The organism is Streptomyces sp. NPDC102274, from assembly GCF_044766385.1.
In the GTDB taxonomy this organism is placed as follows: domain Bacteria; phylum Actinomycetota; class Actinomycetes; order Streptomycetales; family Streptomycetaceae; genus Streptomyces.
This window is the reverse complement of the sequence record NZ_JBIWLW010000010.1, coordinates 169,887-285,229: the sequence shown is the minus strand read 5'-3', so window position 1 is coordinate 285,229 and position 115,343 is coordinate 169,887. Positions and strand designations below refer to the sequence as shown.

General features: G+C 70.7%; 79 protein-coding genes and 6 pseudogenes (2 of these 85 cut by a window edge). 47 read left to right on the top strand and 38 right to left on the bottom strand.

Features of this window, described 5'->3' with window-relative positions; translation table 11 throughout:
• The 4 genes from ACIRQP_RS17065 to ACIRQP_RS17050 form a co-directional block, all read right to left on the bottom strand.
• The coding region annotated (locus tag ACIRQP_RS17065) for an SDR family NAD(P)-dependent oxidoreductase (RefSeq protein WP_403890018.1) crosses the window boundary (this coding region is incomplete at its 3' end): on the bottom strand, nucleotides 1-10,709 show 10,709 of its 13,666 nt. 2,957 nt of the annotated region lie to the left of the window's left edge.
• 33 nt (nucleotides 10,710-10,742) lie between these two features.
• Nucleotides 10,743-11,873 carry a cytochrome P450 gene (locus ACIRQP_RS17060; RefSeq protein ID WP_403890015.1) on the bottom strand — a complete coding sequence of 377 codons (1,131 nt, stop codon included), beginning with the start codon at nucleotides 11,871-11,873 and terminating at the stop codon, nucleotides 10,743-10,745.
• Nucleotides 11,874-12,447: 574 nt separating this feature from the next.
• On the bottom strand, nucleotides 12,448-13,461 hold the full coding sequence (locus ACIRQP_RS17055; RefSeq protein ID WP_403890012.1) for a Gfo/Idh/MocA family protein: 1,014 nt from the start codon (nucleotides 13,459-13,461) through the stop codon (nucleotides 12,448-12,450).
• Nucleotides 13,458-14,441 (bottom strand): Gfo/Idh/MocA family protein, encoded by a 984-nt coding sequence (locus ACIRQP_RS17050; RefSeq protein ID WP_403890009.1) that lies wholly within the window; start codon nucleotides 14,439-14,441, stop codon nucleotides 13,458-13,460. Before ACIRQP_RS17050 ends, ACIRQP_RS17055 begins: the two co-directional genes overlap by 4 nt.
• 849 nt (nucleotides 14,442-15,290) lie before the next feature.
• On the opposite strand from ACIRQP_RS17050, the gene ACIRQP_RS17045 reads away from it, so the two are divergent.
• Complete coding sequence (locus tag ACIRQP_RS17045) at nucleotides 15,291-16,454, top strand: acetamidase/formamidase family protein (RefSeq protein ID WP_403890006.1); 1,164 nt, start codon at nucleotides 15,291-15,293, stop codon at nucleotides 16,452-16,454.
• Between the two features lie 798 nt (nucleotides 16,455-17,252).
• Here ACIRQP_RS17045 and ACIRQP_RS17040 read toward each other — a convergent pair.
• The 3 genes from ACIRQP_RS17040 to ACIRQP_RS17030 are packed head-to-tail and all read right to left on the bottom strand — an operon-like array spanning nucleotide 17,253 to nucleotide 19,250.
• The gene (locus ACIRQP_RS17040; RefSeq protein WP_403890003.1) at nucleotides 17,253-18,125 is read right to left on the bottom strand and encodes a haloalkane dehalogenase; all 873 of its coding nucleotides are present in this window, start codon (nucleotides 18,123-18,125) and stop codon (nucleotides 17,253-17,255) included.
• Nucleotides 18,126-18,156: 31 nt separating this feature from the next.
• On the bottom strand, nucleotides 18,157-18,561 hold the full coding sequence (locus ACIRQP_RS17035; RefSeq protein ID WP_403890000.1) for a pyridoxamine 5'-phosphate oxidase family protein: 405 nt from the start codon (nucleotides 18,559-18,561) through the stop codon (nucleotides 18,157-18,159).
• On the bottom strand, nucleotides 18,558-19,250 hold the full coding sequence (locus ACIRQP_RS17030) for an NAD(P)-dependent oxidoreductase (RefSeq protein ID WP_403889997.1): 693 nt from the start codon (nucleotides 19,248-19,250) through the stop codon (nucleotides 18,558-18,560). The genes ACIRQP_RS17035 and ACIRQP_RS17030 overlap by 4 nt, the downstream gene beginning before the upstream one ends.
• A gap of 76 nt (nucleotides 19,251-19,326) precedes the next feature.
• On the opposite strand from ACIRQP_RS17030, the gene ACIRQP_RS17025 reads away from it, so the two are divergent.
• The gene (locus ACIRQP_RS17025; RefSeq protein WP_403889994.1) at nucleotides 19,327-19,983 is read left to right on the top strand and encodes a TetR/AcrR family transcriptional regulator; all 657 of its coding nucleotides are present in this window, start codon (nucleotides 19,327-19,329) and stop codon (nucleotides 19,981-19,983) included.
• Between the two features lie 23 nt (nucleotides 19,984-20,006).
• On the opposite strand, the gene ACIRQP_RS17020 is transcribed toward ACIRQP_RS17025, so the two are convergent.
• Complete coding sequence (locus ACIRQP_RS17020) at nucleotides 20,007-20,333, bottom strand: hypothetical protein (RefSeq protein WP_403889991.1); 327 nt, start codon at nucleotides 20,331-20,333, stop codon at nucleotides 20,007-20,009.
• 91 nt (nucleotides 20,334-20,424) lie between these two features.
• Between ACIRQP_RS17020 and ACIRQP_RS17015 the strand changes: the two genes are divergently transcribed.
• The 7 genes from ACIRQP_RS17015 to ACIRQP_RS16985 all read left to right on the top strand — a co-directional run bounded on the left by ACIRQP_RS17015 (nucleotide 20,425) and on the right by ACIRQP_RS16985 (nucleotide 25,963).
• Nucleotides 20,425-20,979, top strand: a complete 555-nt coding sequence (locus tag ACIRQP_RS17015) for a recombinase family protein (protein WP_403889988.1) — start codon at nucleotides 20,425-20,427, stop codon at nucleotides 20,977-20,979.
• A complete protein-coding gene (locus ACIRQP_RS17010) occupies nucleotides 20,976-21,320 on the top strand; it encodes a hypothetical protein (RefSeq protein ID WP_403889985.1) in 345 nt (114 codons plus the stop codon). Before ACIRQP_RS17015 ends, ACIRQP_RS17010 begins: the two co-directional genes overlap by 4 nt.
• Before the next feature lie 411 nt (nucleotides 21,321-21,731).
• Entirely contained in the window at nucleotides 21,732-22,724 is a 993-nt protein-coding gene (dhaK, locus tag ACIRQP_RS17005; RefSeq protein WP_403889982.1) for a dihydroxyacetone kinase subunit DhaK, read from the top strand.
• A gap of 101 nt (nucleotides 22,725-22,825) precedes the next feature.
• A complete protein-coding gene (gene dhaL / locus ACIRQP_RS17000; protein WP_403890059.1) occupies nucleotides 22,826-23,467 on the top strand; it encodes a dihydroxyacetone kinase subunit DhaL in 642 nt (213 codons plus the stop codon).
• Nucleotides 23,464-23,874, top strand: a complete 411-nt coding sequence (locus tag ACIRQP_RS16995) for a PTS-dependent dihydroxyacetone kinase phosphotransferase subunit DhaM (RefSeq protein WP_403889980.1) — start codon at nucleotides 23,464-23,466, stop codon at nucleotides 23,872-23,874. Before dhaL ends, ACIRQP_RS16995 begins: the two co-directional genes overlap by 4 nt.
• Before the next feature lie 105 nt (nucleotides 23,875-23,979).
• Nucleotides 23,980-24,270 carry a hypothetical protein gene (locus ACIRQP_RS16990; RefSeq protein ID WP_403889977.1) on the top strand — a complete coding sequence of 97 codons (291 nt, stop codon included), beginning with the start codon at nucleotides 23,980-23,982 and terminating at the stop codon, nucleotides 24,268-24,270.
• Between the two features lie 97 nt (nucleotides 24,271-24,367).
• Entirely contained in the window at nucleotides 24,368-25,963 is a 1,596-nt protein-coding gene (locus tag ACIRQP_RS16985) for an SDR family oxidoreductase (RefSeq protein ID WP_403889975.1), read from the top strand.
• Nucleotides 25,964-26,084: 121 nt separating this feature from the next.
• Here ACIRQP_RS16985 and ACIRQP_RS16980 read toward each other — a convergent pair whose 3' ends face one another.
• The 5 genes from ACIRQP_RS16980 to ACIRQP_RS16960 all read right to left on the bottom strand — a co-directional run bounded on the left by ACIRQP_RS16980 (nucleotide 26,085) and on the right by ACIRQP_RS16960 (nucleotide 30,431).
• Nucleotides 26,085-27,068 carry a M56 family metallopeptidase gene (locus ACIRQP_RS16980; protein WP_403889972.1) on the bottom strand — a complete coding sequence of 328 codons (984 nt, stop codon included), beginning with the start codon at nucleotides 27,066-27,068 and terminating at the stop codon, nucleotides 26,085-26,087.
• 4 nt (nucleotides 27,069-27,072) lie between these two features.
• The gene (locus ACIRQP_RS16975) at nucleotides 27,073-27,588 is read right to left on the bottom strand and encodes a BlaI/MecI/CopY family transcriptional regulator (protein WP_403890057.1); all 516 of its coding nucleotides are present in this window, start codon (nucleotides 27,586-27,588) and stop codon (nucleotides 27,073-27,075) included.
• Between the two features lie 319 nt (nucleotides 27,589-27,907).
• Nucleotides 27,908-29,227, bottom strand: coding sequence for a cation:proton antiporter (locus tag ACIRQP_RS16970; protein WP_403889969.1), 1,320 nt, complete (start codon nucleotides 29,225-29,227; stop codon nucleotides 27,908-27,910).
• Between the two features lie 6 nt (nucleotides 29,228-29,233).
• A complete protein-coding gene (locus tag ACIRQP_RS16965; protein ID WP_403889966.1) occupies nucleotides 29,234-29,719 on the bottom strand; it encodes a cation:proton antiporter regulatory subunit in 486 nt (161 codons plus the stop codon).
• A 421-nt stretch (nucleotides 29,720-30,140) separates the two neighbouring features.
• Nucleotides 30,141-30,431 carry a DUF3040 domain-containing protein gene (locus ACIRQP_RS16960; RefSeq protein WP_403889963.1) on the bottom strand — a complete coding sequence of 97 codons (291 nt, stop codon included), beginning with the start codon at nucleotides 30,429-30,431 and terminating at the stop codon, nucleotides 30,141-30,143.
• Between the two features lie 190 nt (nucleotides 30,432-30,621).
• On the opposite strand from ACIRQP_RS16960, the pseudogene ACIRQP_RS16955 reads away from it, so the two are divergent.
• The 3 genes and pseudogenes from ACIRQP_RS16955 to ACIRQP_RS16945 form a co-directional block, all read left to right on the top strand.
• Nucleotides 30,622-30,801: pseudogene (locus ACIRQP_RS16955) on the top strand (response regulator transcription factor); the annotation flags it as partial.
• Nucleotides 30,802-30,959: 158 nt separating this feature from the next.
• A complete protein-coding gene (locus ACIRQP_RS16950; protein WP_403889960.1) occupies nucleotides 30,960-31,847 on the top strand; it encodes an ABC transporter substrate-binding protein in 888 nt (295 codons plus the stop codon).
• A 46-nt stretch (nucleotides 31,848-31,893) separates the two neighbouring features.
• The gene (locus ACIRQP_RS16945; protein ID WP_403889957.1) at nucleotides 31,894-32,901 is read left to right on the top strand and encodes a siderophore-interacting protein; all 1,008 of its coding nucleotides are present in this window, start codon (nucleotides 31,894-31,896) and stop codon (nucleotides 32,899-32,901) included.
• Nucleotides 32,902-33,015: 114 nt separating this feature from the next.
• Here the strand turns inward: ACIRQP_RS16945 and ACIRQP_RS16940 are convergent, their stop codons facing one another.
• Both ACIRQP_RS16940 and ACIRQP_RS16935 read right to left on the bottom strand, forming a co-directional pair.
• Nucleotides 33,016-36,498: an AfsR/SARP family transcriptional regulator gene (locus tag ACIRQP_RS16940; RefSeq protein ID WP_403889954.1), complete on the bottom strand. Its 3,483-nt coding sequence runs from the start codon at nucleotides 36,496-36,498 to the stop codon at nucleotides 33,016-33,018.
• Between the two features lie 108 nt (nucleotides 36,499-36,606).
• On the bottom strand, nucleotides 36,607-38,718 hold the full coding sequence (locus ACIRQP_RS16935; protein ID WP_403889951.1) for a SpoIIE family protein phosphatase: 2,112 nt from the start codon (nucleotides 38,716-38,718) through the stop codon (nucleotides 36,607-36,609).
• A 473-nt stretch (nucleotides 38,719-39,191) separates the two neighbouring features.
• Here ACIRQP_RS16935 and ACIRQP_RS16930 point away from each other — a divergent pair, with 473 nt between their 5' ends.
• The 5 genes from ACIRQP_RS16930 (at nucleotide 39,192) to ACIRQP_RS16910 (ending at nucleotide 46,785) form a co-directional block, all read left to right on the top strand.
• The gene (locus ACIRQP_RS16930) at nucleotides 39,192-41,627 is read left to right on the top strand and encodes an RICIN domain-containing protein (protein ID WP_403889949.1); all 2,436 of its coding nucleotides are present in this window, start codon (nucleotides 39,192-39,194) and stop codon (nucleotides 41,625-41,627) included.
• 78 nt (nucleotides 41,628-41,705) lie between these two features.
• Nucleotides 41,706-42,479 (top strand): TetR/AcrR family transcriptional regulator, encoded by a 774-nt coding sequence (locus tag ACIRQP_RS16925; RefSeq protein WP_403889946.1) that lies wholly within the window; start codon nucleotides 41,706-41,708, stop codon nucleotides 42,477-42,479.
• Nucleotides 42,480-42,662: 183 nt separating this feature from the next.
• The gene (locus ACIRQP_RS16920; protein ID WP_403889943.1) at nucleotides 42,663-44,867 is read left to right on the top strand and encodes a discoidin domain-containing protein; all 2,205 of its coding nucleotides are present in this window, start codon (nucleotides 42,663-42,665) and stop codon (nucleotides 44,865-44,867) included.
• A gap of 375 nt (nucleotides 44,868-45,242) precedes the next feature.
• The gene (locus ACIRQP_RS16915) at nucleotides 45,243-45,737 is read left to right on the top strand and encodes an NUDIX domain-containing protein (RefSeq protein WP_403889941.1); all 495 of its coding nucleotides are present in this window, start codon (nucleotides 45,243-45,245) and stop codon (nucleotides 45,735-45,737) included.
• A gap of 67 nt (nucleotides 45,738-45,804) precedes the next feature.
• Nucleotides 45,805-46,785 (top strand): glycoside hydrolase family 75 protein, encoded by a 981-nt coding sequence (locus ACIRQP_RS16910; RefSeq protein ID WP_403889938.1) that lies wholly within the window; start codon nucleotides 45,805-45,807, stop codon nucleotides 46,783-46,785.
• A 123-nt stretch (nucleotides 46,786-46,908) separates the two neighbouring features.
• Here ACIRQP_RS16910 and ACIRQP_RS16905 read toward each other — a convergent pair whose 3' ends face one another.
• Together ACIRQP_RS16905 and ACIRQP_RS16900 are read right to left on the bottom strand one after the other, a co-directional pair.
• Nucleotides 46,909-48,399, bottom strand: coding sequence for an amino acid permease (locus tag ACIRQP_RS16905; RefSeq protein ID WP_403889935.1), 1,491 nt, complete (start codon nucleotides 48,397-48,399; stop codon nucleotides 46,909-46,911).
• 141 nt (nucleotides 48,400-48,540) lie between these two features.
• Nucleotides 48,541-49,548 (bottom strand): hypothetical protein, encoded by a 1,008-nt coding sequence (locus ACIRQP_RS16900; RefSeq protein ID WP_403889933.1) that lies wholly within the window; start codon nucleotides 49,546-49,548, stop codon nucleotides 48,541-48,543.
• A gap of 614 nt (nucleotides 49,549-50,162) precedes the next feature.
• Between ACIRQP_RS16900 and ACIRQP_RS16895 the strand changes: the two genes are divergently transcribed.
• From ACIRQP_RS16895 to ACIRQP_RS16885, 3 genes are all read left to right on the top strand, one after another.
• Nucleotides 50,163-51,647, top strand: a complete 1,485-nt coding sequence (locus tag ACIRQP_RS16895) for an FGGY family carbohydrate kinase (protein ID WP_403889930.1) — start codon at nucleotides 50,163-50,165, stop codon at nucleotides 51,645-51,647.
• Between the two features lie 122 nt (nucleotides 51,648-51,769).
• A complete protein-coding gene (locus ACIRQP_RS16890) occupies nucleotides 51,770-53,290 on the top strand; it encodes an FAD-dependent oxidoreductase (protein ID WP_403889927.1) in 1,521 nt (506 codons plus the stop codon).
• Nucleotides 53,287-54,615 carry an NAD(P)/FAD-dependent oxidoreductase gene (locus tag ACIRQP_RS16885; protein WP_403889924.1) on the top strand — a complete coding sequence of 443 codons (1,329 nt, stop codon included), beginning with the start codon at nucleotides 53,287-53,289 and terminating at the stop codon, nucleotides 54,613-54,615. Before ACIRQP_RS16890 ends, ACIRQP_RS16885 begins: the two co-directional genes overlap by 4 nt.
• A 38-nt stretch (nucleotides 54,616-54,653) precedes the next feature.
• Here ACIRQP_RS16885 and ACIRQP_RS16880 read toward each other — a convergent pair whose 3' ends face one another.
• Nucleotides 54,654-55,229, bottom strand: a complete 576-nt coding sequence (locus ACIRQP_RS16880) for a hypothetical protein (protein WP_403889921.1) — start codon at nucleotides 55,227-55,229, stop codon at nucleotides 54,654-54,656.
• A 397-nt stretch (nucleotides 55,230-55,626) separates the two neighbouring features.
• Here ACIRQP_RS16880 and ACIRQP_RS16875 point away from each other — a divergent pair, with 397 nt between their 5' ends.
• Together ACIRQP_RS16875 and ACIRQP_RS16870 are read left to right on the top strand one after the other, a co-directional pair.
• Complete coding sequence (locus ACIRQP_RS16875) at nucleotides 55,627-57,372, top strand: TIGR03767 family metallophosphoesterase (protein ID WP_403889918.1); 1,746 nt, start codon at nucleotides 55,627-55,629, stop codon at nucleotides 57,370-57,372.
• 209 nt (nucleotides 57,373-57,581) lie between these two features.
• The gene (locus ACIRQP_RS16870; RefSeq protein ID WP_403890055.1) at nucleotides 57,582-58,838 is read left to right on the top strand and encodes a DUF4032 domain-containing protein; all 1,257 of its coding nucleotides are present in this window, start codon (nucleotides 57,582-57,584) and stop codon (nucleotides 58,836-58,838) included.
• A 62-nt stretch (nucleotides 58,839-58,900) separates the two neighbouring features.
• Here ACIRQP_RS16870 and ACIRQP_RS16865 read toward each other — a convergent pair whose 3' ends face one another.
• The 3 genes from ACIRQP_RS16865 to ACIRQP_RS16855 form a co-directional block, all read right to left on the bottom strand.
• Nucleotides 58,901-59,926, bottom strand: coding sequence for an NAD(P)/FAD-dependent oxidoreductase (locus tag ACIRQP_RS16865; protein WP_403889916.1), 1,026 nt, complete (start codon nucleotides 59,924-59,926; stop codon nucleotides 58,901-58,903).
• Nucleotides 59,923-60,447 carry an isoprenylcysteine carboxyl methyltransferase family protein gene (locus tag ACIRQP_RS16860; RefSeq protein WP_403889913.1) on the bottom strand — a complete coding sequence of 175 codons (525 nt, stop codon included), beginning with the start codon at nucleotides 60,445-60,447 and terminating at the stop codon, nucleotides 59,923-59,925. The genes ACIRQP_RS16865 and ACIRQP_RS16860 overlap by 4 nt, the downstream gene beginning before the upstream one ends.
• A 117-nt stretch (nucleotides 60,448-60,564) precedes the next feature.
• Nucleotides 60,565-61,617 (bottom strand): type III polyketide synthase, encoded by a 1,053-nt coding sequence (locus ACIRQP_RS16855; protein WP_403889911.1) that lies wholly within the window; start codon nucleotides 61,615-61,617, stop codon nucleotides 60,565-60,567.
• A 200-nt stretch (nucleotides 61,618-61,817) separates the two neighbouring features.
• On the opposite strand from ACIRQP_RS16855, the gene ACIRQP_RS16850 reads away from it, so the two are divergent.
• Nucleotides 61,818-62,696, top strand: coding sequence for a UbiA family prenyltransferase (locus ACIRQP_RS16850; RefSeq protein ID WP_403889908.1), 879 nt, complete (start codon nucleotides 61,818-61,820; stop codon nucleotides 62,694-62,696).
• Nucleotides 62,697-62,720: 24 nt separating this feature from the next.
• Here ACIRQP_RS16850 and ACIRQP_RS16845 read toward each other — a convergent pair whose 3' ends face one another.
• Nucleotides 62,721-63,461, bottom strand: a complete 741-nt coding sequence (locus tag ACIRQP_RS16845) for a dienelactone hydrolase family protein (RefSeq protein ID WP_403889905.1) — start codon at nucleotides 63,459-63,461, stop codon at nucleotides 62,721-62,723.
• Between the two features lie 177 nt (nucleotides 63,462-63,638).
• Here ACIRQP_RS16845 and ACIRQP_RS16840 point away from each other — a divergent pair, with 177 nt between their 5' ends.
• On the top strand, nucleotides 63,639-64,094 hold the full coding sequence (locus tag ACIRQP_RS16840) for a tellurite resistance TerB family protein (protein ID WP_403889902.1): 456 nt from the start codon (nucleotides 63,639-63,641) through the stop codon (nucleotides 64,092-64,094).
• Nucleotides 64,095-64,170: 76 nt separating this feature from the next.
• On the opposite strand, the gene ACIRQP_RS16835 is transcribed toward ACIRQP_RS16840, so the two are convergent.
• Nucleotides 64,171-65,268, bottom strand: a complete 1,098-nt coding sequence (locus tag ACIRQP_RS16835; RefSeq protein WP_403889899.1) for an acyltransferase family protein — start codon at nucleotides 65,266-65,268, stop codon at nucleotides 64,171-64,173.
• A 307-nt stretch (nucleotides 65,269-65,575) separates the two neighbouring features.
• Nucleotides 65,576-66,484 (bottom strand): SRPBCC family protein, encoded by a 909-nt coding sequence (locus ACIRQP_RS16830; RefSeq protein WP_403889897.1) that lies wholly within the window; start codon nucleotides 66,482-66,484, stop codon nucleotides 65,576-65,578.
• Between the two features lie 353 nt (nucleotides 66,485-66,837).
• Between ACIRQP_RS16830 and ACIRQP_RS16825 the strand changes: the two are divergent.
• Nucleotides 66,838-67,245 (top strand): annotated as a pseudogene (locus ACIRQP_RS16825) (hypothetical protein); the annotation flags it as partial.
• Nucleotides 67,246-67,446: 201 nt separating this feature from the next.
• Here the strand turns inward: ACIRQP_RS16825 and ACIRQP_RS16820 are convergent.
• Nucleotides 67,447-68,400, bottom strand: coding sequence for a M48 family metalloprotease (locus ACIRQP_RS16820; RefSeq protein ID WP_403889894.1), 954 nt, complete (start codon nucleotides 68,398-68,400; stop codon nucleotides 67,447-67,449).
• Nucleotides 68,397-68,771 (bottom strand): BlaI/MecI/CopY family transcriptional regulator, encoded by a 375-nt coding sequence (locus ACIRQP_RS16815; RefSeq protein WP_030352304.1) that lies wholly within the window; start codon nucleotides 68,769-68,771, stop codon nucleotides 68,397-68,399. The genes ACIRQP_RS16820 and ACIRQP_RS16815 overlap by 4 nt, the downstream gene beginning before the upstream one ends.
• 126 nt (nucleotides 68,772-68,897) lie before the next feature.
• On the opposite strand from ACIRQP_RS16815, the gene ACIRQP_RS16810 reads away from it, so the two are divergent.
• From ACIRQP_RS16810 to ACIRQP_RS16795, 4 genes are all read left to right on the top strand, one after another.
• On the top strand, nucleotides 68,898-69,605 hold the full coding sequence (locus ACIRQP_RS16810; protein ID WP_403889891.1) for a DedA family protein: 708 nt from the start codon (nucleotides 68,898-68,900) through the stop codon (nucleotides 69,603-69,605).
• Nucleotides 69,602-70,237 carry a phosphatase PAP2 family protein gene (locus ACIRQP_RS16805; RefSeq protein WP_403889888.1) on the top strand — a complete coding sequence of 212 codons (636 nt, stop codon included), beginning with the start codon at nucleotides 69,602-69,604 and terminating at the stop codon, nucleotides 70,235-70,237. The genes ACIRQP_RS16810 and ACIRQP_RS16805 overlap by 4 nt, the downstream gene beginning before the upstream one ends.
• Nucleotides 70,234-70,932 (top strand): phosphatase PAP2 family protein, encoded by a 699-nt coding sequence (locus ACIRQP_RS16800; RefSeq protein WP_403889885.1) that lies wholly within the window; start codon nucleotides 70,234-70,236, stop codon nucleotides 70,930-70,932. The genes ACIRQP_RS16805 and ACIRQP_RS16800 overlap by 4 nt, the downstream gene beginning before the upstream one ends.
• A 95-nt stretch (nucleotides 70,933-71,027) precedes the next feature.
• Complete coding sequence (locus ACIRQP_RS16795; RefSeq protein ID WP_403889882.1) at nucleotides 71,028-71,399, top strand: VOC family protein; 372 nt, start codon at nucleotides 71,028-71,030, stop codon at nucleotides 71,397-71,399.
• A gap of 87 nt (nucleotides 71,400-71,486) precedes the next feature.
• On the opposite strand, the gene ACIRQP_RS16790 is transcribed toward ACIRQP_RS16795, so the two are convergent.
• On the bottom strand, nucleotides 71,487-71,975 hold the full coding sequence (locus ACIRQP_RS16790) for a GNAT family N-acetyltransferase (RefSeq protein ID WP_403889879.1): 489 nt from the start codon (nucleotides 71,973-71,975) through the stop codon (nucleotides 71,487-71,489).
• Between the two features lie 49 nt (nucleotides 71,976-72,024).
• Entirely contained in the window at nucleotides 72,025-73,086 is a 1,062-nt protein-coding gene (locus ACIRQP_RS16785; RefSeq protein WP_403889876.1) for a fatty acid desaturase family protein, read from the bottom strand.
• A 206-nt stretch (nucleotides 73,087-73,292) separates the two neighbouring features.
• Between ACIRQP_RS16785 and ACIRQP_RS16780 the strand changes: the two genes are divergently transcribed.
• On the top strand, nucleotides 73,293-73,649 hold the full coding sequence (locus ACIRQP_RS16780) for a PRC-barrel domain-containing protein (protein ID WP_403889873.1): 357 nt from the start codon (nucleotides 73,293-73,295) through the stop codon (nucleotides 73,647-73,649).
• Between the two features lie 56 nt (nucleotides 73,650-73,705).
• Here the strand turns inward: ACIRQP_RS16780 and ACIRQP_RS16775 are convergent, their stop codons facing one another.
• A complete protein-coding gene (locus tag ACIRQP_RS16775) occupies nucleotides 73,706-74,524 on the bottom strand; it encodes a lipase family protein (protein WP_403889870.1) in 819 nt (272 codons plus the stop codon).
• A gap of 194 nt (nucleotides 74,525-74,718) precedes the next feature.
• Nucleotides 74,719-75,222 carry a nuclear transport factor 2 family protein gene (locus ACIRQP_RS16770; RefSeq protein ID WP_403889867.1) on the bottom strand — a complete coding sequence of 168 codons (504 nt, stop codon included), beginning with the start codon at nucleotides 75,220-75,222 and terminating at the stop codon, nucleotides 74,719-74,721.
• Between the two features lie 239 nt (nucleotides 75,223-75,461).
• Between ACIRQP_RS16770 and ACIRQP_RS16765 the strand changes: the two genes are divergently transcribed.
• The 6 genes and pseudogenes from ACIRQP_RS16765 (at nucleotide 75,462) to ACIRQP_RS16740 (ending at nucleotide 80,462) form a co-directional block, all read left to right on the top strand.
• Nucleotides 75,462-76,670 (top strand): hypothetical protein, encoded by a 1,209-nt coding sequence (locus ACIRQP_RS16765; RefSeq protein ID WP_403889864.1) that lies wholly within the window; start codon nucleotides 75,462-75,464, stop codon nucleotides 76,668-76,670.
• 20 nt (nucleotides 76,671-76,690) lie between these two features.
• Entirely contained in the window at nucleotides 76,691-77,470 is a 780-nt protein-coding gene (locus ACIRQP_RS16760; protein ID WP_403889861.1) for a papain-like cysteine peptidase, read from the top strand.
• A complete protein-coding gene (locus ACIRQP_RS16755) occupies nucleotides 77,467-78,222 on the top strand; it encodes a PIG-L deacetylase family protein (RefSeq protein ID WP_403889858.1) in 756 nt (251 codons plus the stop codon). Before ACIRQP_RS16760 ends, ACIRQP_RS16755 begins: the two co-directional genes overlap by 4 nt.
• A gap of 129 nt (nucleotides 78,223-78,351) precedes the next feature.
• Nucleotides 78,352-79,230 (top strand): YhjD/YihY/BrkB family envelope integrity protein, encoded by an 879-nt coding sequence (locus ACIRQP_RS16750; protein ID WP_403889855.1) that lies wholly within the window; start codon nucleotides 78,352-78,354, stop codon nucleotides 79,228-79,230.
• Nucleotides 79,231-79,250: 20 nt separating this feature from the next.
• A pseudogene (locus ACIRQP_RS16745) lies at nucleotides 79,251-79,448 on the top strand (EamA family transporter); the annotation flags it as partial.
• 141 nt (nucleotides 79,449-79,589) lie between these two features.
• The gene (locus ACIRQP_RS16740; protein WP_403889852.1) at nucleotides 79,590-80,462 is read left to right on the top strand and encodes an alpha/beta fold hydrolase; all 873 of its coding nucleotides are present in this window, start codon (nucleotides 79,590-79,592) and stop codon (nucleotides 80,460-80,462) included.
• An 84-nt stretch (nucleotides 80,463-80,546) separates the two neighbouring features.
• Here the strand turns inward: ACIRQP_RS16740 and ACIRQP_RS16735 are convergent, their stop codons facing one another.
• From ACIRQP_RS16735 to ACIRQP_RS16725, 3 genes are all read right to left on the bottom strand, one after another.
• Nucleotides 80,547-81,002, bottom strand: a complete 456-nt coding sequence (locus ACIRQP_RS16735; protein WP_403889850.1) for a tellurite resistance TerB family protein — start codon at nucleotides 81,000-81,002, stop codon at nucleotides 80,547-80,549.
• A 96-nt stretch (nucleotides 81,003-81,098) separates the two neighbouring features.
• Nucleotides 81,099-81,677 (bottom strand): TerD family protein, encoded by a 579-nt coding sequence (locus ACIRQP_RS16730; protein ID WP_403889847.1) that lies wholly within the window; start codon nucleotides 81,675-81,677, stop codon nucleotides 81,099-81,101.
• An 82-nt stretch (nucleotides 81,678-81,759) separates the two neighbouring features.
• Entirely contained in the window at nucleotides 81,760-82,335 is a 576-nt protein-coding gene (locus ACIRQP_RS16725) for a TerD family protein (RefSeq protein ID WP_403889845.1), read from the bottom strand.
• Between the two features lie 319 nt (nucleotides 82,336-82,654).
• Here ACIRQP_RS16725 and ACIRQP_RS16720 point away from each other — a divergent pair, with 319 nt between their 5' ends.
• The 3 genes from ACIRQP_RS16720 to ACIRQP_RS16710 all read left to right on the top strand — a co-directional run bounded on the left by ACIRQP_RS16720 (nucleotide 82,655) and on the right by ACIRQP_RS16710 (nucleotide 86,611).
• A complete protein-coding gene (locus ACIRQP_RS16720) occupies nucleotides 82,655-84,061 on the top strand; it encodes an LCP family protein (RefSeq protein WP_403889842.1) in 1,407 nt (468 codons plus the stop codon).
• Nucleotides 84,062-84,248: 187 nt separating this feature from the next.
• Nucleotides 84,249-85,583: a hemolysin family protein gene (locus tag ACIRQP_RS16715; protein ID WP_403889839.1), complete on the top strand. Its 1,335-nt coding sequence runs from the start codon at nucleotides 84,249-84,251 to the stop codon at nucleotides 85,581-85,583.
• Nucleotides 85,580-86,611 carry a hemolysin family protein gene (locus ACIRQP_RS16710; protein ID WP_403889836.1) on the top strand — a complete coding sequence of 344 codons (1,032 nt, stop codon included), beginning with the start codon at nucleotides 85,580-85,582 and terminating at the stop codon, nucleotides 86,609-86,611. The genes ACIRQP_RS16715 and ACIRQP_RS16710 overlap by 4 nt, the downstream gene beginning before the upstream one ends.
• 102 nt (nucleotides 86,612-86,713) lie before the next feature.
• Here ACIRQP_RS16710 and ACIRQP_RS16705 read toward each other — a convergent pair whose 3' ends face one another.
• Nucleotides 86,714-87,523 (bottom strand): SAM-dependent methyltransferase, encoded by an 810-nt coding sequence (locus ACIRQP_RS16705; protein ID WP_403890052.1) that lies wholly within the window; start codon nucleotides 87,521-87,523, stop codon nucleotides 86,714-86,716.
• Between the two features lie 321 nt (nucleotides 87,524-87,844).
• On the opposite strand from ACIRQP_RS16705, the gene ACIRQP_RS16700 reads away from it, so the two are divergent.
• The 4 genes from ACIRQP_RS16700 to ACIRQP_RS16685 all read left to right on the top strand — a co-directional run bounded on the left by ACIRQP_RS16700 (nucleotide 87,845) and on the right by ACIRQP_RS16685 (nucleotide 91,701).
• Nucleotides 87,845-88,468, top strand: coding sequence for an RNA polymerase sigma factor (locus tag ACIRQP_RS16700; RefSeq protein ID WP_403889833.1), 624 nt, complete (start codon nucleotides 87,845-87,847; stop codon nucleotides 88,466-88,468).
• A 3-nt stretch (nucleotides 88,469-88,471) separates the two neighbouring features.
• Entirely contained in the window at nucleotides 88,472-89,194 is a 723-nt protein-coding gene (locus ACIRQP_RS16695; protein ID WP_403889830.1) for a hypothetical protein, read from the top strand.
• Nucleotides 89,195-89,369: 175 nt separating this feature from the next.
• Entirely contained in the window at nucleotides 89,370-90,326 is a 957-nt protein-coding gene (locus ACIRQP_RS16690; RefSeq protein WP_403889827.1) for a hypothetical protein, read from the top strand.
• Between the two features lie 181 nt (nucleotides 90,327-90,507).
• Nucleotides 90,508-91,701 carry an MFS transporter gene (locus ACIRQP_RS16685; protein WP_403889824.1) on the top strand — a complete coding sequence of 398 codons (1,194 nt, stop codon included), beginning with the start codon at nucleotides 90,508-90,510 and terminating at the stop codon, nucleotides 91,699-91,701.
• Here the strand turns inward: ACIRQP_RS16685 and ACIRQP_RS16680 are convergent.
• The 3 genes and pseudogenes from ACIRQP_RS16680 to ACIRQP_RS16670 form a co-directional block, all read right to left on the bottom strand.
• Nucleotides 91,698-91,913, bottom strand: a pseudogene (locus ACIRQP_RS16680) (glutathione S-transferase family protein); the annotation flags it as partial. The gene ACIRQP_RS16685 and the pseudogene ACIRQP_RS16680 sit on opposite strands and share 4 nt — an antisense overlap.
• 47 nt (nucleotides 91,914-91,960) lie before the next feature.
• Complete coding sequence (locus tag ACIRQP_RS16675; protein WP_403889821.1) at nucleotides 91,961-93,442, bottom strand: MFS transporter; 1,482 nt, start codon at nucleotides 93,440-93,442, stop codon at nucleotides 91,961-91,963.
• 147 nt (nucleotides 93,443-93,589) lie between these two features.
• The gene (locus ACIRQP_RS16670; RefSeq protein ID WP_403890049.1) at nucleotides 93,590-95,146 is read right to left on the bottom strand and encodes a M4 family metallopeptidase; all 1,557 of its coding nucleotides are present in this window, start codon (nucleotides 95,144-95,146) and stop codon (nucleotides 93,590-93,592) included.
• Between the two features lie 816 nt (nucleotides 95,147-95,962).
• Between ACIRQP_RS16670 and ACIRQP_RS16665 the strand changes: the two are divergent.
• The 4 genes and pseudogenes from ACIRQP_RS16665 to ACIRQP_RS16650 all read left to right on the top strand — a co-directional run.
• Nucleotides 95,963-96,214: pseudogene (locus ACIRQP_RS16665) on the top strand (glycoside hydrolase family 5 protein); the annotation flags it as partial.
• Between the two features lie 55 nt (nucleotides 96,215-96,269).
• Nucleotides 96,270-97,035, top strand: a pseudogene (locus tag ACIRQP_RS16660) (cellulose binding domain-containing protein).
• A 145-nt stretch (nucleotides 97,036-97,180) separates the two neighbouring features.
• The gene (gene htpX, locus ACIRQP_RS16655) at nucleotides 97,181-98,086 is read left to right on the top strand and encodes a zinc metalloprotease HtpX (RefSeq protein WP_403889818.1); all 906 of its coding nucleotides are present in this window, start codon (nucleotides 97,181-97,183) and stop codon (nucleotides 98,084-98,086) included.
• 102 nt (nucleotides 98,087-98,188) lie between these two features.
• The gene (locus ACIRQP_RS16650; protein WP_403889815.1) at nucleotides 98,189-98,773 is read left to right on the top strand and encodes a hypothetical protein; all 585 of its coding nucleotides are present in this window, start codon (nucleotides 98,189-98,191) and stop codon (nucleotides 98,771-98,773) included.
• A gap of 144 nt (nucleotides 98,774-98,917) precedes the next feature.
• On the opposite strand, the gene ACIRQP_RS16645 is transcribed toward ACIRQP_RS16650, so the two are convergent.
• Nucleotides 98,918-115,343 carry the 3' portion of an amino acid adenylation domain-containing protein gene (locus tag ACIRQP_RS16645; protein WP_403889812.1) on the bottom strand. It continues 7,157 nt past the right edge of the window, so 16,426 of the gene's 23,583 nt are visible here — the last part of the coding sequence; its start codon lies beyond the right edge, outside the window; its stop codon occupies nucleotides 98,918-98,920.

Here is a 115,343-nt window from a genome sequence, read left to right as displayed (position 1 = left end):
ACCTCCGCACCGTCCTTGCGCAGGGTGGCGATGCAGCTCTGTTCCTGTGCGCCGAGCGAGCCGAGCGCCGACGCGGCGAGGACCCCGCCCGGGCCCAGCTCGAGGAACGTCGTCGCTCCCCGGTCACTCAGCGAGGTGACGGCGTCGCTGAACCGCACGGCGTTCCGCGCCTGGTCGACCCAGTAGTCGGGGGTACCGAGCTGCCCGTCCGTGGCGAGGTCGCCGGTCAGCGTGGAGACGATGGGGAGGGCACCGGGCCCGTACGGCAGCCTCTCCACGACGGATCGGAACTCGTCGAGCATGGGTGCCATGAGCGGAGAGTGGAAGGCGTGGCTGACCGGCAGCCGCCGCGTCCTGCTGCCGCGGCTCGCCAGCTCACCGGCGATGGCGAGCACGGCGTCCTCGACGCCGGAGAGCACCACCGAGTCAGGGCCGTTCACCGCCGCGACGCAGACCGCTCCTCCCGCGCGGGCCAGCAGCGGCTCGACGTCGGCCTCGGTCGCCCGGACGGCGACCATCGCGCCGCCTGCGGGCAGCGCCTGCATCAACCGGCCACGGGCGGCGATCAGTTCGCCCGCCTCGTCCAGTCCCAGCATTCCGGAGACGTGGGCGGCGGTGATCTCGCCGATCGAGTGGCCGACGAGGAGATCCGGTCGCACGCCCCAGGACTCGAAGAGCCGGAACAGCGCGGTCTCCACGGCGAACAGGGCGCCCTGCGTGTACACGGTCCGGTCGAGGAGTTCACTGCCGGGCGCCCCCGGGGCGGCGAACACCACGTCGCGCAGCCGCCGCGCCGTGTGCCCGCGCAGGTGCTCCTCCACCGCACCGCACGCGGCCGTGAAGGCGTCCCGAAAGACCGAGAAGGTCTCGGCGAGTTCGCGGCCCATGCCGGCCCACTGACTGCCCTGGCCGGTGAAGAGGACGGCCAGTTTGCCCGTGACCGGGGTGCCGGTGACGACCGCTGTGCTCGCTGCGCCACGCCCGAAGGCGCCGAGCTCCGCACTGAGTTGCCGCCGGTCGGACGCCAGGAAGACGGCGCGGTGTGCGAGTTGGGCACGCGTGGTGGCCAGTGCGTGGGCGGCATCGGTGAGGCTCACGTCAGGGCGGTCGTCGAAGAAACGGCTGAGCCGGTCGGCTTGGCCGCGCAGTCCGGCAGACGTCCGCGCCGTCACGGGCACCGGCACCGGCACCGGCACCGGGACGCCTGTAGGTTCGGGCTCCGGCGCGGGGGTCACCGGCCGGTCGGGGGCCTCTTCGAGGACGACGTGGGCGTTGGTGCCGCCGATGCCGAACGAGGACACTCCGGCTCGGCGCGGACGGCCGTTCCGCGGCCAGTCGTGGGCCTCGGTCAGCAGCCGCACCGCGCCCGCCGACCAGTCGACGTTGGAGGACGGCCGGTCCACGTGCAGCGTCCTGGGAAGGACGCCGTGCCGCATGGCCATGACCATCTTGATCACGCCTGCGACGCCCGCTGCCGCTTGCGTGTGCCCAATGTTCGACTTCACCGATCCGAGCCACAGGGGCCGGTCGGCCGACCGGTCCTGGCCGTAGGTCGCCAGGAGCGCCTCGGCCTCGATCGGGTCGCCGAGCGTCGTACCCGTGCCGTGCGCCTCCACTGCGTCGATGTCCGAGGTGCGCAGACCGGCATGGGCCAGTGCCTTGCGGATCACCCGCTGCTGCGAAGGGCCGTTCGGCGCGGTCAGGCCGTTCGACGCGCCGTCCTGGTTCACCGCCGATCCGCGGACCACGGCCACTACGTGGTGGCCGCGGCGGCGGGCGTCGGACAGCCGCTCCACCAGCAGCAGTCCCGCGCCCTCGGACCAGCCGGTGCCGTCCGCGCCGTCCGCGAACGCCTTGCAGCGGCCGTCGGGAGCCAGTCCGCGCTGCCGGGAGAACTCGACGAAGGTCTCCACGGTGCCCATCACCATCACGCCGCCGGCCAGCGCCATGGAGCACTCACCCCGGTTCAGCGCCTGCGCCGCCATGTGCAGCGCCACCAGCGAGGAGGAGCAGGCCGTGTCGACCGTGATGGCGGGTCCCTCGAAGCCGAAGTTGTAGGCGATACGACCGGAGGTGACGCTGCCCGAACCGCCGGTGAGGCGGAATCCCTCAACGCCGGACGCGTGGTGCATCCGCACGCTGTAGTCGTGGCTGTTGACACCCACGAAGACGCCGATGTCCTGTCCGGCCAGCGTGGTCGGGTCGATCGAGGCCCGTTCGAACGCCTCCCATGACGTCTCCAGCAGCAGTCGCTGCTGCGGATCCATCGCCAGCGCCTCGTTCGGCGAGATACCGAAGAAGGCGGCGTCGAACCCGGCGGCGTCATCGAGGAAGGCGCCATGGCGTACGTAGGTGGTGCCGGCGTGGTCGGGATCCGCGTCGAAGAGCCGGTCGGTGTCCCAGCCGCGGTCGTCGGGGAACTCGGTGACCGCGTCGACCCCGTCGGCCACCACCCGCCAGAGGTCCTCCGGACTGTGCACGCCCGCGGGGAAGCGGCATGCCATCGCCACGATCGCGATCGGCTCGTCGGTCGTCGCGGTGAGGGCGGCGGGCTCGGCAGGACGGTGCGACGTGCCGCCGAAGAGCCTGCCGCGCAGATGCTCGGCGAGTGCCGCGGGCTTCGGATAGTCGAAGATCATCGCCGGGGAGAGGGTGAGCCCGGTCACGGCGGCCAATCGGTTGCGCAGTTCGACCGCGGTCAGCGAGTCGAAACCGGCGTCCTTGAAGGTCCGGCCGGCGTCGACGGCATCCGGACCGGTGTGCCCGAGCACCTCGGCGGCAGCCCGCCGGACCAGATCGACCATGGCCTCGGTCTGCTCGGTGTCGCCCAGACCGGCGATGCGCTCCGTCAGCGACGCGGGCCCGGGCGCGGCAGCGGCCCGGGCCACCGGTCGCGGTGCCGGGGCCAGGCCGCGCAGCAGCGGCGGGAGCGAACCTTCGGCTGCCGCCGCGCGCAACGCGGACAGATCGAACTTCGCCGCCACCAGCGCGCCGGCCGTACCCATGGCGGCGTCCAGGAGGGCCATTCCCTCGCCGTCGGACAGACCGATCATGCCGATGCGCTTGTTGCGCAGCAGGTCCGCGGCGCCCAGGTGCTCGGTCATGGCGCTGACCGCCGCCCAGTAACCCCAGGCAAGGGACACAGCAGGCAGACCGCGGCGTTGCCGCTGTTGTGCCAACGCGTCCAGACAGGCGTTGGCCGCGGCGTAGTTGGCCTGCCCCGGGTTGCCCAGTACGCCCGCCGCGGAGGAGAACACCACGAAGGCGGCAAGATCCAGGTCACGGGTGAGCTCGTGGAGGTGGAGCGCCGTGTCCACCTTCGGCCGCAGCACGGTGTCGACACGGTCCGGGGTCAGCTCGGTGATCACTCCGTCGTCCAGGACTCCGGCGGTGTGCACCACGGCGGTGAGCGGGTGCTCGGCCGGCACCGCCCGCAGGAGAGCCTCGAGTTGGGCCCGGTCCGCCGTGTCGCAGGCGGCGATGGTGACGGACGCGCCCATGGCTGTCAGCTCGTCGTGGAGTTCCGGGGCACCGCCGCGGCGGCTGGCCAGGACCAGGTGCCGGATGCCGTACGTGCTGATCAGGTGCCGTGCCGTGATCGCACCGAGTGTTCCGGTGCCGCCGGTGATCAGTACGGTGCCCTCGGTGTCGAGCGGGCGCGGGTGCTGCCCGGCTTCGGGAAGTGCCCCGCCCCGCGTGGCGGGCACGCGTGTCAGCCGGGGCACCTCCGCGACGCCGCTTCGCACCCTCACCTGCGGTTCACCGCTCAGCACCACGGCCGGCAGAGCGGACCGAGAGTCGTCATCGAGGTCCGCCAGCAGGATCCGGCCCGGATGCTCCGATTGCGCCGAGCGCACCAGGCCCCACACCGCGGCCGCGTCGAGTTCGCCGCAGTCGCCGGTGATCACTGCCAACCGGCTTTCCGCCAGGGCTGGTTCCGCCAGCCATGCCTGGAGTACGGCCAGCGCCGCGCCGACCGATGCGCGGGGGTCGGCAGCCGCGCGCAGGGCCTCGTACAGCAGGACGTCCGGAGCCGACCCGGCCGAAGCGGCGACATCCTCGCCGGTCGCGACGGGCACGATGTCGAGGGCGCGGTCCACTGCCGGAAGCGGGAGTGCTGTCCAGTCGACGCGGAACAGGGCGTCGTGCGGCAGAGCGCCGGTGATCTCGGCCTGTTGGGGGGAGAACGGTGTTCCGCGGACCGACTCGACGGTCATGACGGGCCGCCCGGTGGAGTCGGTCAGCCGCAGACCGGTTCCCTGTGCCGACGTCGCGCCCGGTCGCACACGCAGTGCGGCGGCGCCGGATGCCAGCAGGGAGACCCCGGTCCACACGGACGGGAGCGTGCCGTCGGGGACGACCGTACGGGCGGCGGCTTCCAGCAGAGCCGGGTGCAGGCCGTAACGGTCCGCGTCGCGCCGAGCCGCCTCGTCCAGGGTGACCTCGGTGGCGGGCCCGGTGTTCGGGGATATCGCCATGGTCGCGGCGGGAGCGAGGGTGCCGTGTGCGTGCCGTGTCCACTGCGCGTCGAGCGGGGCGTCCGCGGCGCGGGAATGGATCTCCACGGACCGCCGTCGGGTCTCGTCGGGCCCGCCGACGATGACATGGATGCTGCGGCCGCCTCGCGGCGCCAGCACTACGGGTGTATCGACGGTCAGTTCTTCGAGGGCAGGAGTGGCGGCCAGGTCACCGAGCCGGATGGACAAGTCGACCAGGGCGGCGTTCGGTACTACGACGAGGTCGGACACCAGGTGGTCCACGAGCCAGGGGTGCGACCGGAGCGACCATCTCGACGTAGCCATCAGGCCGTCCGAGTTCGGCACGCTGACGACCGCGCCGAGCAACGGATGATCGGCCGCCGCCTGTCCCAACGACGCGGCATCCGTCGCCGTCCGTGCCGTCCGGAGCCAGTAATGCTGGTGATCGAAGGCATAGGTCGGCAGGTCCACGCACTCGGACGCCGCCCCGCCGGGCAGGATCCGGGACCAGTCCAGCGCGACACCACGCACGAACAGCTCGGCCATCGAGGCCATCAGGCGCCGCGTACCACCGTCGTCACGCCGCAGTGACCCGGTGACCACCACATCGGCGTGGCTCTCATGGACGGTCTCGCTGATCGGCTGGACCAGCACCGGGTGAGCGCTGACTTCGACGAACACCGTGTGTCCCTGCTTGAGCAGGTCCACCACCGCCGGGCCGAAACGAACCTGTTGACGCAGGTTGCGATACCAATACCCGCCGTCCAGCATCCCGGCGTCCTGGAGCCGGCCGCCGGTCACGGTCGAGTAGAACGGCACCATCGGCGCTTGTGCGCTGATCCCGGCCAGCGCCTCAGCGAGCGTGTCGCGGATCCGCTCCACATGCCGAGTGTGGGAGGCGTAGTCCACCGCCACTCGCCGTACTCGGCTGCCATGACCGGAGAAGGCTTCCAACGCTTCGTCCAGTGCCTGGGCTCCGCCGGCGATCACCACGGAGGAGGGCCCGTTGACCGCGGCCACTTCCACCTGGTCCGCCCACGGCGCCAAACCCGCGACCACCTCGCTCTCGCTCAGAGCGACCGACGCCATCCCACCTCGACCGGACAACTCCGTCGCGATGGCCTGGCTGCGCAGCGCGACCACCCGCGCCGCGTCCTCCAACGACAAGGCACCCGACACACAGGCCGCGGCGATCTCGCCCTGGGAATGGCCCAGCACGGCATCCGGCCGAACGCCCACCGACTCCCACACCGCGGCCAAACCGACCATCATGGCGAAACTGGCCGGCTGCAGCACGTCGACCCGATCCATCAGCTCGGGCTCGGCCTCGCCTCGCAGCACATCGATCAACGACCAGTCCACCCACGGCTCCAACGCGGCAGCGCACTGGCGGGTCCGCTCGGCGAACACGGAAGAGGAGTCCAGCAACTCCCGGCCCATACCGACCCACTGCGTCCCCTGCCCCGGGAACACCCACACCACTTTGCCCGGTACGCCCGATCCGGTCACCACACCGGCCGCGGTCTCACCGCGCGCCAACGCCTGGAGTCCGGTCAGCGCCCCGTCCCTCGAACCCGCCACCACCACCGCGCGCTGGTCCAGCACCGCACGGTCGGACACCAGGGCCCCAGCCACCGCGGTCAGCGACACCCCGTCGGCACGGTCGATGAACGCCGCCAGGCGCCCGGCCTGGCCCGAGAGCGAACCAGCACCGCGCGCCGACACCACCAACGGCACCGCACCCGAGGGCTGCCGCATCCCCTCGACAGCCGACACCGGCGCCTCGGGCGCCTCCTCCAGGATCAGATGGGCATTCGTCCCACTGACGCCGAACGAGGACACGCCGGCCCGACGCACATGGCCGTCGCGCGGCCAATCACGGGCCTCGGTCAACAACTCGACCGCGCCGGCGGACCAATCGACCTCAGGGGTGGGTGTCTCCACATGCAAGGTGGGCGGCATGACCCCGTGCCGCAACGCGAGCACCATCTTGATCACGCCTGCCACGCCCGCGGCCGCCTGCGCGTGACCGATGTTCGACTTCAGGGAACCGAGCCACAAGGGACGTTCCGGATCCCGGCCCTGCCCATAGGTGGCCAGCAGCGCCTGCGCCTCGATCGGATCACCCAGGGTCGTCCCGGTTCCGTGAGCCTCGACCACGTCCACATCGGACGGTGCCAGTCCGGCGGCGGCCAGTGCCCTGCGGATCACCCGCCGCTGCGACAGCCCGTTCGGCGCCGTCAACCCGTTGGAAGCGCCATCCTGGTTCACCGCGCTTCCACGCAGCACAGCCAGGACCCGATGCCCGTGCTCCCGCGCCACCGACAGGCGCTCCAGCACCACCACGCCCACGCCCTCGGACCAACCCGTGCCGTCGGCCGTCGAGGAGAACACCTTGCATCGCCCGTCAGGAGCCAGCGCCCGCTGACGGGAGAACTCCACGAAGGAGCCGGGCGTCCCCATCACCGTCGCACCACCGGCGAGCGCCATCGAGCACTCGCCCTGCCGCAGCGCCTGCGCGGCCAGGTGCATCGCCACCAGGGAGGACGAACACGCCGTGTCCACGGTGACCGCCGGGCCCTCGAAACCCAGGACATAGGACACGCGACCCGACGCCACACTGGACGCCAACCCCGTGCTCGCGTAACCCTCCAACTCCGCCCCGGCCACACCGACCCCGTAGCCTTGGCCGAACAGCCCGGAGAACACGCCGACATCGGCGCCCTTGAGCGAGATCGGGTCAATGCCTGCGCCTTCCAGCGCCTCCCACGAGGTTTCCAGCAGCAACCGCTGCTGCGGATCCATGGCCAACGCCTCACGCGGCGAAATCCCGAAGAACCCGGGGTCGAAAAGCCCTGCCTCGTGAAGGAAACCGCCCTGACGAGCGTACGACGTGCCGGCACGATCCGGATCCGGGTCGAACAGACTCTCCAGATCCCAGCCTCGGTCGTCGGGGAAATCGGAGACGGCGTCGACCCCGTCGGCCACCAGCCTCCACAGGTCTTCAGGCGAAGACACACCACCCGGCAGCCGGCACGCCATGCCCACGATCGCGATCGGCTCATCGGGATCGGCCGCCATGACCGGTTCGGTGACCGGTTGGGAGATGTCGAGGATCTCGGCCCGTAGGCAGGCCGCCAGCGCTGCCGGGGTGGGGTGGTCGAAGACGGCGGTGGTGGGCAACCGCAGCCCGGTGCCCTCCGTCAGCCGGTCGCGCAGTTCGACGATGGCCATCGAGGTCAAGCCCAGGTCACGAAAAGCACGGTCGGCCGGGACCAGTTCGAGGTCCGGCTGGTGCAGCACAACGGCAGCCCGGGTCCGGACCAGGTCTTCGAGCAGTGCCAGTTGCGCACGCTCGTCCACATCGGCCAGTCGGTCACGCAGGGCCGCCGTGACGGCCGCGTCGGGCCGGGTCTGCCGGGGCGGCGTCGTGACCAAGGCACGAAGGATCGCGGGGACGTGGCCCCCGTGGACCGATGTGCCTGACGTCAGTGCCAGCAGCGACGGCCGGTTCGTCGTAACGGCGATGTCGAGCGCTGAGAGCAGTTGGTTGTGCAGTCGACCGGTGTCGTCGTGCGCCGGGCCGGGGTCGCCGGGCAAGCCGCCCCATGCGACGAAGGAACCGGGCAGGTTCCGTAGCCGGCGGTTGCGTACCACCGCATCGGACAGGATCCCGTTGACGACCGTGCCCGGGTTGTCGGGCGAACCCAGCAACCCGGCGGCATCGGACACCACGACGAAGGTCGAGATCGCGTGGTCGTCCGTCATCTCGTCCAGGCACACGGCGAGTTCGGGATCGTCGGCCGCATGGACCACCGCGGTTACCGGTTGCCGCAGGTCAGCCAGCGCGGCCCGGAGCGGCTGCGGATTCCGTCCGTCCGCGTCCACCCGCATGATGCTCGTCCCGGCGACAGGCGCATCGCCGCCGGATGTGCTCGCGCTGCCGGGAGAACCGACGAGGAGCAGACGGTCCGCCTTGTGGACTGCGGCCAGCCGGCGCGCCACCGCGGCGCCGTGCTCCGTGTCTGCTCCTGTGACCACCACCACGTCGGCGGCTCCCGGCCAGGATCGTGCCCGTGGCCGGTCGACAACAGGCAGGCGGATCAGCCTGGGAGCGAGCAGAGCGCCCGACCGCACCGCGATCTGCGGCTCCTGGGAGGCGATCGCGGCCAGCAGGGTGTCGAGGGGCGGGTCTGTGTCTGCGTCGAGATCAACGACGGTGAGCGACGCCGGACGGAGCTCCTGGAAGGACCGGGCGACGGCCCAGATCGGTGCCTCGGTCAGATTCTGGGCGCCGTCGCCCCCGGTGGCCGCGACCGCGCCGCGGGTGAGGACCACCAACCGGGAAGCCGCCAGTTCCGGTCGGGCCAGCCAGGCCTGGACGTGCTCCGCCAGGAGCCTGGCGTTGCCGCGGCCGTCGGTGATCGGATCCCGCGCGGCCTCGGGCCCGGCGGGCCGGAGGAGGACCGTCACGTCGGGAACCGCTCTGCCGTCGGCCACCGCGGTGCCTACCGCCGCCAGGTCCCCGTAGTGCCGTACCTCGGTGCCGGTTGCTTTCAGGGCGGTGACGATTCCGGCCGTCCCAGGACCTGCCACCGCCCAACCCCGGTCCGAAGGACCGGGGTCGGGCGGTGCTGCCACGGGAATCCAGTCGACGCTCATCAACGCGTCGTGGTGTCCGCTCGCCGCGTACCGCAGCCAGCTCGGCTGATCAGCCAGCAGGCGCCGCTTGATCTTGCCTGACGCGGTGCGGGGGATGTCGGCGACCTCGTGGACCTGTTCGGGCACCTTGTAAGCGGAAAGGTGTTCGCGACACCGAGTGATCAGAGCCGTGGCGTCAAACCCGGTGGGTCCGGGGATCACGTACGCGAAGGGCACCTCGCCGAGCGTGTCGTGTGCCGCGCCGGCTACCGCCGCGTCGGCGACGCCCGGGACGGTGCGCAGTACCGCCTCGACTTCCGCGGGGTGGATGTTCTCGCCACCTCGGATGACGAGTTCCTTGATCCGGCCGCAGATGCTGAGGTAACCGGCGTCGTCACGCCGAGCCAGGTCTCCGGTCCGGTACCAGCCGTCCCGCATCGCCGCGGCGGTCGACCGCGGGCTGTTGTGGTAGCCGACCATGACGTTCGGCCCGCTGACCCACACTTCTCCTTCCTGGCCGACGGATACGTCGAGTCCGGTGTCGGGGTCGACGACGCGCACCCCGACGCCCGGCACGGGCAGGCCGCAGGACCCGTCGACCCGAGCGCCGTCCGGCCGGTTCATGGTGATGGCCCCGCTTGTCTCGGTGCTGCCGTAGGCATCGACCAAAGGGACCCCGAAGGTCTCCTCGAAGTCTCGGCGCAGCCCGGATCCGGTGACCGCTCCGCCAACCAGACCGATCCGCAGGCCGGGTGCCGAGAAGCCGTCCTGCTGTGCGGCCACCACCAGATGGTGGTAGGTGGTGGGAACACCCGCCAGGAACGTCGAATTGTCCTCGCCCAGCAGCCTGATCACGTCCTCGGCGGAACTCCCGTCCATGATCCGAGCGGTGGCCCCGACCACGGTGACGGAAAGGACGCATGCGATATGCGAGAGGCTGTGGAACAGCGGGAGCGGCCAGAGCACCCGGTCCTGGTCGGTCAAGTCCGGAATCGGCACGTAGCAGGAGGCGACGGACCAGAGGCAGTTGCGCTGCGTCGACTGGACGCCCTTGGGGCGTCCTGTCGTCCCTGACGTGTAGAAGATCCAGGCCACGTCATCAAGGCCGAGGTCGTCCCTGGCGGGCACGGCCGGCTCGCTGACGGCGAGTTCGTCGTACGAGTGGGCTCGCTTCCGCTCCCGGACGTCGCCTGTCAGCAGCAGCGTGATGTCAGGCGACACGGCCGGCAAGCGCCGGAACCTCTCCGCCTGCGCGGAATCGGTGATGACTACCGAAGCGCCGCTGTCGGCCAGCAGATACTCCAGCTCGGCAGGCGCCGAAGCGGGGTTGACCGGCACGCCGATGCCGCCCGCGCGAACGACCGCCAGGTAACTCTCGACCGTGGACACGGTATTGCCGAGACAGATGGCCACCCGGTCCCCGTGCTGAACGCCAAGGCTCGCCAGATGTCCGGCCAGCCTGCGCGTCCGCGCCTCCAGGTCAGCGTAGGTGACCGCCCGCCGGTCATCCTCAAAAGCCACCTTGTCGGGAAAGCGGATCGCGTTCTCCAGAAGTGCGTCGGGAAGTGGCTTGATGAGGTCGGTGCGCACTGGGCCGCAAATCCTTTCACCAGAGAGGAAAGCTCACCAGGAGACGGGCAGGTTCTCCACCGCGAAGACAGACCCTTTGAGCCGCAGCGGTACCTCATCGATCGTGGCCGCCAACCGGAGGCCGGGAAACGCCTGGAGGAGAGCCGACAGACCGGCACGCAATTCGACACGCGCCAGGTTTTGGCCAAGGCACTGGTGGATACCGAAGCCGAACGCCACGTGACCCGCGGCGTCTCGACCGACGTCCAGCTTCTCCGGGCATTCGAATTTGGCCGGGTCGCGGTTGGCCGCGGGCAGTGACACCGTGACGGTGTCCCCCTTCTTGACCGTTTCACCGTTCAGTTCGATGTCCTCCAACGCAGTACGGTACGTCTGGTACTGGTTGACGGTGATGTAGCGGAGCAGCTCCTCGATCGCGGTGTCGAGTGCCGCCGGGTCCGCGCGGACCGAGGCCAGCTGATCCGCGTGGTGCAGCAGAGCGAAAACGCCCACGGACAGCGCGCTCTCCGTGGTCTCGTAGCCGGCGAACAGCAGAAGAACGACAATGTTGCACAGCTCTTCGGTGGTCAACTGCCCCTCGGCGATCAGGCGGCTGAGCAGGTCGTCCTCGGACTGCTTTCGCTTTCTCCCGATGACCTCGGTGAAGAAGGAGCTCGCCCGTTCGAAAGCGGCTGCGAACTCCTCCGGCTTCGAGTCCGGGTCGTGCTGGAGCGTCGGTGCGTGTTCGAACTCCGCACGTTCGCTGTAGGGCAGGCCGAGCAGCTCGCACAGCGACCTCAGGACCAGCGGTTTGGCGAAGTTCGTCACCAGGTCGGCGGGCGCCCCGCACTCGCGCATGACGTTGATCTGCTCGGCGGCGAATGCCTCGACGCGCGATTTCAGCCGGCTCGTTCGACGGACGGTGAACTCACCCGTCAGCAGTCGCCGGTACCGGGTGTGATCGGGCGGGTCCATGTGAATGAACATCCCCGGGATCTTCGGGTGGTTCGGCACCAGCTGTCCTTGGTGCGTCACGGGGAAGTGACCGATTTCCAGGCTGTGGCTGAACCTCGGATCGCCAAGCACCTTGCGTACCAGCTCGTGGCTGGTGGCGATCCAGCCGAGGTGCCCGTCGGGATAGACCATTCTCGCGAGGGGACGCTCGTCGCGCAGGGAATCGAACACGGAAGGAGGATCGAATTGATGAGTCCGTGCCCATGGCACCTCGAAGGAAATTGCCTCGTCCATGGAACGCCCCCCACTCGAAATGAACTCCAACATTTGTTGCATCACAACCGTGTCGTTCAAGAACGCGGACATGGGACTGGGGACCGAGCAGTCGAATCGCGGAGACATGAAATGCGCACTGCGCGCATGTGGTCTTCAATCTCTTGGAGTCACACTAGACGACCCACGACCACGCGACATCCCTCAACCTGGTAGGCGCATCCGCAACACTGGACCACCGACGCCACACTGTCCGGTCAGGACACACGCTGCGGCCGACCTGCCCATCGGGTGGGGCACCGTGACGGACAGCGCGCCACCACCGCCCATCCGTGACCCGCCTCTACCGGGCAGAGGGATGTCGCGTGGTCATGGCTCGTCCGGCCTGAGGTCACACATCCGGGCCTACGTCGCCGCGGAACGAACCGCACACCACCGCGGAGCGTGCGAACAGGCCTTCGTCCTGACGACAGGTCGGAGAAGTCCGACGGCGCGGGCGCCACTGACGGCCTGCGAGGATCCCCGATTCCGGTCAAGCCCGTCCCGATGTCTGAGGCACGGCCAGATCAACGGGACGGCCGGTGTGCACCGATTCGTAGGCCGCCTGGATGATCCGCAGCGTACGCACCCCTGCTGCACCGTCCGGGCCGGCTCCGTGCCCCTTACCGACTGCGGCGATGAATTCGCTGAGCATGACCGAATTCACGTCAGGTCCGCCTGTTTCCCACCATTCACCGGCCGTGGCGCCGTCGAATCCACTGAGCAGCCGTGGGGTGGCGTTCAACTCCACACTCCCCCGGTCACCGACGAAGGTCATGGTCGGTCCGCCTTCCTCCGGCCGGTTCGCGGACAGACTCCAACTGCAGTCGACGGCCGCGACCGTCCCGCTCGAATAACGCACACTGACGAGTGCCGCGCTCTCGACGCCCGGCTCTCCGCCGAGGATGCTGTTCGCCTGCGCGTATACCTGCTCCGCCGGCTCCCCGCCGAGGACGGCGTCCACCATGTCGAGCAGGAATGCCGCATTGGCGGCCAGCGCTCCGCCGTCCGCGGGTTCCTGAGTCGCCGACCGACCAGGGGTGTGGTAGGTCCCGTGAATGGTCATCAGTTCGCCCACGACATCACCGTCGGCGATCGCTCGGCGCACGGCGGAGAACGCCGGACTGAAGCAGGCCGGGGACGCGAGAGTCAGCCGCACCCCCGCATCCGCGCAGGCATCCACCATGGCCTGCGCGGAGGTTTCCTTGGGAGCGAGGGGGTGCTCACACAGCACCTGTGCCCCGACGTCGGCCGCCCGCTCGACCAGTTCCCGACGGCGGGCGATCTCACTCGTGACCACCACGGCATCGGGGCGTAGCGCGAACACCTCGTCCCAGCCGCCCCCATACGGTGCGCCGAGCCGCTCGGCCATGGATTGTCCCCGAGCCGGATCACCCGGCGGACCGTCCGGATCCGCGGTGACCACGTCAACGCCCGGCATGGCGCGCAACAGCCGGACGTAGGTCGCGGCAGAGGCATGGGCGAACGACAACACGGCGACCTTCATGCGATCCCCTTCACGGGCAGCTCCACTGCGCGCCCCGTCCATGCGGACTCCGCCGCGGCCTGGGTGATACGGACAGCGGCCAGCGCGTCCCGGGGCCCCAGACGCGGCTCGGGACCGCCCATGAACGCCTGGGCGAACTCGCGCATTTCGGCGACGAACGGCGATTCCCCGAAGTACTGGAAGGTCCCGGCCGCCTCACCGGTCACCTGGACCTCTTGGGGCCTCTCGGAGTCGTACTGCACCGTCCCGCCGGTACCCGACACGTGGAATGTCACGCGCACGGGTGGGGACTGCTCCGCCGTCCAGCGACTCACGATCCGGGTGAGCGCACCACTGGCATGGGTGAGAACGGCGGTTCCGACCCCGACGGCCCCCGCTGGGGCCGGTGTGGCGATGTCGCCCTGGTAGTAGGCATGTGCCCGCACGACATCCCCGAAGATCCAGTAGGCGATGTCGGCACCGTGCAGCATCTGATCCGTCAGGATCCCGCCCGCCTCCGCGGACACGTGGCCGGTCCACGGCCGCGGGTGGTAACCGGTCACGGTGAACAGGGCGACCGCGCTCCGACCCAAGCGGCCTGCCGCCACCAGATGGTGGAGCCGGGCGAACGGCGGGGAGAAACGGACGTCGTGGGCCGGATGGAGCCGCACGCCGGCCCGCTCCGCCGCGGCGACGATCTCCTCAGCCTCAGCGATGTCGGCCGACAGCGGCTTCTCGCACACCACCCCCACACCCGCGGCGATGGCGGCGAGGGCTATTTCGTGGTGACTGCCGGTCGGGGTGCAGATGTCCACGACGTCCGCCCCGTCCAGCGCGTCGGCCAGGGAGCCGACAGCCCTGGCACCGAATTCGCGTGCCAGGGCTTCGGCGCGGCCGTCGTCGGAGTAGACGCGAACGGACGCCCCGGCACGGACCCAGGCATCCAGGTGCAGACGAGCTATCAGTCCCGCGCCGATCAGTGCTGCCTCAAGCTGCCGCATGGCGTCCCCAGCCCTTCTTCCCCATGGTCTTCACAGGCAGGCCCTGCTGGGAAAGCCGCATGTTCAGGTGCCACGCGGCAAGGCCGACTCGGGTCGGGTCGCCGGACATACGAAGTCCACGAAATCCTTGAACGCCTCGCCCGACGATCCGGTGGCGCACCAAGCCGTGCCTGGTATCGACCACCTCGCCCGGGAACGCACCAGTCTCCGCACGAGGGACCACCGCGGGCCGTGACGCGTCGGCGTCCTCCGGTACCTCTCCGGCTGGATTCAGACCCGGCCTGTACGCCTCCTGGCATGTCTCCTCGAAGAACGAGCTTCCGACTGTCAAGTGAAGTCCTCCGGTGGACTGCTGCTTTCGGGTATCGAACCGAGACAGTCACTCCCGTGGCTGCCGACGTCTCACACGTCTGGAGCCTGATCAGTTTCACCCACGCCGCTCCTCCGGGCCATCACCAACGTGGGTAGTGCCGTCGGGTGTTGAACCTGGTGCACCGCGCAGGACGGCCACCGTAGTGGCGTTCGCCGCGGCGATACGCACCCGCGCCGTGGCCGAGGCGATCGAGGTCTTCGGCATGCTGATGTCCGGCCTGGCCCACACCTCCGCGAACCTGGCCACCAAGCAGCGCATGCGTACCCTGGGCGACCTGGACGCCGCCGCTTTGATGCTGCGCGAGGCGTGGATCACCCGACTACCAGGCCACCAAGCTACGTCGGCCGCGTGCGGTAACCAACCCGGCACCATAGCGCCGCACGGTTCTCACCGGCCGAGCGGCTCTTGCGCGCCCGGAATCTTTCCTGCTCCAACGGGTAATCCCAGCACCCGCCCCTTTCTTCGGAGGTCCTTGCGTGAACTCCCCCAGATCACTCGGCCGTGCGAAGTCCACGGCACTGGCCCGGTCCATGTTCAGGCGGCGCAACCTGCTGCGCGCGGCAGGTGCGAGCGGCGCCGGTCTCACCCTCGGCGCGGCGCTGTCCGCCGGCACCGCTTTCGCGGCGGAGGCCGCGCGAGCCGGGTTTGGCAAGCAGCGCTACGACGTGCTGCTCAGGACGAGCAAGGAGACGGCGCTGTGGGGATGGTTTCCCACCAGCCGTCCGTCGGTCCTGACCGTGAAGTCCGGGACCGTGGTGAAGATCGACGCTGTCAATCAGTCCGGCGTCTCGGACGCGCGGGGCCCCGTGGCGTACTTCGAGGCGCTCGGCGTCCCCGGCGACCGGGTACTTCCCGAGCTGGAAGAGATCCACACGATTCCCCGTACCCCAGGGTCCAGCGGCCACGTCCTCACCGGCCCGCTCTACATCAAGGAGGCCGAACCGGGGGACGTCCTTGAGATCCGCATCCTGGATGTCTCACCGCGTGTGCCGTACGGAATCAACAGCACCGGCCCCGGAAGCGGTGTCCTGCCGAACCTGCTCAGCGAACGGTCGACCCGGCTGCTCACGCTCGACAAGCACAACAAGTACTATCAGTTCGCGCCCGGTATTCGGGTGCCGTTCAAACCGTTCATGGGAATCACCGGCGTTGCGCCGCCCACCGAGGCGGGCTTTGTCTCGGCCAACCCGCCCAACCGGTGGGGCGGCAACCTCGACGTGCGTGACCTCACCGCCGGCTCGACACTGTTCCTGCCGGTGTTCCAGCCCGGAGCACAGTTCTACACCGGTGACAGCCACGGCGCGCAGGGCCACGGTGAGATCGACCAGACCGCGATCGAACACTCCATGTCGCTGACCGCTCAGTTCATCGTGCGCAAGGGCGCCGGCCTGGAGTACCCACGAGCCGAACTGCCCGACCACATGGTGTCGATGGGCATCGACGCGGACCTCGACATCGCACTGCAGATAGCCGCCACCCAAGCCATCGGCTTCCTCCGCGATGCCACCAAGGGCGCGCTCAGCGCCGCCGACGCGTACGCGCTGTGCAGCGTTGCCGTGGACTTCATCATCGCCGAGGCCGTGGACGGCAACAAGGTCGTCGCCGCGTACATCCCCAAGTCACTGCTGCCCAAGCGATAGGGAGATCCCGCCAGGGCGCGGGCCGGAGCCCTCAGCTTGTCCTACCTTCCGAGCGTGGGCCTGAGGCGGTCATTCGTAAGATCGTCGCGCCCAGGGGTTCCGGGTATGGCTGTGAGCTTGTCGACATTGGATGGCTCAAAGAACTTGGCCGCCCGGAGCCCCGCGACGACTCGACCGCTGTGTAGGTACTGGTCGATCCGGGGATCGGCCTGCACCCGCCGCTCCAGCAGGATCCAGGTCGGGCTGCGAGAACCCGGACATCTGCGCGTGGCCGGACTCCGACTCCAGCGGATACTCCGACCCGCCCAGTGTCCGACCAGACCCGTCCGCGAAGCTGAACCGCTGCCCGTCCAGGCCCCAGGGGTCGAGCATCCCGTCGAGTTCGGCTCCCATGCCGAGCTGCCGCAGGACCCGTTGGACGTCATGGCTCATGGCCACGGCGCGCGGCAGAGGGTAAGGCTGCGCCCACCGTTCCGGTGCCGTTGCGCAGGTACACGATGCGCTTGCCGCGATATCGAGTATCTCGGTGACGACGAGGAATGGACCTTCGCGATCGGGGTGTCGGGTAGTCGGCGCCGGTCCAGTGCTCCAGCTCGGCCACCACTCCCGCCGGGAACAGCACACTCATGGTGTCGTTGCCGTCCTGGGTGCAGGGCTTCCAGGAGCTGGCCGGGAGGCGGCATCCGAGGGTTTCCGTTCGCTGAGGCGTTCGACGGTAACGGCGATCGCGGCGCGTACACCCGTCGGCGGCAGCTCAGCCGGCCCCGGAACGACCGGCACCGCCGTGATTGAGGACACCTACTGGCGCGCCAGCCCATGGCGGTCGGCCCAGGCGTTGATCGCCGTGGCCAGTTCCTCGGGGCGGTCCTCCGGGGAGTGGTGGCCGGCGAGGCCGTGGCGGGAGACTTCCAGGCCCGCGATGTTCTCCTCGCACCAGGCCACGGCCCCTTGGTCGGTCATCGCGCCCGGGCCCGGCTCGAACGCGACGAGCAGCTTGGGGACGTCGGGGCTGGCGGCCAGCCAGGCGTCGTAGCGCTCGACGCGGGCCACGACGTCGGCGGGCTCGGCGTCCAGCGGCATCATGCGCGTCCACGCCAGTACCGGGCGGCGGCTGTGCGGGGTCGGGAAGGGCCGACGGTAGACCTCCAGATCGGCAGGGTCGAGCGGGGTGGCGAGCGTGTCCGGGAGACCCTCGATGAACAGCGACTTCTCCAGGATCATCTCCTCGCCTACCCCGGCGGTGCGCAGGAGGGTGAACAACTCCCGCCCGGCCGCCGGAAATTCGTCGCCGACCAGCGGCTTGACGATCGTCTCGGTGAAGGAGAGGCCGCGGACGGTGCCCGGCAGGCGGGCGGCGCGGTCGAAGGCGAGCGCGCCGCCCCAGTCGTGGCCGACGAGGACGGCCTCGGCAAGGCCGAGGGCGTCGAACCAGGCGTCGAGGTAGCGGGCGTGGTCGTCGAAGGAGTAGGCGAGGTCGGGCTTGCCGGAGTCGCCCATGCCGATGAGGTCGGGGGCCAGAAGGCGGCGGCCGGGCGCGGCCACACCCGGAAGGACGTTCCGCCACAGGTGGGAGGAGGTGGGATTGCCGTGGAGGAAGACGAAGGGCAGCCCGTCGGGGTCGCCTGACTCGCGGTAGTGGAGGGTGGACTCGAGGACGGGGAGGGCGGGCATCGCGGTGTCACTTCGCTTTCATTAGGGGGATTCAGAGGTTGAGGCTCAGGACGCGGTCGACGGCGATCTCGACGACGACCAGGTCCAGCGGGGCGGGCGGAGCCGTGCGGTAGCGGACGGTGTAGCGGCGGACCGCCTCGGCCAGGCGCGCGGGGTCGCCGGTGACGGCGGCCCCGCCTTCGAGGGTGACCCAGCGGAAGCCGTCCGCCTGGCAGAGCGCGACACGGGCCGCCGAGCCGCCCGCCGCCACGTTCCGGGCCTTGTGGGCTCCCGCCCGAGTGGCCACCCAGACCAGGCCGGTGGCCACGTCGAAGGTGAAGCGGACGGGGGTGACGTGCGGGGTGCCGTCGGAGCGGAGGGTGGTGAGGGTGGCGGTGTGGGGGCGAGTGAGGAACGCCTTTGTGGCGGCAGGGAGTTCGACGGTCGCCCGGCTCACTTCTTCTTCACCCCTTCGTTCCAGATCAGCTTGGCGATGTTCGGCTGCACGGCCGTGGTGATGACGCCCATGGCCGTACGGACGTACCGCCGCTCCTCCAGCTCGCGCAGCATGCTCGCGGCGAGGTCGGCACGGGCGGTGAAGACGCCGTCGGCGCTGGTTTCGGCGGTGTGGTAGTCCGTGACGACGGGGTGCTCGAAGAGGCCCGAGGGCCGGACGAGGGTCCACTCGAGGTCCGTCTGACGGATCACGGCCTCCATGCGGCGCATGTCCTCGTGGAGGGTGCGGCCGAGACGTCGGTTCACGAGCGGGTCGAGCACCTGGTTGAAGAAGTGCGCGCCGGTGGGACGCCAGTTCGGGTCGGCGATGCTGGAGCTGACGGCGAGCAGCCGCTTGACGCCGTGGCGGGTCATGGCCCCGGTGATGGCCGTGGCGCTCGCCGAGTACGTGGTGATGGTCTCCTTGCTGAAGCGCGCACCCAATGCGGAGAGGACGGCGTCCGTCCCGCCGATCGCGGCGTCGACAGCCGCCGGATCGGTGGCGTCGGCGACGGCCACGACGAGGCGGGGCCGCGCAGGGAGGGAGCCGGGGCGGCGGGTCACGGCGACGACCTCGTGGCCGGCGGCGAGGGCCTGGTCGGTGAGATGGCGGCCGGTCGGTCCGTTGGCGCCGAAGACTGCGATACGCATGATGTCGGGTCATCCCTTCGTGTGGTTCCCGGAACGCCCTTGACTGTGCCGATCACGAAACGCAGGCTCAACGCTGATGAATAACGCCGCCCCTGCCTCCGCCCGCACCCGAGGCCGCCCCCGCGGCAACCCGCCGACCCGCGAGTCGATCGTCTCGGCGGCCCGTGCGCTGTTCCTGGAGCGCGGCTACCGGCGTACCACCCTGCGCGCGGTGGCCGGGGCCGCCGGAGTCGACCCGGCGCTGATCGCGTACCACTTCGGCTCGAAGAAGGGCCTGTTCGCGGACGTCATGCAGTTCCAGTGCGCCAATGCGCTGGCGGTGGACGATGTCCTCGGCGGCGACCCGGACACCCTCCCCGACCGCCTGATCGACGCGGTGACGGACCTGTGGGAGGACGCCGACTTCCTCCAGCTCACCGCCCAAGGCGACGAGGCCGCCGAGGTGATCCGCGAATACCTGGAACGCGAGCTGCTGGCCCGACTTGTTGAATTTCTCGGCGGCCGGGACGCGACCGCCCGCGCCACGGCCGTGGTGACGATCCTCGGCGGCCTCATCTACACCCGCTACCTCAACCCTCTCCCCACCCCCGCCGCCCTCACCCCGTCCGAGACCCGCCACATCCTCACCCCGGCGCTCCGCGCGGCGCTGGCCCCGAGGCCCCGCACCGCGGCAACCACCAGAGCAGGCTTTCGGGACTCACCGACCTCCGGCGGAGGCGCCGTCCGGCCTTGACCACCTCAGCGCCTCCGGTGCGCCTACCCCTGTAGGTAGCGGTGCAGTGAGGTTTTCGGGATGCCGGTCTTGGTGCTGATCTCCCCGTAGCCGGCGCCCTGGGCCTTGAGCAGGCGCGCGTACTCGATCTTGTCGGCGGGGTGGGCGACGGGGCGGCCGATGCGACGACCTGCGGCTTCGGCGACGGCGCGGGCGCCGGCAGCGCGTTCGGCGGTGAAGGTGCGTTCCGTTTCGGCGAACAGGACCAGCAGCAGGAAGGCAATGTGGCCCATGCCCTCGGCGGCGGTGTTGATCGGCAGTGCGGCCCCCGCGCGCTCCCCGTGCCGGACCGGCAAGGGCAAGGTAGCCAACCAGTACCACACCGCCCGCTTCCGCCTCGTGCCTCAGTTGGCCAAGGGTGCTGAACGTGCCGACCCCGGCCGTCCGTAAGCCGGGGTCCATGTGGACCGAGCTGCCCCGGCCTGTGCGCGCCGGCGCCGAGCCGGTCGGGCACGTCATACTCGGGTACGCCCGTGCCTCGACCGCGCGGCAGTCCTGGACGCCCAGCTCCACTCTCTCGCCGAGGCCGGGGTCACCCGGGTCTTCTCGGAGAAGATCTCCACCCGTGCCACTAAGCGCCCCGAGCTGGAGGCCGCCGTCCAGCTCGCCGGGGAGATCCGCTCTTCCGGTGTCGCCGTCACCCTCGTCGTGCACGAGCACAAGCGGCTGGGCCGCGGCATCGAACTCGCCATGCTCGCCGAGGAGCTGAAGGCGAGTGACGTCGGCCTGGAGTTGCTCACCGGGGAGCTGAAGGGCTCGCACGACCCGTCCGGCATCGTGTTCACCGTGCTGGCTGCCATGTCGGGCATGGAGCGCGAGTACATCCGAGACCGCACCCTGGAGGGCCACGAGAGCGCGCGAAAACGCGGCAAGACCATCGGCGGCGCCAGCGTCGCAGACGCGCACTCCGCCACACGATCCTGGACGACCTGCTCCCGCCCCGACGGGAGCGGGTGAGCACTCGCAAGGTCAAATCACCGATCTCCCGCTACAGCGAGCGACAAGGCGATGGACGGCCCGACGCCAGCCGCACCGTCACCGGTCTCGTCATCACCGTCCTCGAACCCCCCGATCCGCAGCCCGTGCTGCCCACCCGTTCCAGGGACGACCGCCACACCACTCCCACCCAGCGACGCAGGCATCGGATCCTGGCCCTGCTCCAGGAAGACCCCACCCGTCTCCGGCGCCCCCGCGACATTGCCGCACACTTCGGGGACGTCACCCTGGACACCATGTACAGACAGCTCTCCCGATGGGCCGAGACCGGACTCATCCACAAAATCAGCCTCGGCCTCTAGGCCGCCACCACATGGACGTCAACTCCCCTTGCGTGACCTGCGAAAACACTAACTACCCGGCCTTGGGGCAAGGCCTATCCGCCCTGAATCCGATGGTGTGGATCAACAGCGACCCGCCTCACCCGAATAAATGTACGTCGCCGTCGGTAACAAGCCCTTGTGCCCCAGGCCGTGCCGGGTGGTGAGGTTGGATCGATACTGGATCCGAACGTCGGACCGCCGCGGAGCGTTCCCACTCGCGACCCAAGGAGCTGACCATGCGTCAGGACCGTCGGTACGGGGTCGGCGTCAGTACCGCCGGAAGCCGCTTCGGACCGCCGGGGACCGCCAAGATCAGAGCGTGGCCACAGACGGCATGACCTGCGGAAACCATCGCCAGAGACACAGCTGCTGCCTACCGGGGAGACAACCATGAAGATGCTCATCAATGTGCCCGAGACGGTCGTCGCGGATGCCCTGCGGGGTATGGCCTCCGCTCATCCCAGGCTCTCCGTCGATGTGGACAACCGTGTGGTGGTACGGAGCGACGCGCCCGTGGCGGGGAAGGTGGGGCTCGTGTCCGGGGGTGGGTCCGGGCATGAGCCGTTGCATGCCGGGTTCGTCGGGCCCGGGATGCTCTCCGCCGCCTGTCCCGGTGAGGTGTTCACGTCTCCCGTGCCCGATCAGATGGTGCGGGCCGCCGCCGCTGTCGACAGTGGGGCCGGGGTGCTGTTCATCGTCAAGAACTACACCGGGGACGTCCTGAACTTCGACATGGCCGCCGAGCTGGCCGAGGACGAGGGCGTACAGATCGCGAAGGTGCTGGTCAACGATGATGTGGCGGTGACCGACAGTCTGTTTACGGCGGGGCGGCGCGGTACGGGTGCGACGTTGTTCGTCGAGAAGCTGGCGGGGGCCGCGGCCGAGGAGGGGCAGCCGCTGGAGCGGGTCGAGGCGATCGGCCGGCGGGTGAACGAGAGCGCGCGGAGCTTCGGTGTCGCGCTGACCGCCGTCAGCACGCCCGCCAAGGGCAGCCCGACCTTCGACCTGCCCGAGGGCGAGCTGGAGCTGGGTATCGGGATCCATGGCGAGCCCGGCCGTGAGCGGCGCGCGATGATGACATCGCACGAGATCGCGGACTTCGCCGTGAACGCGGTGCTGGAGGATCTGCGGCCGTCGGGCCCCGTGATCGCTCTGGTCAACGGCATGGGCGGCACACCGCTGCTGGAACTGTACGGATTCAACGCCGAGGTGCAGCGGGTGCTGGGCGAGCGGGGCGTCGCGGTGGCCCGTACGCTCGTCGGCAACTATGTGACTTCGCTCGACATGGCAGGCTGCTCGGTGACTCTCTGCCAGGTGGACGAGGAACTGCTGCGGCTGTGGGACGCGCCGGTCGAGACCGCCGCGCTCCGCTGGGGCCGCTGAGTACCGACGGGAACCCGGCACGGCAGGGACGGACAGCAGGGTCGGCAGGGCACCGACCCACGGGGCGAGGAGATCACGTGACCGATCAGAATCCCGGCCGGATGCTCGACACCGGCTTCTTCCGCGGCTGGCTGACCGCGACGGCGGCCGCGGTGGAGCGTGAGGCGGACCGGCTCACCGAGCTGGACTCGGCCATCGGCGACGCGGACCACGGAAGCAATATGCAGCGCGGTCTCCGGGCGGTCGTGACCGCGCTGGAGAAGGAGCAGCCGGCCGGCCCCGGCGCCGTACTGATGCTGGCGGGACGCCAGCTCATCTCCACAGTGGGCGGCGCGGCCGGTCCGCTGTACGGGACGCTGTTGCGGCGCACGGGCAAGGCACTCGGCGACGCCACCGAGGTGACGTCCGCGCAGCTGACCGAGGCCCTGCGTACGGGGGTGGCGGCGGTGGCCCAGCTGGGCGGGGCGAAGGCGGGCGACAAGACGATGCTGGACGCGCTGGAGCCCGCGGTCGAGGCGCTCGGCACCTCGTTCGCGGCGGCGGCGGAAGCGGCGGACCGGGGAGCGCTGTCGACCGTCCCGCTCCAGGCGCGCAAGGGCAGGGCGAGCTATCTGGGCGAGCGGAGCATCGGGCACCAGGATCCGGGGGCCACTTCCTCCGCCCTGCTGATCGGCGCGCTCGCGGAAACGGCGGAGGCGGCGGGAGCGCCAGGGGCGGCAGGGGCGGCAGGGGCGCTGGAATGAGCATCAAGGCGCCGGTGGGCATCGTCCTGGTGTCGCACAGCGGGCCGGTCGCCGTAGCCGTCGCCGCGCTGGCGCGGGGGCTGGCGGCCGGCGGTGCGACCGCCCCGGTGGCGGCGGCGGGCGGCACCCCCGACGGCGGGCTCGGCACCAGCTCCGAGCTGATCGTGGCCGCGGCCACGGAGGTGGACCGGGGGGCGGGGATCGCGATCCTGGTGGATCTCGGCAGCGCCGTGCTGACGGTGAAGTCGCTGCTCGCCGAGGGGGACGAACTGCCGGAGGGTGCCCGGCTGGTGGACGCGCCCTTCGTGGAGGGCGCGGTGGCCGCGATGGTCACCGCCTCGGCCGGCGGCGACTTGGACGCGGTGGCCGCCGCGGCGGCGGAGGCGTACCAGTACCGCAAGGAATGACCAGTGGACGAGCCGGTGGACGAGCCGGTGGACGAGCCGGTGAATGAGCCGGTGGGCGCCCCGGCGCGTGAGCGGACACACCGGGACGACCCGCCGAGGTGACGCATGGGCACATGGGCACATGGACGCACGGACGCACGGACGCACGGGGAGTTGCCCGGGGCGACCGGCAACGCGGCGCGGACGCGGGTGGTGGACCGTCCCGGCGCCTGGTATGTCAGACGGGTGGTGGACCGCGCTCCCGGCGATCCGGTGGTCGGAGCCGCGTTCCGCGCCGCCTGCGCGCTGACCGCGCCGGTCAGCGGGCTCTTCGCGCCACGGATGGCGCGCGCGGTGCTGTTCGGGCCTCCCCTGCCGGCGCCGGCGGATCCGGCCCGTCGGCCGGAGAGCGCGTAAGCGCGTGATCCGCGGTCGCCTTGCAGCCCCTCCGTTCCGGGCACAGGCTCATTCCTGAGGAACCTCGAACGGAAACCCTGGAAGTGGGGTGCGGCGCATGACATCGGACGAGTCGGATCTCCCGGCCGCCTCGGAGCGAGCGGTCTCCGGCGCGAGGGCCGCCACGGAACCCGGCGAGGGCGCGCGCTGTCTGGTCACCGGTGCCACGGGATACCTCGGCGGCCGGCTGGTGCCCGAGCTGCTGGACGCGGGCCATACGGTCCGCTGTCTGGCCCGGTCGCCCGGCAAACTGCGTGATCACCCCTGGGTCGGCCGTACCGAGGTGGTGCGCGGCGATGTGACCGACCCCGAGTCCGTCGGGGCGGCCATGGACGGTATCGACGTGGCGTACTACCTGGTGCACGCGCTGGGTACGGGACGGGACTTCGCGGCCACGGACCGGCGGGCCGCCCGGATCTTCGCGGAGCGGGCCAAGGCGGGGGGCGTACGGCGCATCGTCTATCTCGGCGGTCTCACCCCGGCCGGGGTCCCCGAGCGTGAACTCTCCCCGCATCTGCGCTCGCGCGCCGAGGTCGGCCGTATCCTCCTCGGCTCCGGCGTGCCGACCGCGGTGCTGCGCGCCGCGGTCGTCATCGGCTCGGGGTCCGCCTCGTTCGAGATGCTGCGCTATCTGACGGAGCGGCTGCCGGTGATGGTGACGCCCAGCTGGGTGCGTACGTCCATCCAGCCGATCGCGGTCCGTGATGTGCTGCGCCTTCTCGTGGGCTGCGCCCGGCTGCCCGCCGAGGTCTGCCGGGCCTTCGACATCGGCGGCCCCGACGTGCTGACGTACCGGGACATGATGCGGCGGTACGCGGCGGTGACCGGGCTTCCCCGGCGGCTCATCCTTCCGGTGCCCGTCCTGACACCGGGGCTGTCCAGCCACTGGATCGGTCTGGTGACGCCGGTCCCCCCTTCGATCGCCCGGCCGCTGGCGGAGTCCCTGCGCCATGAGGTCATCTGCCATGAGCGGGACATCACCCGGTACCTCCCCGATCCGCCGGGCGGTCCCATTCCCTTCGACCGCGCGGTCGAACTCGCCCTGCGGCGTATCCAGGACGCCCAGGTGACAACCCGCTGGTCGTCCGCGTCCGTACCGGGCGCACCGAGCGATCCGCTGCCCACCGACCCCGACTGGGCGGGCGGCAGCCTCTACACCGACCGCCGCGAACTGACCGTGGACGCGTCGGTCGCTTCGCTGTGGTGCGTCATCGAGGGCATCGGCGGTGACAACGGCTGGTACTCGTTCCCGCTCGCCTGGGCGGTACGGGGATGGCTCGACCGGTTCGTCGGCGGGGTCGGACTGCGCCGGGGCAGACGCGATGCCGCGCGGCTGCGGGTCGGTGACTCGCTGGACTTCTGGCGGGTGGAGGAGATCGAGCCGGGCCGGCTGCTGCGGCTGCGCGCGGAGATGCGGCTGCCGGGGCTCGCCTGGCTGGAGCTGCGCGTGGACCGGGACGACCGGGACCGCACGGTCTTCCGGCAGCGGGCGGTGTTCCATCCACGGGGGCTGCTCGGCCACGCCTACTGGTGGAGCGTCTCGCCGTTCCACGCGGTGGTGTTCGGCGGGATGGCCCGCAATATCGCGCGGGCGGCCGAGGCCCATGAAGCGGCCACGGCCGAAGTCGGGGCCGGGGAGCCCGCGCGGACCTGACCGCGACAGCGGGCAGGACCTCACGGCGGGCAGGACCTGACGGCGGGCGCGGGCGTCGGCGCGGGCGTCGGTACAGGCGCGCGGTCCTGGCCGCCGGTCGCAGGGGCGCGGCGGCCTTCCGTCAGAGGGGCGTGGCGGCCTTCAGCAGGAGGAAGAGCGTGACGGTCGCGTTCGCCGAGGACAGGGCGGAGCCGAGCGTTCCGGCAGCCGCCGCCCAGACCGCCAGCCCCACCGCCGTGAACATCGGTGGCCAGCGGACGGCCGAGGGTTCGGGCCCCAGCAGCGCGGCCACCCTGCGCGGCACCGGTCCCGGCCCCGGTCCCGACGCGGCGAAACCGGCCAGGGTCGGCGTGGGGGTGGCCCGGGAGACCAGCGCGGCCTTGCCGATCGCGCGGGCCACGACCGTGCGCTCGCCGGTGACCTTGGCCGCCTCCTCGTCCGCCCAGCGTTCGGTGGTGTACGCCACCGCCGACCTGAGTGGCCGCAGCAGCGGATTGGCCCGCGCGGCGAGCCGTACCGCCAGCAGGAACCGGTGGTGCCTGCCGCTGAGATGCGCGTGCTCATGCGCGATCAGGGCGGTACGTTCCCGGTCGTCCAGGCACGCGAGCATGGCCGTGGAGACCACGATCCGCCCCCGAGCGGCGATGCCGGAGCCGACGGCGGGCCCGGTGGCGGCCCGGGGGCCGGGGAGTGCGTAGGCGTACGGCGCGTCGTCGGTCAGTACGGCGAGTTCGCCGTCGGGCAGCCCGGCCAGCGCGCGCTGTGCGCGGCGGCATACCCGGCGGTGGCGCCCGGCGGCGGCCGCGCAGCCGACGGTGACCCCGGCCAGGGCGATGATGGCCACCTTGCCCGCTATCTCGTCGTACGGGACCGCCTCCCTGACTTCCGGGTCCGACCAGCCGTCCGGCAGGGGATTGCCCGGCAACTGCGCCGTACCGACCACCACCAGCAGCCCCAGACAGAGGGTGCTGCACAGCGCCAGGACGCCGGCCAGCGCCGACAGCAGCCGGGTGGCGACACGGGGATGGAGATGGACCTCGGCCAGGCGCGCGATGGGCAGTGCGGTCAGCGGCAGGACGAGCGGCAGAAAGACGAACAGCCCCATTCCGTCAGGCCCCCGCCCCGTCCTCGGGCGCGTCCCTGGAGCCGCCCTCGGAATCGGCTTCGGGCTGGAATCCTGGGCCGGGCTGGAATTCGAGGCCGGGGCCGGGGCTGTCCTCGGGGAGGACGAGCAGGTCGCGCAGCAGCCGCTCGTCGTCCGGGGAGAGCGCGGTGACGAATCGCGCCAGCACGGCCTCGCGGTCCGTTTCCCCGTCCAGCACCTTGCGCATCCGGAGGGCGGCGAGCCCCGCCTCGTCCGAGGCCGCGCGCCACTCGAAGGAGCGGCCGGCGCGCTCCCGTGTCACCGCGCGCTTGGCCTGGAGCCGGGTCAGGATCGTCATCACCGTGGTGTACGCGAGTGTCCCGCCGATCCGGTCCTGCACCCAGGCGGCCGTGACGGGCCCCGGCGCCTGCCGCAGCGCGGTGAGTACCTGGGCCTCCAGCTCGCCCTGACCGCGCCGGCGGGGACGCTCGTCCGGACTGCCGTGCACCCTCACGATGTCTCCCTCCTGCCGCGCCGCCATATCCGGGGGCAGGTCGTACATGCTACCGAGCCCGCGTCCCCCGGTCTCACGAGGCGTACTCCCGGACTCTTCTACAGTCCTGTAGATTTTGATTCGGATCACCGGTCCGGCTCGGCTCAGGGGGGGCTGCCTGGGAGTTTTCCTGTCCGGGCCTGCCGGTATCGCGGCAGATTTCGGCGTCGGGTGCCGGCACCAGGCCGGACACCCGGCACCGGCACCGCAGGGGCACAGGGCGCAGGGGCGCGCTTCCTGTGCCCCGTTTCCGTTGTTCCGGAGCCGCACCGGTGTTCCGGAGCGGTGCCCCGGAGCGGCTCCGGGCTCAGGGGTGGCTGGGCGCCGCGTCGTTCGCTTCCGTGGCGGGCGGTTCCGCTACGGGCGGTTCCCCCCCGGGCGGGGCGGACGCCACCGGCGACGCGGAGGCGGCAGAGGCGGGCGCGGCAGAGGCAGCAGCGGCCGGTGTGGGCGCGGGGGCGGGCGCGGCAGGAGCGCGCTTACGGGTGAGGCGCCGGGCCAGCGGTTCCGTCCAACGGGCCGCCAGCGGGCCGAGGATCACCAGGAGGAGTACGTACGCGGTGGCCAGCGGCCCGATCCGCGGCTCCACCCCGACCGCCAGTCCCGCGATGACGATGGAGAACTCACCGCGCGCCACGAGCGTGCCGCCGGTGCGCCAGCGGCCGGCGGTCCGCACTCCGGCCCGCCTGGCCGCGTACCAGCCGGTGCCGATCTTCGTCAGGGTGGTGACGGTCGCCAGGATCAGGGCCGGCACGAGGACCGGCGGAATGGCGGCCGGGTCGGTGTTCAGACCGAAGAAGACGAAGAAGACGGCGGCGAACAGATCGCGCAGCGGGGCCAGCAGGTTGTGCGCGCCCTCGGCGACCTCGCCGGAGAGCGCGATACCGACGAGGAACGCGCCGACGGCGGCGGAGACCTGGAGTTCCTGGGCGACTCCGGCGACCAGGAGCGTGAGACCGAGGACCACCAGGAGCAGCATCTCCGGGTTGTCGGAGGAGACGGCACGGCTGATCAGCCGCCCGTGACGCAGGGCCAGGTAGAGGACGGCGCCGACCGTGCCGAGCGAGATCAGCAGCGTGAGACTCCCGCCGGCGAGGCTGAGTCCGGCGAGCAGCGCCGTGAGAAGCGGCAGATAGACGGCCATGGCGAGGTCTTCGATGACCAGGACACCGAGGATCACGGGTGTTTCGCGGTTGCCGAGCCGGCCGAGGTCGCCGAGGACCTTCGCGATCACGCCGGACGAGGAGATCCAGGTGACACCGGCCAGGGCCACCGCGGCGACCGGGCCCCAGCCCAGGATCAGCGCGGCGGCGGCGCCCGGTACGGCGTTCAGTACGAAGTCGACGATGCCGGAGGGGTATTGGGTCTTGAGGTTGGAGACGAGTTCCGAGGCGCTGTACTCCAGCCCCAGCAGGAGCAGCAGCAGAATGACGCCGATCTCCGCGCCGGTGGCGACGAACTCCTCGCTCGCGTTGAGCGGCAGCAGCCCGCCGTGGCCGAAGGCGAGCCCGGCGAGCAGATAGAGCGGAATGGCGGAGAAGCCCACCCGGCCCGCGAGCCGGCCGAGTATCCCGAGGCCCAGGATGATGGCCCCGAGTTCGATGAGCAGTGCGGTGGTGTTGTGCACGGGCGCTTATCCTCCGGTGATCAGTTCGGCGACGGCGTCCACGCCTTCCCGGGTGCCGACGACGACGAGCGTGTCCCCCAGGGCGAAGCGGAAGTCCGGGGTGGGTGAGGGAAAGGCGTCGGTGCGGCGCAGGACGGCGACGATCGAGGCGCCCGTGCGGGTCCGCATCCGGGTGGCGCCGAGTGTCCGGCCCACGTACGGGGACCGCTTGGTGATCTGGATGTGCTCGGTGAGCAGATCGATTTCGAGATGCTGGTGCAGATGGGCGACGGGATCGGGCGTCAGGAGCTTGGAGAGCGCGGTCGCCTCGTGCGGGGCGAGCGTCGCGGCGTCCCGGCAGTTGTCGTCGTCCTCGGGATCGTGGAAGGCGAGGATGCGCCGGCCGTCCTGGTGCACGACGACCGACAGATGCTTGCCCGCGTCGGTGCTGAGGTCGTAGCGGGTACCGACCCCGGGCAGGGCGGTTTTGCTGACGTGAGCTGTGGGCTCCATGGGAACGCTCCATGCGGGCGTGGGGTGTCGGTGTGCGGGCACGGCGGCCCCGCGGACGGGCCCACCTGGCGGCCGGGCGTGACGGTGCGTCGCCCACCACCAGACAGTGATTCCGGGTCACGCGTCATGCGCCGTGCGAAAGCACCGTCGCGGAAGGCAACGGTGCGGGCAACTCCGGTAAGGGCACCCGCGACGGGACCGACGCGGCGTCGGTCGATCCGGCGCGGCGGACAGGCAGGGGAGCGCGCATATGGAAACCGCCCCCTCAGGCCCCGCGTGACCGACCGTTCGCCCGGAATCAATGCCATGGGCACACCAACACTCAAGGGAGCGTTGGTCACCCGCTCGCCATTTTAACGTAAAATAAAATGTGAGGATTGGGCCTTACGAGAGGAAAAGAGCGATCTGTCCGTGGACAGGGCTATTCCGAAGTGCGGGCGATGCCCCGCCGGACGCGGCTCCGGTCGGGGTCGAAGAGATGGGCGGCCGCGCCGGCCAGCACCAGTCCGCCGGCGATGAGAAGTCCATGGCCGACGACGACGCCCAGAACGAATCCGCCGAGTGCGACGGCCAGCAGCAGCCAGGCGACACCGTACCGGTACTCACGCGGAGGGCAGGGGGAGCCGGACTCCAGGGCACGCGCGAACCGGGGATCGTCCTGGCGCAGCCGCGTGGCGAGATCGCCGAGTCGCCGGTCTTCGAAGGCTGCCACGGGTTCCCTTCCCTTCGGGTCCTTCACACGATCACCCGCCGGGACGCCGGGGCGCCATCGGAGCCGACACCCATATCCGGGGGTCGCCGACATGTAGACACACGGGTGTACGCCCCCCAGGAGGGCGGGAGCCCGGGGCGGCTTTCGGACCGCTCTCTCGGGGCGGGCGATAGTTGGGGGCGTCTACTGCGAGGAGGAGATCCTCAAGCTGGTGGCCGAGGGACACACCTCCAAGGAGATCGCCGGAATCCTGGTCATCAGCGCCAAGACCGTCGAACGCCATCGCGCCAACCTCCTCCAGAAACTCGGGCTGCGGGACCGGCTGGAGCTCACGCGCTACGCGATCCGGGCCGGTCTGATCGAGCCATAGACGAGTACGTCCGAAGTCCCGTCCGCCCGGGAACGTCTGGTACCCGGCGGGAGTCCGCGCGCCCCGTGCTGGGCAGAGAGTGGATGGCGCCCCTACGAACCCACGTACGGATTCGGTGCCCAGGACACCGCACCAACACGAGCGGAACGAGGCGAGGCATGAACCCGGGCAACAGCTGGGAGTTCACTGACGACCGCGGCCATGTCACCGTGGCACGACGTCACCCGACGAGGGTGGTGGCCTACATACAGGCGGGCGCGACCCTCTGGGACCACGGTCTGCGTCCCCTGGGGATCTTCGGATCCCACCATGACGGGGACACCCCCGATCCGGCGAAGGCGGGCGAACTGCCCCTCGACGAACTGCGCTCCTTCGGCGCGGGCGGCGCCCTCGATCTGGATGCCCTGTTCGCGGCCGAGCCGGATCTCGTCGTCGCCGTCAGCTATGGCGGCGGGCAGGTGTACGGCATCGACCCGGAGGCGGCCAAGCATCTGGAGGAGCAGGTGCCCGTCGTCGTCCTCGATGTGGGGAAGGACCGCTCACTCGACGGGATCAGGGACCGGTTCACCGCGCTGGCCCGCTCGCTGCGTACACCGCTCCGGCCCGCCGAGGCGGACCTGGAGCGCGCGGAGGCCCGGCTGCGCGCCTCGGCGGACCGCCCCGGCGCGCCCCGGGTGCTGGCCCTCTCGGCGGCGGGACCGGGAACGGCGTATCTGGCCCGGCCGCTGACCTGGCCCGATCTACGGGCCGTCAGCGAACTGGGGGTGGCGCTGATCGAGCCCGCGGAGGGTGGCGGGGCCAACTGGCGTACGGTCGAGTGGGCCGAGGCGGCCGCGCTGGAACCGGACATCGTGCTCGCGGACGTACGCGCGAACGCGGCGCCGCGCGACGAACTCCGGGGCAACGCGCACTGGCGTGCCATCGAGGCGCGGGCGCGGATCGTGCCGTGGAACCCGGAGGCGCCGGGCAGCCACCGCGCGCACGCCCGGTTCCTCCACACGGTCGCCGACGCCGTGGACGCGGCCGGCGCCTCGGACGGCGTGTAGGCGCGCTGTCGGTGCCGTGTCGGAGCCGGCTGCCAGCGTGGCCCGTATGACAGACAACGCACCTCAGCCGGACGGCGGCGCCGCACCACGAGCGCTGCCGGTACGGACCGTCGAAGTGACCGCGGTCCGGCGGATCTCGCCGCATATGGCACGCGTCACCTTCGGCGGCCCGTCCCTCGCCGACTTCACCCTGGACGGGCCCGATCAGCAGGTGAAGCTGTACTTCCCGAGGCCGGGGCAGCACGTCCCACGGCTGCCGGAGGCCGGTACGGACGGCGATGTGATGCGGTGGTACGGCGCGTTCCAGGCGATCCCCGAGGAGGAGCGGCCCTGGACGCGCAGCTATACCGTCCGGTCGCACGATCCGCTGCGTGCCACGATCGACATCGATTTCGTCCTGCACGGCGACGTCGGCGGGGACAGCGGGGACGGGGAGGACGGCGGGGACGGGGAGGCGGGCGCCGGTCCCGCGACCTCGTGGGCACGGAAGGCCGCGCCCGGTGCCGTACTCGGCATGTTCGGGCCGTCCGCCTATTTCGCCACCCCCGTACCGCTGGGCACGACCGACTGGCTGCTGCTGGTGGGCGACGAGACGGCCCTGCCCGCGATCGGCACCCTCGTCGAGGCGCTGCCGGAAGGCGCCCGCGCGGTGGCGTATGTCGAGGTCGCGGACGCGGCGGAGGAGCAGCGGTTCGAGACGGCGGGCGAGGTGACGGTGCACTGGCTGCACCGCGGCGGGGCGCCCGCCGGGCGCGGCGGACCGCTGGTGGCGGCGGTGCGTGCCGCGGAGTTCCCGGCGGGTTCGGTCCTCGCCTGGCTGGGCGGCGAGGCGGGCGCGGTCCGTGCGCTGCGGCGCCATCTCGTCGAAGAGCGGGGGCTCGACAAGCGGTCGGTCCACTTCTCCGGCTACTGGCGGCTCGACCTCACCCAGGACGACGCACCGACGGAAGAGGATCTGGCGGAGGCGCGCGAACGTCTTTCGGACGCAACTGACCTGACCAGTGCCGCGACCGGCAAGGTTTGCCCGTCGAGGAGCGGCGGCCGGTGCGTGTGATCGCAAGGCGGCCGGACGTCCTGGTAGCGGAGCTACCCGGGCTTTTGGCCAACGCCGCGAGCGCGCGTGCCGGCCGCCTCGACGGGGCGAACGTTGCCGGTCGCGGCACTGGCGTCAGATGAGGGCGGCGGCCTCCTTCACCGAGAGGCCCTCGCCCTCGGCGCGGGTCCGGGCGCGGGTCCGTTCGTCGAGCGCCGCGCGCACCGCCGCTTCGGCCCTGGCGAGGATCTCCGCGTCCGGGACGGACGGCAGGGTCCCGATACGGAAACCCTCCGGCAGAGCCCGGTGACGGGCGTACGCGCCGAGCAGTCGCGCCGCGTCCTCGGCGGCCCCCAGCCGGGCCTTGGCCCAGGCCGCGCAGGGAAACTGATGGACGATCAGGTGAGGGGTGACCAGATAGGCCAGGCCGTCCAGCCGCCGTACGGCCTGAGCGGTCCGCTCCCGCGCCCGCTCGAAGTCCCCGTCCAGACAGTCCAGCCAGCCGTGCATGCCCGCGACCACACCACCGAGGAAGGGCTGTTCGGCGAAGGCGGCGTCCTCCGTCGCCGCGCCCTCCTCCACCGCGTCCGCCTTCACCGCGTCCGCCTTCACCGCGTCCGCCTCCAGGGCGCCTTCCTCCAGGGCGCGTAGCTGCGTACGCGCCTGATCCGTGCGTCCGGTGCGTCCATAGCGCCGGGCGAGCAACAGCCGGGCGGTGCCCTCGGCGTGCCCCGCCGCCTCGGCGGCCTCCGCGACGGCCTCGATCAGCAGCCGCTCGGCGTCCTGTTCGGCGGCCGGGTCGCCCGCCGACTCAAGGCGTACGGACGCCAGCCGGGCCTTGAACAGGGGCACTTGGGCGAACGCGCCGATCGGCGCACAGCTCTCCATGGCACGTTCGAAGTCGGCGGCGGCCTCCTCGTACCGCCCCTGATACTCGTACAACTCGCCGCGCGCCCAGAGGGCTTGGGCGATCGCGTGGAGATCCCCGGCCCGCTCGAACCGGGCCAGCGCCTCGTCCGCGTCACGCGCCGCTCCGGCCGGCCCGTCGGGACCGCCGTCCAGGCCCTGTCCGGCCAGCTGTGCCCTGAGCATCAGCGCCACCCCGAGATCCCAGCCGCTCCCCCGCTCCCGGCAGGCCCGCACCTGTGCGTCCAGAGCCGCGCCGATCCCGGGGAAGTCCCCCACCATCAGCTTGGCGACGAACCACATGGTTCCCGGCTGGCGGCAGATCTGCGGCAGTCCGGGGCGGTACGCCGCGACGAGCGCGCGCAGCCGCGACGGCGTACCGGGCCAGGTCGGCTCGGAGACATCCGCCTCGCCGCTGCTCGCCAGCACCAGCAGCCGCGCTCCGCGCCGCGCCTCCCACACCTGCTCCTCCGGCCAGGGCGGCGCGAGCGCCGTGCACGGCTCCGTCAGGGGTACGGCGGGCCGTACGGGCGCCCGGAAGGGATCGGGACCGAGCCCGGCGGCGGCGGTGAACCAGGCCCTGGCCTCGGGCCGGTGGTCGCGCAGTTGCCAGAACCAGCTCATCGAGAGCACCAGACAGAGCGCTTCCTGCTCCTCCTTGTGGTCGACTGCGGTACGCAGCGCGGCACGCAGATTGTCGTGCTCCCGCTCGAACCGGCGCAGCAGTAGCGCCTGGCGCGGACCGCGCAGTTCCTGGTCGCCGGTACGGGCCAGTTCCCGGTAGACGGCCAGATGACGGCGCTCGACGGCCGCCCGCTCCCCCGACGCGTCCAGCCGCTCCGCGGCGTACTCGCCGACGGTCTCCAGCAGCCGGTAGCGCATACCCTCCGCGCCCCCGGGGTCCGCGACGACCAGCGACTTGTCGATGAGGGAGGCGAGCAGCCCCGCCGTGTTCCCGTCCTCGGCGCTCTCCTCGCACACGGCCTCCGCCTCCGCGGGGGCGCAGCCGCCGGAGAAGACCGACATACGGCGCAGTACGGCCCGTTCGCCCTCGGTGAGCAGCTCCCAGGACCAGTCGACGACGGCCCGCAGCGTCCGCTGTCTCGGCAGTACGGTCCGGGCCCCGCTGCCCGCGCCGAGCAGCCGGAAGCGGTCGTCCAGCCGGTCCGCGAGCTGACGCGGCTCGAACGCGCGCAGCCGCGCGGCGGCCAGCTCGATGGCTAGCGGCAGCCCGTCGAGCCGGTCACAGATCTCGGCGCACGCGACCGGGTCGTCGGCGGTACGGAATCCGGGCCTGGCGGCGGCGCCGCGTTCGGCGAGCAGCCGGAGGGCCATGTCCTGCGGCAGCGGCCCGACGGTACGTACGGACTCGCCCGGCACGCCGAGCGGTTCGCGGCTGGTGGCCAGCACGCTCACTCCCGGGCAGCCGGTGAGCAGGGTCTCGGCGAGCACGGCGGCGGTGTCGATCACATGCTCGCAGTTGTCGAGCACGATCAACAGCCGCCGCTGTCCACAGTGATCGACGAGCCGTGTCAGCGCGTCGCGAGGCGTGCCTTCCCCGGCCGCCGGGCCCCTTACCACGGTCTCGCGGGCGCCGAGCGCGGTGAGCACCGTCTCGGCCACGGCGGCCGGGTCGCGTACGGGGGCCAGCTCGGCAGGCCACACGCCGTCCGGCCATGCCCCGGCCGCCGCGCGGGCGGCTTCGATGGCGAGCCGGGTCTTTCCGGCGCCGCCGGGACCGGTCAGCGTGATCAGCCGCGCGGCCGGGAGTTCGGCGGCGAGCGCGGCCAGCTCCGGCTCGCGGCCGACGAAGGAGGTGAGAGGGGCGCGGAGGTTACCGGGGATGGCCTGGTCCGCGGGGGCGAGGGACACCGAGTCCACCGGGACCGTCGAGGCAGCCGGGGCGGTCAAGGTCACCGGGGCGGCCCAGGCAGCGGGGGCGGTCGAAGCAGCCGGGGCGGTGGGCGCGGGCTCGTCATCGGCCAGCAGTGCGGCGTGCAGCGCCCGCAGCTCACGGCCGGGTCCGGTACCCAGACGCTCGGCGAGCCGGATGCGCACCTCCTCATACGCCTGGAGAGCCTCGGCCGGCCTGCCGGCCGCGCGCAGAGCCCGGATACGCAGCGCGTGGAGCGGCTCGTCGAGGGGCTGCCCGGCGACGAGGGCCGCGAGACCGGCCAGGGCCCGCTCCGGCCTCCCCCGCGCGACATCGGTGGCCAGCCGGGCGCGGCGGGCCTCGGTGTGCCGCTGTTCGGCGCGTACGGCACGCGGGTCGGTGTCCCGTCCCGGAAGGTCCGCGAGCGCGGGCCCGTCCCAGAGCGCCAGGGCCTCGTCCAGCACCGTGGCCGCCTGCCGCGGATCGCCGGCGCCGAGGGCCGCGGTGCCCTCGGCCGCGAGCCGTTCGAAGCGGTAGAGGTCAATGTCGTCGCGGTCCGCGTTCAGCCGGTAGCCGCCGGGCGCCGAGGCCACGGCAGCGCTTCCGAGGGCTCGCCGTACCCGCCCCACCAGGGCCTGGAGCGCCGCGATCTCATCGGTGGGCGTGTGCGCGTCCTCGCCCCGGATCTGGTCCGCCAGCTGTCCGGTGCCCACGACCCGGCCCCCGGCGGCGGCGAGCGCGCAGAGCAGCGCCCGCAGCCGCGCCCCGCTGAGCGGCACCTCGGTCCCGTCCTGGCGAACGGCCCGGGTGGTACCGAGCACGCGATAGCGGTAGGTCACAGGACCATTGTCCCCGCCGCCCAGGCCCCGGGACGCAGCGGGGACTCCGCCCCCGGCCCGTCCGCCGACATCCGCTGTGTAAGAGCAGCGCTCCATGCCTGGTCGCGCTCAGCCCCGTCCGCCGCCCGGCCGGAACTCGCACCAGACCGCCTTGCCGTCCCCGCGCGGCTCGACCCCCCAGCGCTCGGCCACCGCGTCCACCAGCAGCAGCCCTCTTCCGGAGGTGGCCGCCTCGCCGGGCTCCCGGCGGCGGGGCCAGACGCTGGAGCGGTCCTTGACCCACAGACGCACCCGGCGCACCGGCTCCGGCAGGACCTCCAGGGTGAGTACGGCGCCGCCCTCGGTGTGGAGCAGCACATTCACCAGCAGCTCGCCGGCGGCCAGCTCCACATCATCAGTGAGCCCGGCCAGTCCCCAGTCCGCCAGCGCCTGGCGCAGCACGGCACGGCTCTCGACCAGGCCCTCCGGGTCCGCCTGGTGGACGTACAGATGCATACGGGGCGCCTGGTCGGTGCCGGGATCGGGGCGGCGGCGCAGCACGAGCAGTGCGATGTCGTCGCCCGTCCCCCAGCGCTCCCACAGCCGCTCCGAGAGATGGTCGGCCAGCGCGCCCGCCCGTCCGGGACCGGTCCGTACCATCTCGGCGAGGGCGTCCATCCCGACCGAGATGTCGGTGCCGGGCTCCTCGACCAGCCCATCGGTGCACAGCACCAGGGTCTCGCCCGGTACGAGGTCGAGCCGGGTCTCCGGGAACTCCTCCTGTCCGAAGGCCGTGGCGAACCCCAGCGGCAGTCCGCCGCGCAGATTGGGCCAGCCGATTCTGCCGTCGTTGTGCCGGACGAGCGGACCGAGATGGCCGGCCCGTACGGCGCGTATCCCGCCGGTGGCCAGGTCCACCTGGGCGTATACGCAGGTCGCGAAGCGTTCCGTGTCGAGTTCGGTGAGAAAGCGCGAGGCGCGTGCCAGGACGGTCGCGGGCGCGTGGCCCTCGCCCGCGAAGGCGCGCAGGGCGATACGCAGCTGGCCCATGATGGCGGCGGCGTGTGTGTCGTGCCCCTGGACATCACCGATCACGATGCCGACCCGGCCCTGGGGCAGTGCTATGACGTCGTACCAGTCGCCGCCCACCTCCCTGCCGCTCCAGGCCGCGTGGTAGCGGACCGCGATCTCCGCGCCGGGGAACTCCGGGATGTCGCGGGGCAGCATGGACGCCTGGAGGCCGGTCGCGAACTCGCGCTCCTGGTCGAAGAGGACGGCGCGCTGAAGGGACTGGGCCACGATGCCCGCCAGGCCCATCAACATGGCGCGGTCCTCGGCCGAGAAGTGCGTGCGGTGCCGGTAGAAGAGCGCCAGACAGCCGATGGAGCGGGTCTGGGCGACCAGCGGCAGGAAGGCCGCCGCGTCGGCCCCGAGTCCCCGGACGTACGGCCGGAGCCGGGGGAAGCGGTCGATCACCAGATCACGCAGTGAGCTGACGAACCTCGGCCGCTGGTTCAGGACCGCCTCGGCGAGCGGCAGGGAGCCGTCGAGGCGGTGGAGCCGCAGGTCGTCGAGTACCTCGATGGACTCACCGGCCAGCGCGATGAGCTTCAGGGCGCCGCCCTCCACCAGGCCGAGTGCGAGTCCGTCGGCGCCGAAGTGCTCAAGACCGCCCGCGCCCGTCAGCGCGGCGGCGACATCGTCCACGGTGATCGCCCGGGAGAGGGCGTCCGTGGTGCTGTGGACCATGGTCGTCATGCCCGCACTGCCTGTACCACCTGTACCGCCCGTGCCGCCCGTACCTCCCGTACCGCCCGCTTCCGCCGGGTTGACCACGGTGAATTCGGAGAGGTCCGCCGTGGCGTTCCGTACGATGCCGACGATGCGGTACGGGCGGCCCTTTTGGTCGCGCAGGATGTGGCCCCTCGTATGGGTCCACTGGCGTATTCCGGTGCGGCGCGTCAGCTGGAAGTACGAACCGTACGAGGACCGGCCGCTCCGGATCGCCGTGTCCACCACGGCCTGGAGGCGCAGCCCCTCCTCGCGGGGCACCCGTGCGCCCAGGGTCTCGGCCACGCCGTCGTACTCGTCGGGGCGCATGTCGAACACGTCGAGGCCCGCCGCATCGAGCTCGAAGGCCCCGCTTTCGAGGTCCCAGTCGAAGCTGCCCATGCGGTTCAGTGCGAGTCTCTCGTCCGCACCGATCACCGGCCGGTCCCGGTCCCGATCGCGTCCTGCCATCGCCCGCTCCGGAGGTGGGCTGAGAGCCCGGTCAGCCTGCCGGACTCCTCACCGAGTTTTCGTGGCGTTCGAACGCATGTAGCGTAACTTTCCCGGGAAAACGTTGCACTACGGGCGAATCGTGACCGCCGCCCGGCTCCCCCTCGACCAGGCCCAGCGGCGAGCCACGAGGCGGAGAGCGGGGACCGGGCCGCGCCCGTGCCCGAAGGCCGCCCGTGTGACGGACAGCAGATGGTCCCGGGTGACACCTCCCCGTATGGCATCCATCCCGTGCCTCCCCGCGCATCGTCCGGGCCGAAAGGATCAACCTAAGGGCTGTCCCGTGATCCACCAGGGATTACCGGACAGCCCTTAGCCTTCCGATCCGCTCCGCCCCACGCCTGGACAGAGCGACAGCCGCGTGCTGTGATGCCAACTCCCCTCATTTTCAACGTTGTACAGCTCGGCACCGACATGGATGGGAGTCCCTGATCATGCTCGACCGACGACGTTTTCTGCACACCGGCACCCTCGCGATCGGCAGCGGGGTCCTCCTCGGCCCCTTCGCCCCCTCCGCCTCCGCCGTGGCTCCGGCACCCGGCGGCTGGTACGCGCCAAACGCCGCGCCGCTCGCCCCCACCGCCTTCCAGAAGCTCCCTCTCGGCAGCGTCACGGCCCGAGGCTGGCTCTCGGGGCAGCTGCGCCTCCTCCTCGACGGCCTCTTCGGCCGCTACGCCGAGATCTCCCACTTCCTGCGGTTCGACGAGTCCGGCTGGGTCCACCCGGAGAAGGACGGCTGGGAGGAAGTCACCTACTGGCTGCGCGGATACGTCAGCCTCGCCGCGCTCACCGGCGACCGGGACGCCCTCGCCACGAGCCGCCGCTGGATCGACGCGATCCTCGCCACTCAGCGGCCGGACGGTTTCTTCGGCCCCACCCGGCTGCGTACCGCCCTCAACGGCGGCCCCGACTTCTGGCCCTATCTGCCGCTGCTCCAGGCGCTGCGCTCGCACGAGGAGTTCACCGGAGACCAGCGGATCTTGCCGTTCATGGTGCCTTTCCTCCGCTATATGAACGCGCAGGGCCCCGGGGCGTTCAACTCCAGCTGGGTTTCGAAGCGCTGGGGCGACGGTCTCGACATCGCCATGTGGGTCTACAACCGCACCCGCGAGCCCTTTCTTCTCGACCTGGCCGACACCATGCACACACATGGCGCGAACTGGGTCGATCGCTTCCCCGATCTGCACAATGTCAATATCGCCCAGGGTTTCCGCGAGCCCGCGCAGTACGCCCTGCGCTCGGGGTCCGCCGAACTCACCCGGTCCACCTACCGCAACTACGCCGCCGTCATGGGCTCCTACGGCCAGTTCCCCGGGGGCGGATTCGCGGGGGACGAGAACGCGCGGCCCGGCTTCGGTGACCCCCGGCAGGGCTTCGAGACCTGCGGCATCGTCGAGTTCATGGCCAGCCATGAACTGCTCACCCGTATCACCGGCGACCCGGTGTGGGCCGACCGCTGCGAGGAGCTGGCCTTCAACATGCTCCCGGCCGCCACGGACCCATGGGGCCGGGGCGTGCACTACATCACCTCCGCCAACAGCGTCGGTCTCGACAACTCCCGCAAGAGCCAGGGGCAGTTCCAGAACGGCTTCGCGATGCAGTCGTTCCAGCCCGGCGTCGACCAGTACCGCTGCTGCCCGCACAACTACGGCATGGGCTGGCCCTACTTCACCGAGGAACTGTGGCTCGCGACCCCCGACCGGGGACTGGCCGCCGCGATGTACGCGGCGAGCCGTGTCCGGGCGAAGGTCGCCGACGGCACGGAGATCACCGTCACCGAGGACACCGACTATCCCTTCAAGGAGATGGTCACCCTCACCGTCTCCACCCCGCGCCGCCTCCGCTTCCCTCTGTATCTGCGGATTCCCGGCTGGTGCGAACACCCCGAGCTCTCCGTCGACGGACGGCGGACAGCCGCCACGGCGGGGCCCGCCTTCGTCAAGGTCGACCGCACATGGAGCGACGGTGACCGGGTGGCTCTGCGGCTGCCGCAGCGCACCACCGTGCGCCGCTGGGACGACAACCACGGCGCCGTCAGCGTCGACCACGGCCCGCTGACCTATTCCCTGCGGATCGGCGAGCGGTACGAGCGCTACGCGGGGACGGACGACTTCCCCGAGCTCGCCGTGCACGCGAGCGGACCGTGGAACTACGGCCTCGCCACCGACCGGCCCGCGGATCCGCCGGCGGATCTGCGGTTCTCCGCCGACGACGGCCCGCTGTCGGGCGACCCCTTCACCCAGGAGGGCACCCCGGTCCGGATCACCGCCCCCGCCCGCCGGATCACCGAGTGGGTCGCGGACAACGAGCGGGTCATCGCTCCCCTCCAGGACAGCCCGGCCCGCGGCACGTCGGCCGTGGAGCGGGTCACGCTGATCCCGATGGGCGCGGCCAGGCTCCGTATCACCACCTTCCCGACCGCGAACCCCGAAGGGCGGCCCTGGACGCCCGAACCCGCCTTCCGCCGCGTCCAGAACAAGCACAGCGGGAAGGTGCTGGCCGTGGACGGAATGTCGCTGGCCGACAGCGCCCGGGTGGTGCAGTTCGACAATTCCGGTACGGCGGACCATGCCTGGCAGCTGACCGACGCCGGCGGCGGCTGGTCCCTGATCCGGAACGGGAACAGCGGCAAGGTGCTCGGCGTCGACGGAATGTCCACCGCCGACAGCGCGCCGGTGGTGCAGTTCGCGGACAACGGGACCGACGACCACCTCTGGCAGCTGCTGGACAACGGCGACGGCTGGTATCGCATCCGCAACAAGCACAGCGGGAAGGTGCTGGGCGTCGACGGGATGTCGACCGCCAACAGCGCCCAGGTGGTCCAGTTCGACGACAACGGCACGGACGACCATCTGTGGAAGCTGCTCTGACAGGACTCCGACCGGGGCGTAGCGATTCACACGTCGGCGTGATAGCAACGCTACGCTCTGGTTGGTAGCATCCCTTCCATGAGCACGCGAACACGCATCCTGGAAGCGGCCGCCGATCTTGTGGCGAAGTCGCCGGACGGCGATATCTCCACGCGCGCGGTCTGCGAAGCCGCCCAGGTCGGCGCACCGGTGCTCTACCGGCAGTTCGGCGACAAGGAGGGGCTCCTCTCCGCCGTCGTCGACCACGGCTTCGACAACTACCTGGCGACCAAGCGCCTTCGTCAGCCGGGAACCGATCCGATCCAGGATCTGCGCGACGGCTGGGACACCCACGTGGCGTTCGCGCTGGCGAATCCCAACCTGTACCGGCTGATGAACTCCCCACTGATGCACAAGCCGCCGACCTCAGCACTGGAAACGCATCAGATCCTCACCCGCGATCTCGAACGAGCCGCGGCCCAGGGCAAACTGCGGCTCTCCCCCGAACTCGCGGCCCAGATGGTCATGTCGGCCAATGTCGGCGTGGCACTGATGCTGGTCGCCCGCCCCACCACCTTCACGGACCCTGATATGTCACGGCGGGTGCGCGACGCGGTGCACGCCGCCGTGTTCACTCCGGAGGCGATGTACGGGGAGACCTCGGCCGATGACACGGCCACGCAACCCGTCGGCACCCCGGCCGCCGCGACACGCCTGGGGGCACTGATCCGGCAGTCGCCACCCAAGGTCCTGACCACCGCCGAGGCCGTACTGCTGAACGAGTGGCTGGAGCGCGTGGCGAACGCGCCGGACACCCCAGGCGCACCCCCGTCGTCAGATCTCGAAACGACGCCCACCCGAGACGCGACATAAATAACCACAACGGCCGCGCCCCGACCGTGATTTCTTGTCCGCCGCGGAATGAGACGGGCGGGTTCGCGCACAACTCTTGACGTGTACGAAACACGGGAGAAGCATCTCCGGTACTCAGAGAGCGCTCTCCAAGCTCTCTTCCGCTGCGCCTCCCGCATTGCCGATGACTCAGGAGACCTGCCCATGCACGCTCCTCCGCTCGCTTCACCGGTGTTCCGCAGACCCTCGCCCGCACGGCGGCGAACCGCACACCGGCGAGGGCTGGCCGCCTCCCTCGCGGCGACCCTGATCGCCTCCCTGTTACTCCTCCTCCCCGGCACCTCCGCCCAGGCCGCGCCCGCCCTGCTCTCCCAGGGCAAGCCCGTGACCACCTCCAGCCAGGAGAACGCCGGCACCCCCGCCACCGGGGCCGTCGACGGCGACAACGGGACCCGCTGGTCGAGCGCGGCGTCCGATCCGCAGTGGATCCAGGTCGACCTCGGGGCCACCGCCGCCGTCGGTCAGATCGTCCTGCGCTGGGAGACCGCGTACGCCACGGCGTACCGGATCGAGTTCTCCACCAACGGCACGGCCTGGACCACCGCGTACTCCACCACCACCGGGCCCGGCGGCACGGAAACGCTCAACGTCTCGGGCGACGCCCGTTATGTACGGATATACGGCACCGCGCGCGCCACCCAGTGGGGCTACTCGCTCTGGGAGTTCCAGGTCTTCGGCGGCACCCCGGGCGGCGGGGACCCGCTCCCGGGCGGTGGTGATCTCGGGCCGAACGTGGTGGTCTTCGATCCGTCGACGCCCAATATCCAGGGCAGGCTGGACGAGATCTTCCGCCAGCAGGAGACGGCGCAGTTCGGGTCGGGCCGCTACCAGCTGTTGTTCAAGCCCGGCACCTACAACAACATCAACGCCCAGCTCGGCTTCTACACCTCGATCTCCGGCCTCGGACTCTCACCCGACGACACCACCTTCAACGGTGACGTGACCGTGGACGCCGGCTGGTTCAACGGCAACGCCACCCAGAACTTCTGGCGCTCCGCCGAGAACCTCGCCCTCAACCCCGTCAACGGCACCAACCGCTGGGCCGTCGCCCAGGCCGCACCCTTCCGCCGCATGCACGTCAAAGGCGGCCTCAACCTCGCCCCCAACGGCTACGGCTGGGCCAGCGGCGGCTACATCGCCGACAGCCGCGTCGACGGCACCGTCGGCCCCTACTCCCAGCAGCAGTGGTACACCCGCGACAGCAGCGTCGGAGGCTGGACCAACGCCGTCTGGAACATGACCTTCTCCGGCGTCGAAGGCGCCCCCGCCCAGAGCTTCCCCAACCCGCCCTACACCACCCTCAACAACACCCCCGTCTCACGCGAGAAGCCCTTCCTCTATCTCGACGGGAACGCCTACAAGGTGTTCGTACCCGCCAAGCGCACCAACGCGCGCGGCACCACCTGGGGCAATGGCGCGCCACAGGGCCAGTCGCTGCCGCTCGACCAGTTCTATGTCGTCAAGCCGGGCGCGACCGCGGCGACGATCAACCAGGCGCTCGCGCAGGGGCTCAACCTGCTGTTCACACCCGGCATTTACCACGTCGATCAGCCGATCAACGTGAACCGCGCCAACACCGTCGTGCTGGGGCTCGGGCTCGCCACGATCGTCCCGGACAACGGGGTGACCGCCATGAAGGTCGCCGATGTGGACGGGGTGAAGCTGGCGGGCTTCCTGATCGACGCCGGGCCGGTGAACTCGCCGACGCTGCTGGAGGTCGGCCCCCAGGGCTCGGCCGCGGACCACTCCGCCAACCCCACCACCGTGCAGGACGTCTTCATCAGGATCGGCGGCGCCGGCCCCGGCAAGGCCACCACCAGCATGGTGATCAACAGTGACGACACGATCATCGACCACACCTGGGTCTGGCGCGCCGACCACGGCGCCGGCGTCGGTTGGGAGACCAACCGCGCGGATTACGGTGTCCGGGTCAACGGCGACGATGTGCTGGCCACGGGGCTCTTCGTCGAGCACTTCAACAAGTACGACGTGGAGTGGTACGGCGAGAACGGCAGGACGATCTTCTTCCAGAACGAGAAGGCGTACGACGCCCCCAACCAGGCCGCCATCCAGAACGGCGCCATCAAGGGCTACGCCGCCTACAAGGTCGCCGACACCGTCAACAACCACGAGGGCTGGGGTCTGGGCAGCTACTGCAACTACACCTCGGACTCGACCATCCGCCAGGATCACGGCTTCCAGGCGCCGGTCAAACCCGGAGTGAGGTTCCACGATCTCCTGGTCGTCTCCCTGGGCGGTATGGGCCAGTACAACCATGTGATCAACAGCATCGGGTCGCCCACCTCGGGAACCTCGACGATTCCGTCGACGGTGACCTCCTTCCCGTAGGGGTCCCCAAGAGGTCCTCGGGAGGTCAGGTCCCGTAGAGGTCCCATACGAAGTCCCGCTCGAAGTCCCGCTCGAAGTCCCGCTCGAAGGGGCCCGGCCTCGCATCGAGGCCGGGCCCCGGCCCGTTACCCGACCGACGGGCCGGCGCCGTGTACTGACCGGATGCGGCGCCCACGTACGGCGGAACCATTCATACGATCGGCCGGGCGGCACACCGTAAAGCTGCGGCTTCCCGTGACGCGCCCGATGATGCGTCGAAGGCCCCGCCGCCCACGGGCCCGGCACAGAACATCGACATCGAGGACGTGAGCGGAACCCGCACAGACAGCCGACGCCCGGAATGCACCGTTACGTACCTGTGCCCAGACTGACGGCATGTCGGGCAAACAGAGCGCGGGGCTCCTGGTGTACCGGGTGACGGACACCGGTGCCGAGGTGCTCCTCGGGCACATGGGCGGGCCGTTCTGGTCCGGCCGCGATGCCGCCGCCTGGTCGATCCCCAAGGGGGAGCACGGACCGGACGAGCGGCCGGAGGACGCCGCGCGCCGGGAGTTCCAGGAGGAACTGGGTCTGCCACCGCCCGACGGACCATGGATCCCGCTCGGCGAGGTTCGGCAGCGGGCCGGCAAGACGGTGACGGTCTGGGCCGTAGAGGGGGATCTCGATCCCGTCCTCGCCGTGCCCGGCACTTTCACCATGGAGTGGCCGAGAGGATCGGGTGTCCTGCGCGAATTTCCCGAGCTGGACCGTGTCGCCTGGTTCTCCCTGGAGGACGCCGTGGAGCCACTGGTGACGGGGCAGCGGGTCTTCCTCGACCGGCTGAGCGAGTGCATAGGCGACGGCCGCAGGCCGTCCCCGCCCAGCCGCTGACCCTGTCATCCGGGTGCCGCCCAGGCGCGCCGTCCAGTCCGGTTCATTCAGGAAAGGGATCTTCTTCGTGCCCCGTCGTCCCCATGTCTTCGTCGCCGCCAGTACGGCGCTGCTCGCCGCCGCGGTCCTCCCCGCGACCGTGCTCCCCGCCCTGGCCGTGCCCGCCGAGGCGCCGCACGCCCCCTCATCACCCGCCCGCGCATCGCCCGACGCCGCGTCCGTCGACCCCGCGTTCCGCGCCTACGCCGCCGGCTCCGCATCCACACTCCCCTCCGTACCCCCCTCCGTGCCCCCCTCCGCACCCGCACCCGCATCCGCACCCCCCTCCGCGCCCGCATCCGCACCCCCCTCCCCATCGCCCGAACGGCACGGCCCATCGCCCGAACGGCACGGCGCGCCGGAGCCCGCGGCAGGGCCGCCCGCCGCTAAAGAATCGTTCAGGCAGGACGGGCTCCCCGAGGACGGACCCGTCACCGCGGCCGCTCTGCTGGCCAGGGCCGGCGGCTGCGAACAGATCTCCAACGGGCAGTACCGCACCCGCGAGAGCACTCCGGCCACGATCCCTGTCTGCGACGCCAAGGGCGCCGTCTTCTGGAAGGCCGACATGGACATCGACTGCGACGGCCAGGCCACGGCCCACTGCAACTCCGCGGCCGACCCCTACTACCAGAACACCACCGCGTACACCCAGGCCGACGGCAAGGCGCTCAACCCGGAGGAGCTGCCGTATATCGTCGTGCCCCTCTCCAGCTCCATCTGGGACTACCGCTCGTCGGGCATCCGGGGCGGATCCGTCGCGGCGGTCGTCCACCGCGACAAGGTGGAGTACGCCGTCGTCGGCGACAAGGGCCCACCGGGGATCATCGGGGAGGCGTCGTACGCGACGGCACGCGCGCTGGGGATCGCGGCCGACCCCACGGGCGGCGGGGTCCCGTCGGGAGTGACGTACATCGTCTTCAAGGACTCCGAGCTCTCCCGGCTGGACGACCAGGAGACCATCACGCGGCGCGGCGACGAGCTGGCGAAACAATTCCTCAGGGACAACTGAGCGGAGCCGGCCGGAAGAACACCGGAGAACGGGGGAGGAAAGCACCACGCATACGTGCGGCGGGGGCCCCGCCCTCGGGCCGGACCCCCGCCGCACACCGCGTCCCTCCGGACGCAAGAAGGCTCAGACGATGCCTTCCGAGATCTCCGACTGCTCGCGCGCGTTGCCGTACGCCTGCGGGGTGCTGTACGAGCCACGGGCTATGTACCACCAAGCGGTCGCCAGGATCAGCACCACGGCCAGGGCGATCACGGCGTAGTTCATCGAGTCGACCGTCACCGGGTTCGACTGGGGCAGGCAGAAGAGCACGGTGACCAGGGCCACCCACACCACGGCTGTCCAGCCGATCGGCTTGCTCCAGCGCCCGAGCGTCCACGGTCCGGGCTCGAAGCGGTCCTTGGCGCGCAGCTTCAGGAAGATGGGGATGGCGTAGGCCGGGGTGATACCGATGACGTTGATGGCCGTCACCGCGCCGTACGCCGTCGTGGAGTACAGGGACGGTAGGGCGAGCACACCCGCGACGATGACCGCCAGCCAGACCGCGGGGACCGGGGTCTGGGTACGGCTGCTGACGCGCCGCCACAGCGCCGAACCCGGCAGGGCGTTGTCACGGCTGAAGGCGAAGACCATCCGGCTGGCCGCCGCGACCTCCGCGTTGCCGCAGAACAGCTGCGCCACGATCACGAGCAGCAGCAGCGCCGTGGCACCGCTCGTACCGAGGGCGTCGATCAGGATCTGCGCGGGCGGCACGCCCGTGGCACTGTTCTGGGCGCCCGCGTAGTCCTGGATGGCGAAGGTGAGACCGGCCAGCAGGACGAAACCGGCGATCCAGGAGACCCAGATGGCCCGGACTATCCCGCGCGCGGCGGTGACGGACGCGTTCGAGGTCTCCTCCGAGAGATGCGCCGAGGCGTCGTAGCCGCAGAAGGTGTACTGCGCGAGCAGCAGCCCGATGGCGGCCACATAGAGCGGGTTCTGCCAGCCGGTGTCATTGACGAACTCGGTGAAGACGAACGACGGCGACTGGTGGTGGTCGGGGACGATCGCCAGGGCACCGACGATGATGGCGACACCGGCCAGATGCCACCACACACTGATCGAGTTGAGCACGCTGACCAGCTTCACCCCGAACAGGTTCAGCACGGCGTGCAGCAGCAGGATGCACAGGAAGATGACAAAGGTCCAGCCCGGGGTGGGGCTGAAGCCGAACTGGAGATTGAGGAAGGCTCCAGTGAACAGCGCGGCTCCGTAGTCGATTCCCGCGATCGCGCCGAGCAGTCCGAGCAGGTTGAGCCAGCCGGTGTACCAGCCCCACTTACGGCCGCCGAGCCGGTCCGCCATGTAGTAGAGGGCGCCCGAGGTCGGATACGCGCTCGTGACCTCGGCCAGCGCCATGCCGACGCAGAGCACGAACAGACCGACGCCCGCCCAGCCCCAGAGCATCACCGAAGGACCGCCGGCGCCCATGCCGAAGCCGTACAGGGTCATGCAGCCGGACAGGATGGAGATGACCGAGAAGCTGATGGCGAAGTTGCCGAAACCGCCCATGCGACGGGCGAGGACGGGCTGGTAGCCGAGCTCGCGCAGCCGCTCTTCTTCGTCCTTCTGTGGCATGGGACCGACCTTCGACCAGGCCGGTGGCGAAGTGGACATGGAATGTACCTCCGGTAAGAAACAACACATTGGTAGACGGGGACGGGTACGGGACGTGCTGCCGAGAGCGGAGGGACACAGCGGCACCGCGGCGGGTGCCGCTCAGCCGGCCGGCCCGTCCCGCTGGTCGCGGGCCGCCGCGAGACACCGGCTGCGGGCGCGCAGGAACACGTCCTCGGCCTGCGCGGCGTCGCCGGGGCTGCGCGTACGATACGCCCACGGCACGGAGGCGTAGTAAGGCCCCAGGGCCTCGAACACCCGGGCTCCTTGCCGGAATTGGAGCGATCCCCACAGGGCGTGCCCCAGCTGGTTGAGGTCGAGCAGCGAGGCCTCGGCCAGCACCGCGTGGTCGAACCACAGCTGAAGGGCCCGCAGCGCGTCACGGGTGGCGTCCTCCGTGACCCAGTGGAGGTCGAGCGCCTTCTCGTGGCCGTTCTCCCGGCGGTAGCGCTCCACCCGTACGAACAGCGGCATGACATGCAGCGCCGAACCCTCGGGCGCCGAAGAGGCCGCCCACTGGACGAAGTTGACCGCCTCCGAGAGTGATCCGTCGGCCCGACGCGCGTAGACGAACTGGAGCATCCGGTGGTATGCCTCGCGGTTGTACGGATCGCGCTTGTCGGCCTCCGCGAGCAGGGCCCAGGGACCGGGAAAGAGCATCGGCCCCGGCGGCGCCAGCCGGTGTTCCTCCAGCCGCTGTCTGCCGTCGAGTTGGGACAGGGCCAGCAGACATACCCAGGGCACCGGGTCGGCGGGGGCGTGGCGCGCGGCCGTGCCGCACGCCTCCCATGCCTGCTGCCACAGCTCCTGCGTGCGGGAGTGTCCCTCGCGATGGGCCCGTACAGCGCGCTCCACCAGGACGCGGGTGTGCATCACGAGTGCGGCGACGCTGCCGGGCTCTTCGGACAGCCAGGCCCGTACGGCGTCGGAACCGGCGGCGACGGTGGCGAGTACCTGGGTGCGCTGGGTCCACAGGGACCACTCGGGCGTCTCGGCGAGGAGGTTGCGCATCGAGACCCAGCGTCCTGTACGCAGATCCTGGACCGCGGCGCGCAGTTCGTTGTCGTGACCCGCCGGGTGGTAGACGGGGCGCATATTGTCGCTCGCCATCAGCTCGGCCCCGTCCGCGCGCGCGAGGACGGCGGCACGGGGGACAGCTGCGCGGGCGACAGCGGCACGGGGGACGCTAGCACCGGCCCTCCGTTCCCGGACCCGGTGGCCCGGGGACCCGTGGGTGACAGGCACTCCCCCGTTCCGGGATCCCGGAACTCCCGTGCCGCGGCGGCCTGGAGGCGCGGGCCACCGCGGGCTGCCTACAGGACGTACTGAGCCGGGCACGACCGAAGAGGCGCCTGGCTGAAAATATGTTCGTCATAGATCCTCTAGGACGGTGGGGGGTGGAGCGATCCGGCGTCGTCGCAGAAGGCACGGACCTGCCGTGCCGCAGGTGAGGATGAACCGAAGAGCACTCCCTGCCACTGCGGCGATCAGTGTAGGGGGCGGAAAGACATGGCTCGAACACTTTGCTGATCTTTCGCAACTCTCTGTTGATCAAAGAAGGTTGGACTTCTTCCGGCGGCGGCGCCCGGACGTTTTCCCGGACCGCCGGGCCGGGCCGCCGCAGCACCCACGCAGGGACGGTCCGGAGAACCCTTGACGCCCGCTCTGACCTGCACCACGCTTTCGCTCAGCGATCACGACCCGCCGCGACCGAAGAACGGGATATGCCGCCAGTCCAGCACTCGCCCCGCACCCGCGCCGGCTCAATCACCCGGCCGGTGCTCGCCGTCGACCAGGGAACCTCATCCACCAAGGCGCTGGTCATCTGCCCCGAACGAGGCGTGATCGGTACGGGTTCCGCTCCGGCGCCGCCCCGCTACGGCTCCGGCGGACTGGTGGAGGTCGATCCCGCCGTCCTCCTCCGCTCCGTGCTCGACGCCGGGCACCAGGCGCTCGCGGACGCGGCGGAGCCGGTCGCGGCCGTCGGTCTGGCCAACCAGGGCGAGACGGTGCTCGCCTGGGATCCGGCTACGGGTACGCCGCTCACCGACGCGATCGTCTGGCAGGACCGCCGCGCCGAGCCGCTCTGCGCGGAACTCGCCCCGTACGGCGACCGCTTGAGGCAGCTGACGGGGCTTCCGCTGGACCCGTACTTCGCCGCGCCGAAGATGGCCTGGATCCGGCGCGAGCTGACCCGCGAGGGCGCCGTCACCACCAGCGACTCCTGGCTGATCCACCAGCTGACCGGCGCGTTCGTGACGGACGCCGCAACTGCCGGGCGCACGCAGCTGCTCGACCTCGACCGGGTCGACTGGTCGCCGGAGGCGCTGGACATCTTCGGGCTCTCCCACGAGCCGCTGCCCCGTATCGTCGACGCGGCGGGACCGGTCGGCACCACCAGTGCCTTCGGCGCCGAGATCCCGCTGACCGGGCTGCTCGTCGACCAGCAGGCCGCGCTGCTCGCCCAGGATGTGACCGAACCAGGATCCGCCAAGTGCACCTACGGCACCGGCGCGTTCCTGCTCGCGCAGACCGGCGGCCTGCCGCGCCGGGGGACATCGGGGCTGGTCAGCTGTATCGCCTGGCGGCTGGACGGACACACCAGCTACTGCCTCGACGGACAGGTCTACACGGCCGCGTCCGCCGTGCGCTGGCTGACCGGTCTCGGGGTGATCTCGGGTGCCGCCGATCTCGATACGGTCGGCTCCGCCGTACCGGACAGCGGTGGCGTGACCTTCGTACCCGCGCTCGCGGGGCTCGCGGCGCCGTGGTGGCGCGGCGATCTGCGCGGCTCGATGACCGGCCTCGGCCTGGACACCGGCCCGGGGCAGTTGGTACGCGCGCTGTGCGAGGGCATCGCCGCCCAGGTCGTGGAGCTGGCGGACGCGGTGGCCACCGATCTCGGCACCCCCCTGACGAGCCTGCGGGTGGACGGCGGGCTGACCCGGTCGGCACTGCTGATGCAGACCCAGGCCGATCTGCTGCAACGGCCCGTCGAGGTCTCGGCGTTGCTCGATGTCACGGCGCTGGGGGTGGGCGCTCTCGCGCGTCTCGGTCTCGACCCGGCGCAGTCGTTGCGGCAGGTGATCCCGGAGTGGAAACCCGCGGCTGTCTACGAGCCGAGGATCGGCGCGGACGAGGCGGCGGAGCGTCTGGGCGTCTTCCGCGCGGAGGTGGCCGCACTGCTCGACCGTACTCCTCCGCCCTGAAGTGCGGCGGTCCGAAACGCGACAGCTCGGACCGTACCGAAGAGAACCACAGCGAACTGACGCGAATCGAAGAGAACCGAACCCCGGCCCGGACCTCCGTCCCGGCTCGGACCTGGAGCACCATGACTGTCACGACCTCGGGCACGCTGCCGGACGAAATGTACGACGTCGCTGTCATCGGCGCCGGAGTGGTCGGCACGGCCATCGCCCGTGAACTGTCCCGTTACCCGCTGCGGATCGCGCTGGTGGAGGCGTCCGACGATGTCGGCGACGGCACGTCGAAGGCCAACACGGCCATTCTGCACACCGGTTTCGACGCCGTGCCCGGTTCGCTGGAGTCCCGGCTCGTACGCGAGGGACAGCGGCGGCTCGCGGAGTACGCCGCCCGGACGGGGATCCCCGTCGAACCGCTCGGCGCCCTGCTCGTCGCATGGGACGAGGAACAACTCTCCGCGCTGCCCCGGCTGGCGGAGAAGGCCGAGCGCAATGAGTACCACGAGACACGGATCATGGGCGCGGAGGAGCTGTACTCCCGTGAGCCGCATCTCGGCCCCGGCGCGCTCGGGGCGCTCGAAGTCCCCGGCGAGAGCGTCATCTGTCCCTGGACGACGACGCTCGCGTACGCCACCCAGGCCGTCCGGGCCGGGGCGGATCTGCATCTCAACTGCCGGGTGGAGGGCGTCGCCGGCGTGCTCGGCGACGAGCCACCGCACGAACTGACCACCGGCCGCGGCGTGTTGCGGACGCGCACACTGATCAACGCCGCCGGACTGTACGCCGACGAGATCGACCGGCTGCTCGGCCACACCGACTTCACCGTGACCCCACGGCGCGGTCAGCTCCTGGTCTTCGACAAGTTCGCCCGCGATCTGGTCCGGCACATCCTGCTGCCGGTGCCCACCGCGGTCGGCAAGGGGGTGCTGGTGGCGCCCACGGTGTACGGCAATGTGATGCTCGGCCCGACCGCCGAGGATCTGGCGGACAAGACGGCGACCGGATCGACGGCCGAGGGGCTGGACTTCCTCCGGGAGAAGGGCGGACGGATCATGCCGGAGCTGCTCGACGAGGAGGTGACGGCCGTCTACGCGGGACTGCGCCCCGCCACCGAGGACGACGACTACCGCATCCGCTCCCATCCCGGGCAGCGCTACATCACGGTGGGCGGTATCCGCTCCACCGGGCTGACCGCGTCCATGGCGATCGCCGCCCATGTCGTGGAGCTGCTGGCGGACTCCGGCCAAGACCTGGGCGCGGCACGGGAGCTCGAACCGGTACGGATGCCGAATATCGGCGAGGCGTCGCCACGGCCGTACGAACGCGCCGATCTGATCGCGGCGGACCCGGAGTACGGCAGGATCGTCTGCCACTGCGAACGGGTCTCGCGCGGGGAGATCCGCGACGCCCTCGCCAGTACCGTCCCGCCCCGCTCGCCCGAGGGGCTGCGGCGGCGCACCCGCGCCCGGGGCGGCCGGTGCCAGGGCTTCTACTGCGGCGCCGCCGTGCGTGCCCTGCTCGCCGCCGAAGCCCCCGAAGCCCCGGAAGCCCCCCTCGCTTCCCAAGCCCCGGGCGCGTTCGGCACGCCCGGTACGCCCGGCCCGTCCGGTGGCGGCGAACCATCCCAGCGGCCGGAGGTCGGACCATGAGCGCGACAGCGGACCGGGACGCAATGTCCTCCGTCCCGAGCCCCGGCCGACGGCAGCGCTCGGTCGATGTACTGGTGGTCGGCGCGGGTCCGGCGGGTCTGGCCGCCGCCGCGCGACTGGCCGCCTCGGGCGCCGGTACGGTCGAGGTCGTCGACCGCGAGGACGAGGCCGGCGGCGTCCCCCGCCACTGCTTCCACACCGGATTCGGTGTGCGCGATCTGCACCGTCCGATGAGCGGCCCCGCGTACGCCCGCCACTGGCGCGATCTGGCGACCGGCGCGGGAGCGACGCTGCGCACCGGTGTCTCCGTCACCGGCTGGGCGGGACATCCCGGGCGCGAGGTCTCCCCCGGCGGCCCGGGGCCGCTCACCGTGGAGACCACCGCACCCGAGGGCCTGGAAAGCCTCTCCGCCGGGGCGGTCGTCCTCGCCACCGGCGCGCGCGAACGCCCGCGCGGCGCACGGCTGGTGCCGGGGACACGGCCGGCCGGCGTGTTCACCACCGGTGAGCTGCAACAGGCCGTCCATCTGCACCACCAGCGGATCGGGCTGCGGGCCGTCGTCATCGGGGCCGAACCCGTCAGCTACTCCGCGGCGCGCACCCTGCGCGGCGCGGGCGTGGAGATCGCGGCGATGGTCACCGAACAGCCGCACCAGCAGTCCTCCTGGGCCTCGGGCCTCGGGGTCCGGCTGCGCCACCGCGTGCCACTGCTCACCGGCACGACCGTCACCGAACTGCTCGGCCGGGGCCGGCTCACCGGGGTCGCGCTGCGGCACGACGACGGCAGGACGACCACCGTCGGCTGCGACACCGTCGTCTTCACCGGGGACTGGATCCCCGACCATGAGCTGGCCCGCCGGGGCGGGATCGCCCTCGACCGGGGCACCCGGGGTCCGGCGGTCGACACCGCGTTCCGTACGGCCACGCCCGGCGTCTTCGCCGTCGGCAATCTGCTGCACGCCGTCGAGCCCGCGGGCACCGCCGCCCGGGAGGGCCGGCTCGTCGCGGGGCCCGTGCTGCGGTATCTGGCGGACCGCGCGTGGCCGGGCGGACAGGTGTCGGTGGAGGTGGACGCGCCCCTGCGGTGGGTCGCGCCGAACCGTATCGACCCGCGCGGTCCGCGCCCGCCGCTGGGCCGCTTCACGCTCCGTACGGCGCGCTCGGCGGACCGGCTGTCGTTCCTCCTCGTCAGCCAGGACGGACGGGTGCTGCACCGGGAACGGCTGCGGCGTGGCGCGGTGCCGAACCGCCCGCTGTACGCCTCCGCCGACTGGATCGACCGCGCCGATCCCGGCGGCGGCCCGGTCGTGATCAGCACAGGCTGAGCCCGGCCCCGGTGCCGCCGTGGCGCGTGCGTACGGGCTCAGAGACCGTCGGACCCCAGGACCGCCGCGTAGAAACCGGCACGCGCGGCGAGCGGGGTCAGCTCGCCCGCCCGCACGGCCGGGAAGCGGACCAGCGGATAGCAGTCCGACTCTATGTCGAGCACGGCGAGCGCCACGCCCAGATCCAGATGGAGCCGGCCGGCGTCATTGAGGAAGGCGGCGGTGTCCAGCGGCGCCCCGTCCGTTCCATCCGTGTCCTCCGGATCGGCGAGGGACCACGGGTCGACGGCGGGACGGGATTCCAGGGCCCGGAGCTGACGCCTGATCTCGTCGCCGTCCTCCTTCCAGTCCACCTCGGCCAGCAGCCCCTGGGCGGTGAGGGCGTCGACGAGCGCGATCCACGCGAGGTTCTCGATGGGCGCGTCGATGCCGCGGCGGTCGAGCCGCGTGGCATGCGTACGTACGTAGGCGTCCGGATCGTCGTACGCGTACAGGACCTCTTCGGCTACGGCCGCGCGGCCGGGCGCGAGGAGCTCGGCCAGCGCGACGAGCGCCCGCGCGACGGGGGCGGACGCGGACGGGGAGGCAGAGGCGGGGGCGGGACGATCCGTCATGATGACAGCTCCTCAGAGGTCGGCTCAGGGATCAGCGCGGAGCGGGAACCAGCGCGGGGTTCAGGGAATCCAGGCGTCCCGAGGTGGAACACCGGCCCGGGAATCACCCTCCCACGGGGGTCTGACAACCGGCCCGTTCGCACGGGGCCGTGGGAAACGAGGCCGTGGGAAACGAGGCCGCCCTTCCCCGCAGAGTGAACGGTGAGTGACCGGCTCCGGTCCTGTGGCCATGGGCGCGGCGACGGTTCGTCGACACGGTGATCCCTGTGTGGTGATCGGTGTTGGCCGTTGGAACGTCGTTCACGCGCAGGCCACGCCCAGTGTCAACCATCGAGGAGTAGCCAGGGGGCCGTCCCCGGCGCGCTTGTTGATGCGCTCGCACTCGGGAGGCCGCAGAATGACACGCATACGCTCCGCAGTCGGCGCCGTCGACCGCCGCTCCTTTCTCACCGCCACCGGAGCGGTCGGCGTCTCCGCCGGGATCGGACTGGCGCTCGGCGCGGGCGGCGGTTCCGGGGAGGCGGCCGCCGCGCCCGGAGCGACCGCCGCACCCGCCGTCCCCAGCCCCCGCGGCCCCGTGGCGCCCGCCACGCCCATCCGTACCGTCCCCGCCCGTACGACGCTGGATACGGTGGCCGCGCCCCGCGACAGCGCCGCGGCCTTCCGGCGGCTCGGCGACGGTCCCGGCTGGCGCCGGGTCGTGCGCGAGACGCTCGCGGCCCCGCGGCCCGGCCGCGCCCAGCGGCGTACCGTACTCAGCTCCTTCGTCCAGCTCACCGATCTGCATCTGGTGGATGTCCAGCACCCGGTGCGCACCGAGTATCTGCGCTCGCAGCAGCTCTCGGGATGGCGGCCGCAGGAGGCGCTCACCGTGCCGGGGGCGGTGGCCCTGATCGAGCAGATCAACGCGCTGAAGGCCGGGCCCGCGACCGGGGCGCCGCTGTCCTTCGCCGTGACGACGGGCGACAACACCGACAACAACTCCCTGGCGGAACTCGACTGGTTCCTCACGGTGATGAGCGGTGGCCGTATCTCCCCCAACACCGGTGACCTACAGCGCTACGAAGGGGTGCAGAACTCCGACGAGCGGTTGTTCTGGCACCCGGAGGACTCCGGCCGCGACACCGACAAGCGGCTCGGCTACCCCCGTATCGACGGGTTCCTCGCCGCCGCGATCCGTTCCGTGAACAGCCCGGGGCTGCGGATCCCGTGGTACTCGACGGTCGGTAATCACGATGGTCTGGCCAGTGGGGCGATGGCCGACCGGTCCGGCTTCCTCGCGGAGTTCGCCGTCGGTGCGAAGAAGCTGTACGGCATCCCCGACGCCGAGGCCAAGCAGCTGCTGAAGCTCCTCTCGAAGGGCGGGGACCCCGACGGGGCGAAGCTGATCGACCTGCTGCGCCGCTCGAAGCGCGCGATGCGATCCGTCACCGCCGATCCGCGCCGGGCGCCGTTCGGTGCGCGTGAGTATCTGACCGCACACCTCGATCCGGCGCGGGCGGGCGCCGGTCCGGCCGGCCATGGCTACACCGCGGCCAATCTCGACAGCGACACGCTCCACTACACGTTCCCGATGGGCGAGAACGTCACCGGCATCAGCCTCGACACCACCGACCGCGGCGGGCACTACACCGGTTCGCTCAACACCGCCCAGCTCAACTGGCTGAAGGACAAGCTCACGGAGCACCGGGACGGCTACGTCGTCATCTTCAGCCATCACAACAGCTGGACGATGACCAACACCCACCCCGATCCCGCCCACCCCGGCGAGTCCCGGCACAACGGCGACGAGGTCCTGGCGCTGCTCAAGCGGAACCGCAATGTGCTGGCATGGGTCAACGGCCACAGCCACCGCAACGCGATCCTTCCGCACGGCAGCTTCTGGGAGATCTCCACTGCCTCGCACATCGACTTCCCGCAGCTCGCCCGGGTCATCGAGATCACCGACAACGGGGACGGCACGCTCTCGCTGTTCACCACGCTGATCGAGTCGGCGGCGCCGCACGGGACCGACTTCGAGGACCTCTCGCAGACCGGTCTGGCCGCCCTCTACCGGGAGCTGTCGCACAACGCGCCGGGTTCGACCACGGCCCCGGCGGGCAAGTCCACGGACCGCAACACCGAGCTGCTGCTGAGCCGCTGACACCCCCGGCCGTGGACACCCGCGGCCGTCGACACCCCTGGCCGTCGACACCCCCGTCCTCCGACACCTCGCAGGAGATGACACCACTCAGGAAGGGACGCACAGCCATCCTCCCCGGTCCTGCCTCCGACCACGCGCACCGGACCCTGCACACTGTCCAGGGCGGTTCCGGATCCGGTGCCCGCCCGACGACCGCCGTGGGAGGCACGATGCCGCTGCAGATCAGCGCGACCAACCCGGAGCAGCCGGCCGTGCTGCTGGATCTGCCGTGGAACACCCCGCTCGACCGGTGGCCCGACGAGTGCCTGGTCGCGCTCCCGCGCGGTATCTCGCGCCATGTGGTGCGCTTCGCCTCGGCAGGGTCCGAGATCGTGGCGGTCAAGGAGATATCGGAGCGCGGGGCGGTCCGCGAGTTCGGTCTGCTCCGCGATCTGCACCGCCTCGGAATCCCGGCCGTGGACCCGGTCGCGGTGGTGACCGGACGCGTGGACGCGGACGGGGCACCCCTGGAGCCGGCGCTGATCACACGGCATCTCAAGGGATCGCTGCCGTATCGCTCGATGTTCGAGTCGACGATGCGGCCGACCACCGTCAAGCGGCTGATGGACGCGCTGGCCGTGCTGCTCGTACGACTGCATCTCGCCGGGTTCGCCTGGGGCGACTGCTCGCTGTCCAACGCGCTCTTCCGGCGTGACGCGGGCGCGTACGCCGCGTATCTGGTGGACGCCGAGACAGGGCAGATCCAGCAGAACCTGAGCCGGGGACAGCGCGATTACGACATCGAGCTGGCGCGCGTGAACATCGCCGGGGAACTGATGGACCTGGAGGCGTCGGGCGCGCTGCACCCCTCCGTCGACCCGGTGCCGTTCGGCGCGGCGATCGTCCAGCGGTACGAGGATCTCTGGCACGAGGTGACGCGCGAGTCGGTGTACCCGGTGGACAAGCGGCACTACATCGACCGACGGATCCGCCGGCTCAACGATCTGGGCTTCGATGTCGCGGAGATGCAGATCGAGCGCTCCCCGGTGGGCGACACGGTCACCTTCCTGCCGAAGGTGGTGGACGCGGGCCATCATCAGCGGCAACTGCTGCGTCTGACCGGCCTGGACGCCGAGGAGAACCAGGCGCGCCGGCTGCTCAACGACCTGGAGAGCTGGATGGCGGGCGAGGAGGACTACGCGCCCGGCGATCCGCTGGGGGCGCGGCCCGAGGTCCTCGCCCACCGCTGGGTCCGCGATGTCTTCCGGCCGACCGTACGGGCCGTACCACTGGAGATGCGCGGCGAGATGGACGCGGCGCAGATCTACCACGAGGTGCTTGAGCACCGCTGGTATCTGTCCGAGGCGGCGGGGCGCGATGTCGGCCTGGAGGCGACGATCGCGGACTACATCGTGAACGTACTGCCGCACACGGTCAAAGCGATGACGCCCCCGGGGACGGACACGACGGGCGATCTCTCGCCCTGACCCCGGGAGCCGACGCTCCGGCCCGGGGCACTGCCCTCTCACTGGAGGGCGCGCACCGCCGCTCACTGGAGGGCGCGTACCGCCGCCGCGAAGACCGAGGGCATCCGGGCCGCCGCCGGGACGATCAGCCGGGCTCCCGCCGCGTGACCGCTGACCTTCAGCAGTCCCTCCGTCAGCATCCGGTGGCGCCGGGACAGCGCGCGCCACCGCCGCTCGTACTCCTGCGGCCGACCGGCCCGCAGACACCGTACGGCCGCCTCCGCCGAGGCCAGCGCGAGCGCGATCCCCTCGCCGGTGAGGGCGTCGACATAGCCGGCCGCGTCGCCGACGAGCAGCACCCGGCCCGCGCTGCGGCGGCGTACCCGCTGGCGCAGGGGGCCCGCGCCGCGCACGGCGCCGACCGGCTCGCCGTCCAGCAGCGGGAGCAGCCGCGGGAATCCGGCCAGATGGTCGTCGTAACCGCCCTTCACCGTGGTCAGTACGGCCACCCCGACCAGATCGTCCGCCACAGGTGTCACATACGCCTCCCCCGCCCGCCCCGACGACGACCAGTGGACCTCGACGAAGTCCGTCCAGGGCTTCATGCGGTAGTGCCGCCGCTGCCCGTACCGCCGGGGCCGCCGGTCCGGGAGGTCCAGACCGAGGCGGTGGCGTACGGGTGAGCGCAGCCCGTCCGCGGCGACCAGCCAGCGCGCCCGCAGCCCGCCCGCGGTCACGGAGTCCGCGTTCTGCTCCACCTCGCCGACCCGGCCGGTCACGGTCCTGGCGCCGGCTTCGGCAGCCCGTCGTGCCAGCGCGGCGTGGAGTTCCGTACGCCGCACCCCGAGCCCGGGTCCGTCGTCGAACGGCGCCTCGGCCCGGTGGTCGCCATGGACATAACGGATGCCGCGCAGCGGATGGCCCGGGAGCGGGTCGAGGCCGAGGGCGGACAGCGCGCGTACGCCTTTCGGCATCACGCCTTCGCCGCACGCCTTGTCGACGGGGGTGGTACGGGGTTCGATCACCACCGTCTCCAGACCGGCCAGCGCGGCATGGACCGCGGTGGCGAGACCGGCGGGTCCGCCGCCCACCACCAGGAGATCGATCACGGCAGGGCGCCGGCGGTGGCGGACTCCAGCGCGCGGTTCTCGCACCGTATCCGGATCGTCAGCAGCACCGCGTTGAACGCGGTGAACAGCAGCGCGGTGATCCAGGCGCCGTGCACGAGCGGCAGCGCGATCCCCTCCGCCGCCACCGCCACATAGTTGGGGTGCCGCAGCAGCCGGTACGGGCCGCCCGTCACCAGCGGAAGTCCCGGCACGACCAGCACCCGGGTGTTCCAACGCGGGCCGAGCGTATGGATGCACCACCAGCGCAGCGCCTGCGCGGCCAGCACGACTGCGGCCATGGGCCAGCCGAGCGCCGGGTCGAACGGCCGGTCGGCCAGCCACGCTTCCGCGAGACAGCCGAGCAGCAGCAGGGTGTGCAGCGCGACCATCGGCGGGTAGTGCCGCCGCCCCCGCTCGACGGCGCCGCGCGCCAGACTCCAGCGCGCGTTGCGCCGGGCGACGACGAGTTCGGCGACGCGCTCCGCGCCCACGGCCAGTACCAGCGCGGTGTACCAGATCATGTCTCCCCGTCCCTCCGTCTCATCTCCCCGCCCCGCTGTTCTTCGCCCCGCCCCTCCGCCTCTTCCCCCCGTCCCTCCGCCTCTTCTCCGCGTCCCTCTCCGCCGGTGCCGCCTGCTCTACCAGCGGAGCAGCACGAGCTCGGAGCAGAATCCGGGCCCCATCGCCAGCAGCACCCCATGGGTACCGGGCGGTGGCGGGCGCTCGGCCAGCGTGTCACGCAGCACATGCAGCACGGAGGAGGACGACAGATTCCCCACCGCCGCCAGCGAACGCCAGGTCATGTCGAGGGCGTCCGCGGGCAGCTCCAGGACCTCTTGGACGGCTTCCAGCACCTTCGGCCCGCCGGGGTGGCACACCCACGCGGTGATGTCCTCGCGCGTCAGTCCGTTGTCGGCGAGGAATCCGTCGACATCCGCGGCGAGGTTCTTGCGGACCAGATCCGGAACGCTCGCGTCCAGGACGATACGGAACCCGGTGCCCGTGATGTCCCAGCCCATCGCCTGCTCGGTGTCCGGATACAGATGGCTGCGCGTGTCGACGACGAGGGGGCCGCCGGCCCGGCGCCGGGGGCCGCAGGCGACGACGGCCGCGGCGCCGTCCCCGAAGAGCGCGGTCGCGACGAGGTTGGCGGACGAGACGTCGTCACGCTGGAAGGTGAGCGAGCACAGCTCGACCGAGAGGAGGACGGCCACATCGTCGGGCCGTCCGAGCAGATAGTCGTGCAGCCGGGCGATACCGGCGGCTCCCGCCACACAGCCGAGCCCGAAGACCGGCACTCTCTTCACGTCGGAGCGCAGTCCGAGCCGCCCGACGAGGCGCGCGTCCACGGACGGCGCGGCGATACCCGTCACCGAGGTGAACATCAGCAGATCGACATCGCGCGGGGAGAGCCTGGCCGCGTCCAGCGCCCGGCCGACCGCCTCGACTCCCAGCGGCACGGCCCCGGCGATGAAGGCGTCGTTCACCGACCCGAAGTCCTCGAGACCGTCGTACTGGTCGAGGGGCAGGGCCGTATGGCGCGTGTCCACGCGCGCGCCGCGGTGCAGCCGGTCGAGTACCTGCCGGTCGGCACCTGCGGGCAGACAGGTCTTGGCGACCATGTCCGTGATCTCGTGCTGGGGGTACCGATGCGGAGCCAGGGCTCCGTGGACGGCTGCGATGCGAGTCATCTGCGCTCCGGGGTCCGGGGGCGACTGACGTGCAATCCCTGCCCCCGCTCGGTCGTGCCACACACGAAGTAGCCTGTACGGCCCCCGCACGGCCCCTCAGGGACGGTTGTACGACCGCGCCGTGACGGGCGGTCACGCCCGCGCGACGTACGGACGTCACGGACCTGCCCGCTGTCGGTGGTGCTGCCTACGATGGACGCGTGGACGTTATCGACGGGCTCGGGAACACCGTCCGTACCCCGCTCGGCGCGGCTCCGGGAGGGTGGCCGCGCCGGGTGGCCGCGCTGCTGGGTGCGTGCCATCCGGGGCCCACGGTCGCCGTGACGCTGCTGGTCGCGGGGCTCGCGGTGGCCGCCGGGCAGGACGCATCCGGCTGTCTGCTGGTGACCGCCGCCGTTCTGACAGGGCAGTTGTCGGTCGGCTGGAGCAATGACGCCGTCGACGCGGCGCGGGACGCCGCGGCCGGGCGCCGTGCCAAGCCCGTGGTGGGCGGGGCGGTCGGCGCGCGTACCGTACGGGCGGCGGCCGTGACGGCGCTGGTTCTGTGCCTTCCGCTGTCGTTGGCGTACGGCGCGCTCGCGGGCGTGGTGCATCTCGTGGGAGTGGCCGCGGCCTGGCTGTACAACGTCCGGCTGAAGTCGACGGTGCTGTCGTGGCTGCCGTACGCGATCGGGTTCGCTTCCCTGCCCGCCTTTGTGACGCTCGGTCTGCCGGGGCAGCCCCGGCCGGCCTGGTGGATCGTCACCGCCGCGGCGCTGGTGGGGGTCGGGGCGCATCTCGGCAATGTGCTGCCGGACATCGAGACGGATCTCGCCCTGGGGATACGGGGCTGGCCGCAGCGGCTGGGGCCGGCCGCCGTGCGGCTGCTGCTGCCGGCCCCGCTGGTGACGGCGACGGTCCTTCTCGCGCTCGGCGGAGGGGGCGCGCTCGGTGCCGTCGCCGTCGCCGTGGCGCTGATGACGGCGGTCGGCGGCTCACTGCTGGGCCGCCACCGCCCCAAGGTGCCGTTCCTCGCGGCGATCGCGGTCGCGGGTGTCGATGTCGCGCTGCTGCTGTGGCAGGGGGCCGCGCGCGGCTGACCTGGTGCCCGCCGCGGTACGGCGTCAGCCGGAGGCGCCGAGCCGCTCGCGGAGGAAGGCGATCGTGCGCTCCCAGGCGAGTGCGGCGGCTTCGGCGTGGTACGCCTCGGGGCGGCCGTCGTTGAAGAAGGCGTGGCCCGCCCCCGGATAGAGATGGATGACCGGAACGATGCCGGACTGGGACTCGATCGCGGTACGCAGTTCCTTGAGGGTCGACGGCGGAACGGTGTCGTCCTCCGCACCGTAGTGGCCCAGGATCTCGGCCTTGAGGTTCGAGAAGTCGGGGACACCGTCCCGGTTGACGCCGTAGAACGGCACGGCCGCGGAGACCCGCTGGTCCTTGGCGGCGAGGCTGAGCACGAAACCGCCGCCCATGCAGAAGCCGACGGTGCCGATCGTGTCGCCGTCCGTCTCGGGCCGCGCGAGCAGATAGTCGACGGCGCCGGAGAGCAGATCGACACCCCGCTCGGTGGGCAGTTCGCTCATCATGCGCAGCGCCTCGCCGGAGTCGTGGGCGACCCGGCCGCCGTAGAGATCCGGGGCGAGCGCGACAAAGCCCGCCCGTGCGAAGCGGTCGGCGATGTCCTTGATGTGGGCGGTCAGGCCCCACCACTCCTGGATGACGATGACGCCGGGGCCGTGTCCGGCGGGCGGTACGGCGAGATATCCGTACGCGGTCGTTCCCGCGCTCGGGAACGAGACGTTCTGCAGGGTGGATTCGGTGGGCGCGGTGGAGTCGTTGGAGTCGGTCGGCTCGGTGGCCATGGCGGATGCTCCCAGCTCTGGTGCGGTGACGGGGCGACATCATGATCGTATGAAACCCGGGCGCACGGAGGGCGTACGCCCCTCCGGGGCACATCCGGGTACCCGCGACGGGCACGCGGCGGCGTTCTCGCGCGTTGTCGGAGTGGCCCTGTGTGACACCTGAGGAGAGATGACGGAATGGCCCTGTGGGACCGGTTCAAGGAATCCGCCGCGACGATGCAGACGCAGCTCATGGAGAAGAAGAACGACCTCAAGAGCGGCTCGTTCCGTGACGCGAGCATGGCGATGTGCGCCCTGGTCGCCGCGGCCGACGGCTCCGTCGACCCCGCCGAGCGCCAGCGGGTCGCCTCGCTGATCGCCACCAATGAAGTGCTGCGGAACTTCCCCGCGGAAGACCTCCAGCGCCGCTTCGACGACTATCTCGGCAAGCTGACCGCCGACTTCACGTTCGGCAAGGTGGGTGTCCTCCAGGAGGTGGGCAAGGCCAGGAAGAAGCCGGTCGAGGCGCGGGCCGTCATCCAGATCGGCATCGTCATCGGCGGCGCCGACGGCGACTTCGACAAGACGGAACAGGCCGTGGTCCGCGAAGCCTGCTACGCCCTCGACCTGCCGCCGCACGAGTTCGACCTCTGAACGGGTCGTCCGGCCGAATACGTGGGGCGGTGGCTGTCGGCCACCGCCCCACGTCGTACTCCCGAGCCTCGGCTCTTCAGCTCTTTCCGCGCCGCTCGGCGGGGTCGGGCCTGAACGCCCACGCCATGTCCGGTTCCAGCGCGAAGCGGAAGAGCCGCTGGATCGGGGGCGTACAGAGCAGCGTGACGACCGCGCCCGCGAGGACCGTGACAACGACGGCGCCCATGGGCCGGTGCGGCCAGTCGGCGTCGTACCAGTCCCAGGTGCTCGCGCTCTGGGCGACGAATCCGTGCAGCAGATAGCCACAGAGCGTGCCGGCTCCCAGCACCGTGAACCACATGCGGCGGCCGGGGACCCAGGAGAAGAAGCAGGCGGTCAGCACGAGGGAGCACCCGAAGAGGGCGAGTGTCATCGGGATCCCGCTCCACCAGGGCGCGCCCAGTTCCCGCGCGCTGTCGCGGTGGAAGAACCACGCCATGTTCATCCGGGTGACGGCCCAGTACGCGAAGACGACCGTGGCGGCGAAGACCGGAACGGACAGGACGCGTACTTCCTTGCGGCGGACCAGCTGGAAGTGCTCGGGCTTGAGCCGCAGGCCGAGCACGAAGAACGGCAGGAACTGCAGGACCCGCTGGAGATCGAGGTCGTCGCCGATGTCCGGTGAGAGGGTGGCGAGCATGGCGATCGCCAGCGCGACCGGGACGGGCCACCGCACCAGACGCCAGATCGGCGCCGTCATCCGCCAGACGAAGAGGGCGAGCAGGAACCAGGTCAGATACCAGGGGTCGAGAAGGGTGATCTTCATGGACGGATCGTCCGCGACCCAGCGGTGGAAGAGGCTGTAGGCGACCTCGAACACGATGTACGGCACGGCGATGCCGGTGATCAGCCGGCGCACCCGGTCGGGCCGGAAGTCGAAACTTCGGGAGAAATAGCCGGAGATGATGATGAACGCTGGCATATGGAAGGTGTAGACGACGATGTAGAGCGCCGAGACGGCCCGGCTGCCGTCCCGCAGCGGCTCCCACGCGTGCCCCGTCGCGACCAGCACGATCGCCAGGAACTTGGCGTTGTCGAAGAACGCGTCCCGCTTCTTGGCCGGTGGCGGGGCCTGCGCGGCTGCCGTCGGTTTCGCGGTCGCCGTGGCCCGTACCGACTGATCAGTGAGCTGCATCACAGGTCCTCCCAGAGGGAACCCGGATCGGTGAACACGCCTCTTACAGAAAATGTGGGGGAAAATCGAGGGGCAAACATCCAAGGCACCCTAACCAGGGCTGCCGCCGCCCCTCCACCTGGGTGGCGCGGATCCGGATGCCCCTACCGAGCCGACACAGACTCGCCACACCGCCTCCTTCCGGCCACATCCCCTCAGGCCGTGAGAATGCTCACCGTCGGACCCGCCGAACCCCCTGGCCTCGCCGGACCCGCCGGACCTCCTGGACCCGCCGGACCTCCTGGACCCGCTGGATCCGCTGGACTCGCTAGGCCTTGAGGAGGTCCGCCGCGAGCTGGTCGATCCGCGTCCGCCAGGCGGCCAGGGCCGCGTCCGCGTCGGCGCCCTCGGGACCGGTCTGGGTCAGCACCAGCCGGGCTCCGTGGCCCGTCCCCTGTCCCAGTTCCCAGGTGACCGACCCCCCGGGCTCCCAGGTATAGGTGAGCGACTTCGGCGCCCTGACCTCCGCGACATGGCCCGCCGGGACGTTCTCGGCGGTGAACCCGACGGGGACGGGCAGGCCCGCCACCGGTTCGATGCCGGCCGAGAGGACGTCCCAGACGGTCGCGGCCGGCCGCACCAGCTGACGTTCCAGCCGGATCCGCGGACCGGCGTCGTCACCCCCGGCCGGCTCGGCGGTGCCACGGCCGAGACCGAACCGCCGTACGTACGTCTCGTGCAGCTCGCCCGCGTCACGGCCGACGGCGACCGGGCCACCGGCGAGCAGCTGGGCCAGGGCGGTGATGCAGAGGTGCCAGCCGGAGGCGAAGCTCGCCGCGCCCGCGAGATCGTCGAAGGTGTGCACGAGCGTGAGCAGCGAGCCCTCGCCGTCGGGCGCGATGGACCAGCTCAGATGGTCGGTACCCCAGGTGAACGCGAAGAGGCGGGGCTCGTCGACGTCCGTGACGGTGCCGGTCATGCCCGGTCCGCTGACGCCGGGGAAGTGGAAGCGCATCGCGCCACCGGGGGTGAGGTCGACGGTCACCTCGGAGGGGAACCACTGACCGAGAGCGGCGGGTTCGGTGATCGCGGCCCAGACCCTCTCGGGAGGGTGCGGGAGCCTGCGCTCCATCCGCAGGGCGGTCCGGCCGTCGGCGGCCGTCGTCAGCGTGTCGTCCTGCGAGATGTCGTGCCAGGTGTGGTCGTAGGGGGTGCCGTCGTGCGGGTTCGTGTTCATGAGGGGTCGTCCTCCATCGCGTCGAGACCTGCCGGCCCCCGACGAGGCCGGCGTCGCGCAGTACCCGCAGATGCTGGCATACGACCCCATGGCAATGGGCGCTCCATCGCGGCGCGGTGTCATGAAATTTCCGCCATACGGGACGGTGATTACGCTCCGAATCTGGCCGGATCCGTGTCGTGACAGGACGTCAGCAAAGGCTCCATAGTTGGAAGTTCGGGCATTCCAGAGTCTTTTTCCACTCCCCCGGGAAATCGCTCCCCACTGCGCCCGACGGTACCCGCGCAACGTCACTGCAAAAGCACTGCGGCCCAGGCCATCAGGGACCACAGAACGGCGCAAGGAGAGCGGCCGTGCATGACGAATTCCTGTGCCATGTCACCGCGTACGGAATCTGCGGTGGACAGCGTATCGGCGTTCCGCTGGGAACATATCGCGCCCCCACTCTGGCACTTGCACTGTGGTGGTTGCGGGATCGTGCGACCTGGATCGCGGAACGGCTCGATCCCAACCCCGAAAGCGAATGTTTTCCGGCCGCCGCGCTCACTCCGGTGGGGCGGAGCGTGCCGGACGTACCGACGACACTCCGGACCTGGCGGGACGATACGGCTCATCAGGACATGGTCGCCGAGCACTTGGCGGCCGGGCGTCTCATCCGTGTCGCCACGCGCGACGACACCACGGAATACGAGTTGCTGGCGGAATCGGTGGACGCGCTGCGCATGGACCGCGCGCTGCCGACTCTGATCACACCGGAAGCGCTGCCGGAGCCGCTTCACCGGGAACGTCCACTGGTCGCCTCCGCGCCGGCCTCCGCTCAGGAGCACCGAAGACACGGCCGCGATCCGGTCCGGAGGATCGGGGGTGATGATTCCTTCGGGGACACCTTGGAGTTCGGCCGGGTATACCGGTGACGGGCGAATGACGGCGGGAATCCGGGGTTATCGGCACGGCATCGCCGGTCAGCGCCCGGGATTCTCTCCCTGCGCGATCTCGATATGGGTGTGCAGATCGCTCGCCGCCTCCACGGCCGAGACGCCGGACAGCGTCAGGGACACCAGCAGCGCCCCCGCGACGAGGCGGCGGGCCCGGGGCGTGAGCGCGGGCACGCCGCTCGGGCCGGTGCCCAGCAGCGCGGCGACCCGCCGGGGCACCGGGCCCGCGGTCGCCGCGAGCACGGTCCGGGGCCTGACCGCCCCGGACAGGCCCGGCACACCGCGGGCGGCCAGCGCGGCCCGCCCGATCGCGCGGGCGGCGAGACGCCGGTCACCGACGGCCGCGGCGGCGGCCTCGTCCGCGGCGCGCTCCAGTGCGTAGCCGAGCGGCTCACGCAGCGCGCGCAGGGCCGGGTGGCAGAGCGCGGCCAGTTCCGCCGCCGCGAGCAGGACATGGTGACGGCCGCGCAGATGCGCGCGTTCATGGGCGAACAGCGCCTCGCGCTCGGGCGGTTCCAGGGCGCGCAGCATGCCCGTGGTGACGACGATCCGGCCGGGGCGCCCCGGCAGCGCGTACGCGTCGGGCCGGTCGTCCCGTACCACCGCGAGTTCGCCGTCCGTACCGCCCGTGGCGGTCCTGGCCCGGCGCAGCTCCGTCCGGTCGCGCCGTACGGCGGCGGTGAGCGCCGCCGTACGCCAGACCAGCAGAGCCCCGGCGGCGAGCGCGAGCGCGATGGTCACGGGGGGCGGTCCGGCCGTCAGCGGCTCGGCGAGTTCACCGAGGACGGCGACGACGGGGAGATACGACGCGCCCGGTACGACCAGCAGCACCAGGGCCGCCGAACTGCTGGCGGCCAGGACCAGCGCGACGGCGGTGAGCAGCCAGGCCGCGCGACGCGGCGGAAGGACCGCGGCGACCCGGCGGGCGGCGGGCGCCGCGAGGAAGGGCATCAGCAGCGGGACCAGTACGACGTAGGTCATCCGGCCTCTCCGCCGTCCAGCAGAGAGCGCAGCATCCGCTCGTCCTCGTCGTTGAGCTGGGAGACGAAGCGGGCGAGCACCGCGCTGCGGTCCTCGTCCTTCGCCAGCTCGGAGTGCATACGGCGGGCGGTCAGCCCGGGGGCGTCCTCGGTCGGGGAGTACGCGTAGCCGCGCCCCGATCGGATGCGCGTGACACTGCCCTTCTCGTACAGCCGCGACAGAATCGTGGTGACGGTGGTGCGGGCGAGCGATCCACCGAGCGCTTCCTGGACGCGTCCGGGCGTGAGCGGCTCCTCGGCCGCCCACAGCGCCGCGAGCACACCGGCTTCCAACTCCCCCGCCGGCCGCCGTTCCGCGCCGTCGTCGCCCATGGGAACGCTCCTCCCGTTCTCTTCGTCTACAGTGAAGTAGACCGTCTACATAACTGTAGTCAATCAGGTCGTCATGCGGGACACCCCTGTCCACCCCCCGTCCACCATTATGGGAGCAGCCCTTCAATGGACGTATCCGCCCTCGCGACGATGCCGCAGGCCGTGAACCTTCTCGACGCGGGATCACTGCTCTCCGCGTTCGGCGCCCTCGGCATCGCCGTCGTTCTCTTCGCCGAGACCGGCCTCCTCGTCGGCTTCTTCCTCCCCGGTGACTCGCTGCTCTTCACCGCGGGGCTGCTCTGCGTCTCCGGCGCGAACGGAACCGCGCATCTCTCGCTCCCGCAGGTCCTGATCGCCTCGGTCCTCGGAGCGCTGCTGGGCGCGCAGACCGGCTACTGGATCGGCCGGCGCGGCGGCCGGACGCTGCTGGCGCGCAGCCGCGCCCGCAAGCTGCACGAGGGAGCGGCCCGCGCGGAGGAGCTGCTCGAACGGTACGGCCACGCGAAGGCCATCGTGCTCGCCCGCTTCGTCCCGGTCGTACGCACGGTGCTGAACCCGCTGGCCGGCGCCCTGAACGTGCCCGCGCGCCTCTTCACCCTCTGGCAGGTCCTCGGCGGCGTGGTCTGGACCGTCGGACTCGTACTCGCCGGATACGCGCTCGGCTCGTCCGTGCCCAACGTCGACCGTTACCTGCTGCCCATCGTCGCGGTGATCGTGGTCATCTCGCTCATTCCGCTGGCCCTGGAGGTACTGCGCTCGCGCCGGGCGGCCACGGCCCCGGCCGGGGCCGGCGCCGCCGGGTCCGGGGCCGAGTCCCCCGAGGAGGCCCGTTGACGGCGATCGCGCGGACGGCGTCCGCGTCCGAGGACCGATGGTTCGACGAGGGCCTGTACAGGTCCGTGACCGGCCTGGCGGACCACTCGCCCGGCTGGCTGGACACCGCCGCCTCCCTCTGGTCCACGTACGGTCTGGTCCTGTTCGGCGTGCTCCTGCTGGCCGCGTGGTGGCGCGCCCGGCCGGTGGCCGGGGCTCCGCGGTCCTCGGCGCGGGCCGTCATGGCGCTCGCCGCGCCGCTCGCGCTGGTCCTGGCGTATGTCGTCGGTCTGGCCCTCAAGTCGGTGATGCGGGAGCAACGGCCCTGCCAGACGCTGCACACGATCACCATCGAGGCATGCCCCCCGCTGGGCGACTGGTCGCTGCCCAGCAACCATGCCGCGATCGCCGCGGCCGCGGCCGCCGCGCTGCTGTGCATCGACCGCGCGCTCGCGGTGGTCGCGCTCCCGGCCGCGCTGCTGATGGCCGGATCACGGGTCTGGGTCGGGGCGCACTACCCGCACGACGTCGTCCTCGGGCTGCTGGTCGGTGCGGTGGTGGCCTGGGCGCTGATGCGCCTCGTACGACGCACCGCTCCGCTGGCCGAACGGCTCCATGACACCCCGCTGCGCCCGCTGGTGGTCCGGCGGTGAGCCTGACGGCACCGCCGGTCCGCAGAGCCGTCCGCACAGCGCCGCTGGCCGTCACCGCGCTCTGCGCCGCGGCCTTCACGCTGCTGGCCGTGCTGGTGACGGGCCGCGGTGGAGCCCCGTTCCCGCTGGACACGGACGCGCTCGACTGGTCGGTCGGGCACCGCTCGTCCCCCGCGGGCGTCACAGCGGCGCGGGCCGTGACGGCGAGCGGCACCGGGCCGTACCCCTATCTGTGCGCCGTCGTGGCCGGGCTGCTCGTCGGCCGCGATCCGCGACACCGGCTGCTGGCGGCGGCCGGCGCGCTGGTGTTCCTCCTCGCGGGGCAGGCCGCCCGTTACGGCCTCCTGGCGGCCGTGGCCCGTCCCCGGCCGCCGGTGGCGGACTGGCTGACCCACGCCTCCGGCTTCGCGTTCCCCTCCGGACACACCTCCACGTCGGCGCTCGCGGCGGGTCTGCTGATCTGGGGCCTCGTCCGATTCGGCCGCGGATCCCGGGCGATCCCCGGATGGGCGATCCCCGGATGGCTGAGAGCGGTGCTCGTCGCGTTCCTCGTCTGCTGGGCCGTCGCCGTGGGGCTGAGCCGGATCTATCTCGGAGTGCACTGGGCGACGGATGTCGTGGGCGGATGGCTCTACGCCGCCACCTGGCTCGGCCTGGGCGCGTCCTTCGTCCCGGCCGGACGGTCGCGCCCGTAAGCGCTCGCCGTATCCGCCGCCGGAACGACCGATGAGTCCCGGGCCCCGCTGGTGTCTACCTTTTCGACAGCCCCGATCGAGGAAGGACGGCCGTCATGTTCGGCAACAGCACAGCGTTCAGCGGTTTCGCCGTGGACGACATCGAGAAGGCCAGGAACTTCTACGGCGGGACACTGGGCCTGAAGGTGGAGGAGGAGCACGGCCTGCTGCGGTTGCGTCTCGCGGGCGGTGCCGCCGTGCTCATCTACCCGAAGCCCGATCACACACCCGCGTCGTCCACGATTCTCAACTTCCCGGTGGACGACATCGACGCGGCGGTCGACGAACTGGGCCGCCGCGGCGTGACCTTCGAGCGCTACCCCGGTATGGAAGCGGACGAGAAGGGCATCTTCCGGGGCGGCGGTCCGTACATCGCGTGGTTCACGGACCCGGCAGAAAACATCCTGTCCGTGCTCCAGGAGCGCTAGGGCCGGTCTTCAAAGTCCCGCCTGCTCCTCGGGCCGACGGCGCTACTTTGAAGACAGGCCCTGGACCCATTCGTTTGGATAACGCGCTCAGAGCGCGCGGTGCATGATGTGCACTCCGACATAGCCGTGCGCCGGGTGCAGGAAGCCCTCCGGGAGCGTGCCCAGTACCTCGAAGCCGAGCGACCGGTACAGCTTCACCGCGTGCACATTGGTCTCGATGACCGCGTTGAACTGCATGGCACGGTATCCCTCCGCACGGGCCCAGTCGATCGTGTACGTACAGAGCGCCCTGCCCACCCCGCGCCCCGCGTGCGCCGGGTCGACCATGTAGCTCGCGCTCGCGATGTGCGAGCCGTTGCCCATGTGGTTCCGGTTCATCTTCGCCGTGCCCAGGACCGTACCCGCGTCGTCGACGGCGACAACGGTGCGGTTCGGGGGCGCGAGCAGCCACATGTCACGCCCGTCGGTCTCGCCGAGCCCGAGGGGGTAGGTGAAGGTCTCGCCCGCGGCGACGATCCGATGGAAGAACGGCCAGATGGCGGGCCAGTCCGCGGTGGTGGCTTCCCTGATCAGCATGGAGCCAGAATGCCCGTAGGCCGCTCGCGTACACCAGCGCTTTTCCCGCTCACGCCCCGGTGACGGCCACCGCCGACCGGAGCGGGGCGCCCGCGTCGTGCAGGCTTCCGAGCGCCTGTCGGTAGGAGGTGAGGAGACTGGTCTCCAGATAGTCGATCCCGAGCTCCTGGCAGTAACTCCGGACGACGGGCTGGGCCCGGCGCAGATGCGGGGTGGGCATGCTCGGGAAGAGGTGGTGCTCGATCTGGTAGTTGAGCCCGCCCAGCGCGAGATCCGTGAACCAGCCGCCGCGCACATTCCGCGAGGTGAGGACCTGGCGCCGGAGGAAGTCGGGGCGGTCGTCACCGGTCAGGGTGGGCATGCCCTTGTGATTGGGGGCGAAGATCGAGCCCAGGTAGAGGCCGAACAGGCACTGGTGGACGGCGAGGAAGGCCACCGCCTTGCCGGGCGGCAGGACCACGAACAGCGCGCCGAGATAGAGCGCGAAGTGGGTGAAGAGCAGCAGGCCCTCCTGGCGCCGCTGTTTCAGCGAACGGTCGGCCAGCGCCCGTACCCCGGCCACATGGAGGTTGATGCCCTCCAGCGCGAGGAGCGGGAAGAACAGATACGCCTGCGAGCCGCCGATCAGCCGGGGCAGCCCCTTGGCCGCGCGCGCCTGACCGCGGGTCCACACCAGTACGTCGGGTTCGACGTCCGGATCCAGCTCCACGTGGTTCGGATTGGCGTGGTGCCGGGAGTGCTTGTCCTGCCACCAGCCGTATCCCATGCCGATACCGAGATTCCCGGCGAGCCGGCCGGCCGCGGCGCTGGCCCGGCGCAGCCGGAACACCTGGCGATGCCCGACGTCATGTGCGACGAGGGCGACCTGCCCGAATACGATCGCGAGGAACGCGGCGACGGCGAGCGTCCACCAGCTGTCGCCGAGGAGGGCGAAGGCCGCCCAGCCGACCGCGTAGAACACGGCGATGAGCGACATCCGTACCGCGTAATACCCGGGCCGCCGCCGCATCAGCCCGGCCGCGGTGATTTTCCTGGCCAGGCAGGCGAAATCGCTGCCGGCTTCCCGCCGCTTTTCCAGCAGCGCGGGTTCACCTGAAGGATGGATCGGCATTCAGCCACGCCTTTCGGGTCGATCACGACCGTCTTGAGCCGGCTGTGTTGATTGCGTACACCGACCGGGAATGTTTTCGAGTGTAACCGTCCGCCACCCCGAACGGCGGATACGGGCGCGGTCCGCATCGGTCCGGTGCCTCGGCCGGGTACTGTCCTGCGAAATACGGATAAGTAGAGGATAAGCAGAAGAGAGGCGAGTCGCTCATGTTTGAAGCTGAGGACATCCGGGAGTGGCGCGGCCACAATGTGGTCGATGCCGAAAAGCGGAAGATCGGCTCGCTGGAAGCCATCTATGTCGACACCGCGACGGACGCCCCGTCGTTCGCCACGGTCGCGGTCGGTCTGCCCACGAAGCGGCGGCTGGTCTTTGTGCCGCTGAACGATGCCACCGTCGGACCGAATTATCTGAAGGTCCCGTGGGACCGGAAACTCGCCAAGGACGCCCCGTCGATCGATACCGACGGCGAGCTGCTCTCCGAGGACGAACCGCGGATCTTCTCGCACTACGGCCTGCCGTACGCGACCGGCACGCAGGGCGAGCGCCGGCTCGGCCGCCGCTGAAAAAGCGCCGCGGCGCGGTGTGCGAGCCGCGCCGCGCGCCATGGCCGCGTGGGAGATCAGACGAGATTCTTCTCGATATTCGCCAGATACGCAGGCATGAAATGGTCGCGAATTCCATCGGAGACGGGCGCGAACAGATCGGCGGTACGCCCCTTGATACGGTCCTTGAGCCCGTCGATCAACGGCATCCGGTCGTGGAGAACGCCGTCGGCGTCGAAATACTTGACGTGATCCACATGGGTGAACACCGGCGCCGGCGGGACCTGCGGAACGATGTCGTTGTTGTTGACGAAGCGGTAGGTACGGCCCTTCAGCGCGGTGTTGTGCGCGGCGGCGAGCAGTCGGTCGCAGGTACGGGGCTGTCCGTAGGTGTAGATGCCGTCGGCGAGGATCCGCGGCTCCTCGAAGTACAGCCGGCCGCCGGCGAGCATGGCGAGGGCGCCGCCCAGGCTGTGCCCGGTGAACCACACCGTCTGCCCGCCGGTGCGGAACGCCTCGACGGCGGACCGTACGTCCGGATACACCGAGGCGAGTGCCCGGTGGAAACCGAAGTGGACGAAGCCCTTGTTGCCCGGTCCGGGCACCGGCGGGGTGTTGGCGTCGGTCAGCCAGTCACGGATCTCCAGCGGCTGGGTACCGCGGAACGCGACGACGATCATCCGGTCGCTGGCGGCGACATACGCCTGGGTGTCCTCCAGAGGGAACGGCAGTTCATGACGGGCCTCGAAGTGCCGGAACCGGTCGAACCCCCAGTCGGCGAGGGCGGTCCGCGCCTCGTCCTCGTCGTGGTAGGCCAGCTCCGCGGCCTTCGCCAGCCAGTAGGCATGGCTCAGTTGATAGCCGGTCGTCTGATGGTCGAGCGGGGCGACGGGCACGGCGAACCTCCGGGACGTACACGGACACGGGCGTGAAGCGACGCGTCCGATGATTGATGATTCTCCGGACCCGCCACATCACCGCGTTCACTCGTACGGGCGGCGTGCGGGAGCGCTCGGGTCGTACGGGCTTCCCGCCCCGGCGTGCGTGCCGTACCCCGGCCGCCGCCGTCGGCCTCGTGGTTTCGGTGTCTTCACAACACCGAACTCTGAGGAGGGGTCAGGCGCTCCGTCGGACCCCCGAAGGACAGGAACAGCGACCGGGCGGCGAGGAACCACCCCTCCCCGACCTTGCGGAAGGTGTCCTCGTAGTGCCCGACGTTCGCCGGGGCCCGCGCCGGAACGACGCCCTCGGTGTAGCCGTCGACCCGATAGGTCGCGAAGTACGAGGTGGCCGTGGCCGTGGTCGCGGAGTCCACGGTGACGAGGATGTTGGTACCCATCCGGCGCGAGAGCCGGTCCGCCGGCCGGGAGCCGAAGTAGGCGCGGAGCGCGTCGCGCCCTTCCACCCTGCGGCTGTCATGAGCCCACTCCCAGACCCCGTCGGGCGTGAAGAGGTCGGCGACCGTGCCCGGTTCCCCGAGGTCGAGTCGGCGGACGAACTCGGTGATCAGACGTTCACAGGCGCGCTCCGCGAGCAGACGTTCCAGAGGGCCGAGGGGGCCCAGGGGCCCGAGGGGTTCCGTGGTCAGGTCCATTTCCAACTCCTAGCAGCCGACGCCCGGGTGGCGCCCGGCGTTTTCGGGGGCACGACACCACTTCGGAGTTACTCGTCCAGGTGGCCGAAACTCGACGACCATCTTTCCGATTGGTCTGGACCACATGCGCGGTGACCGCTAGGGTCCCTGCCAGCCGACACCCCCGCACCGAGCATCCTCCGACCGGCACCACTCTGCCCCGCTCCCCCTGTCGGCTCCGTACCAAGGACCGAAGTACCGTGATTGATATCGTTGTCGTACTCCGGGCCGAGGACGCCGTCCTCGACTTCCTGTCCGTACTCACCGACGACGTGGGCGGTGGCGGTGGCGAGACCCGGGTGATCCTCGCCGATCGCGCCGAGACACTGATCCTCGGTGCGGGTGTGGAGGCACCGGAACGCCTCGCCCTGATCGCCTCCCATGTCGGGCCCGTCACGGAAGGCATCGCCTCGCCGGGGCCCGAGGTACTGGCCACGCTCCTGCGTCAGGCAGCCGCCGGACGGCCCTTCCGGATCTGGACGCACTCCCCCGCGGACACCCGGCGCAATCGCGGGCGCGTCGGCCGTGACACCGCCCTCGCCCATGCCGCCGACGCCGGCCTCACGGGGGCCGAACTGCGGCACGCCGTCGGGTTCTCGCCGTACCTCCAGGTCGTCAGCGATCTCGACCGCTCACTGGGGCGGCAACACATCGCCGCCAAGCTGGACTTCGTCAATGGCTCGTGCGGACATCTGCTGACCGAGCCCGACCCCGAGTTCGTCGTCCAGACACCGCATGTCCCCGCCATCGAGCGCTTCTTCGACGCGGACCCCGATGAGCGTGAGCGGCTCTTCGCGCTGCTCGCCAGCCTGGACGACGAGGCGGCGTCCGTGGTGGATCCCTGGGAGTTCGGCAGTTCGCCGTACGAGGCACGACGGCTGGACGCCACCGCGGCCTGGGTACGGGAGCGGTGCGCCGTCAACGGCTCCGGCTCCGGCTCCGGCTCCGGCTCCACGCTGGTGGAGGTGGGGGCCTGTGAGGGAGCGCTGACCCATCGGCTCGCCGCCGCCGGCTTCACCGTACGGGCCACCGAGCCCAACGCGGTCTTCCGGCCCCGGCTCACCGCCGCGCTCGCCGGTACCGACGGGGTCACCGTGGACAGCGCCGACCTCGCGGAACTGGCCAAGGAAGACGCTCCTCGCGCCGCCGCGCACCTGCTGATCGAGATGCTCTACTACGGCCAGAACCTGGCGCTCCTCGACGATCTGGCCACGGATCTCGTCTTCGTCGCCCTCGAACCCGAGGCGCTCGCCTCGCGCGTACGCCCCTGGCTGGAGCGGTCCGCCACCTGGCGGGCGGACGAGGAGATCGTGCTCGTGCCCCCGCAATTGGAGACCGTCTGCGCGGGACGCGCCTATCTGAGCAAGCGCGGCAGCGTGGGACTGCTCCTGCGGCGTACGAACGGCTGACCGCCCGGGGAGAACCGGAGATGCGCGACATGTACCACGTGTACGACCGTTGTGTCGGGCTGGGCTACCACTGTGAGTCCACCCATCAAATCCGCCGGATCACCGGCAACGACCGCGCGCACTTCTTCGACTGGCTCGATCTCGACTTCGAGTCCGTCGTGGAGACGATCGCCGGTGACTTCGCCGATGTACTGCGGCCCGGGATGGTCGAACCGTTCAGCGACGGTCTCTGCGCGCTGGACCGGGGCGCCGACATCCGCTTCTTCCACGACTTCCACCCGTCGTCGGGCACCACGCTCAGCCGGTCCGACATCGACCGGCAACTCGCCGGCGTACGCGCCAAGTTCCGGGCGCTGGCCGACCGCTGGCGTACGCTCGCGCGGTCGTCCGCGAATGTGCTGTACGTCCACCACGACGCCTTCGACGAACTCACCGCCGCCGATCTGCGCCGACTGCGGCTGGTCATCGCGACGGCATACCCGCGCCATCGGTTCGATCTGCTCTGGCTGCGCCGTACCCCGCCACCGGACGACGGCGCTCTCGGCCCCGGAATCCTCTGGGGCACGGTCGCGGCCGCCCCCGGGCGCTGGGAGGGCGACGACGCCGAGTGGGACGCAGCCTTCCGCGAGGTGCGGTTCGCCGCATCGCCATCACCGTCCCCTTCGCCATCACCGTCCCCTTCGCCATCGCCGTCACCATCCCCATTGCCATCCCCATCGTCATCGCCGGAACCGTCTGTACTGCCTGGAGTATCCGCAACGCCCGCACCATCCGTCACCGACAGGAGCACGTCCGTATGACACCGCCCCCGCCCGCCACCGTGATCCTCTCCCCGCACTTCGACGACGCCGTGCTGTCGCTCGCGGGTCTGATCCCCGCGCTCGACGCGCCCGTCACCGTCGTGACCGCGTACGGCGGCGCGCCGCGTCCTGAACAGGAGGTCTCCTGGTGGGACACCACCTGCGGCTTCTCATCCGGCGGCGAGGCGCATCGCGCCCGGGTCACGGAAGACACCCGGGCCTGTGAGCTGCTCGGTGTCGAGCGAGTCGTCCTCGGGCATCCCGACGGCCCGTACGGGGACGGCGGCCCGCTCCATGAGATCGACACGTATCTCGCCGGTCTCACCCCCGACACGCGGCTGCTGATTCCTCTGGGCACCAACCAGGCCGATCACACGAAGGTCCGTGACCGTGCGCTGCGGGTCCTCGGCGAACTCGGCAGGCCGCTCCCCCTCGTCTACGCCGACCTTCCCTATACGGGGCATCTCAAGGAGTGGGGCAGCGCGGAGACCGACACCGCCCTCGCCGGGAGCGAGGACTTCGGGGTCGCCTATCGGGACATCGCGCGCCGCTACCGGACGCGGACCGTTCACGATCTCACGCTGTCCGACGAGCAGTGGGCGGCCAAGCGCGCGGCGGTGCTCTGTTACGCGTCGCAGCTGGCGCCCCTCGCCATCGACCACGGGAGCGTGATGGCCCGGGGCGGTCCGCTGCGCGCCGAACGCGTCTGGGCGCTGGAGGAGGCCGATTCCCCGGAAGAGTCCGGGTCATAAGCGCTTTACCCGGCCCCGTCCGGCCCGCCCCGTCCGGCCCGTCCGCTCGGGCGGGGCCGGGCTGGGCGCGCGGCACCCATCCGGGGGCCGTGCCCAGGTGCGGCGCCCTCGGCGGGTAGTAGACGACCTATGACCCGCAAGCGTTTCGGAGCGACGGAGCACAGACACCGGTTCCAGAGCCTGCATCGCTCGATCGCCGCGTCGACCGCCGTGCTCGCCTGGAACCGCGGCCGTGAGATGGAGCTGATGCATCGGGCGATGAGCTTCGCCGCGCTCGGATTTCTCACTCTCGTGCCCCTGCTGATCCTCGTCGCCGCGGCCGACCCGGCGAGCGGACAGGGGTTCGCCCGCTGGCTGGGGCAGGGGCTGGGGGTGTCGTCCTCCGCGCAGGCGGAGATCCAGCAGCTGTTCGGCAGACCGGGCCAGGCGTTGCAGCGTACGACGGCCTTCGGGCTCGCCGCACTCGCCGTGTTCGGGCTGACGTTCGGGTCCGCCGTACAGACCGGGTACGAGCGGGTCTGGGAGCTGCCGACGGCGCGCTGGCACACCATGTGGCGCCATGTCCTGTGGCTGGCGGTGCTCGTCTTCTTCCTCGTGGTCTTCGTCAATACGCCCGTCACCTCCGAGTCCGTCGTCGCGATCGTGTTCGCCACGTTCGGCGATCTGATCGGGACGTGCCTCTTCTTCTGGTGGTCGCAGCGGGTGCTGCTGGCCGGCCGCGTCCGCTGGCAGGCGCTCCTGCCCGGCGCCGTCGCGACGGCACTGGGGCTGCTCGGACTGCGAGTGTTCTCGCGCGTCGTCTTCTCCCCCCTGATCGCCGCGAACGCCGTCACCTACGGCCCGTTCGGAACGGTTCTGGTCATCCAGTCCTGGCTGGTCGGCGTCGGCTTCGTCGTCTACGGCGGCGCGCTGGTGGGCCGCCTCTTCCACGAGCACCGCACGTACCGGCAGATCCAGCGCTGTATCGACGCGTACGACGAGACGGATCACGCCGACGGAGCGGACTGAGGAGCGTCCTCCCTCCTCGCTTCGCCCTCTTCGTTCACTTGTGGGCCGTACGCCGCACCTCACCGTCCCGGGTCAGCCCGCTGCTCGGTACGGAGCCGCTGTGGGCGGCGGCCCCCGGCATCGCGATCGGCGGCGAGCACCTGGGAGCTGCCGGGGTGCTCGGGGCCGTGTTCGTCCTGACGGGTACGACCTGGGGACGCCGCACGGTCGATCACTGAGACGGCGGCAAACCGCACGCTGCGCCGGTCCTCCGGGGCGCCGCCGCCGTGCCGAGTCGGCCATTCTCTGGCAGCGTCGTCTTCCAGGAGCGGATCGACCGCTGGAGCACCCCGACCGAGCAGTGATGGAGAAGTCAGATCATGAACGTCGTGCATCACCGCACCCTGAGTGTGGGCGGCCGTACAGTCTTCTACCGCGAGGCCGGAGACCCGGCCGCACCCTCCGTGGTGCTCCTCCACGGGACACCCGCGAGTTCCTTCATGTTCCGCGAGCTCATCCCGCTCCTGGCGGACCGCTATCACGTGGTCGCGCCTGATCTGCTGGGGTTCGGCTACTCCGACGCGCCGCCAGTGGCGGAGTTCGACTACACCTTCGACTCGCTGACCGATGCCGTGGAGGGGTTCCTCCACGCGGCGGGAATCCAGCGGTTCGCCCTGTACGTCCAGGACTACGGCGCGCCCGTCGGATGGCGGCTGGCGCTTCGTCACGCGTCGCGGGTCCGCGCGATCGTCACGCAGAACGGCAACGCCTACACGGAGGGATTCGTCGACTCGTTCTGGAAGCCGCTCTGGGAGTACGCGGCCGATCCGACCGAGGAGAGAGCGGCGCCGCTGCGGGGAGCGCTGAGCCTGGAGAGCATCAAGTGGCAGTACACACACGGCGTACCGGACCCGAGTGTGGTCAGCCCCGACACATGGATCCACGACCACATGCTCGTCAGCCGTCCGGGAAATCTGGACGTCCAGCTGAAGCTGTTCCAGGAGTACCCGACGAATGTCGCCCAGTATCCCGCGGTGCAGGAGTACTTCCGTACGTCACAGGTTCCGCTGCTCGCCGTCTGGGGCCGCAATGACGAGATCTTCGGTCCCGACGGGGCGCGGGCGTTCACGCGTGATCTCCCCGACGCGGAGGTGCGTCTCCTCGACGGAGGCCACTTCCTCCTGGAGAGCGAGCTCACGGCGGTCGCCGAGCTGATGACGGACTTCCTGGACCGCACGCTCTCCCGCACCTGACCACGAGAGCGCGTGACCGCGAGAGCGCCTGAGGGGCGTGCCGTACTTGAAACAGCACGCCCCGGCTCATGACTGTCAGAACCGTCAGAGGTCGAACTCGCTCGGCGCGATGCCGACCGCGAAGCAGGCCTCGCGGACGACCGCGCGCTCGCTCTCGTCGAAGTCGCCGTCCGCGCCGCCGATGACGATGCCGATCTGGATGACCGCGCGGGCCTCGGTGGGCTTCTTGGCGACCTTGCCGATGGTCTGCAGGACACCGACCTTGCCGAAGTCGAAGTCGAGGGTCAGTTTCTGGCAGTAGTCGTTGAAGCGCGTCTGGAGATCGTTCGCGGGGAAGTTCTGCAGTACGTCGTTGGTCATGATCAGCGAGGCGACGCGCTGGCGCTCGGACGGGTCGATGGAGCCGTCGGCCGCCGCGACCAGGGCGCACATCGCCATGCTGGCGTCACGGAAGGCGCCGCTCTTGAGGTCGTTCTTCTTCGCGTTCAGCTGCGTCTGCATCGACGCGGCGGAATCCTTGATGCGATCCCACAGGGCCACGTGGAGTCTCCTGGAAAATGGGTGGAGTGGGTGGATGGATGCCGGACGGGACGTCCGAGCCGCAGCGGCCGGACAGGACCTAGAGCCGGACAGGACCTAGAGGTGAGGGACGACGGCCGGCATGAGGTCCTGGAACGTCCGTCCCTCGGCGGGGGTGCCGATGGCGGACATCTGCCAGCCACCGTCGGAGCGGTACACCTTGGCCATGATCTGCGCGGTGTGTTTGCCGCCGCCGGTGAGTGTATAACGCGCCAGTTCCTGACCGTTTGTCTCGTCGACCAGCCGGCAGAAGGCGTTCTCGACCTCTTCGAAGGTCTGGCCGGTGAAGGAGTTGACGGTGAAGACGATCTGGTCGACATGGACGGGGACGCGCTGGAGGTCCACGACGATCGACTCGTCGTCACCGCCCTGCCCCGCGCCGCCGACCCGGTTGTCGCCGGTGTGCCGCACCGAACCGTCGTCGCTGATCAGATGCTGGAAGAAGACGACATCAACGGCGTCCTTCCCGGCGAAGAGCAGCGCCGAGGCGTCCAGGTCGATCTCGCGGGCGGTCATACGGGCGAAGAAGCCCTTGCGGGCCGCCTGCCAGCCCAGGCCCATACGGACGACCGTGAGTTCACCTCCGCCGGACTTGGTCAGGCTGATCTGCTGGCCCTTGGCAAGGTTGACGCTCATCGTTCGCTCCTGGGGGCGTGGGGGGGTCGGACGCGCGGGTCGGGTACCGGGATACCCGCTGCGCGGATATAGAGGACGGAGGTCAGACGTTGACGCCGTAGTCGGAGGCGATGCCGGCGAGACCGGAGGCGTACCCCTGGCCGATGGCGCGGAACTTCCACTCGGCGCCGTTGCGGTACAGCTCACCGAAGATCATCGCGGTCTCGGTCGAGGCGTCCTCGCTCAGGTCGTAGCGCGCCAGCTCGGCGCCGCCCGCCTGGTTGACCACCCGGATATACGCGTTGCGTACCTGCCCGAACGACTGGCCGCGGGACTCCGCGTCATGGATCGACACCGGGAAAACGATCTTGGTGAAGTCGGCGGGCACGGCGGCCAGATCGACCTTGACCGTCTCGTCGTCGCCCTCGCCCTCACCGGTGAGGTTGTCCCCGGTGTGTTCGACCGAACCGTCCGGGCTGGTCAGGTTGTTGTAGAAGACGAAGTGCCGATCGGAGGCGACCTTGCCGGAGCCGTCGACCAGCAGGGCGCTGGCATCCAGATCGTGATCGGCGCCGGTGGTGGTCCGTACATCCCAGCCGAGGCCGACCAGAACGGCGGTCAGACCGGGAGCCTCCTTGCTCAGCGAAACATTGCCGCCCTTGGCGAGGCTCACACCCATATTGCTTCCCTTCTTCCGTCCCGGAACCGGGCACGTCGGACGTTCCGGCGTGACGCGGTACCGTGTGGCATACCGTAAATCTACAACACTGTAGAAGTTGGCTGTGGGCAGGGAGGAGGCCATTTCGTGATCGGACACGAGGACGACAGCGACCAGACGCCCCGTAGGCCCAGGTGCGGGCCGCGCCGGCTCGGCGGCCTGCGTCCGAACACCCACTCCTCTCTACAGCGTTGTAGAGAAAGTAGAGTGCAACCGTCGCACGGGGCGATGACCGGCCTGTCCGGAGAACGACGGCCGGTAACGGGCACGGAGGATCAGCGTGGGCAGGGAATCCAGCGGGCGGCGGGGCCGCTCGGCGGGCGGGGGTCACCGCGGCGGCCGGAGGGCGGGCCGGACCCGACTGACCCGGCGGGGCCGAATAGCCGTGTGGTCGGGCGGGACACTGGCCCTGGTACTCATCGGGGTGTCCGGTGCGGCGGCGTGGGTCTATCAGGACCTCAACGGCAATATCCACTCCGCCGACGTGGACAACAAGATCGGCGGCGACCGGCCGGTCAATCTGAGCCCGGGGTCCAAGAACATCCTCGTGGTGGGGTCCGACTCACGGGGCGGTGACAACGCGAAGTACGGCGAGGGCCTGACCACCATGCAGTCGGACACACTGATGGTCCTGCATGTGTCCGCCGACCGTAAGTGGGCCACGGTCGTCTCGCTCCCCCGTGACTCGTGGGTGAACATACCGTCCTGCGACAAGGGGGACGGCAGCAAGTCCGCGCCGCACAAATTCAAGATCAATGAGGCGTTCGCCATCGGCGGCACGACCGGCGAGGTGTCCGGCGCCGCCGCCTGCACCATCCGGACAGTGGAAGAGAACACCGGCTTGCGCATGGATCACTTCATGTCCGTCGACTTCCAGGGCTTCAAGGGCATGGTGAACGCGCTGGACGGCATCGAGGTCTGCCCCGAGACCGCGATCCACGACACGAAGGCCCATCTCGACCTGGACGCCGGATGCCAGACGGTCAGGGACGAGGAGGCCCTCGGGTATGTCCGTACGCGCTACAGCGTCGGGGACGGCTCCGATCTGGGGCGCATCGGCCGGCAGCAGGAGTTCATGGAGGCCCTGGCGGCGAAGGCCCAGGAGAAACTGACCAGCCCGAACGCGCTGTACGGGTTCCTGGACTCGGCGACCAAGTCGCTGACCACCGACAAGGCGCTGGCGGGCATCAAGCCCCTCTCCGGTCTCGCGTCCGAGGTCAAGGGAATCCCCACCGACCGGCTGACGTTCCTGACGGTGCCGAACTACGCGCGGGAGGCCGATACGCCGACCGACAAGGCGAATGTCGTCTGGCAGTACCCGCAGGCGGCGGAGTTGTTCGCCTCCCTGGCGAAGGACAGCGAGGTCGACAAGGAGAAGCTGGAAGCCGATGCGAAGAACCCGGTCTACGCCCATACGGTGCGGGTCCAGGTCCTCAACGGCTCGGGTACGACGGGGCGGGCCGCGGAGGTCGCGGAGACGCTGCGGTCGGCGGGATTCACGATCGCCGGTGTCGACAACGCGCCCGAGGACACGAAGCAGACCACGGTCGGCTATCCGCAGGACCAGGCGGAACCGGCCGAGGTGCTGGCCTCACGGCTGCCGGGCAGCGTCGCCCGGCAGGACGCGGGAGCCGCCCCGGGAGTGGTGACACTCACCGTCGGCAAGGACTTCGACGCCGTCCGATGATCCGAGCTATGTCGTGTGCCGGACGCGACATTGCGCCGCTTTGCGAATCCTTTACTATTGCTGGACGGGGTGCCCACCCCGTCCATTACCACCTGACCAGAAGGAGCTGCGGTCCCGCAATGGGTGAGCCTCCCAGTACGAGCCGTGCCGTCCCCGTCCCGTCGAGCGATGGACCGGAGGTGGCACGGTGACCGAAGTACTTCTGTTGCTCCTCGCCCTCGTGCTCACATTCGCCTGTGCGGTGTTCGTCGCGGCCGAGTTCTCCCTGACCACCATCGAGCGCGGCGAGCTGGAACGTGCCGCCGCCGCTGGTGAGCGTGGCGCCGCGAGCGCGCTGGCGGCGGCCAAGCGGCTGACCTTCCAGCTCTCCGGCGCGCAGCTCGGCATCACGGTGACCTCGCTGGTCATCGGCATGCTCGCGGAGCCGTCCCTGGCCGTGCTCCTGCGCGGCCCGCTGGAGGCGACCGGTCTGCCGGCGGGCGCGGTGTCCACCGTCGCCACCGTGCTGGGTGTAGCCATGTCCACCGTCGTACTGATGGTCATCGGCGAGCTGGTCCCCAAGAACTGGGCCATCTCCAGCCCGCTCGCGGTCGCCAAGGTCGTGGCGGGGCCGCAGCGCGGCTTCACCGCCGCCTTCACTCCGCTGATCAGGCATCTCAACAACACGGCGAACCGTCTGGTACGCCGCTTCGGGCTGGAGCCGGCCGAAGAGCTGGCCTCCGCCCGTACCCCCGAGGAGCTGGTCGCCCTGGCGCGGCACTCGGCTCGGGAGGGCGCCATAGAGGCGGACTCCGCCGAGCTGTTCGTACGGACCCTGCATCTGGCCGACCTGACCGCGGAGAACGTGATGACGCCGCGCGTGGACGTACGGGCCCTGGAGGCCCATGCCACGGCCACGGACGCGGCGAATCTGACACTGGCGACCGGCCTGTCCCGGTTCCCGGTCTACCGTGACAGCCTCGACGAGGTGATCGGCACCATCCATATCCGCGATGTCCTCGCCCTGGACGAGAGCAGGCGCGACCACACCTTCGTGACCGCGCTGGCCACCGGCCCGCTGCTCGTCCCGGACTCCCTTCCGGTGGACCGGCTGCTGCGGCGCCTGCGCGAGTCGCGGACCATGGCCGTGGTCATAGACGAGTACGGCGGCACCGCGGGCGTCGCCACCGTCGAGGACATCGTCGAGGAGGTCGTCGGCGAGGTGCGTGACGAGCACGACCCGGACGAGACCCCCGACCTGGCGCCGGGCCGGCCGGCCGCCGACGGCCGCCGCGTATGGGAGGCGGACGGCAGTGTCCGTCTCGACCAGCTCGCGGAGATCGGCTTCGGCGCGCCGGAGGGGCCGTACGAGACGCTCGCCGGGCTGCTCGCGACCCGGCTGGAGCGGCTGCCCGTCCTGACCGACACGCTGGAGGTCGAGGGCTGGCGGTTCGCGGTCCTGCGGATCGCGCACCACCGGGCGGACCGGGTCAGTATCACCGCGCCCGCACCGGCCACCCAGTTCGCGGAGGAGAACCGATGACCGGCCTCCAGCTCGCCATCGGCGTGTTCACCCTGTTCACCAACGCGTTCTTCGTCGGCGCCGAGTTCGCCCTGATCTCCGTACGGCGCAGCCAGATCGAGCCCCAGGCGATCAAGGGCAGCCGTCGGGCCAAGACCACCCTGTGGGGCCTGGAGCATCTGTCCGCGGCCATGGCCACGGCTCAACTGGGTATCACCATCTCCTCGCTGGTGCTGGGCGCCGTCGCCGAACCGGCGATCGCCCATCTGCTGGAGCCGCCGTTCGAGGCGATCGGTGTGCCGGGGGCGCTGATCCATCCGATCGCGTTCGTGATCGCGCTGGCCCTGGCGACGTATCTGCACATGCTGATCGGCGAGATGGTGCCCAAGAACATCGCGCTGGCCGCGCCGGCTCCGACCGCGCTCGCGCTGGGGCCCGTCCTGATCGGGCTGACCCGGGCGCTGCGCCCGGTGATCTTCGGGATCAACGCGTTCGCCAATGGCATCCTGCGGCTGCTGAAGGTCGAGCCCAAGGACGAGGTCGCGTCGGTCTTCACCGACGACGAACTCGCCCGTCTGGTCAAGGACTCCAGCGAGGCGGGACTGCTGGACCCCGCGGACGGCGAGCGGCTGCGCGACGCCCTGGAGCTTGGCACCCGTCCGGTGGGTGAGGTGATGGTCCCGCTCAACCGGACGATCACCGTCGACCATCAGGTCACCCCGCGGCAGCTGGAGCGCGCCGCGGCGTCCTCCGGGTTCTCGCGGCTGCCGGTCACCGGACCCGACAACACGATCCTCGGCTATCTGCACATCAAGGACGCCCTCGGTGCGGGCGAGCGGACCCGGCCCTTCCCGCGCAGTGCGCTGCACACGGTGATCAGGGTCGAGATCGACACCCCGCTCGACGACACCATGACGGCCATGCGCGCCGCCGGTACGCACCTCGCCGCGGTCAGCGGCGACAAGGGGACCGTCATCGGCTTCGTCACCATGGAAGACGTCCTGGAGGAACTGGTCGGCCCGGCGGCCGGCTCACCGACCGCCGCGTAGCCGCGCGGTGGAAGAGCGGCCGGTGCCCCGCCCCGGGTACCGGCCGCTTGTTCTGTCCGTCTCCATGTCCGTATCAGCTTCGGCTTCGGCGCCGGGTGGCGGTCAGGGTTTGCGCGCCACCCCGACGAAGCAGGCGGCTTCCTTGTTGCTGACGTTCCCACTCTGCTCGCCGGGGTCGGGGCGCCACTCGTGCGAGGGCGTTATCCCCGGATCGAGGAGCTGCCAGCCGGCGAAGAAACGGGCGATCTCCTCGCGGGTGCGCGCCTGTCCCGGCGTGCCCGCGGCGCGGTAGGCGGCGGTGAGCCGCGCGATGCCCTCGGGGTCGAACTCGGTGGTGACATGTGCGATGGCGAGCGTGGAGCCGGACGGCAGCGCCGACTTGAGGCGTTCGACGATGTCATGGGCGTCGTGCTCGTCGGTGACGAAGTGCAGCAGCGCGTTGAGGCTGAGCGCGATGGGACGGGTGAAGTCGAGCGTCGAGCGTATCTCCTCGGCGGCCAACAGGGCTTCGGGGGCGGTGACATCGGCCTCCGCGTACGCGGTGCGCCCCGCGGGGTGGCTGTGCAGCAGCGCGCGGGCGTGGGCCAGCACGATCGGATCGTTGTCCGTGTAGACGACGTGTGCCTCCGGGACCTCCCGCTGGGCGACCTCGTGGACGTTCGGGGAGGTGGGGATTCCGGTGCCGATGTCGAGGAACTGCCGCATGCCCCGCCGCGCGAGGAAGCGGACGGAGCGGTGCATGAAGCGCCGGTTGATCCGGGCGGTGGAGAGAATGGAGGGGAAGGCGGAAATGGCCCTCGCGGCGGCCTCGCGATCCGCGGGGAAGTTGGTCGTCCCGCCCAGATAGTAGTCATACATACGGGCGGAATGCGCCCGGTCCAGTTCAAGATCCACCGCACCGTTGTCGCCCATCAGCGCGACCCCCGTCCTCATCGCCGGATAACAGTCGGTGACTTCCCACCGACGCATGCGGACAACCGTACGAGATGGCCCAACTCTCCTCGCAGGCAGGCCACATGGGGAGAGACAGCACACAGGGAGGCCGAGCAATTCCGGAAACACCGCCCTCCCTACGGCCTAATAATCATATGATGCCTGTCCGCGAGAAAACCCCGGGTGTGTCCCGCACATAGAGGGCACTCATCCGGTTGGCTGACAGGTGAAGAGAGGCACACCTCTCACACCGACGCCCTCCGCCGTGGAGCGGCGCGGTGTCCAGCGAACGGGGCATGCGTGCACGTCGATTCGGAACGTCCGGTGGTCCGCGTCTCCCCCGGCGCCCAGGACATGGGAGACCGCGGCCTTCCGGTCTCCCCGGACGGGACGGTCCACCGGCTGGCGCTGACCTTCGACGCGTTCGACGCGCGCCACCACACGCTGTGGCTGCGCTACGCCCATACACAGGTGGGCAGTCGGGCCGCCGCCGAGACGGTGGTCGACGCCACCTGCGCCCGGCTCCTGGAGCACTGGCCTCATGTGCTGGCGCAGGAATCCGTGGCGCGATACGCGTGGGCGCTCCTCAAGGAGGAGGTGGCATGGTGGCTGGACGACCACGCCACGGAACCGGCGTTGGTCGACACCGGCGCCTTCCACGCCGCGGTCCGCAAGCTCCTCAACCACGAGAAGCACGATCAATTCGACGTACTGCAACGGGAGATAACGCTCTACAGGGCCATCTCCCGGCTTCCCGAGCGGCAGTACGACGTGGTCGTGCTGCGCTACGCCCTCCAGGTCCCGGACGAGGAGGTCGCCGAGTACATGGGCATCGAAGTCGCCACCGTACGGTCCCATGTACGGCACGCCCGCCGACGACTGGCCAAGGACCTCGACGTACGAGCGACCGAGACGGAGGAGTAGACCGTGCGCCATGCCGGCGAACCGGACCCCGGACCGATCGACGCGCTGCTGGAGGACGCGGAAGTCCTCGCCGACACCTATGACGACTACGACACCGGCGCGGCGCGGGGCCGGGCCGGGGCGCGGCGGACGGTGCGGCGGGCGGCGTGCCGTACGAACCCGGCCGCGGCGCCGCGTCGTTACCCCTCGGCCCATGAGCAGGCCGCCCATGACCTCAGCCTCGCCGTCGCCCTCGTCCTGAACGCGCCCGAGGCCGCGGCCAGTCTGGCCCGGCTGGTGGACCATGACCGTATCGATCCCGAGGGCGCCGTCGTCTTCGCCGCGCTCCTGTATCTGACCGGGCACCGTGACGCGGCCCAATTCTGGTGGCAGTTCGCCGCCGGCGGTGGCAATCGCACCGCGGCCTTCTGTCTCTTCCTCGCCCATCAGCAGCGGGCCGAGTTCAAGGACGCGGCGTACTGGCGCGGCCAGTCCCGCCATCTGCCCGGCTCGGGACGGCCCGGGGCGCCGCCGGCGCTCTCCTCGCTGCTCCCCGAGACGGTCCGGCACGATCTGCTCAGCCAGTGCCACCACGGCCGTCACCCCACCCTGCCCGCCGCGCTGGAGGCCGTGATCAACCGGCTCCGCGTCGACAGCGCCGACGAGGACTTCGGTGAGGTCCCCCAGCCCGGCCCCTCCCTGACCGCCGACCTCACCAAGGACACCGGCGGCCGTCCTACCGGTTAGGCCCTGTCCGGCGCGGAGCCCCCGGCGATTCGGCGCGTCACCTCTTATGCCGGTCCTGGATGGCACAAAAGTCCGACACGGGCATTTGATGTATCCAAGCGTGCGCCCCTCTGGCGCACGGTGGCCCTTCACGGTGAGAGTGCCGCCCGTGGAGTTCGGTAAAGGGAGCAGCGCCATGTCTCTTGACCCCACGCCCTCCGACGTCGCGCCGATACGGACCCTGCTCTGGACGGCGGCGACCGCGCGGCCCCTGGACGAGGTCGCCGCGCTGGTGAGCCTGCTGAAGCGGACCGGAGAGGTCCCCAACCCCGGGGACGAAGCACTGCGCGCCGCGGCCGTCACCCGTCCCCTCGACGAGGTACGGCAACTGGTCGCCCTGCTGAACGAGCCCCCGCACGACGTCGACGAGGCCGACACGACGCTGCGCGCCGCGGCCATCGGCAGGTCGATCGAGGATGTGGCACAGCTCGTGTCCATTCTCGGCACCGAGGAACGCGCCGTTCCCGCCCCGGTCGGCTTCGGAGAGGCGCGCGGCGAAGCGGAACAGCTCGACATGTTCGGCCCGGACGCCGAACGCGCCCCCGAACAAGCCGCCCTGGTAGCCCCCACCGCCCCGGTCGCTCCCGTCGCCCCGGTCGCTCCCGCGATCCCGGCGAGGCCGAGGACCGAGGGACCCGGGCTCGCCGCGGGTCTCGCGGCCCTGGCCGGTACCAGGCCGGGGACCCGCGCCGCCTCCCCCGCCCTGCGTTCGTCGCTGCGCTTGCCCGCGGCGGCCGTGCTGTTCGCGTGCGGCATGATCCACCTGCCGACGGACTTCGTCCAGCTGCGTTCCGGCGGCTTCGCGGATGTGCTCTCCCTCGCCATCACGGTCCTCTGTCTGGTGCTCGGCCTCTGGCTGGCCGTACAGGACACGACCAGGATCTGGGCGGCGAGCGCGGCGACGGCGGTCGGGATCATCGCCGCCCACTCGATGTCGGGCGCGGGCGGTGTCGATCTGCTGGAGAGCAGCCTGGGCGAGTCGTTCGTCTGGGCGAAGGTGACGGCGATGGCCTGCGCCGTGCTCGCCGCGCTTGTCGGCGGTGCGGTCCTGATGCGCCGCCAGAGAACGGCCGGTACGGCCAACGACAGCTGATCCCCCCTGACGCCGCGACGCCGCGACGCCTTGACGCCGTGACGCCACGCCCGCGGCCGGCCGCGCCTCGTCGCGGCGGTTCCGGGCGCGGCGTCCGTGCCGCACGTAGGGACCCGGAGGACCGGGCCGACAGCGCTCGCGGGGCGGGGCTCGCAGGACGGGTTCGAAGGACGGGGCTGGTATGACGGATCGCGCTCACGGAAGGCGACGCCTCGGCTATCCGGTGGCCACCGGGGTGTTCGCCATCGGCATGGCCGGTACGACGCTGCCCACCCCGCTGTACGGGCTCTACCGCGAACAGCTCGGCTTCTCCGAGCTGATGGTGACGATCGTGTTCGCGGTCTACGCCCTCGGGGTGATCGCCGTACTGGTGCTGGCGGGCGACCTCTCCGACCAGGTGGGCCGACGGCCGGTGCTGCTGGTGGCGCTGGCGCTGGCCGCCGCGAGCGCGCTCTGCTTCCTGTTCGAGGGGGGACTTCCGCTGCTGTTCACCGGCCGGCTGCTGTCGGGCTTCTCCGCCGGACTGCTCAGCGGCGCCGCCACCGTCACCGTGCTGGAGCTCGCCCCGCCCGGTAAGGAGGCGCAGGCGGGGCTGGCCGCCACCGCCGCGAACATGGGCGGCCTGGGCTGCGGCCCGCTGCTGGCCGGGCTGCTCGCGCAGTACGCGCCGTGGCCGCTGCGTCTGCCCTTCCTCGTCCATCTCGGGCTGGTGGCCGTGGCTTGCGTACTGACCTGGTTTCTGCGGGAGACCGTCGCGCATCCGAAGCGGCGGCCCCGGCTGCGGCCGCAGGGGCTGGTGGTGCCGCCCGAGGTGCGTGGGGTGTTCGCGCCGTCGGCGCTCGCCGCGTTCGCGGGCTTCGCCCTGCTGGGTCTGTTCACCGCGGTGGCGCCGTCCTTTGTGTCCCAGACCCTGCACGTCGATAACTTGGCCGTCTCGGGAGCGGTCGTCTTCTCCGTCTTTCTCGCCTCCACCATCGGCCAGTCGCTGATGGGGCGTCTGGGGGTACGCCGGGCACTGCCGGGCGGCTGTCTGGTGCTGGTGGCCGGTCTGGTGCTGGTCGGCACGTCGCTGGCGGTGGAGTCGCCGGCGCTGCTCGTCATGGGCGCCGTCCTGGGTGGTCTGGGCCAGGGGATGGCCTTCCGCGCGGCGATGACCGCCGTCAGCGGCGCGGCGCCGCCCGAGCACCGGGGCGGTACGGTCTCCGCCCTGTTCGTCGCCGCCTACACGGGGATCTCGCTGCCCGTCGTCGGCGTCGGCGCGCTGACGCTCGAACTGGGGCTGAAGGGCGCCGGGCTGACGTTCACGGCGTGTGTGGTGGTGCTGGTGGCGTGCGTCGCACTGTATCTGCTGCGCCGGCCCCCGGCGGAGGGCTGACGGGAGATCAGGGCCCGGCTCGCCCCGGGGCGGGCGGGGCTGACCACGAGCCGGTAGCGGCCGGCCTCGACGGGCCGGCCGTCCCCGCCGTCGGCGGTGATCCGCTCGGCGATCCGCTCGGTGAAATGGCTCCTCGAACGGGTGAAGGGCTTCTTTCCGTACTCCGTGTTGCTCCGTGACTCCGTGGTGCTCCGCGTCGGAGTGCCGCTCATCGCCGTTCTCCTTTCGGCGGTGGGGACGGTCGGGACGGTGAGGACGCTCAGCGGGTGAAGGGCCGCTCCGGTCCCGTACCCCGCTTTCTGTCCCGGTGCGTCGTGGCCACATCGGCGATGGCGACCAGCAACGCCGCGACCACGAACGCCACCGAGACGATCAGCCCGTGGTCGAACGCGGTCGCCCAGCCGTTCCGTTCCACCTGGGCGAAGAAGACCGATCCCACGGCGGCGATACCGACCGCGGATCCCACCCGCTGACCGGTCTGGAGCGTGCCGCCGGCGCTGCCCGCCATGGGCACCGGCACCTCGGAGAGGGTCAGGGTCTGGTTCGGCGTGATGACGAGCCCGCTGCCGAGGCCGGCCACCAGGAGCGGCGCCGCCATCGCCCAGCCCGCGCCGCGTCCCGGCACCAGGTGTACGGCGAACGCGGTGGCCGCCAGGCCGACCGTCACCATGATCAGCCCGCCCACGACCAGCGGCCTCCCGAACCGGTTGACCAGCCGTCCGCCGATGCCCGCCGCCACGCCGGAGCCCACCGCGAAGGGGGTGATGGCCAGTCCGGCCTCCAGGGCGGAGTAGTGCAGTCCGCTCTGGAGATAGAGGGTGGTGATGAAGAAGATCGTGGTGAACCCGGCGAAGTACAGCAGGATCAGCAGACACCCCAGCCGGTAGGAGTGGACACGGAAGAGCCGCAGGTCCAGCACCGGCTGAGTGCCGCCCGGCCGGCACCGGGACTCCCATTTCAGGAACCCGGCCAGCAGCGCGGCGGCGGCGATCAGCAGCAGCCACTTCTCCCCGCCGTGCCACTCCTGCGACTGGACGAACGGGAGCAGCAGTGCCAGGAGGCCGACGCCGAGCAGCAGTACCCCGACGGGGTCGAGATCGCGCGGCCGTACCGGAGCGGCCGACGGCGTGTCCGGCAGCAGTCGCCGGGCCAGCAGCAGACAGATGACACCCAGCGGCAGATTGACGTAGAAGACCCAGCGCCAGCCGTCCTGCTCGCCCGCCGCCTGGATAATCAGACCGCCCAGCAGCGGTCCCACGGCCGTCGAGAGGCCGACCACCACTCCGAACATGCCGAAGGCGCGGCCCCGCTCACGGCCGGCGAACATCTGCTGGATCAGCGCGGAGATCTGTGGGGTGACGGCGCCTCCGGCGAAGCCCTGCAGCAGCCGGGCGATCACCAGCCAGAGACTGGTCTGGGCGGCTCCGCAGGCCGCGGAGGCCAGGGTGAAGAGGGCGAGCCCGACCATGAAGACCACGCGCCGGCCGCGGGCGTCGCCGAGCCGCCCGGCGGGGATCAGGAAGAGGCCGAAGGCGAGCGCGTAGCCGGACAGCACCCACTGGAGGTCGGAGACCGGGGTGCGCAGCCCCTCGCGGATCGACGGCAGGGCCACATTGACGATGGAGACGTCCAGGAGCGTCATGAAGCCCGCGACCAGGCATACGGCCAGGGCCTTCCAGCGCCGAGGGTCCGGCGCCACGGCGACGTCCTGCCTACTCCCCCGCCCTGTATGTCCGGCCATGATTCGCACCCTAGTTCGCGGGCCCCGATCCCTCACCCGGAGCGCGCCGACCGGTGGACGGGGGGCGGGCGGACGGGGTACGGGCCCGCGCGTGGCGCGCGCGGGCCCGTACCCCCTCAGATCAAGCGCTGTGCCGGACCGCGGGGGTCACTTGACATTGATGGCGGTCCAAGCGGCACCGACCGCCTTGTACTCGGCGCTGGTCGTGCCGTACAGGGCGCCCGCCGCGCTCAGCGTCGCGGTACGCGCCTTCGCGTAGTTGGTGGAGGACGTCATGTACGTCGTCAGCGCCTTGTACCAGATCTGCGTGGCCTTGTCGCGGCCGATGCCGGTGACCTTGGAGCCGTCGTACGTGGGGCTGTTGTAGCTCACGCCATTGACCGTCTTCGCGCCGCTGCCCTCGGACAGCAGGTAGAAGAAGTGGTTGGCCGGGCCGGAGGAGTAGTGGACGTCGATGTTGCCCAGGGTGGACGACCAGTAGTCCTTCGACGCGCCGTCCTTGCTCGGCTTGTCCTGGTAGCGCAGCGGCGTGCCGTCACCGTTGATGTCGATCTCTTCGCCGATGAGGTAGTCGCCCGGGTCGCTCGCGGTGTTGGAGTAGAACTCGACCGCGGTGGCGAAGATGTCGGAGGTCGCCTCGTTGAGACCGCCGGACTCACCGCTGTAGGTGAGGTTGGCGGTGGCGGCGGTGACACCGTGGCTCATCTCGTGCGCGGCCACGTCGAGCGAGGTGAGCGGGTTGGCGTTGCCGGAGCCGTCGCCGTAGGTCATGCAGAAGCAGCTGTCGCTCCAGAACGCGTTCACATAGTTGTTGCCGTAGTGGACGCGGGAGTAGGAGGCGACCCCGTTGTTCTTGATGCCGTTGCGGCCCAGCACGTTCTTGAAGAAGTCCCAGGTCTCGGCCGCGCCGTAGTGGGCGTCGACGGCGGCGGTCTGCCGGCCGCCGCCCCAGACGTCGTCGGCGTCGGTGAGGAGTGTGCCGGTGCCCGAGCTGCCCTGGTTCAGGTCGTACGTCTTGTGGCCGCCGCGAGCGCCGTCGGTGAGGTTGTACGTGCTGCCGCTCTTGGTGGTGCCGAGCGTCACCGAGCCGTTGTACTCGCCGGTGCCGGTGCCGGCCTCGATGGCCTCGTCGGTGAAGAGCTGCTTGCCGGTGGCCGCGTCGGTGACGACGTGCAGTTCGCTCGGGGTGCCGTCGGGCTGGACACCCTTGACGACGGTCTCCCAGGCCAGCACGGGCTTGCCGGTCGCGGCCCAGATCACCTTGCGGGGCGCGGTGTCCGCCGCCGCCTTGGCGGTCTTCTCCGCCGAAGCGGCCTTCAGCGCGCCCGACTTCGCGGTGGCCGCGGGGAGCTCGGCGTCGGTGGTGGGCACGGCTATTCGGGCCGTGGTCGCCTTGGTCACGCTGCGCGCGCCGGCCGGGGCCTGGTGCACGACGAGGTCGCCGCCGAGGACGGGCAGACCCGCGTAGGTCCGCTCGTAACGGGTGTGGACGCTGCCGTCGGCATCCTTGATGACGTCCCGGACGACCAGCTTCTCCTGGGCGCCGAGGCCGAGTGCACCGGCCTCGCTCACGGCGTCCGCCTGGGCGGACTTGATGGCGTCGACGCGCTGGGCCGGGCTGAGCTCCAGAGCTGTGGCGCCGCTCTCCCGAGTGGGGTCGGGCTGGGCGGCGGCCGGTCCCGACTGGACGCCGACGACCACCATGGCGGCGGAGGCGACCAGGGCCGCGACACGGACGACGTTCTTGCGGGGGGTGTGGGTGCGGGGGGTGGAAGCTACGAGTCTCACTCAGTCTCCAAGAATGCCGGGCCGTCGGGAACGGCCCTGTGTGGGGAAGCGGCGGCCATGGATGGACCGCCGCCCATGGTGCTGAGCTGTGCGAGTGCCACGAACAGGCCCACCGCGTGATCTCCACGCGCTGAGCCGTCCAGAGAGTGACATCGATTGGACTCGTAAGAACAGATCCGATACCAGGATTTGACCTTGTGTTGTCAATTCAGTGCGGCATACAGACATCAATCGGTCGCATTGGTAAGGCAGTTGAGAGCAACCGAACCTTCCGCAGGTGACGCCCTCGCAGCGGCGGAGCCCTCCGTGAGCGATCGGTCATACACCCCGAAAAGCCGCCGCCGCGCGAAGAGATCGGCGTACGAACCGAGGGCCGACGCGATATCGGTGGCGGCGCCGGGCGTGATGGCGTTCCAGGTGCGAACCAGTGGGAGCGCTCCCAAGCACTGAGCGGAACCGAGGACCTGTCAAGAGTTTGAACAGGACGCAGGTCCGGGCGAGTTGGCGGATAAAAGAATTCAACTGGGCTGTTGACTCACGCGACTGCGGCGCTACCGTCGGAAGCCAACCAGTGGGAGCGCTTCCATCAGTCATACGCCGTGTCAGGCGGCGTATCGGCCATCGAGGAGTGGCTCCATGCGAGCACCACCGCGCCTCACCGCACCTCTTTCCGCCGCGGCCCCTGCCGTCGCGGGCACCACTCTCGGCCCCGCAGGGCCCGGCCCACGCCGGTGCCGGAACGAACAGCTCGCGCCGGTGGCCGCCCACGTGCCCTTCGTGGCGGGCGAGATCGGCGAGAACACCTGCTCGCACCGCTCTGTCGACCGGGTCATGGCCCGGCTCGACAGCCATGGCGCCTCGTATCCCGGCTGGACCCGGAACACCTGGGACCGCCCCTCGGGATCCGCTCCGATCAGCGACCACAACGGCACGCCCACCAGTTTCGGCGCAGGACGCCGTGACCATCCGAAGGGACTCTCATGAGCCGCACCCCGCCCCTCCGCGACGTGCACGAGGCGCGGCGCTCGCCGCGTTCGCGCTGGTCGCCGCCCCGGCCGGTACCGCGACCGCGCTGGACACCCGCCGGCGCCGCCGCGGCCGGCTGCACCGTCGACTACCGGATCCAGACCGCCTGGAACGGCGGCTTCACGGCCGATGTCAGCATGACCAACACCGGCGACGCGATCAGCTCCGGAGCTGGAGTGGAGCTTCGCCGGTAACCAGAAGGTGACGCAGGGCTGGAACTCCACGATCGCCCGGAGCGGTACGGCCGTCTCCGCCGCCAATGTGGCGTGGAACGGCGCGCTGGCGAGCGGCGCCTCGGCGTCCTTCGGCTTCAACGCCTCGGCCACCGGGTCCAACGCGGTTCCGGCCGCCTTCAAGCTCAACGGTGTCACCTGCAACTCACCGGGTGACGGCGGTCCGACGGATCCGCCGACCGACCCGCCCACCGACCCGCTCACCGGCTCCAAGGTCGACAACCCGTACGCGAACGCCGGGGTGTACGTGAACCCGGAGTGGTCCGCGAAGGCCGCCGCCGAGCCCGGCGGCGGCCGAAGGCGGCGCCCGCCGCCGGGATCGACGCGTACGTGTGGATGAAGCCCCCGGGCGAGTCGGACGGCGCGAGCAGGGAGATCCCGAACGACCAGGGCAAGGGCTTCGACCGGATGTGCGACCCGACGTACGGGGGCAACCCCCGGAACAACAACAACATGTCCGGCGCGCTGCCGAACGCGCCGCTGTCCGGTGACTGGTTCTCCGCGCAGTCCCAGGAGCCGCTGAAGAACGCGAACCCGGCGCTGTAGCCGCCGCGGCCAACGGCGGGAGCCAGGCGTGGGACCGGCGGGAACCCTACGGGGAGCCGGTCCCATGTCTTCCATATCTTCCACTTATTCCGTTTCGCCAGGAAAGGAGGAAAATGACATAAGAAAGCACTAGTGGAGGCAAGCGATGACACAGACCCGCTACACCCAGGACCGCGGTCTGACCACCCGCATGGTGACCACCATGTTCCTGATCGGCCTGCTGTACGTGGTCCTGGTCGGTGTGCTGCTGGCCGTGCTGGGAAAGTTCTGGCCGGTCATCCTGATCGTCGTCGGAGTGCTGTTCATCGCGCAGTTCTGGTTCAGCGACAAGATCGCGGCCTTCGGCATGGGCGCGCGTGAGGTCACCCCCGAGCAGGCACCCGAGCTGCACGGCGCCGTCGACCGGATCTGCGCGCTGGCCGACATGCCGAAACCCAAGGTGGCGATCGCGAGGAGTGACATACCGAACGCCTTCGCCACCGGCCGGAGCGAACGAAGCGCACTGGTCTGTGCCACCACCGGCCTGCTCCGCAGGCTGGAGCCGGAGGAACTGGAGGGCGTCCTCGCCCACGAGATGTCGCATGTCGCGCACCGCGATGTCGCCGTGATGACCATCGCCTCGTTCCTGGGCGTGCTCGCGGGTCTGATCACCCGGATCGCGCTCTACAGCGGGCTGTCCAGGAGCGCCAGGAACGCCGGCCCAGCCGGGCTCGCGATCCTGCTGATTCCGCTGGTCAGCGCGGTGGTGTATGTCATCGGCTTCCTGCTGACCCGGCTGCTCTCCCGCTACCGTGAGCTCTCCGCCGACCGAACGGCCGCGCTGCTCACCGGCCGGCCCTCGGCGCTCGCCTCGGCGCTGACCAAGGTGAGCGGCCAGATGGCGCGGATCCCGACGGAGGACCTGCGCAAGGCGGAGCCGTACAACGCCTTCTACTTCGTGCCCGCGTTCGCCTCGAAGGAGAGCCTGGGGCGGCTGCTCGCCTCGCACCCGACGCTGGAACAGCGGCTGGACCAGCTCGCCCGTATCTCCGCCGAGCTCGCCCGCCCGTAGTCGGGCCCCGCCGTAAGCACGTGGTCCCGTAAGTACGTGGTCCCGTGATCGCGTGATCACGCCCGATCGTCCCCGTCACCGTCACTGTGAGGAGCTGGTCCCGTGGGCCTTCTCGACGCCATCCTCGGCCGGAGCAAACCGGTCAGCCCCGATCTCGACCAGCTCTTCGCCCTCCCGTCCGCCGCGCTCACTCTCCAGGCCGGGGCCGGATATGCCCCCACCGGCCTCGGCTCGGTCTGTTTCGCGGGTGTCGAGGGCGGCGGCTTCGCCCGGATCCGACAGGACGTGCGGGAGCTGCTCGACGCGGACACCGGCCAGGACGGCCGCCCGGTGGAGTTCAGCCAGGACTCGTACGGCTACACCTGGCTGCTCGCGCGACGGGCGCCGGAGGACACGGCCACCCTGGTGAACGATCTGCACGCGGTGAACACCCTGCTCCAGGAGGGCGGCTTCGGTCCGCAGCTGCTCTGCTCACTGCTCAGTTTCCGGGACACCGAACAGCGGCCCCTCGCTCTCGTCTATCTCTACAAGCGGGGCAGTTTCTACCCCTTCGCGCCCCTGCCGGGCACCGCCGAGAAGCGCGACAATCAGCGGGAACTCCAGGTCAGAGCGGTGCTCGGGGACGATCTGCGGATCGAGCCCGATCTCGCGCGCTGGTTCCCCGTCTGGGGTGCGCCGGGACTCTGACCGGGCCCGTTGTCAGTGGTGGACGGCAGGATGACGGCATGGCGGGTGCTGCGCGAATTCCCGAGCGGCTTCCCGGAGTCCCTCATACTCCAGCCGCCCCCATCGTGGCGTCCGTCGTCGGGCGACGACGGACGCCACGTGCGGTCATGCGTTGAGCGTGAGCTCGGCAGCGAAGGCCGAGGCCAGCTGCCGAGCCATGGCCTCCGGGTTCTCGATCGGCGCCGAATGCGCGCCCTCGATGCTCCGGATCACGAACGTGCCCCTGGTCAGCGCGGACCAGCCCTCCATCGTGCCCTCGGGCAGCACCGGGTCGGCCGTGGCCGACACCGCCGTGATCGGGATGTCCAGCGGACCCCTGTTGTCAAACTCCAGCATGAGCTGATGCCGGTTCCACATCGCGAAATCGTTCCGCAGGTTCTCCAGGTAGCCGGCGAAGACCTCGTCGTTGGCGAGGATCTCGTCGGGCAGCACACCCCGGAACACCTCGACCAGGGTCCCCGGCGCCGCCGTATCCCACAGCGTCGACACCTCTTGGAACCGCTTGAGCGCCTCCGGCGCCTCGCTGAACGGCGGCAGCGCACAGGCGACGACGAGGGACAGTTCCGGTCCCCCCAACCTGCTGCCCAGCCGGTGAGCGATCTCCCATACTCCGCATGCGCCCTGGCTGTGCCCGTACAGGACGGTCGGCACGTCGAGACGGTCGGACATCTCCGCCACGACCCGGTCCACGAGGATGTTCACATCGCTTACCGGGGCCTCCCCGCTGCCTCCGTCACGGCCGGGAACCCGGATACCGAGCAGTTCCACGTCCTCGGGAAGGTGCGGGATGAGCGGGACGTGGGCGGTGGTCGTGCCCCCCATTCCCGCCATGCACAGGATCCGTGCCCTGGGGTGTCGCGCCGGCTTGAGCACCCGCACCAACGGGTCGTGCACGGCCTCGGTGACGGGCTGCCGCCCGGTGAGTTCGTCGACCAGGTGTTCCGCGATGCCCGCACAACTGCCGTGCCGGAACAGCACGTCCGTGCCGAGCGGCAGGCCGCTTCGCCTGGTGAGTCTGGCGCGCAGGCCGACCGCCATCAGCGAGTCCATCCCGAGCTGCTGGAGAGGCTGTTCGGCGGGGATCTCCGCTACCCCGAGAGCAGCCGAGGCCTCGACGTGGACCAGTTCGAGCACCGTACTGAGCTGTGCGTCCCGCCCCATGCCCGCCAGCCGCTCTTCGAGTCCGCTCTCCTGGCGCTTGCCGGTCATCTCGGCGCGCGCCTCCGGGATGCCCAGCAGCAGCGGACGCCGCCTGGCGACGCAGAACGTGGGGGTGAAGCGGGACCAGTCGATATCGGCCACCCCCAGCGCCACCCGATCCGTTCCGAGCACCAGGTCCAGTGCGCTCAGCGCGTGGTCCGGGGGCATCATCCGCAGACCCCGTACCCGGAGCTGCTCCTCGGCCTCCTGCGTCACCATGCCTCCGTCGGCCCAGCCACCCCAGTGCACCACGGTGGCCGTGCGGCGGTTGGCCACCCGATGCCGGGCGAGGGCGTCCAGCGCGGCGTTGCCGGCCGCGTAGGTCGTCCCGCCGCCCGCACCCCACAGACTGGCACCACTGCCGTAGAGCAGGAACGCGTCCAGTGGCCGGTCGCCGAGCAGTTCGTGCAGGTGCCAGGCGCCGGACACCTTCGCGGAGAGTTCCTCGGCGACCTGGGCGGTGTCGAGTTCTGCCAGGAGTGTCATGCCGGAGACCCCCGCGAGATGCGCGACGACCGTCAGCGGCGGGCCGTCGGCGTCGATCCGGTCGATCAGTTCGGCGACCTGCCTCCTGTCACCGACGTCGCAGGCTGCCGTCACGACCTCCGCCCCGGTCGCCTCAAGTTCCTCGCGGCACTGTGCGGAGACCTCACCGGAGCGGGAGGCGAGCACGACGCGTCGCGTCCCGCGTTCCACCAGCCAGCCGGCGAGTCGTCGGCCGAGGGCTCCCGTGCCACCGGTGATCAGGGCGGTGCCGCTGGTCGTCCACGGCGACCGCGGCGCGGGCGTGGTGCGACGCAGCCTTCGCACGTACCGGCCGTCCGCGCGGAGCGCGATCTGGTCCTCGTCGTCACCGGCGAGAACGGCGCGGACGAGCTGCCCGGCCCAGTCCGGGTGCGGCTGTTCGGGCAGGTCCGCGGTACCGCCCCAGCCTTCGGGGCGTTCCAGTGCCGCGACCCGGCCCAGTCCGTTGATCAGAGCCTGCTCGGGACGCGTGACCGGATCGGCTTCGTCCACGCCGACAGCGCCCCTGGTGACCAGCCACACCGGAGTCCTCGGGTGACTTGTTCCGAGTCCCTGCAGCAGTCGCACGGTTCGGAGGAAGCCCTGCCGCGTGCCGTCCTCGTCCAGTGGCGTCAGGATGATCACACCCTGCATCGCCGCCGGCAGGGAGGCCAGGTCGCCCGGATCCGTGCCGGCCCGGTGAGTGCCGGCTCCTGCCTCGCGCAGGGCCGTCACCAGCTCCGTGGCGGGTGACGCGGCGTCCCCGAGGACGGCCCAGACTCCGTCCGCCGGTGCCGTGTCGGGCTCGGTGGGCTGCCAGGTCTCCTCGTACAGCCAGTCGGCGATCTCGGCGTGGTCGTCGCGGCCCTCGTGCCAGCGCCGGAGCAACGGCAGCAGGTCCATGACGCTGTCCCTGTGCTGCCCGGACGCGCCGAGCAACTCGGCGAGCCCGTTCACCTCGCCCGCACCGACGGCGTCCCAGAACCGCTGGTCGGTCGTCTTGCGGCGAGCGGGTTCCTTCCAGTAACGCTGCCGCTGGAACGCGTAGCCGGGCAGGCCGACCATGCGACCGTCGGGGACGGCCGCCGACCAGTCGATCCCGACACCGTGCGCGTGCAGGGCGCCCAGTGTGCGCTGGAGCCGGTCCAGGCCGCCCTGTTCCCGTTCCATGGTCGCCAGGACCACCGCGTCCCGATCCGCGCCACCGTCGGCCAGCGGCATCGCCAGCAAGGGATGCGGACTGACCTCGACGAACACCGTGTATCCGTCGGCGAGCAGCTCTCGCTGGGCGAGGTCGAGCCGTACGGGTTCGCGCAGGTTCCGGCACCAGTAAGCGGCGTCCAGTTCCTCACCCGCGGCCCGCCGGCCCAGCACCGTGGAGTACAGCGGGATCTCGGACGGGCGGGGACGCAGCGAGGCAAGCTGGTCCCGGAGGCCGGGCAGCAGCGCGTCCATGTGCGAACTGTGGGATGCGCAGGCGGCGTTCAGCTTGCCGCACCACACGTCCTGGTCGTCCCACGCGTAGAGCAGCTCCTCCACGATCGCGCGGTCACCTGAGATGACCGTGGATTTCGGTGTGTTCACCACGGCGACCGAGACGGCGTTCCCGTAGGGAGCCAGTGCTGCCTCGACATCGGAAACCGGGAGTTCCACCGTCGCCATCTCACCGTCCGAGGACAGCGCGGCGAGGGCCGTGCTGCGTTCGGCCACGATCCTGGCGCCCTCCTCCAGGGTCAGGGCGCCGGCGACCACGGCCGCGGGAATCTCGCCCTGGCTGTGTCCGACCACGGCCTGTGCTTCCAGGCCCAGATCCCGCATGGCCGCCGCCAGGCCGAGATACATGGTGAACAACACCGGCTGGGCGACGTCCAGGCGGTCCCACGCGATGCGGTCCTCATCCTGGAGCAGTTCGAGGACCGACCAGCCGGTCCAGGGGCGCAGTGCCTCGTCACAGCGGGCGACCGTGTCGGCGAAGGCCGGGCTTTCGGTGAGCAGCCGCTGGGCCATGCCCGGCCACTGCGAACCCTGGCCGGGGAAGACGAACACGACCTTGCCCGGCCGTGCGGTGGCAAGGGTGACCGACGCGTCCGGCTGGTCACGGGCAATGGCGGTCAGCCCTTCGATGACCGTGGACAGATCAGGTCCGGCCACCGAGGCGCGTTCGGCGAAGTGTTGGCGGTGTCGGGTGGTGGTCCGGGCGAGGTCGGTGAGGGTGGTGTCGGGGTGCTGGGTGAGCCAGTGGGCCCACTGCCGGGCCTGGTCCCTGAGTGCCTGTGGAGTCCGTCCGGAGACGACCACCGGCGCTGCGGCCTGTGTCCGGACAGGTCGCGCGGTCGGCTGCGGCGGCTGTTCCAGCACCATGTGGGCATTGGTGCCACCGATACCGAACGAGGACACCCCGGCGCGTCGAGTGCCCGGCCAGGCTCGTGTGTCATCGCTGATCCGCAGCACGGCCGGGTCCAGACCCAGTTCGGGGTTGACCCGCTCGAAGTTGACCGTGGGTACCAGTTCACCGTGGTAGACGCACAGCGCCGCCTTGACCAGCCCCGCCAGACCCGCGGCCACATCGGTGTGGCCGATGTTGGACTTCACCGAACCGACCGCGCAGGGCTCGTCGCGGTCAGGGGTGAAGACCTCCTGCAGGGCCTGGACCTCGATGGGATCGCCCATGGCGGTGGCGGTGCCGTGCGCTTCGACGTAGCCGATGTCGGCGGATGACAGTCCGGCGTCGGCGAGGGCATCGGTGATGACAGTGGCCTGGCCGCTCACGCTGGGCGCGGTGAATCCGACCTTGTCCGCCCCGTCGTTGTTGATGGCGCTGCCGCGGATGACCGCGTAGATCCGGTCCCCGGCCTCGACCGCGTCCGACAGCCGCCGCAACACCACCGCCACCACACCGTTGGCGATGACCGTGCCCGCGCCATCGGCATCGAAGGGCCTGCAGTGTCCGTCCGGCGAGGCCACGAAGCCTTCCTGGAACTGGTAGCCCTGTTCCAGGGGGAACGTGAATGCGGAGGCGCCGACGAGTGCCACGTCGGATTCCCCGCGCAGCAGGCTCTGCCTGGCCAGGTGCGCGGCCACCAGCCCCGTGGAACACGCCGTCTGCACCGTCAGCGCGGGACCCCGCAGATTCAGCTTGTGCGCCAGGCGAGTCGCGAGGAAGTCGTTCTTGTTACCGATCGCCGAACGGAAGACCTCCGAGACGTCCTCGGGATCACCCTGGTCATAGCCGCCGAAGCCGACTCCGCCGAAGACTCCGATGCGGCCGGGGTCAGCGCCGGGCAGGATGCCGGCGTTCTCCAGGCCCTGCCAGGCCGTTTCCAGGAAGAGCCGGTGCTGCGGATCCATGTTCTCCGCATCGGACGGAGAGCATCGGAAGAACTCGGCGTCGAAGAGATCGGCGTCCGCCACGTAGCCCTTGGCCGGGACGAACCCGGGATCCTCCAGTACGTTCCTGGGCACCCCGGCATCCAGCAACTCCTGCTCGGTGAAGCGGCGGATCGACTCCACACCACCCCGCAGATTCGCCCAGAACTCCTCCGTGTCAGTCGCACCCGGCAGACGCAGGGCCACACCCACGATCGCCACCGCGTCCTCGTCCGACCTCTTCCCGGCCGACGCCGTCCCCGCGATCACCGCACGCGTGGCGTCACCACGCAGGAACGTGGTCAACTGCCGCACCGTGGAATAGCGGAACAGCGTCGAGAGCGGAAACTCACGCTCCAGACCGGCGCAGATCAACTCATGGACCCGCAGCGCTGCCATCGACGTTCCGCCCAGTTCGAAGAACCCCCTGTCCGGGTCCACCTCGGCCGGCTCCAGCTCCAGTACCCGCGACCAGGCCGAGACCACCGTCTCCCACACCCGGTCACCGTCGGCGGCCGGATCCGCGGGCTCCGGCCGCGACGCGGGCAGCGCGGCCAGGGCCAGCCGGTCGATCTTGCGGTTCGGTGTCAGCGGCAGACTCTCCTGCCGTACCCACCGCGCGGGCAGCATCGACACCGGCAGCCGCGCCGCGGCGCGCTCGGCCAGGACCTGCTGGTCGGCGTCCCCGGAGTAGTACATCCACAAGGCCGCCGAGCCGGCGTCCTCACGTACCACCGCGGCAGCCTCCCGCACGCCGGTGCACCCGGCGACCACGGACTCGATCTCGCCGAGCTCGATGCGGTGTCCGGCCAGCTTCACCTGGTTGTCCACGCGGCCGCAGTACTCCAGTGAGCCGTCCTCGCGGTAGCGGACCACGTCCCCGGTACGGTACATCCGCCCCGCACCCACGAACGGGTCCACCACGAACCGCTCATCCGTCAGCGCGGCCCGGTTCCAGTAACCCCGCGCGACACCACGCCCTCCGATCCACAACTCACCACGACAACCCCGCGGTACCGGCTGCTGATGCCGGTCGAGAACGGCCAACCGGGTGTCGAGCACAGGCGATCCCAGCGAAACCGGCCCGGGTTCGACCCGCCAGGTCGTCGACCAGACCGTGGTCTCCGTGGGCCCGTACATGTTGAGCACGTCGCCGCCACAGGTCCGCGGCAACCGGTCGGCCAGGCCGCGATCGAGCGCTTCGCCACCGACCAGGAGCAGCCGCAGCCCACTGAGCAGCTCACGACCTCCCGCGTCCGCCAGCAGCATCCTGGCCAGTGAGGGCGTGCACTGCAGGTGCGTCGGCCCGTACTGCCGGTATCCGGCCCAGCCGCCGAGTTCTCCGCCGGCGATGACCACGCGGTAGCCCCTGGTCAAGGTCCACAGCAGTTCGAGGCCGGAGATGTCGAAGGACACACTGGTCACGGCGAGCCAGGTGCCGTCGGCGCCACCGCCGACGCGGTCGTCCATGGCCAGACAGAAGCCGGCGAACTGCGCGTGCTCGACCACCACGCCCTTCGGGGTGCCCGTCGAGCCCGAGGTGTAGATGACATAGGCGGGGTCGGACGGTTCCGGCTGGACCGGCAGAGCGCCGTCCGGCAGTCCGTGGTGCCCGGCCTCGGCGATCTCCTCGACGGACAGCACCCGCAGGCCGTCCGGCAGGGCGTCCGTGAGGGAGCCGCTCGAAATCACCACCTTGAGCCCGCTGTCGGACACCACATGGTCCAGACGCGCTTTCGGATACTCCGGGTCCAGCGGAACATAGGCGGCCCCGGCCATCCAGGTGGCGAGCATCGCCACCGGCAGATCGACCGTGCGGGGAAGGCAGAGACCGACCAGATCACCACGTGTCACGCCCAGTCCGGCAAGCTGCCGGGCGATCGCGCGGGCTCTCGCGGACACCTCCTGGTAGGTCAGCTCGCGTCCGTCCGACACCACGGCCACCGCGTGGGGCGTCCGTGCCGCCTGTCCCAGTATCCGTTGGCACGCGGTCTCCCCGGCAGGCTGGGCCGCGATATCGCCGCCGTGCTCGGCGAGCCACCGGTGTTCCGCACCGCAGAGCAGTTCGGTCTCCCGGACCGGACGGGCGGGCCGGGCGGCCAGCGATGCCAGCAGGGTCTCGAAGTTGGCGACCATACGGTGGGCCGAGTCCTGGTCCAGCACGTGTGACTGGAACTCCAGTTCCCCGCGCAGCACATCACCGTCGGCGGTCAGCGTGAGGCCCAGCTCGAACTTCGACGCGCCCTGGACGTTGCCGGACACGCTTCCCGTCGTGGGAAGCCGCCAGGCCGCCTCGCCCGTTCCGAACGCGGGGAAAGCCGCGCCGCCGTAGTTGAACACCGCCCGGAACAGCGGGTTCTCCTCACCGGTCCGGTCACCACCGGCGATGCGCACGACCTCGGTCAACGGGACGCTCTGGTGCTCGAACACCCCCCGCACACGGGTGTGCGTGCGGGCGAGGACGTCCTCGAAGGACACCGCCCCGGTCAGGTCGCAGCGCAGCGGCAGGGTGTTCGCCAGGAATCCGAAGGTCTCCGCGACCTGCGGCAGCTCCCTCGCCGACCAGATCGTGCCGATGCTGAAGTCGTACTGGTCGGTGTATCGGGCGAGCAGCACCGCGAAGGCACTGACGTACACGGTGTACCCGGTTACGGAGTTGCGTGTGGCCAGCTCGTCCAGAGCGGCCCGGAGCTCCGCGGGCACGGTGAAGTGCACGGCATCGCCCTGGTCGTCCTCGGCGACGTCCCGAGCGGGGAGTTCCAGACGCTGAGAACCGTCCAGCTCGGACTCGAAGTACTCGAGCGAACGCTCGAAGGCGCCCTGCTCGACGGACCGCTTCTCCCATCGTGCGTAGTCACCGAGGTGGTACCGGACTTCCGGGAGCTGGAGGGTGTCCTGCCCGGCAAGGGCCCGGTACGTCTCGTACAGCTCGTTCAGCAGCAGGGACAGCGACCAGCCGTCGGCGATGGCGTGGTGCAGGGTGAAGCACATGGTCCACAACGTGCCGGAGTCCACCAGCAGGCAGCGGAACAGGGTCTCGGCGTCCAGCTCGAACGGGATCCGTTCCTCCGCGCGCAGCGTGCGGTCGAGCTCATCGGCGCCGGTCACCCGCTCGTGCCGCAGCGGAACGGTGAACTCCCGGTGCACCACCTGGACCAGTTCGCCGTCACGGAGCTCCAGTCCGGTACGCAGCGCCTCGTGACGTTCCATCACCGCGCGAAGTGCCAGGCCGAACGTCTCCGGACACAGTGGACTCTCCACCTCCAGCCGGAGAACGGCGTTGTACTGCGCGGAATCCGGACGCATCCGCTCCAGGAACCACAGCCGGCGCTGGCCCTCGGTCGCCGGATGGACGTCGCGCCGCTCGGCACGTTCCATCGACAGACCGGGAGGCGGCAGCTCGGAGAAGGCGTTGGCCAGCAGATAGTCCACGACCGCTTGAGGCGTGGGGTGTTCGAAGGCGAGCGTGGACCGCAGCGGCGTGCCGGTCACCTCGCTGAGCCGGTTGCGCAGTTGCAGAGCCATCATCGAATCCAGCCCGCGTTCCTGGAACCGCTCGTCCACGGGCATGGGTTCGCTGAGTCCGAGAATGCCGCGGACCACGTCCTGCACGGCCTCCAGCACGGTGAGGGCACGGGCCGACTCGGGCAGTGCCGTCAGCCGGGCAGCCAGGTCCGCGGGGGGTGCCTGCCGTTCCTGCCGGATACGGGCTCCGCCGTCGATCCAGTAGCTCTGCCGCTGGAAGGCGTAGCCGGGCAGGTCGACCAGGCGGCCGGGCCCGTCGATGACCTGTGTCCAGTCCACCGCATGGCCGTGGACGTGCAATTCGCCGAGGCCGCGCACGAACTGCGCGAGGCCGCCGTGATCCCGGCGAAGGCTGCCCAGGACCACTCCGCCGCTCTCGGCGGTGAAAGTGGTCAGCGGGACGGCCAGCAGCGGATGCGGGCTGACCTCGGTGAACACGCCGAAGCCGTCGGCACGTAGCGCGTCGAGCGCCAGGTCCATACGCACCGGCTCACGCAGGTTGCGGCACCAGTACCGGGCGTCCAGGACCTCGCCGCCGATCGGCGCACCGGTCACCGTGGAGTACATCGGCACCGTCGTCGCGCGGGGGCGCAGTTCGCTCAGCGCCGCTTCCACCTCGGGCAGCATGGGGTCGACCAGGCTGCAGTGTCCGGCCCGGTCCGCCTTGATCCGACGGGAGAACACGTCACGATCCGCCAGCTTCGCGAGCAGGTCGCCCACCGCGTCCGCCGCACCGGCCACCGCCACCGAACCCGGGGTGTTCACCGCGGCCACCGACAGCGATCCGCCGTACTCGGCGAGCAGTTCCTCCACCTCGGTCAGCGGCAGTCCCAACAGGGCCATGCCGCCCGAGCCGCTCTCGATGCGATGGAACGCCTGGCTGCGGACGGCGACCACCTTGGCGCCCTCCTCCAGGGTCAGCGCTCCGGCGACGACGGCGGCGGGCACCTCGCCCTGGCTGTGTCCGACCACGGCCTCCGGTTCCAGACCGACGGACCGCCACACCTCCGCCAGGCCGAGTGCGACCGTGAACAGCGCGGGCTGGGTCACCTCGACGTCGTCCAGACTCAGCCCGCTCGCCTCGGGGTTCTCCAGCAGTTCGAGGACCGACCAGCCGGTCCAGGGGCGCAGTGCCTTGTCACAGCGGGCGACCGTGTCGGCGAAGGCCGGGCTTTCGGTGAGCAGCCGCTGGGCCATGCCCGGCCACTGCGAACCGTGGCCGGCGAAGACGAACACGACCCTGCCACGCTCCTCGGCCACCCCGGTGCACACCGCGTCGTCGCCGTGTCCGTCCCCGAGCGCGGTCAGCCCGCGCACCACCTCGTCCAGGTCATGGGCGAGGACAGCGGCCCGGTGCTCGAAGTGCCGGCGGTGTCGGGTGGTGGTCCGGGCGAGGTCGGTGAGGGTGGTGTCGGGGTGCTGGGTGAGCCAGCGGGCCCACTGCCGGGCCTGGTCCCTGAGTGCCTGTGGAGTCCGTCCGGAGACGACCACCGGCGCCACGGCCTGTGTCCGGACAGGTCGCGCGGTCGGCTGCGGCGGCTGTTCCAGCACCATGTGGGCATTGGTGCCACCGATACCGAACGAGGACACCCCGGCGCGTCGGATGCCCGGCCAGGCTCGTGTGTCATCGCTGATCCGCAGCACGGCCGGGTCCAGACCCAGTTCGGGGTTGACCCGCTCGAAGTTGACCGTGGGTACCAGTTCACCGTGGTAGACGCACAGCGCCGCCTTGACCAGCCCCGCCAGACCCGCGGCCACATCGGTGTGGCCGATGTTGGACTTCACCGAACCGACCGCGCAGGGCTCGTCGCGGTCGGAGGAGAGGACCTCCTGCAGGGCCTGGACCTCGATGAGGTCGCCCATGGCGGTGGCGGTGCCGTGCGCTTCGACGTAGCCGATGTCGGCGGATGACAGTCCGGCGTCGGCGAGGGCATCGGTGATGACAGTGGCCTGGCCGCTCACGCTGGGCGCGGTGAATCCGACCTTGTCCGCCCCGTCGTTGTTGATGGCGCTGCCGCGGATGACCGCGTAGATCCGGTCCCCGGCCTCGACCGCGTCCGACAGCCGCCGCAACACCACCGCCACCACACCGTTGCCCACCACGGTGCCCTGGCGGTCGGCGTCGAACGCACGACAGGAGCCGTCCGGCGAGAAGACGAAGCCTTCCTGGTGGTAATAGCCGTACTCCAAGGGGAAGGTGAGAGCGGAAGCGCCGACGAGTGCCACGTCGGATTCCCCCCGCAGCAGGCTCTGCCTGGCCAGATGTGCGACCACCAGCCCCGTGGAACACGCCGTCTGCACCGTCAGCGCGGGACCCCGCAGATTCAGCTTGTGCGCCACCCTGGTGGACACGAAGTCGGACTTGTTCCCGAGGAGATTGCGGTAGAACTCATTGAGTTCGGTGATCTCGTCGCCGCGAACGCTTCCGCTGTTGTAGCCGCCGAATCCGGCGCCGGCGAAGACTCCGATCCGGCCGGGGTCAGCGCCGGGCAGGATGCCGGCGTTCTCCAGGCCCTGCCAGGCCGTTTCCAGGAAGAGCCGGTGCTGCGGATCCATGTTCTCCGCTTCGGACCGCGAGTACCCGAAGAACTCGGCGTCGAAGAGATCGGCGTCCGCCACGTAGCCCTTGGCCGGGACGAACCCGGGATCCTCCAGTACGTTCCTGGGCACCCCGGCATCCAGCAACTCCTGCTCGGTGAAGCGGCGGATCGACTCCACACCACCCCGCAGATTCGCCCAGAACTCCTCCACGTCAGTCGCACCCGGCAGACGCAGGGCCACACCCACGATCGCCACCGCGTCCTCGTCCGAACGCTCCCCGGCCGACGCCGTCCCCGCGATCACCGCACGCGTGGCGTCACCACGCAGGAACGTGGTCAACTGCCGCACCGTGGAATAGCGGAACAGCGTCGAGAGCGGAAACTCACGCTCCAGACCGGCGCAGATCAACTCATGGACCCGCAGCGCTGTCAACGACGTTCCGCCGACATCGAAGAATCCGCTGTCCGGGTCCACCTCGGCCGGCTCCAGCTCCAGTACCCGCGACCAGGCCGAGACCACCGTCTCCCACACCCGGTCACCGTCGGCGGCCGGATCCGCGGGCTCCGGCCGCGACGCGGGCAGCGCGGCCGGCTCCGACGTCACGCTGTCGCCGTGCTGCCGGAATGAGCCCTCTTCCTCGGCGTAGAGCAGGGGCAGCCGGCTGACCGGCAGACCGCCCTCCCGGACGAAGGAGTTCAGCAGGGTCTCGAAGTTCGCGACCAGGCGCTGTGCGGATTCCTGATCCAGTACGTGTGACTGGAACTCCAGTTCCCCGCGCAGTCCCTCCGCAGCAGGTGCGAGGCTCATGGTCAGCTCGAACTTGGCGGTTCCCGCGACGTTACCGGTGAAGCACCCGTCGAACGGCTGCCACGTGTCGTCGTCCGGCTCCGCACCCAGTCCGTAGCTGAACACCGCCCGGAACAACGGGTTCTCCTCGCCGTTGCGCTCGGCGTCGACGACCTTGACCACTTCGGACAGTGGCACGTTCTGGTGTTCCATCACGCCGAGCACGCGGGACTTCATCGCCGACAGCAGATCGGGCACGTTCGGGTCGGCGGAGAGATCACAGCGCAACGGCAGGGTGTTGGCGAGAAAACCGACGATCTCCGCCGACCCGGGCAGTCCGCGCCCGGACCACACCGTGCCGATGCTGAAGTCCCGCTGGTCGCTGTACCGGGAGAGCAGCACCGCGAAGGCGCCGGCCAGCACCGTGTACAGGGTGCCCCCCGCATCGGAGGCGAGGGCCTCCAGCTCGCCCCGAAGAGCGTCGGACACCGCGAATCCGACCTTGCCCGCACCGGAGTCCACGTCGCTCCGGGGCAGTTGCAGACGCGGGACCCCGGCCAGTTCGTTCCGGAAGAAGCCGAGTCCCGCCTCGAAGGCTCCCCGCTCGATGGAGTCCCGCTCCCAGCCGGCGTAGTCGCCGAGGTGCACGAGCGACTCGCTCCCGCTGTCGGGAACGAGGCCCGCGCGGAACTCCCCGTACGCGGCGAACAGCTCACGCAGCATCATGACCAACGACCAGGCGTCGATGATCGCGTGGTGCAGGGTGAAACAGACCACCTGTTCGTCCGCACCGGTCAGCACCAGGCAGCGGAACAGCACGGGGCCGGACAGGTCGAAGGGTGTCTCGGCCTCGCCCCGGATCCGGTCGGTCCGCTCCTCGGAATCGGCCACCTCCTCGAAGCGCAGCGGGGTGCCGAACTCCTCGTACACCACCTGGACCAGCTCACCGTCGCGGCTCTCCAGGCCCGTGCGCAGTGCCTCGTGCCGCCGCACCACGAACTCGACGGCGGAGGCGAACGCCGCGCGGTCCAACGGTTCGGCGACCCGGACCGGCATCGTCACGTTGTACTCGGCCGTGCCGGGACGCATCTGCTCCAGGAACCACAGCCTGCGCTGCCCCTCGGTCGCCGGATGGACATCGCGTCGCTCCACGCGTTCCACGCGCGCACGACCCGTGTCGTCCCCCGGGTCTCGTAGGCAGCCGTTGAGGTACTCCGCCAGGCCGGCGGCCGTCGGGTGATCGAAGACGGCCGTCGCGGGCAGGGACAGTCCGGTCTCGGCGGACAGCCTTCGGCGCAGTTCCACAGCCATCAGGGAGTCCAGCCCGAGTTCGGTGAACTCCGCCTCGGGGCGGATCTCGTCGGAGCGGCCCAACGCCACGGCCGCTTCGCGCCGCACGAGATCGGACAGCGCGCGAATGCGTTGCGGTTCCGGCAGATCGGACCAACCGGTGTCGACGCTGTCCGTCCGGGTGTCCGCCAGCCTCCGCATCCGGGTCCTGCCACACAGCAGCGGTGAGCGGGCGTCCTCGGCCCCGGACAGATCAATCCGCAGGGGAACAAGATGCGCTCGCCGGCTGGTCAACGCGGTGTCAAGCGCCCCCAGCGCCTGCGCGCCGGTCAGCGCGGTCACTCCCTGCCTGCGCATCCTTGCCAGTTCCGCCTGGCCGAGGTGTGCGGTCAACCCCGTACCGGCCTGCTCCCACAGTCCCCAGGACAGGCTCAGTCCGGGAAGTCCCTGCCGGCGCCGCTCGACCACGACCGCGTCCGCGAACGCGTTCGCCGCGGCGTAGACACTCTGCCCAGCGCTTCCGAGGACACCCGCGGCGGACGAGAACACCACGAACCAGGTCAGTGGACGGTCCGCGGTCAGCTCGTGCAGCCACCATGCCGCGCGTGCCTTCGGCGCCCAGACCCGTTCCAGACGCTCCGGGGTCTGGTCCACGAGCAGTCCGTCGTCGAGTACGCCGGCCAGATGCCACACGCCGCTGAGATCCGTGACGGACTCCACGAGTCCGGCCAGCTGGTCGCGGCTGGTGACGTCGCAGGCCGCCACGCGCACACTGTCGGCCCCGGCGGCGGTCAGCTCGGCGACCAGTTCGTCGGAACCGTCCGCTCCGGCACCCCGGCGGGAAGCCAGTACCAGCTTGCGCACTCCCCACGCGCTCACCAGGTGCAATGCGACCTGCCGCCCCAGTTCACCGGTACCGCCGGTGATCAGCACCGTGCCCGGTGCTCGTTCCGCATCCCGGGTGTCAGCGGCGGACGCCGCGTCACCCTGCGCGGGTGCCGTGTCGCGCGCGGAGAACCGGACCAGCCGGGGGACCCGTACCGTACCGCCGCGGACCACCAACTCCGGCTCGGGGATGGTCAGCGACGCCCGTACCCTGTCCGGATCGGCGTCACTGTCCACGTCCACCAGCCGCACCGGATGTCCCTCGGCGCGCGCCGCACGCAGCAGACCCCACAGGGGCGCCGAGGCCAGGTCGACGGTCTCGCCCTCGTCCACGAGCATCGCCTGACGGGTCACCCAGACCAGTTCGGTGCCGGCCAGCCGTGGATCGGCCAGCAGGTCACGCGCACGGATCAGTGCCGCCGCGGTGCATTCCTCCGGGGTACCGGAGGGTTGAGTGGCATCCACCACGATGCGGGAAGGAACCGGTCCGGTTTCTGTGTCCAGCGTGGGCAGTCCGAGCGCGGCCGCGAGGGGGCCACCGGTGATCACGGTGTCCGCCGGCTCGGCAGCGGGCGACAGGCAGTCCTGGAACTCCAGCCGGTACAGGTGCCGTTCCGCCGCCGTCCGCAGGCCTTCCGCGCCGGCCTCCCTGAGACGAAGGCTCGCGGTGACGACCAGGTCCCCGTTCTCGTCCGTCACACACAGCTCGGCCTGCTCGCGCGTGCTGTCGAGGCGTACGCGCACCCGCACGACCGACGCCCCGGTCGCGTACAGCCGGGCGTCGTTCCACTCGAACGGCAGCAGGACCCGCTTCCCGCGCGTCGGACCGGCGTCACGGCGCTGAGCGGAGTCGCGGTGTCGCGTGATCTCGTCGTCGGCTTCCTCAGCGGTGAGGATCGTGTGGAGCGCGGCATCCAGGAGGGCGGGGTGGATCCCGAACCCTTCGGGCCGCAGGCTCTCCGGAAGGCGAAGGACGGCGTAGAGCTCGTTGCCCTGTCGCCACAGGGCGCTGAGGCCCTGGAAAGCAGGGCCGTAATCGAGTCCGCGCTCGCGGAAGCGCTCGTAGAACCCGTCCAGGGACACGTGTTCCGCGGACTCGACCACCGCCGCCCAGTCGACGGATTCGGGGGCGCGCGTGGGTGTGTCGTGGGTGAGTTGGGCGGTGGCGTGGGTGGTCCAGGGTGTGTCGGGGTCGGTGTCGGGGTCGGGGTGGGTGTGGACGGTGACCTGGTGGTGCCCGTTGCCGTCGATGCCGGTGACGGCGATCTGAACGCGCAGCGGCCCGGTCTCGGGCAGGACCAGTGGGGTGGTGAGGGTCAGGGTGTCCACCGTGCCGGCTCCGACCCGCTCCGCGGCGGTGAGGACCATGTCCAGGATCCCCGTGCCGGGCAGCAGCGCCGTGCCGAACACACGGTGGTCGCCCAGCCAGCCCTGCCCGCCGTCGGTGGCATCGATCGTGCCGGTGAGGATCAGTCCGTCGCCGGAGGCCAGCGGTGTCGACAGCCTGAGCCACGGGTGATCCACCCCGTCCACGCCCCAACCCGATGCAACCGCCGGAGTGGTGCTGTGAGCGGCGGGCCAGTAGCGCTGACGGTCGAAGGCATAGGTGGGCAACTCGCTCGCCATCGATGCCTGGGGGACCAGCTGGTGCCACGGCCACGCGTCCGCGTGGGCGAGTCCGGCGCGGACCCATGAGGAGAGGACGTCGGTGGTGTCGGCCTGGTCCCGGTGGGCTGTGGCGACGGTGATTCCCCCGTGGTGCCGGGTGATCTCGTCGAGGACCATGGCCATGACGGGGTGGGGGCTGATCTCGATCCAGGTGTGGTGGCCGTCGGTGGTGGCGGCGTGGCTGGCCTGGTCGAACCGGACCGGCCGGCGCAGGTTGGCGCACCAGTAGTCGGCGTCCAGCTCGCCGTCCTGGATCAGGCGGCCGTGGACGGTGGAGTACATCGGGATCCGTCCGGCTGCCGGTTGGAGGCCGGCGAGTTCCTCGGCCAGGGCGGGCAGGAGGGGGTCCATGTGTGCGCTGTGGGAGGCGTAGTCGACCTGTACCCGGCGGGCGAACACGTCCTCGGTCTTGAGCTGGGCCAGGAGGGTGTCCAGGGCGTGGTTGTCCCCGGAGATCACGGTGGATCCTGGGGTGTTGACCGCGGCCACGGACAGTTCGGTGCCGGTGAGGCGTTCGGTGATCCACTCATGGCCGCGTTCGACGACGGCCATGCCTCCCTGGCCCCGGCAGGTGGCCACGGCCCGGGAGCGGGCGGCCACGATCTTCGCGCCCTGTTCGACGGTGAGGATGCCCGCCACCACGGCGGCGGCCACTTCGCCCTGCGAATGCCCGATCACGGCCTGCGGGGTGATGCCCATGGACTCCCACCACGCGGCCAGGCCCAGGCTCATCGTGAACAGCGCCGGCTGCACCTCCTCCACGCCG

What these genes read in the sequence shown, in the direction of transcription:
- ACIRQP_RS17055 (WP_403890012.1), bottom strand. Translation starts at nt 13,461, where the DNA reads ATGAAGGTCGCCGTGTTGTCGTTCGCCCATGCCTCTGCCGCGACCTAC.
- ACIRQP_RS17050 (WP_403890009.1), bottom strand. Translation starts at nt 14,441, where the DNA reads ATGCGGCAGCTTGAGGCAGCACTGATCGGCGCGGGACTGATAGCTCGT.
- ACIRQP_RS17040 (WP_403890003.1), bottom strand. Translation starts at nt 18,125, where the DNA reads ATGCCCGCCCTCCCCGTCCTCGAGTCCACCCTCCACTACCGCGAGTCA.
- ACIRQP_RS17030 (WP_403889997.1), bottom strand. Translation starts at nt 19,250, where the DNA reads ATGCGTATCGCAGTCTTCGGCGCCAACGGACCGACCGGCCGCCATCTC.
- ACIRQP_RS17025 (WP_403889994.1), top strand. Translation starts at nt 19,327, where the DNA reads ATGAATAACGCCGCCCCTGCCTCCGCCCGCACCCGAGGCCGCCCCCGC.
- dhaK (WP_403889982.1), top strand. Translation starts at nt 21,732, where the DNA reads ATGAAGATGCTCATCAATGTGCCCGAGACGGTCGTCGCGGATGCCCTG.
- dhaL (WP_403890059.1), top strand. Translation starts at nt 22,826, where the DNA reads ATGCTCGACACCGGCTTCTTCCGCGGCTGGCTGACCGCGACGGCGGCC.
- ACIRQP_RS16995 (WP_403889980.1), top strand. Translation starts at nt 23,464, where the DNA reads ATGAGCATCAAGGCGCCGGTGGGCATCGTCCTGGTGTCGCACAGCGGG.
- ACIRQP_RS16990 (WP_403889977.1), top strand. Translation starts at nt 23,980, where the DNA reads ATGGGCACATGGGCACATGGACGCACGGACGCACGGACGCACGGGGAG.
- ACIRQP_RS16985 (WP_403889975.1), top strand. Translation starts at nt 24,368, where the DNA reads ATGACATCGGACGAGTCGGATCTCCCGGCCGCCTCGGAGCGAGCGGTC.
- ACIRQP_RS16980 (WP_403889972.1), bottom strand. Translation starts at nt 27,068, where the DNA reads ATGGGGCTGTTCGTCTTTCTGCCGCTCGTCCTGCCGCTGACCGCACTG.
- ACIRQP_RS16975 (WP_403890057.1), bottom strand. Translation starts at nt 27,588, where the DNA reads ATGGCGGCGCGGCAGGAGGGAGACATCGTGAGGGTGCACGGCAGTCCG.
- ACIRQP_RS16965 (WP_403889966.1), bottom strand. Translation starts at nt 29,719, where the DNA reads ATGGAGCCCACAGCTCACGTCAGCAAAACCGCCCTGCCCGGGGTCGGT.
- ACIRQP_RS16950 (WP_403889960.1), top strand. Translation starts at nt 30,960, where the DNA reads ATGAACCCGGGCAACAGCTGGGAGTTCACTGACGACCGCGGCCATGTC.
- ACIRQP_RS16945 (WP_403889957.1), top strand. Translation starts at nt 31,894, where the DNA reads ATGACAGACAACGCACCTCAGCCGGACGGCGGCGCCGCACCACGAGCG.
- ACIRQP_RS16935 (WP_403889951.1), bottom strand. Translation starts at nt 38,718, where the DNA reads ATGGCAGGACGCGATCGGGACCGGGACCGGCCGGTGATCGGTGCGGAC.
- ACIRQP_RS16930 (WP_403889949.1), top strand. Translation starts at nt 39,192, where the DNA reads ATGCTCGACCGACGACGTTTTCTGCACACCGGCACCCTCGCGATCGGC.
- ACIRQP_RS16925 (WP_403889946.1), top strand. Translation starts at nt 41,706, where the DNA reads ATGAGCACGCGAACACGCATCCTGGAAGCGGCCGCCGATCTTGTGGCG.
- ACIRQP_RS16920 (WP_403889943.1), top strand. Translation starts at nt 42,663, where the DNA reads ATGCACGCTCCTCCGCTCGCTTCACCGGTGTTCCGCAGACCCTCGCCC.
- ACIRQP_RS16915 (WP_403889941.1), top strand. Translation starts at nt 45,243, where the DNA reads ATGTCGGGCAAACAGAGCGCGGGGCTCCTGGTGTACCGGGTGACGGAC.
- ACIRQP_RS16905 (WP_403889935.1), bottom strand. Translation starts at nt 48,399, where the DNA reads ATGCCACAGAAGGACGAAGAAGAGCGGCTGCGCGAGCTCGGCTACCAG.
- ACIRQP_RS16900 (WP_403889933.1), bottom strand. Translation starts at nt 49,548, where the DNA reads ATGGCGAGCGACAATATGCGCCCCGTCTACCACCCGGCGGGTCACGAC.
- ACIRQP_RS16895 (WP_403889930.1), top strand. Translation starts at nt 50,163, where the DNA reads ATGCCGCCAGTCCAGCACTCGCCCCGCACCCGCGCCGGCTCAATCACC.
- ACIRQP_RS16890 (WP_403889927.1), top strand. Translation starts at nt 51,770, where the DNA reads ATGACTGTCACGACCTCGGGCACGCTGCCGGACGAAATGTACGACGTC.
- ACIRQP_RS16885 (WP_403889924.1), top strand. Translation starts at nt 53,287, where the DNA reads ATGAGCGCGACAGCGGACCGGGACGCAATGTCCTCCGTCCCGAGCCCC.
- ACIRQP_RS16880 (WP_403889921.1), bottom strand. Translation starts at nt 55,229, where the DNA reads ATGACGGATCGTCCCGCCCCCGCCTCTGCCTCCCCGTCCGCGTCCGCC.
- ACIRQP_RS16875 (WP_403889918.1), top strand. Translation starts at nt 55,627, where the DNA reads ATGACACGCATACGCTCCGCAGTCGGCGCCGTCGACCGCCGCTCCTTT.
- ACIRQP_RS16870 (WP_403890055.1), top strand. Translation starts at nt 57,582, where the DNA reads ATGCCGCTGCAGATCAGCGCGACCAACCCGGAGCAGCCGGCCGTGCTG.
- ACIRQP_RS16860 (WP_403889913.1), bottom strand. Translation starts at nt 60,447, where the DNA reads ATGATCTGGTACACCGCGCTGGTACTGGCCGTGGGCGCGGAGCGCGTC.
- ACIRQP_RS16855 (WP_403889911.1), bottom strand. Translation starts at nt 61,617, where the DNA reads ATGACTCGCATCGCAGCCGTCCACGGAGCCCTGGCTCCGCATCGGTAC.
- ACIRQP_RS16845 (WP_403889905.1), bottom strand. Translation starts at nt 63,461, where the DNA reads ATGGCCACCGAGCCGACCGACTCCAACGACTCCACCGCGCCCACCGAA.
- ACIRQP_RS16840 (WP_403889902.1), top strand. Translation starts at nt 63,639, where the DNA reads ATGGCCCTGTGGGACCGGTTCAAGGAATCCGCCGCGACGATGCAGACG.
- ACIRQP_RS16835 (WP_403889899.1), bottom strand. Translation starts at nt 65,268, where the DNA reads ATGCAGCTCACTGATCAGTCGGTACGGGCCACGGCGACCGCGAAACCG.
- ACIRQP_RS16830 (WP_403889897.1), bottom strand. Translation starts at nt 66,484, where the DNA reads ATGAACACGAACCCGCACGACGGCACCCCCTACGACCACACCTGGCAC.
- ACIRQP_RS16820 (WP_403889894.1), bottom strand. Translation starts at nt 68,400, where the DNA reads ATGACCTACGTCGTACTGGTCCCGCTGCTGATGCCCTTCCTCGCGGCG.
- ACIRQP_RS16815 (WP_030352304.1), bottom strand. Translation starts at nt 68,771, where the DNA reads ATGGGCGACGACGGCGCGGAACGGCGGCCGGCGGGGGAGTTGGAAGCC.
- ACIRQP_RS16810 (WP_403889891.1), top strand. Translation starts at nt 68,898, where the DNA reads ATGGACGTATCCGCCCTCGCGACGATGCCGCAGGCCGTGAACCTTCTC.
- ACIRQP_RS16795 (WP_403889882.1), top strand. Translation starts at nt 71,028, where the DNA reads ATGTTCGGCAACAGCACAGCGTTCAGCGGTTTCGCCGTGGACGACATC.
- ACIRQP_RS16790 (WP_403889879.1), bottom strand. Translation starts at nt 71,975, where the DNA reads ATGCTGATCAGGGAAGCCACCACCGCGGACTGGCCCGCCATCTGGCCG.
- ACIRQP_RS16785 (WP_403889876.1), bottom strand. Translation starts at nt 73,086, where the DNA reads ATGCCGATCCATCCTTCAGGTGAACCCGCGCTGCTGGAAAAGCGGCGG.
- ACIRQP_RS16780 (WP_403889873.1), top strand. Translation starts at nt 73,293, where the DNA reads ATGTTTGAAGCTGAGGACATCCGGGAGTGGCGCGGCCACAATGTGGTC.
- ACIRQP_RS16770 (WP_403889867.1), bottom strand. Translation starts at nt 75,222, where the DNA reads ATGGACCTGACCACGGAACCCCTCGGGCCCCTGGGCCCCCTCGGCCCT.
- ACIRQP_RS16760 (WP_403889861.1), top strand. Translation starts at nt 76,691, where the DNA reads ATGCGCGACATGTACCACGTGTACGACCGTTGTGTCGGGCTGGGCTAC.
- ACIRQP_RS16755 (WP_403889858.1), top strand. Translation starts at nt 77,467, where the DNA reads ATGACACCGCCCCCGCCCGCCACCGTGATCCTCTCCCCGCACTTCGAC.
- ACIRQP_RS16750 (WP_403889855.1), top strand. Translation starts at nt 78,352, where the DNA reads ATGACCCGCAAGCGTTTCGGAGCGACGGAGCACAGACACCGGTTCCAG.
- ACIRQP_RS16740 (WP_403889852.1), top strand. Translation starts at nt 79,590, where the DNA reads ATGAACGTCGTGCATCACCGCACCCTGAGTGTGGGCGGCCGTACAGTC.
- ACIRQP_RS16730 (WP_403889847.1), bottom strand. Translation starts at nt 81,677, where the DNA reads ATGAGCGTCAACCTTGCCAAGGGCCAGCAGATCAGCCTGACCAAGTCC.
- ACIRQP_RS16725 (WP_403889845.1), bottom strand. Translation starts at nt 82,335, where the DNA reads ATGGGTGTGAGCCTCGCCAAGGGCGGCAATGTTTCGCTGAGCAAGGAG.
- ACIRQP_RS16710 (WP_403889836.1), top strand. Translation starts at nt 85,580, where the DNA reads ATGACCGGCCTCCAGCTCGCCATCGGCGTGTTCACCCTGTTCACCAAC.
- ACIRQP_RS16705 (WP_403890052.1), bottom strand. Translation starts at nt 87,523, where the DNA reads ATGGGCGACAACGGTGCGGTGGATCTTGAACTGGACCGGGCGCATTCC.
- ACIRQP_RS16690 (WP_403889827.1), top strand. Translation starts at nt 89,370, where the DNA reads ATGTCTCTTGACCCCACGCCCTCCGACGTCGCGCCGATACGGACCCTG.
- ACIRQP_RS16685 (WP_403889824.1), top strand. Translation starts at nt 90,508, where the DNA reads ATGACGGATCGCGCTCACGGAAGGCGACGCCTCGGCTATCCGGTGGCC.
- ACIRQP_RS16675 (WP_403889821.1), bottom strand. Translation starts at nt 93,442, where the DNA reads ATGGCCGGACATACAGGGCGGGGGAGTAGGCAGGACGTCGCCGTGGCG.
- ACIRQP_RS16670 (WP_403890049.1), bottom strand. Translation starts at nt 95,146, where the DNA reads ATGGTGGTCGTCGGCGTCCAGTCGGGACCGGCCGCCGCCCAGCCCGAC.
- htpX (WP_403889818.1), top strand. Translation starts at nt 97,181, where the DNA reads ATGACACAGACCCGCTACACCCAGGACCGCGGTCTGACCACCCGCATG.